The organism is Mesorhizobium sp. AA23 (assembly GCF_001672435.1).
Taxonomy (GTDB): domain Bacteria; phylum Pseudomonadota; class Alphaproteobacteria; order Rhizobiales; family Rhizobiaceae; genus Mesorhizobium.
Window position 1 is genome coordinate 1 of the sequence record NZ_LYTP01000029.1, and the last position, 114110, is coordinate 114110.

Below are 114110 nucleotides of genomic sequence, written 5' to 3' on the forward strand. Positions count from 1 at the left end.
ACATCGTTCTCTACAAGACCCGCAACCGCATCGAACGCTGCTTCAACAAGCTCAAGCATTTCAGACGCTTCGCCACACGCTTCGATCGTCGCGCCGGCCACTTCCTCGCCTTCACCCATCTCGCCGCAGCTATGTTATGGATGCGCTGAATGTCGATTCAGCCTAGTACCGATCGAAAGCAGCCGAAGATCGCTCGCGGGACGGCTTCGGCACATGGAAGGATGATGAGCCATGTCGATCTTAAAAACGCTCAACCGCATGGGAGCGGCCCTGAAATATGCGCATGATGCCCAAAAAACGACGCGGATGCTGAACGGCCCGCCACGCGAAATGCAAATGGATCTTGGCTGGGCAGTTATGCCGACCACCAAGTATCTTTCTTCCAACACTTGGGACGGTATCTGACGAAGTTTCAGCGTAGAGCCGGCTAAGCCGCCCTTGTTCGGCAGGAGGACAATTCCGCAGCGTGCCGATGCCGTCGCCGACGGAGCCGCAGAGGTCAAGGCGAAGCTGGCCCAAGTCGATCTTGCTGCGCGATTCCTGGCCCATACGATGGAAGCCCTGCACGGCGATTCCTACCGGATTGAGATCGACCCACGCCACTGGCTTCGTCTTGGTTCGGGTGGAGAATGTTTGGCGGCGGAAATAGACGGGCTGCTGATCGATACTCTTCGGACGAGGCTCGGCTGCTCAGGTGGCCCGGCTATTCCTTGTACGGAACAATATACCTGACATTGCTGTCGCCGCGCGTAACCGTAACTGTCGTATAGCCGGCTGGCAAAGAGCCCGTGATGGTCGGATCGACGACCTGGCATCGGCCGACCATTCTTCCGCTAGGAGCGCCGGCGAGTTCAGCTTCCAATGTGACACGGCATTCGTTGAGGGAGGCGAAAACCCGAGGCGCCGTATTAAGCGGTTTGCAGATCGAAGCCTCGCCTGGGCTGCACAAAAGCAAAACCATCACCGCTGCCGTAGCCGGGTCCATCGTCGAAGCTCCTTTGTGGAGCTTTAAACGCTCGCGAAATCCCTTTGTTTCAGATGTCGCTAAAATACGAGGCAATTCCCGGCGACCTCGGTGGCCGGGCCTGTCGATCCTCGGGAACAAGACGCGTTAGTTCGCTGTTATTATTAGCAGAGGCTAATACGATGCCTTTTAGCGTCACCAGTGCGACTTCGGATGCTGTTCTCGAAGCCAGGAACACTGACGCTGAGATCCTTGGAATCGTCGACCTCGCCAACAAGACTGATGCCAAGATCGGCACCATGCGCCTGGGGCAAGCTATCCAGTTCGTTGCGAATGCATCCGTGCTTGGATACGGAGTTCGCGGAGCGATGGTGTTTTACGGAAAAGCAGGAACACCGAGCCTCAGGGCGAGAGAATGTGAGCAGTTGTGGGCGCTATATGGTTTCGCACTCCTTGAGCCATAATGTCTGGCTCGATGGAGCGCTGGAAGGCGTTCACGTTATGAAAAGCGCGAACGGATGACAGGAGCCGCCACGGATTCTCAGAGCGGGCCATTTCGCGGTCACCGTCGGCCGTAATACGCAGTCGCTATTTGACGCTTATTGGATGATTTGCCGGGAGAGGGTGCTAAGTCGCTGACATCTGCTGGTACGCCCAAGGGGAATCGAACCCCTGTTACCGCCGTGAAAGGGCGGTGTCCTAACCGCTAGACGATGGGCGCGCTCAGACGAAGCGGCTTATAATTGCGTTGTTCGCAACCGGCAACCCATCTGCCGCCACATGCGACAACTTTTTTCGCGAGCCTGCAAAACGCATGTTTGGCAACCGGAAAACAGTTCGACCGAAGCAGGTAAGCCGCTTAGTTGTCGCCACCGCCGCCGCGCCGGCGGCAGCGCCAGTTCCAGTCGCGCTCGGGGCCGACGTCGACATGGACGGATTCGGTGTGGCAGTAGGTTCCGACGCCGCCGCGGCCGGGCATCGACCGCACATAGCTCGCCAGCTCCCACTTGGAGACGCCGGGCACCTGGATGTCGGCGGCAGCGCAATACATGTGCAGCGAGTTCTTGGCGCCGTTGGCGCGGCGGTTGCGGGCAGGGTCGCGATAGCCGGAGGTGACGATCATCTTGCGGCCGAAATGACCCTCGATCGTCTTCAGCACGCGCACCAGCGAAGGCTTCAGGCAGGCGACGTCGACACTTTCGTTCTGTCTCAAGAGCCCGTTGGGCGCGAGCCTTGCCATACCGGCGGCCGACGCCACCTGGTAGGAGCCGCCGCCTTCGTCCTCGTTGAGATCGACGTCGCTCTCGTCGTCGATGCCGGACTTGCGCTTGATCTCGAACAGCGCCGTCTGGCGCACGCCGGGCAAGGCATCGGCGCCGGTGATGTGGTTGCTGCTGTCGTCACCGAGGGAAGCCAGTTGCACCGGCTTGTCGCCCGGGGTCGCGGAGGCGAGGGTGACGATCGGCTTTGTCGCCGGCAACGTGGTCTTGGCCTGGGCGGCGGGCTGGTCGCTGGAGCGCGTGTTGATCAGCGGGGCAGGCGCGGCCGAGGCCGGCGTGGTGCTGAACAGAGAAGCAAACAGCCCCTTCTTCGGCGCGGCGATCGGCTGCTGCCGGGGCTCGCCCGCTGTCACGTAGACGCCTTTGCTCATCGCCTGCACGGTCGCCTGCGCTTGCGATGCGACCGCGGCGGCATCGCCGGCAGCGACTTTGTCGGCGGCCGCTTTCGTCTCCTCTGCCGTCTGCGGCGGATGTACCAGCGGTTGCGGCGTGTTGCCGGCGATCGAGCCGGCGTCAGCAGGAACCGCTACCGCGGGGAAGGCTGCTCCGGGCCGGGTTTCCGGCAAATAGGCGACTTTTTCAGGCAACGGTTTGTCGTCTTCGCCCATCACGGTCGATGCCGCCTCTGGGGATGCCGGGGAGGTCGACGCCGCCTGCGAGGTCGAATCGGCCGACGCCTCGGACTGGGCGCTGGAAGCCGCGCTCATCTCTGTGGCGGTTGAATTGTAGGCGGGCGTGACGACCGACATCGTGGGGTCCCCGGTCGAGGTGCAGGAGGCCAGAAGCACGGATAAAAGCGCTGCCACGATGCTGCGGCTTTCCCTTCGTGCGAGGCGCCAACCTGCTGATTTCAAAATAAAATTCCCCCTCGGCATCCGGTCCGTACATCGTCGCCGCAGCACTCCAGTGCCTCTGGCGGCGACCTCCTGTTCCCGAACCGGAAACGGGATCTGTATCGATCTGCAAAGCCTCGGATTTATTGTTTGTCTGCAGGCGAGCTGAGGCTACGAAAACGATTAACATCACCATTTCGCCCTGTTTGGGCGGCCCGTCAACTCACCAGACATTACAGCCGGTTACACACGCACCTTGACATAGGTGCCCGGCGCGTCCCCCAAGGTTTTCATACGCTTGCCCGGTTTGCGGGCGGGCACATGGATGTTGTCCTGGCTTTCGATCCAGTGCTGCCAGTGCGTCCACCATGAGCCGGCATGCTCGTGCGCGCCGGCGAACCAGGTGCTGAAATCCCCCACCGGCTTGCCGCCGGTCCAGTACTGGTACTTGTGCGCCGCCGGCGGATTGACGACGCCGGCGATGTGGCCGGAGCCCGCCATGACATATTCGACGTCGCCACCGAAATAGCGCGATCCGAGGAACACCGAAAGCGCCGGCGCGATGTGGTCTTCCTTCGTGGCGAGGTTGTAGACAGGGATCGTGATGTCGGCCAGCGAGACGGTGCGGCCGGCAAGCTCCATCGTGCCGCGGGAGAGATTGTTCTCGAGATAGCAATTGCGCAGATAGAAGGAATGGTTGGCCGCCGCCATGCGGGTAGAATCGGCATTCCAGTAGAGCAGGTCGAAGGGCAGGGGGTCCTTGCCGCGCATATAGTTGTTGATGACATAAGGCCAGATCAGGTCGCCCGAGCGCAGCATGTTGAAGGCGGTCGCCATCTTGGTGCCGTCGAGATAGCCCTTTTCGCTCATCGAGCGCTCGACCGCGGCAACCTGGTCCTCGTCGACGAAAACCTTGAGATCGCCGGCATAGGTGAAGTCGACCTGAGTGGTGAAGAAGGTCGCCGACCTGATGCGGTGGTCGCCTTCCTGCGCCAGCAGCGCGAGCGCCGCGGCCAATAGCGTGCCGCCGACGCAATAGCCGATGGCGTTGACCTCCTTCTCGCCGGTCGCCTTCTCGACCATGTCGAGGCCATATTGCAGGCCCTCGCGGATATAGGCCTCCCAGCCTTTGGCGCCGTGGCGCTCGTCCGGGTTGATCCAGGAGATGACGAAGACCGTGTGGCCCTGCTCGATGGCCCAGCGGATGAAGGATTTCTGCGGGTTGAGGTCGAGGATATAGTATTTATTGATCCACGGCGGGCAAATGAGCAGGGGGCGCTTCAGCACCGTCTCCGTCGTCGGATCGTATTGGATGATCTCGGCGACATCGCTGCGGCCGATGACCTTGCCGGGTGTCGTGGCGATGTTCTTGCCGATCTCGAACGGCGCGTAGTCCGCCTGGCGCAGCTTCAGGTCGCCCCTGCCGGCGGCGATGTCCTCGGCCAACATCTTCATGCCGCGCACCAAATTCTCGCCGTTGGAGGCGACGGTCTCGCGGAACAGCTCGGGATTGGTCAGAATGAAATTCGACGGCGCGATGGCGTTGGACACTTGCTTGACGTAGAAGCTCGCCTTGTGGCGGGTGTGCTCGTCGAGGCCCTCGGCATGATCGACGAGATCGGAGGCCCAGCGCGAGGTGACGAGATAGGCCTGTTTCAGGAAGTCGAAGAAGGCATTGCGGCCCCATTCCGGATCCTGGAAGCGCTTGTCGCCGCGCTCGGGCTTGACCGCGTCCTCGGGGGCTTCGGCGTTGGGGCTCGGGCTGACCTTCTGGATGGCGTTCGCCCAGACCGTCATATAGCCGGCGAAAAGCCGCGTCTGCGCTTCCAGCGCGCGCTGCGGGTCGGCCAGCCAGTACTCCGAGAGCTTGGAGAAGGTCTTGACCATGTCGACCACGGGTTCGGCGACGTGGTCGCGCACCTCGCCCTTTTCGCGCGGCTCGGCCCAGGCGGAGGCCGCCTTGCCGGCCTGCTCGATCATGCGCGCCATGTTCAACGCGAAGCGTTCGGGATCTTTCACCAGATATTGCTCGACGGTCGAAGGTCCGCCATTTTCCGCTTTGTCCGAATCGGGCGTTTTGGACATGGTTCGCGGGGTTCCTCCCGGAGCGTTTTCTTGACATATTACCATGGGACATCTGACCGGGTCCAACACGCTCTAACCCGGCTGCCAGGAAAACAATATGACGATTAATGTTGGCGGGACTTATTTTCTCGGCGCCGGTTCGATTTGCCGCATCGCCGCCGCAGCCGCGGTGCTATGCACGCCGTTGCTCGCGGGCGGCTGCGAGACCAGCAGCAACACCAACAATGCGAGGCCGACCGCGGTGACCGAGGGGCCGAAGGACACCGGCTCCTATCCGAACCTCAACATTCCGCCGCCGGTAGCCGCCAAGCAGCTGACGAAGGAAGAGACTGCCGCCAAGCTTGCCCAGCTCAAGGCCGAGCAGCAGGCGCAGCTCGCCAAGGGCGGCCGCGCGAAGCCAGCCGCCAATACGGCGGCGCTGAACACGCTCGCCAGGACGCATGGCGACGACGCGCTGAAGCAGATCGAAGGCAAATGCGATCCTGCCCTCGACCCTAACTGCAATTAGGTCTATATCGCGCGCCGAAAAGCGCCCCCTTTGATCGTCTGGAACTCCAATGGAAGAATTTCACAAGGTCCGCCGGCTTCCGCCTTACGTGTTCGAGCAGGTGAATCGGCTGAAGGCCAGCGCCCGCTCGCGCGGTGCCGACATCATCGACCTTGGCATGGGCAATCCGGACCTGCCGACGCCGAAGGCCATCGTCGACAAATTATGCGAAGTGGTGCGCGATCCGCGCACGCATCGCTATTCGTCCTCGCGCGGCATTCCGGGCCTGCGCCGGGCCCAGGCGAACTACTATGCCCGCCGCTTCGGCGTGAAGCTCAATCCCGACACGCAAGTGGTGGCGACGCTCGGCTCGAAGGAGGGCTTTGCCAACATGGCGCAGGCGATCACCGCGCCCGGCGACGTCATCCTGTGCCCCAATCCGACCTATCCGATCCACGCCTTCGGCTTCATCATGTCGGGCGGCGTCATCCGGTCGCTGCAGGTGGAACCGGATGACGGCTTCATCCCGGCGGTCGAGCGCGGCATCCGCCACTCGATTCCGAGGCCGCTGGCGCTGATCCTCAACTATCCGTCGAACCCGACGGCGCTTGTCGCCTCGCTCGATTTCTACAAGGACGTGGTCGCCTTCGCGAAGAAGAACGACATCATCATCCTGTCGGACCTTGCCTATTCCGAGATCTATTTCGACGGCAATCCGCCGCCTTCGGTGCTCCAGGTTCCAGGGGCGATGGATGTCTGCGTCGAGTTCACCTCGATGTCGAAGACTTTTTCCATGCCCGGCTGGCGCATGGGCTTCGCGGTCGGCAACGAGCGGCTGATCGCGGCGCTGACGCGCGTCAAATCCTATCTCGACTACGGCGCCTTCACGCCGATCCAGGTGGCGGCGGCGCATGCGCTCAACGGCGACGGTGCCGACATCGCCGAGGTGCGCGAGGTCTATCACAAGCGGCGCGATGTGATGGTCGATTCCTTCGGCCGTGCCGGCTGGACCATTCCGGCGCCGGCGGCCTCGATGTTCGCCTGGGCGCCGATCCCGGAACAGTTCCGCCAGCTCGGCTCGCTCGAATTCTCCAAGCTGCTCATCGAGCACGCCGACGTGGCGGTGGCGCCGGGCATCGGCTTCGGTGAGCACGGCGACGATTTCGTTCGTGTGGCGCTGGTCGAGAACGAGCACCGGATCCGCCAGGCGGCGCGCAACATCAAGCGCTTCCTGGCCTCGACCGCCAAGCAGCCCAACAATGTTGTGCCGCTCACCGCGCGCCGCTGAATTCACCGCACATCACACCGACCAATCTTTGAGGGGCGTCGCCGGACATGGCTGAAGCGTTGCGTGTTGGAATTGCCGGCCTTGGCACGGTGGGCGCCTCGGTGGCGCGCGTGCTCAACGACAAGGCCGCCGAGCTCACCCGCCAGTGCGGTCGCGACATTGTCGTCACAGCGGTTTCGGCGCGCGATCCGAAGCGGGACCGCGGTGTCGATCTGGGCGACACCAAATGGTTCGACGATGCCGCGAAGATGGCCGAGAAGGCCGACATTGATGTCTTCGTCGAGCTGATCGGCGGCGACGAAGGGCCAGCGCGTGCATCGGTGAAGGCGGCGCTCGAGGCCGGCCGCCATGTCGTGACGGCCAACAAGGCGCTGTTGGCCAAGCACGGCGTGCAACTCGCCGAGATCGCCGAGAAGAAGGGCGTGCTGCTCAACTACGAGGCTGCGGTGGCCGGCGGCATCCCGGTCATCAAGACGATGCGCGAGGCGATGGCCGGCAACCAGGTCACCCGCGTCTTCGGTATCCTCAACGGCACCTGCAACTACATTCTGACCCGCATGGAGGCCGAAGGCATCTCTTTCGATGCCTGCCTCAAGGACGCGCAGCGCCTCGGCTATGCCGAAGCGGACCCGACCTTCGACATCGAAGGCCATGACACGGCGCACAAGCTGTCGATCCTGACCAGCCTTGCGTTCGGCACGAAGATCGCCGCCAACGACATTTACATGGAGGGCATCTCCAACATCACCCAGGCCGACATTCGCGCCGCAGCCGAGCTCGGCTATCGCATCAAGCTGCTCGGCGTCGCGCAGCGCACCGACAGCGGCATCGAGCAGCGCGTGCATCCGACCATGGTGCCGACGGCCTCGGTCATCGCGCAGGTGCATGGCGTCACCAATGCCGTGGCGATCGAGACCGACATCCTGGGCGAGCTTTTGCTCTCCGGCCCCGGCGCCGGCGGCAATGCCACCGCCTCGGCGGTGGTCGGCGACATTGCCGATATCGCCAAGAGCCGGCCGGGCTTCCAGCACGGGCCGGTCTTCGGCTGGCCGGCGAAGGAATTGAAGCCCTACAGGAAAGCGCAGATGCGCAGCCATGCCGGCGGCTATTTCATCCGGCTCACTGTGCACGACCGCATCGGCGTCTTCGCGGCGATCGCCAAGCGCATGGCCGACAACGATATTTCACTGGAATCGATCGTCCAGCAGGCCGCCGGGCCGGCAACCGAAGAGCAAAAGACGGTCATCCTCGTCACCCACGAGACAACGGAAGCGGCGGTGCGCAAGGCGGTCGAAGGCGTCACCAAGGACGGCCATCTCACCGACAAGCCGCAGGTGATCCGCATCGAGCGGGCGGAATAGCTCGAGTCATATTCACGTTTAATCGATTGATATTGCTGCCATTTCAAAAATTGAAATGGCAAGTCTTGCCGTTGTCATGGAGCTTTGCGAGAAGAAGCGCGCTTCGGGCGGGAGGCACAGCGCAGTTTCAACGAGGAATGCCCATCCATGAACATGGCCCAAAACATCGCAGCCGGCCTCGATCGTATCCTCACCATGGAAGTGGTGCGTGTGACCGAAAGGGCCGCGGTCGCCGCTGCCAGGCTGCGCGGTCGCGGCGATGAGAAGGGGGCCGACCAGGTCGCGGTCGATGCGATGCGCCAGGAACTCAACCGGTTGGCCATCAAGGGTACCGTGGTCATCGGCGAGGGCGAGCGCGACGAGGCGCCGATGCTCTATATCGGCGAAGAGGTCGGCACCGGCAAAGGCCCAGCGGTCGACATCGCGCTCGATCCGCTCGAAGGCACGACGATCTGCGCCAAGAACCTTCCCAACGCGCTTGCCGTCATCGCCATCGCGGAAAAGGGCAGCCTGCTGTTCGCGCCCGACGTCTACATGGACAAGATCGCCATCGGGCCGGGATACCCGGACAGCCTGATCGACATCGACGCGCCGCCGGCCGAGAACATCGCCAATCTCGCCAAGGCCAAGGGCGTGGCGGTGCCCGACATCACCGCCTGCATCCTCGACCGGCCGCGCCATGCCAAGCTGATCGACGCGGTGCGGGCCACGGGCGCCGCCATCCGGCTGATCGGCGACGGCGACGTCGCCGGCGTCATCCACACCACCGATCCGGAAGAGACCGGCATCGACATCTATCTCGGCACCGGCGGCGCGCCGGAAGGGGTGCTGGCCGCGGCGGCGCTTCGCTGCACGGGCGGACAGATGCAGGGCCGGCTGATCCTCGACACGCCGGAGAAGATTGCACGGGCCGAAAAGATGGGCATTTCGGATCCGAAGCGGGTCTATCGCGCGCAGGACATGGCGCGCGGCGACGTGCTGTTCGCGGCGACCGGCGTCACCGACGGCAATCTGCTCGGCGGGGTGAAGTTCGGGCGCACCTTCATCACCACTCACACCATCGTGCTGCGCTCGTCCTCGCGCACAGTGCGCGAGATCAAGGCGCGTCACCAGGATCTGGAAAAGTTCTGATTTCGTCCTTGTAGACACTTTCGCGCAATTACGGTCGGAGCGACCTTCCACAGTTTTCCGGGGTGGTTCGCTTTCCCGCAATTGCTAGGGCTGTCGCATCTTGATATCTGCCGAAGGATGGTGTGCAGACGGCGCGTCTCATGATGGGCGAGAGACGCTTCTTCCTCGATGTCAGGCAGTCGGCGACCGGTGTTTCGTGGGAGCACCGGCTGACCGAGCGGCAGGACATGGCCGCTTTGGCCATCGCGCAGGGTCATGGCGTGCCGGACATCGTCGCAAGGGTGCTGGCTGGGCGCGGCGTGACGGTCGAGCAGACCGAGCGCTTCCTCGATCCGACCATTCGCGAGCTTTTGCCGAACCCGGCCTCGCTGACCGACATGGAGAAGGCGGCGGCGCGCATCGCGGATGCGGTCGTGGCCGGCGAGAAGGTCGCGATCTTCGGCGACTACGATGTCGACGGCGCCGCATCGTCGGCGCTGCTGAAGCGCTTTCTGGCGCATTTTTCGGTGTCGTCCGAGATCTATATCCCCGACCGCATCTTCGAAGGATACGGTCCGAATCCGGAAGCCATGCGCGAACTGATCTCGCGCGGCGCGAAGCTGATCGTCACCGTCGACTGCGGCACCAACAGCGCCGTGTCGATCGGGGCAGCGAAAGAAGCCGGCGCGGATGTCGTGGTGCTCGACCATCACCAAGTCGGCGGACCGCTGCCGGCGGCGGATGCGGTGGTCAATCCGAACCGGGAGGACGACCTTTCGGGGCAGGGGCATCTCTGCGCCGCCGGTGTGGTCTTCCTGTGCCTGGTGCAGACGGCGAAGGCGCTTCGCGAACGGTTACCAAACGTCGCGCCGGTCGATCTGCTTTCGCTGCTCGACCTCGCCGCGCTGGCGACCGTTTGCGACGTGGTGCCGCTCACCGGCGTCAACCGCGCTTTCGTAGTCAAGGGCCTGCAGGTGGCGCGCCAGCAGAAGAATGAGGGGCTGGCGGCGCTTGCGCGGGTCTCGCGCATCGGCGAGCCGATAAATACCTTCCATCTCGCCTATCTGATCGGGCCGCGCATCAATGCCGGCGGGCGCATCGGCGATGCCGCGCTCGGCAGCAGGCTGCTTGCCACCGAGGATCCCGTTGAAGCCGCAAGCATTGCCGAGACGCTCGACCGGCTGAACCAGGAACGGCAGCAGATGGAACTGGAGATGCTGGCGCAGGCGCGCGCCGAGGCCGACGCGGAGCTTGCCGGCGGCACCGGCCCTGGCATCGTCGTGACCGCCAGCAACAGCTGGCATCCCGGCATCGTCGGGCTGCTGGCCTCGCGGCTCAAGGAACATGCGCGCCGTCCCGCTTTCGCCATCGCCTTCAATGCCAATGGGATCGGCACCGGCTCGGGGCGCTCGGTCTCCGGTTTCGATCTCGGCCGGCTGGTGCGCGAGGCGGCGCAGGCCGGGCTGATCGCCAAGGGCGGCGGTCACGGCATGGCGGCAGGCATCACCGTGGAACGTGCCAAGCTCGGCGCGCTTCGGGCTTTCTTCGAGGAGCGCGCTGCGGCGGATGTGTTCCGGCTGCAGAGCGAGGAAAGCCTCGCGATTGACGGCGCCTTAGCCGCCGAGGGCGCGACGCTGGCGCTTCTCGACGCGCTGGAGAAAGCCGGCCCGTTCGGCGCCGGACACATCGCGCCGGTGTTTGTGCTGCCGCGCCACAGACTTATCGATGCGCGGCCGATCGGCACCAACCACATCCGCGCCGACCTGCAGTCGCAAAGCGGCGGCAACCTCCAGGCGATCGCGTTCCGCGCCGTCGACACCGCGCTCGGCGAATTCCTGTTCAAGAACAGGGGCAAGACCGTGCACATAGCCGGTTCGCTGTCGGGCAATTACTGGAACGGCAACCGCTCAGTGCAATTCCGCATCACAGATGCCGCGATTGCTTGACTGACGCTTCGGATCAGGCGAGCACCGTCTGCAGCCGCCGCAATTCGCTGATCTGGGACATGGTCGCCTGATAGCCGATGCGGATCGCCTCGTCGGCGCGGTGGAACTCGGTCAGTCCGATATGGCTGAGCTTCGGCTGCAGCGACATGTCGGGCGGATCGCCGGCGAGCCTGGCGCGCGAAATCCGGTCCTGGATGATGTTGAAGGCCTCGACCATGACGCCGGTGATGCCGAGGCGGGTCTGGTGCGGCGGGTGCTGGGGATTGACCTGACCGGGACGCGGCGCGTCGTTCTCGATGACGAGTTCGCCCGCGCTGTGCTTGATCACCGCGGCACGCCCAAACAGATCGTAGTGGAGGTTGACGGCAACGACCAGCGGCTGTTCGTAAGCACGGCAGACCGAGACCGGCACCGGATTGACCAGCGCGCCGTCGACCAGCACGCGCCCGTTGCAGTTTACGGGCTCGAAGACGCCGGGCAACGCGTAGGACGCGCGCATGGCGGTGATGAGCGAACCTTTCGACAGCCAGATTTCGTGGCCGGTGCGGATTTCGGAAGCGACGGCGACGAAGGGCTTCGACAGTTCCTCAAAACGGATACCGTCGACATGTTCGCGCAGCCGCGCATCGAGCTTCATGCCGCCGAACAGGCCGCTGCCGCGCAGATTGAGATCGAGCAGTCCGAAGAGGCGCCGCTTGGTCAGGCTTCTGGCGAACTCTTCCAGTTCGTCCAATTTGCCGGCAAGATAGCAGCCGCCGACCAGTGCGCCGATCGACGTGCCTGCGATCATCGAAACTTCGATGCCGGCTTCGTCCAGCGCGCGCAGCACGCCGATATGGGCCCAGCCACGCGCACAGCCGCCGCCGAGCGCCAGCGAGATGCCCATCTTCTTCGCCGATTTCGGATCGAGCACGCCGCCGGACGATGCAAGGCCGTTGGCCTCCTGAACGTCAGGTCTGCTGCGCAATGACGCCCATTCGAGCATCATGATCTCCCTTGTCCCGTGTCCCTTCTATCACAAGGATGTTTGAGAATAGTGAATATGAGTGGTTTGTGAATATCGAATGGTTCACACCGGCTTCCGATACGTTTCTTGCGCATCGAACAGCGGCTTGCTGCCATCGTCGGCAAGCACCGCCTTGCCGTCGGTGAGCCCCACCGTCCGATAAAAGCAGGAACGCCTACCGGTGTGACAAGTTGCGTCCTGGCCCAATACTTTCACGCTCAACCAAATCGCGTCCTGGTCACAATCCGTGCGCATCTCGACGACGCGCTGGACGTTGCCCGATGTCTCGCCCTTTTTCCACAGCGCGTTGCGGGAACGCGACCAGTAGTGGGCGATGCCGGTTTCGAGCGTCAGCGCCAGCGCCTCGGCATTCATATGCGCGACCATCAAAAGCATGCCGTCGCCGGCGTCGGTGACGACGACGGTCACGAGGCCGGCAGCATCGAAGCGCGGAGAAAGGACGGTGCCTTCCTCCAGCGCCTTCTTGTCTGCCGGGGCTTTGGGAAATTGCAGTGCCGACATTGCCGGTTCGTCTTTTTGTTGGACCATGATCTTATCCGAAAACCGGGTCCCGCTTTTCGGGACCATGGTCTGAAGGCCGGCAGCAGGCGGCGATCAGGCACGCACCATGGTGACGAAGCGCACCTGTTCCTCGGGCGTGTCCTTGAAGACGCCGGTGAAGGTCGAGGTGAGCGTGGTCGAGTCCTGCTTGCGGATGCCGCGCATGGCCATGCACATATGCTCGGCCTCGATCATGACGGCGACGCCGCGCGGGTTGAGCACGTCCTGGATGACGCCTGCGATCTGCGCCGTCATCGCTTCCTGCGTCTGCAGGCGATGGGCGAAGATGTCGACGACGCGCGCGATCTTGGACAGACCCACGACCTTGCCGTCCGGCAGGTAGCCGACATGCGCCTTGCCGATGATCGGCACCATGTGGTGCTCGCAATGGGAGTGGAACTTGATGTCCCTGACGATGACGAGATCGTCATAGCCGGCCACTTCCTCGAAAGTGCGGCCAAGCTCCTCGGCCGGGCACATGTCATAGCCGTTGAACATCTCGCGAAAAGCCTTGGTGACGCGCTTCGGCGTGTCGACCAGGCCCTCGCGATCAGGGTTGTCGCCGGTCCAGCGCAAAAGCGTGCGCACGGCGGCTTCGACCTCGGCCTCGCTTGGGCGATCGGTGACAGGCTTCTCCATATAGGAGGAAGGGGGCATGAGTTTCTTGATGACGGCATCCATAAAGGCGTCTCCCGTAGTCCCACTCAGAGGTGGGACGAGTTGAACGGACCACGACCTTTCGGGTGAAACTCGCCCGGTTTCCAGCCCGTAAGCGGCGTGAACAGATGAGCAATGACAATGGCTTGAGTTTGCCTTGTCGATGCCCGGCTGCCATCATTATATATGGTCGTGCACAGCGAAAGGAAGACGCAACAGCGGCAAAGCCTGTTCGCTTGGCGGCGACGGATTGGAAAAAAATGATCGACGACGTCTACAATGCGAAAATCCTGAGCTTCGCCGGAAACATCGCCAAGATCGGCCGGCTCGACCACCCCGATGCGACCGCCAGAGCGCATTCCAAACTGTGCGGCTCGACCGTCACCGTCGACCTCAAAATGGATGGCGACGTGGTGACCGATTTTGCTCATGACGTGAAGGCCTGCGCGCTTGGTCAGGCATCCTCCTCGATCATGGCCCAGCATGTCATCGGCGCAAACGCCGACGAGCTGCGCGCAGTGCGCGAGACCATGCTGAAGATGCTCAAGGAAAACGGCGCGCCGCCGGAAGGCCGGTTCGCCGATCTGAAATATCTGGAGCCGGTGCGCGACTACAAGGCACGTCACGCCTCGACCATGCTGACCTTCGATGCGGTGGTCGACGCGATCGGCCAGATCGAGAAGAAGCGCGCCGGAGAGGCTGCTTGAGGGCGATCTCCTGGGCTGCTTGCCTGTTATGGCGAACTCGCTTCGTTTCCCGGCGCTCTGCTGAGTGGACCGTCCGGCGTTCCCGGCGATGAGCGATAAAAGGTCGTTGCGTTCCCGGCTCGAAGCCCACATCTAACGCACAAGGAAGCTGGCTGCGGAGAAGTGCGGATGGGAGACCATCCAGGACATATCCATGGCGTCCGGCCGGTCCGGCATGGGCGAAACTGGCAGGGACCCTGGCGCAAGACGCCGGGCCGCGTCCTCGGCACGTCGTTCGTGCGCCTCTACCAGTTGACGCTTTCCGGCTTCGTCGGCAATAGCTGCCGGCATCTGCCGACCTGTTCCGAATACGCGCATGAGGCAATCGCCCGCCATGGATTGTGGACCGGGGGCTGGCTGGCGCTGTTCCGGGTCTCGCGTTGCGGGCCGTTCGGGACGCATGGCATCGACCGCGTGCCGGAGACGCTTGCGCCGCGCTATGTCTGGTTCATGCCGTGGCGCTATTGGCAAATCGGCAGGAAGCGCGATGACGCAGATGGCTGACTGCGGCAGCGTTTCGCAGCCCGTGTTTACGATTCGGTAGGGTTAACGTCAGCCTGCACAAACACTGCCAATTTGAGACAAAATCGAGACAAGACGCCTCGCTAAGCCGCTCCGCGTAATCCCTTTTCCGGAGTGAGCTTCGATGCGCCAGATGGACCGCTATCCGTTCTTCATTGCCATCATTCTGTTCCTGCTGGCCTGGATGCTCGGCCTGCCGATGCGGGCGCAATCGGCGCCGCTCAAAGACATCCACTGCACTTTGATCGAGGACTCGGCGAGCGGCTCGACGCTTTGCCAGGATGGCTTCCGCGACGAGCGCGTCAGCCCGGCGTCGATCTTGCCGAAGGGGCTCGCGACGCGGGCGGCTTCCTGAACGATCTTCCCGGGCTCATCAAATAGAACGGCTTGCGGCTTTACGGCGGCGGAAACTCCTCATAAAAGACTGCCGCCCGCCAGCGTCCAAGTGATTGGCGCCTCCGGCCAACCCTGCATGCTCCAGCACACTTCCTGCGACATGCATTCACCACCCGCGCTCGTTTGCGGGACTGGATAGGACAACTCTGATGCTGAATTCCGTCTCCCTGACATTTCCCGATGGTTCCGTCCGCGAGCACGACGCGGCCATGACCGGCGCCGCCCTTGCCGAATCGATCTCCAAATCGCTGGCGAAAAAGGCTGTTGCCTATAGCCTCGACGGCACCGTCCGCGATCTTTCCGATCCGCTCGGCAGGTCCGGCAAGGTCGAGATCATCACCCGCGAGGATCCGCGCGCGCTGGAACTCATCCGCCACGACGCGGCGCACGTGCTGGCCGAGGCGGTGCAGGAACTTTGGCCAGGAACGCAGGTGACCATCGGGCCGGTGATCGAGAACGGGTTCTATTACGACTTCGCGCGCAACGAGCCGTTCACCCCGGACGATTTCCCGGTGATCGAGAAGAAGATGCGCGAGATCATCGCCCGAAACAGGCCGTTCACCAAGGAAGTGTGGTCGCGCGAGAAGGCGAAGAAGGTCTTTGCCGACAAGGGCGAGCGCTACAAGGTCGAGCTGATCGACGCTATCCCCGAGGATCAGGATATCAAGATCTACGCGCAGGGCGACTGGTTCGATCTCTGCCGCGGTCCGCACATGGCTTCGACCGGGCAGATCGGCAACGCCTTCAAGTTGATGAAGGTGGCGGGCGCCTATTGGCGCGGCGATTCCAACAACCCGATGCTGACGCGCATCTACGGAACCGCCTTTGCCGACCAGGCGCAGCTCGAGGCATACCAGTTGCTGCTGGCGGAAGCCGAGAAGCGCGATCATCGCAAGCTCGGCCGCGAGATGGATTTGTTCCATTTTCAGGAGGAGGGACCGGGCGTCGTCTTCTGGCACGCCAAGGGCTGGAAGATGTTCCAGAACCTGGTCAACTACATGCGCCGCCGCCTCGACGAGCACGGCTACCAGGAAGTCAACGCGCCGCAGGTGCTGGACAAGAGCCTGTGGGAGACGTCCGGCCACTGGGGCTGGTATCGCGACGCGATGTTCAAGGTGACGGTTGCCGGTGACGACACCGACGACGACCGCGTCTTCGCGCTGAAGCCGATGAACTGCCCCGGCCATGTGCAGATCTTCAAGCATGGGTTGAAGTCTTACCGTGAACTGCCCGTAAAGCTTGCGGAGTTCGGCAATGTGCACCGCTACGAACCGTCGGGCGCGCTGCATGGGCTGATGCGTGTGCGCGGCTTCACGCAGGACGATGCGCATATCTTCTGCACCGAGGAGCAACTCGCCGCGGAATGCCTGCGCATCAACGATCTAATCTTGTCGACCTATGCCGATTTCGGCTTCGACGAGGTCGCGGTGAAGCTGTCGACGCGGCCCGACAAGCGCGTCGGCACAGACGAGGCCTGGGATCATGCCGAGGCGATCATGAGCAATGTGCTGGAGACGATCCGCACGCGCTCCGGCAATCGCATCAAGACCTCGGTCAATCCGGGCGAGGGTGCCTTCTACGGGCCGAAGTTCGAATATGTGCTGAAGGACGCCATCGGCCGCGAATGGCAGTGCGGCACCACCCAGGTCGACTTCAACCTGCCGGAACGCTTCGGCGCCTTCTATATCGGCTCGGATTCGGAGAAGAAGCAGCCGGTCATGGTGCATCGCGCGGTGTGCGGCTCGATGGAACGCTTCCTCGGCATCCTGATCGAGAACTATTCCGGCCATTTCCCGCTGTGGTTCGCGCCGCTGCAGGTGGTGGTGGCGACGATCACCTCCGACGCGGATGAGTATGCCACGAAAGTGGTCGAGCGGCTGAAGGCTGCGGGGCTGCTCGCCGAAACCGATCTGCGCAACGAGAAGATCAACTACAAGGTGCGCGAGCACAGCCTGGCCAAGGTTCCGGTCATTCTCGTTTGCGGCAAGCGGGAGGCGGAAGAGGAAACCGTCAATGTCCGCCGTCTCGGCTCCCGCGACCAGGAATCGCTGAAGCTCGGCGACGCCGTGAAATTGCTGGCGGACGAGGCCGTCTCTCCGGACCGCAAGCGCCGCGCGGCCTAAAATCGTTAAACTCCAATCGCTTCTCGAATGGCGGTGGCACATAGTCCACCGCCATCTTCACACGCCTGTCACGCCAACCTTGTAACCGAGCCGCCATGCTCAAGCTGAAACCGCGGGGAAGGCCGTTTCCCGAGCTCTCCTACGCCAACCGGCATCAGCCGGCGCTGACGCGGTGGTTCATCCATTCCGTCGAAGGCCTGTCGGGCCGCGACCGCTTTGCCGTGCTCTACGACTTGTGGCGGCGCCAGGTCGCTCCAACGGGCGAACGTGTGTTCAGCCGCATGCTGGACTTGATCGACGTCAGGGTGCACCACGCCGGCCGTTGGCCGCCGGCAAATGTGCCGGCTAGTCCGCTGGTGATCGTCGCCAACCATCCCTTCGGCATCGGCGACGGCATTGCAGTGCTGTCGCTCGCCGAGCAGCTCGGCCGTCCGTTCCGGGTCATGATCCACAAGGACCTGCTCAGGATCCGCGAGATGGAAGCCTATTCGCTGCCGATCGATTTTTCCGAGACCAAGGAAGCGCTGAAGAACAACATGGCCGTGCGCCACGAGGCGGTGCGGCTGTTGAAGGCAGGCGTCACCATCGTCGTTTTTCCGGCCGGCGGCGTCGCCACGGCGCCGAAGGGGTTCGGCCGGGCGATCGACCTGCCGTGGAAGATGTTTCCGGCCAAGCTCATCCAGGAGGCCAAGGCCTCGGTCATCCCTTTGCATTTCTCCGGCCAGAACGGCCGTCTGTTCCATCTCGTCAGTGGGCCGATGAACATGGCCGAGCGCGACAACCGCGTGGCGAAATTCGTCGGCAAGGCGTCGCTGACGCTGCGCACCTCCCTATTAATCCGCGAATTCGCCCGGCTGTCGGGCAAGGCGATCGAGGTGCGCATCGGCGATGTGCTGAAGTGGAGCGAGCTCGAACCGTTGCGCGACCGCAAGGCGCTGCTCGACAGGCTCTACCAAGCGGTTTTCGATCTCGCTCCGGCGGCGGCGCGGCGCGGACGCACGCCGTTTCTAACCAAGCGGATGCGCAAAGCCGCCTGAGCAGCTTAGTCCGCGCCCTCCTCGGGATCGATGGCGGACGATTCGTTGGCCACGACCTCGATTTCCTGGTTCTGGCCGGCCACGACGGTGAAATCCTTCTGGTAGATGCGGTCGCGGTTCTTGGCGATGATGGTGTATTGGCCTTCGGCCAGCACCATCGAGGCGAAGGCGCCGACGGCTTCCTTGATCGGATCGCCGGATTCATTGAGCAGCGACCAGGAGGTGTCGGCAATGGCTTCGCCGCCGGGCTCGCGCACCAGCTTCATCGTCATCTCAGCCGCGCGGTGCTCGACGGTGGCCTCGGTCAGCTTGCCGGCCTCGACGCGGATATCGGAGCGGATCACGGCGTTGACTGCGCCATAGGTGGAGACGACATGGTAGGTGCCTGCATTCAGCCGCACCACCGTGTTCGGCTCGACATCGGGGGCGATCAGCGCGCGGTCGCCATTGGTCTCGGCCTGGCCCTCATAGATCGCGAAGCGGAGCTTCTTTGGCGCGATGTGCGCGCCGCCGGACGTCACCGCATCGAGCTTCAAGCCGCCGGCATCGAGAACGAGGCTCTCTCGCTTTGCGTCCTTGCCGACGGTGATGCGCTTGGTGGCGCCGGCCCGTCCGTAAGAGGCGTGGACCAGGTAGCTGCCGGGGTCGAGCTGGAACACCGCCGTGCCGCCATGCGCGGACGCGACCATCGGCAGCTTGCCGTCGCTGGCCGGTTCCGGCTTGAAGACGCGCCAGACGATGCCGCGGGTGATGTCGGCGCCCTTGTCGGTCAGTTGCGCAGAAAGGGTGATCGCTCCGCCGCTGCCAAGCGCCAGCGACCGCTCGCTCTTCGGCGTCGCATAGCTCGAAATGCCCGGCAACTTGATATTGCCGACATCGTTGGCGTTCTGGGCCAGCGCGAACGAAACCGGCACCGCAAGCAACGCGGCGATGAGCCCGACCACGAAAAGGCGCAGAGTCCCCTCAAACATACCTTGCGTTGAAGCCCAAGGCGGTGGCAATTTCAAGGCTCAAGAGCCTGCCGCCCTCCGCCAGGGCTCTTTATCCGGCGTATAATTGCGCCATTGCCCGAGCCGCCCGACCTCCCGATGGCGCGCTTCAGCTCAAAATCGAATGCTAGGAGACTTGCGCCCATGGCGTCGCCGATCATCGACTTCCTGCTGACCCGCAATTCAGCGCCGATTCCCGACCTCAAGGAGCCGGCGCCGAGCGATGCGGAAATCGCCACGATGATCGCGGCGGCATCGCGGGTGCCAGACCATGGCCGCCTCGAGCCCTGGCGGTTTATCGTCTACCGCGGCGAGGCGCGGGTCGAGATCGGCAAGAAGCTCGCGGCGCTTGCCGAGCAGCGCGAAGGACCGTTGCCGGAGGGGCGCCGCAACCAGGAACTGGCGCGCTTCTCGCGCGCCCCGCTGGTGATCGGCGTCGTCTCCGTGCCGCGGGAGAACCCAAAGATCCCGCAATGGGAGATGTTCCTGTCGGGCGGAATGGCGGCTATGAATCTGATGATCGCGGCCAACGCGCTGGGCTATGGCACCAACATGATCAGCAACTGGTATTCCGACGTTGCGGAGGGCAGGGCGATCCTCGGGCTGTCGCCGCAGGAGCGCGTCATCGGCTTCGTCCATATCGGCTCGTACCAGGGACCGGCGCCGGAGCGGCCCCGACCCGATCCGGCGAAGCTCTATGCCGATTATGCCGGGCCGTGGGCCGGCTAAGATGTTCTACGAGCCATCCAAGGGGCACGGCCTGCCGCACGATCCGTCGAAGGCGATCGTTGCACCCCGCCCGATCGGATGGATCTCGACATTGAACAAGGCCGGTGAGATCAACCTGGCGCCCTATTCCTTCTTCAATGCCTTTTCGACGCGGCCTTTCATCGTCTGGTTCTCATCCGAAGGCGCGAAGGACAGCGCCACCTTCGCTGAAGAAACCGGCGAATTCGTCGCCAATCTCGTCAGCCGCGAGCTTGCCGAGAAGATGAACCGCACCGCCGTCGATGCGCCGCGCGGCGTCAGCGAGTTCGCCTATGCCGATCTCGCCATGGCGCCGTCGCGCCTCGTCGCGCCGCCGCGCGTGGCGGAAGCGCCCGCCGCCCTCGAATGCAAGGTGACCGAGATATTTCGGCCGCGGGCACTGGATGGCGCCGAGACCAGCGCCATCGTCGTCGCCGGCGAGGTCGTCGGGGTCCACATCGACGATGCTTATCTCAGGGACGGCCTGTTCGACATCGTCAGGGCCGGCAATGTCGCCCGGCTCGGCTATATGGACTATGCCAGCGTGAACGAGATTTTCTCGATGCGGCGGCCGCGCTGGAGCAAGGATTAACCGAAAGGGCTACACGGCTCACGTCCGCTACAAACTGATCCCCATGATGGTCTGGCAATTGGCGGTTCAGGCTGAAAGTCCCGCCGCTCTCGCGCGTGCCAGCAGCCGCTCCGCAAGCCGCAGGTGCGGCCGATCATACATCTTGCCGTCGATGCCGACGACGCCCGGATTTCCCGCCGCCGCGAAGGCGTCGACGATCGCCCGCGATCGTTCGACCGCTTCCGGCGAGGGCGTGAAGGCGGTGTTGATGACCGGCACCTGCGCTGGATGGATCGCCATCTTGCCGGTAAAGCCGTCGCGCTCGGCCTCTCTGCATTCGGCTTCGAAACCGGCCATGTCGCGGAAATCCGGAAAGACGGTATCGATCGCGGCGATTTCCGCCGCTCCGGCCGCCAGGATGGTCGTCGCGCGCGCCAGGCGGAAGACGTCGGTGTAGCGGCCGCTCTCGTCGCGCGCCGAACGCGCGCCGATTGCGGCTGACAGATCTTCTGCGCCCCAGGTAAGTCCGGCAAGCCGGCTGCTCGCTCCGGCGTAGCTCGCGGCAGCCAGCAGGCCGGATGCGGTTTCGGTGATGATCGGCAGGATCTTTATGCCGCCATCCGGCAAGCCGCTTTCGGCCTCGTGCACCCGAAGCTTGGCCGCGAGCTGCTGGACATCCTGTCCGCTGTTCGACTTCGGCAGCATGATGCCGTCGGGTTTCACCGGGACGAGCGCCGCAAGATCATCGTCGGTCAGGCCGGTCGACAGATCGTTGACGCGTACGTAGATGGCGGAGCTGGTCTGCCGTCGGTGGCCGGCGATGAGGTTCGCCGCGACTTTGCGGGCGGCCGCCTTGTTGCCGGCGGGGACCGAATCCTCAAGGTCGACGATGACCACGTCGGCGCCGGCGCCAAAGCCCTTTTCCAGCTTGCGCTCGGAATCGCCCGGCACGAAGAGCAGCGAGCGCATCAGGACGCCTTCTTCATCATCATCGCCTGCCTCGTGCATTTGGCGACAAGAACATCGTTCTGATTATAGGCGCGGTGCTCGAATTCGACGATGCCGCGATCGGGCTTCGACCTGGACTCGCGCACCGAAACGACCGTCGTCTCGACGCGAATGGTGTCGCCGTGGAAAACCGGGTGCGGGAAGACGGTCTCCTTCATGCCGAGATTGGCGACAGTGGTGCCGACGGTGATATCGTTCACCGAGATGCCGATCATCAGGCCGAGCGTGAACAGCGAATTGACCAAGGGCTTGCCCCATTCGCTCTTCGCGGCGAAGTCGAAGTCGATGTGGAGCGGCTGCGGGTTCAGCGTCATCACCGAGAACAGCATGTTGTCGCTTTCGGTGACGGTCTTGCGCAGCGTGTGCCGGAAGACGCGGCCGACGACGAACTCCTCCAGATAAAGCCCGGCCATGGTCGATCTCCTCCGCTATTCCTGTTTGATAAGCGTTGGTTGCAAAGCCATCAAGCCGGTTAAGAAACATGGTGAACCGTTCGTAAACCATTTCCAGCTTACCGTTCCCAACGGGGCCGAAACGTTTCGGCAAGGGCGTAGCTGATCGGCATGGTTGTTTCGCATTTTCTAAAGTGGATCGATAAGGCAAGGGTTTCCGAGCGCGCCGCCGCCGCGAGCGCGCTGGCCCGCGCCTACATCAATTCCGACCTGCCGTTCGAGGATCGCTGCGCCGCCGAGGCGGCGCTCACGCTGCTGCTCGACGACGTTTCCGCCAAGGTCCGGCAGGCGCTCGCCGAAGCGCTGTCGATGAGCCATCACGCCCCGCCGCAGGTGATCGCAGCACTCGCTTCCGACCAGCCGGAAGTGGCGGCGCTGGTGCTGGCGCGTTCGCCTTTGCTTACCGATGCCGATCTCATCGACCGCGTCGCCTGCGGCCAGAAGGCCACCCAAAAGCTGATAGCCAACCGTCCCGTCGTCTCGATGTCGCTGGCGGCAGCCATCGCCGAGATCGGCGAGCCGGAAGCCTGCGCCACGCTGATCGCCAACAGCGGCGCCGATATTGCATCGCTGAGTTTCCGCCGGATGGCCGAACGGCACGGCCACCTGCCGCTGGTGCGCGAGGCGCTGATCGCCGACGCGCGGCTTCCCGCGGACTGCCGGCACATGCTTCTGGTCAAGCTCGGCGAGACGCTGAAGGGATCGCCGCTGGTACTGGCACTGATGGGAGCGGCACGGGCAGACCGCGTGATGCGCGACGCCTGCGTGAAGGCTTCGGTGACGCTGATCGAGGGCACCCGCGCCGAGGAGCACGCCGCGCTGATCGAGCATCTCAGACTGCGCGGCGATCTCACCGCGAGCTTCATCATCCGCACCGTCGCGCATGGCAAGGTCGACTTCTTCGGCTCGGCCCTGGTGGCGCTTGCCCAACAATCCGAGCAGCGGGTGAGGGCGTTGCTGGCCGGCGGGCACGACGTTGCGCTGCAGGCGCTGTTCCGCAGCGCAGGCCTCGCCGCCGCCACGCACGGCATCATCCTGCGCGCGCTGAAGATCTGGCGCGAGGTCGCCAACGGCAAGCGTGTCGCCGGCGTGCAGGAGGTGAGCTGGCTGATGCTGAAGGAACTCGGCGGGCAATCGGCCGAGGGCGATCTCGCCGGACTGGTGAAGTCGATCCATCTCGACGCGCTGCGCGAGAACGCGCGCGGGCATGCGCTGGCAATTGCCGCCGCCTAGCGCACGTCGGTGCCAGGTGTGGCCGGCCTGGCGGCTTCCTGCTCGATGCTCACGTATCCCGGCCCGGCCCGTCTAAGGGTGCCCCTTCGCGAAAAAAATCCGGATAATCCTGCATCGCGGCAGCGATGATGCGCAGTGAGGCCGCGACCTGAAGCATTTCCGGCCGGTCGCTGCGACCGGCGATGCTCGCCGCATATTCCCGCGCCACGGCGATGGTCGAGGTCTGCGGCTCGCCATGCCTCCTGAACAGCAATTCCCGCGCCAGGCCGCGCAGGAAGTTGCCGATCGACTCGACCGTCTCGCGTGGCACGGTGGAGTTCAGTTGCGCCTGGCGCAGCCGGAGCACTTCGAGGCCGACGGTCACGGCGGCAATGCTGCCGCCAAGAATAGGGTCGCCTTTCCTCCCGGTCTGCTGCAGTTGCGGCATCAACTGGTTGATCCGGTCATAGGCCAGGCTTTCGAAGGCCGAACGCCTGGGGACGCGCTCATGCAGGCAAAGGCGCGCCAGGTCCTCGCGCATCGCCTTCGAGATGCGCTCAACAGTGGCCCAGGGATTGGCCGGCAGAACGACGATGAAGACGCCGATGGCGATCAGGATGCCGACCAGGATCGATGCCGATCCGGCGAAGAACGGGCCGGGATCATAGGTCATCATCTGGTGCGGGCTGAGGAAAGCCAAGAAATTGATGGCGAAGGCGGTGGCCACGCCGACATGCCGCGGATTGGCCATGCCGAGCGCTGCCGGCACCAGGATCGGCACGACAAAGAGGGTGAACCAGCCGAAGCCGGGCAGCGCCGGCATTGCGATCTGGCCGAGGAAAGCGAAAGGCAAAGCGAGGAGCGTTCCGGTGAAGAAGCCCCAGGCCGACTGAACCGGATCGGGACGCGCCGCGAACAGGCTGGAGACGACGGCGACGAGAATGACGGTGCCCGCCGCCTCCGACCATTTGGTGGTCAGCCAGAAGGCGGCCACCAGAAGCGTGGCGAGCGCGGCGCGCACCGCATTGCGCCAGGCCGCATGATAGTCGCGGTGCACGACCAGGGCCGGTTGCTGCCGCTCACGAGACGTTCGGGAAACCGGCGAGCGAAGCGCATCCAAGCCGCGCATCACCTGCTTCAGCGCCTCCGCGAAATCGGCGGCAAGGGTGAGGCGGGTGATGGTGCCGACCTTGTCTTCACCGGGATCGGTGGCCACCGGCGCCGTTTCTCTTGCCCTGATCGCGATTGCCTCGAGCCGGGCCACCCATGGGCCGGTGTCGTCCAACGCGTCGCGCGTCGTAGCGAGTTCCCCGACGATTGCCTTCATCTCGCTGCGAACAGGGATGAGCGTCGCATTCTCCGGCGCGGCATGGGTATGCAGCGCGCGGGCCGCCGAGAGCGCCCACAGGAGCTGTCCGATCGTGCGCCGGACCGGATGGGCGCGGGTCGCGAAGCTCGGCGCTTCGAGGCGCGCATAGGTGCGCATTTCGGCAAGTGTCTGGGCATCGGTGATCAGCTTGCGCTGGAGAGCGGCAAGACCGGCCGGATCGCCGTCGGAAAAGGCGCCTGAGGCGTAGTCGGCGAGATCGAGAATGCTGCGTTTCAGCCTGGAGATGATGGCGTCCGCCGCGAGCTTCGGCAGGATCAGCCGGCTGGTGACGCCGGCGCAGACGATGCCGAGCACAATTTCCGCGCAGCGCGCGACAGCGAGATCGACGACGAGATGCGCCTGCCCGAATGCCGGCAGGCTGATGATCATCGCTGTATAGCCGGCAAGGGCGGCGCCATAGGCTTCCGGATTGCGCAGCAGCGAGGAAACGAGGGTGCTGACGCCGATCCATAGTGCCAGCACCGTCACCAAGAGCCAGGGATTGGTGCCGAACAGCGATGTGATGCCGATCGCCGCCAGGCCGCCGGCCAGCGTACCGAGCAGGCGGTAGAAGCCTTTCGCCAGCACCATGCCGGCGACCGGCTGCGCGACGATGAACACGGTCATCATCGCCCACTGCGGATGATCGAGCTTTAAGGCGTAAGCGGCAAGCAGCGCGATCAGCCCGGCAGAAACCGTTCGCAGCGCGAAGATCCAGTCCGAACGCGTCGGCTGGGTCAACTCACTTAACGGTGTCCCGACTAGATCCTTCAGCCGCGTCCAGGTCACATGCAAGTCTCCGTGCCGGAGCCTGTTATGGACCAGTCCGCGTTCAGATATCCAGCACGTCGGCCTCGGCGAATTCGGCACGTTCCTGGATGAAGCGGAAGCGGGCCTCGGGCTTGGTGCCCATCAGCGCGTCGACGGCGTCCTTGGTCGCCTGCTCGGCATCGATCACGTCGACCCTGAGAAGCGTGCGCTTCCTCGGGTCCATCGTGGTTTCCTTGAGCTGCGAGGCCATCATCTCGCCAAGGCCCTTGAAGCGGCCGATCTCGACCTTGCCGCGCCCGGTGAATTCGGTGCGCAGCAATTCGTCCTTGTGCGCGTCGTCACGCGCATAGGCCACCTTACCGCCCTGACGGATCGAATAGAGCGGCGGCACGGCCATATAGAGGTGGCCACCGCGGATCAGGTTCGGCATCTCCTGGTAGAAGAAGGTGATCAAAAGCGAAGCGATATGCGCGCCGTCAACGTCGGCGTCGGTCATGATGATCACGCGGTCGTAGCGCAGGTCCTCGTCGCGATATTTCGAGCGGGTGCCGCAGCCGAGCGCCTGGATCAGGTCGGAAATCTGCTGGTTGGCGGCAAGCTTGTCGTTGCCGGCGCTGGCGACGTTGAGGATCTTGCCGCGCAGCGGCAGCACCGCCTGGCTGGCGCGGTCGCGCGCCTGCTTGGCCGAGCCTCCGGCCGAGTCGCCCTCGACGATGAAGATCTCGGCGCCGGCCGCGGCGTTCTGCGTGCAGTCGGCGAGCTTGCCCGGCAGGCGCAGCTTGCGTACCGCGCTCTTGCGCGAGACTTCCTTTTCCTGGCGCCGGCGCACACGCTCGTCGGCGCGCGCGATCACCCATTCGAGAAGCTTCGAGGCTTCCTGCGGGTTGTCGGCCAGCCAGTGGTCGAACGGGTCGCGGATGGCGGTTTCGACGATGCGCATCGCCTCGATGGTGGCCAGCCTGTCCTTGGTCTGGCCGACGAATTCCGGCTCTCGGATGAATACCGACAGCATGCCGGCGGCCGAGATCATGACGTCCTCGGTCGTGATGATCGAGGCGCGCTTGTTGCCGATGAGGTCGGCATAAGCGCGAAGCCCGCGCGTCAGCACGTTGCGGAAGCCCGCCTCATGCGTGCCGCCCTCGGGAGTGGGAATCGTATTGCAGTAGGAGTTGAGGAAGCCGTCGCCGCCGAACCAGGTCACCGCCCACTCCAGCGAGCCGTGGCCGCCCTGCTTGTCGCTTTTGCCCGCGAAGACTTCGCGCGTGACCTGGAATTCGTCGCCGAGGGTGGCCTTGAGGTAGTCTTTGAGGCCGCCCGGGAAATGGAACTCGGCTTTGGCCGGAGTTTGATCCTTTTCCTTGATCAGCGAGGGATCGCAGGTCCAGCGGATCTCGACGCCGCCGAACAGATAGGCCTTCGAGCGAGTCATGCGGTAGAGCCGGGCCGGCTCGAAGGCGCCCTTGCCGAAGATCTGCTCGTCGGGATGGAAGCGGGTCCTGGTGCCGCGGCGGTTGTGCACCTCGCCGAGGTGCTCCAGCCCGCTCACCGGAACGCCGCGCGAGAAGCGCTGGCGATAGAGCTGGCGCCCGCGCGCGACCTCGACCTCGAGGTGATCGGACAGCGCGTTGACGACGGATACGCCGACGCCGTGCAGACCGCCGGAGGTCTCATAGACCTTGGAGTCGAACTTGCCGCCCGAATGCAGCGTCGTCATGATGACTTCGAGCGCCGGCTTCTTGAACTTCGGATGCGGGTCGATCGGAATGCCGCGGCCATTGTCGGTGACGGTAAGAAATCCGTCCGCCGAAAGCTCGACGTCGATGAAGGTCGCGTGGCCGGCCACCGCCTCGTCCATCGAATTGTCGATCACCTCGGCGAAGAGATGATGCATCGCCTTGTCGTCGGTGCCGCCGATATACATGCCTGGGCGCCGCCGCACCGGCTCCAGCCCCTCCAGAACCTCGATGTCGGCGGCGCTGTAGCTCTCGCTGCCGTCGCGGGCGGCGGCCGAGCGCTTCGCGGCCTGCACCAGCGGATCGGCCGGCCGCGAGGGCGCGCGTACTTGCTGGGGCTGCTTTTCCGGGTTGCCGAAAAGATCGCTGGTGTCGTCCATGCTAGCCATTAAGTCCGGTACTGCGAATCACTCCTCGATACTGCCACGCTTTTGGCGGGCGAACGAGTTCCTGTTCCGTTCAGGGATCAAACTGTCTCTTATTCCAAAACCATTCGATAACCAAGCCGCCGGAAATAGGGCGGGCTCCACCCCTTCGGATTCCTGATTCTTTAACATTAACGCCTAGCGTGAGCCTCAACGGCAAAAGACCACGGGGCGTCAGGGGTTTCGTTGTGAAGGGCAGGGCCATAACCATGATCGGCATCGCAGCCGTTTTCGGCGCGATCTCGATCTTTGCCGCGGACTTCTGGGTCAAAAGCCAGGCGAGGGCCCAGTCCGAGCAGAAGACGGCATCGATCGTGGTGCCGCACGAGCCCAAAGTCGAGTTCAAGACCATCGTCGTGGCGAATGCGCCGCTGCGCTACGGCATGCAGCTCGACCGGTCGCAACTCACCGAAATTCCGTGGCCGCAGGATTCTCTGCCGCAAGGCGCCTTCCCGACCGTCGACAAGCTGCTGGCCGAAGGCAGCCGCGTCGTGCTGTCGCCGATCGAGGTCAACGAGCCGGTGCTGCTCGCCAAGCTGTCGGGACCGAATGGCCGCGCCACACTTTCCAACATGCTGTCGCGGGGCATGCGGGCAGTCACCATCCGCACCGACGAGATCGCCGGCGTCGGCGGCTTCATCACGCCGGGCGACCGGGTCGACGTCGTGCTGACGCGCGATGCCGGCGAAATCCAGGAAGTGTCCAAGAACGCGCAAGGGGCAGCCGGCTCGACGGTCACGTCCGAAATCGTCGTGTCCGACGCCAAGGTGCTTTCGGTCGGGCAGGGCGCGGACGAGCGCAAGACCGAGCCGCAGGTCGCCAATTCCGTGACCCTCGAGGTCACCAACGAAGGGGCGCAGAAGGTAGCGCTCGCCCGCACCGTCGGCTCCTTGTCGCTGTCTTTGCGGTCCGCCGCCGATGCCAGCGCCAGCGGCAACGGGCTTACCACCATCTCTTCCTTCGGCGGTTCGGTTGCCGCGAGCGCCGAGGCAAGCGCCGCCTCGCTGGTCAAGGCGGTGGCGAAGGAGCCGGAGGAGCCAAAATTCAAGACGGTGATCGTGTCCCGTGGCACGAAGGTGGAGGAATACAAGGTTCCATCCAAGCCCGCCGACGGAGACGTCGTTCCTTCCAAGGAACAAGAACAATAGCCGGTGGGGACCGGCCGGGAACGGGACAATGCCTGTGTTGAACAAAGAACGGACGACGAGAGGGCGGCGCCTTCTGCGTGCTATGGTGGCGGGCGCCTTTCTGGCAGCCGCCGGAATGCTGGCCTTTGGAGCGCCGGCCCAGGCAAACAACGACGTCGTATACGTCTCGGCGACCAAGAACGCCTCGATCAAAGTCGCCAAGGGCAAGCCCAAGACGATCATGACGAACGCGGCCTTCTATCAGATCGTCATCGGCGATCCGGAGATCGCCAACGTCAATCCGCTGACCGACAAGTCCTTCTATGTGCTGGGCAACAATCTCGGCACCACCGGCATCGCGCTGTTCGATCAGAACAAGCAGCTCGTCGGCACCATCGACATCGAGGTGACGCTGGACACCGACCAACTGGCCAACACCATCCGCGCCAGCGTGCCGGATGCCAAGATCAAGGTCGGTTCGGCCAACGGCCGCGTGGTGCTTTCGGGCGAGGCGGAAGACGCGGTCGCGGCCGACAAGGCGAGCAAGATCGCGTCGCGCTTCTCCGGCAATGAGGAAGTGATCAACTCGGTCAACATCTCGTCCTCGCAGCAGGTTCAGCTCAATGTCCGTTTCGTCGAGATCAACCGGCAGGCGGGACAGGATCTCGGCGCCAAATACGGGGCCAACTTTGCCTTCGGCGTCGGCGGTCGCGACGTCATCATCGACCCGGGCACGGTACCGACCGCCGGGACCGGCGAGATCATCGGCCGGTTGCTTTCCAACGGGGTTTCGATCGACATCGCCATCAAGGCGCTGGAAGAGCGCGGTCTCGCCCGGCGGCTGGCCGAGCCCAACCTGATCGCCCGCTCGGGCCAGACCGCGAGCTTCCTTGCCGGCGGCGAGTTCCCGATCCCGGTGTCCGAGGACAACGGCAAGATCAGCGTCAGCTATAAGAAATACGGCGTCGGTCTTGATTTCACGCCGACCGTGCTCAAGGGTGGACTGGTCAGCCTCGATATCGCGCCCGAAGTTTCGTCGATCGATCCCTCCGCGTCGATCGAAGTCAGCAGCGGCATTTCCATTCCTGCCTTCATCGTGCGTCGCGCCAAGACGTCGGTCGACTTGAAAAACGGCCAGAGCTTCATGATCGCGGGCCTTCTGCAGTCGCAGAACGACATCACCACCTCGCGCCTGCCGGGGCTCGGCAAGCTGCCGGTTCTCGGTCCGCTGTTCTCCTCGAAATCCTATCAGCGGCGCGAGACCGATCTGGTGATCATCGTCACGCCCTACCTGGTCAAACCGGTTGACCCGTCGAAGAAGATGGTCGAGCCCACCGACGGAACGCGGCCGCCAAGCAATGCCGACTACTTCCTGAACAACACCGAGGAAGTCGACGCTTCCGCTCCCAAGCGCCCCTTGGCACTGGCCGACGGCAGCGGGGCCCGTCCGGTGACGGCGACCACGTCAGGCCATTTCCTCGATCTGCCGAAGGACTGAAGCCATGCGTCTGGCTCCTTGCATCGCTCTGCTGCTCGCCGGCGCGCTCTCCGGCTGCACCAGCGACGACTATGTGCGCACCGAAGGCGTGTCTCCGGCCGCCGGCAACGCCCAGGCGTCCAACACAGCCATGCAGATGGTCGACCCCTGGCAGTACGGCGTCCAGAACACCAGGCTCCTGGTGCCGGCTCCGAGCACGAGCTCCACGGCCAATGCCGCGGGCGCGAAGGCCGGCGCGGCGCCGGCTTCAACGACATCGGTATCAACGACAGCAGACTGATGGGCTGACGACCATGGCATCGGGCACCAAGACCAAGAAGATCCTGCTCGTTTCGACCGATCGGGCGTTTTCGCAGGATACGCGGACGGCTTTCGCTACATCCGAGGTCATCGAGCTTTTGACGGTCGAGAAAAGCGTCAACGAACTGCGCGGCGAGGTCCAGGAGACCGATTTCGGCGCCGTCATTGTCGACATGGACGCGGCCAAGCTCGAAGAGATCGAGTCGCTGCAGCGCATCATGCGCCGAATCGAAGGCCGCGTCCCGGTGGTCGTCGTCACGCAGGAATTCAATGCGGCGGCGGTGCGCATCCTGGTGCAGCTCCAAGTCGCCGACTTCCTGGTAAAGCCGATCACCACCGCCGATCTGGTGCGTTCCGTCATTCGCGCGCTTCAAGGGCCGGGGCGGGAGGAAAACACTGAATCGCAAATCTACACCTTCATGCCGGCCGCCGGCGGTGTCGGCACCACCACGCTTGCCCTGCAGACCGCCTTCCAGCTGCACCATTCGGTGACGCGCGGCGCCTCGACCTGCGTGGTCGACCTCAATTTCCAGCAAGGCGCCTGCGCCGAATATCTCGACCTCGAGCCGCGCTTCGACATCACCGAAATCGAGAACCAGCCCGAACGTCTCGACCGGCAGCTGCTGGACGTCATGCTGTCCAAGCATGCAAGCGGGCTCTGCGTGCTGGCGGCGCCGACGCGCCCTTCGGAAATGCGCTCGTTCAAGACCGATGTCGTGGTGCGCATGCTCGACCTCGTCTCGGCCTATTTCGACAATGTCGTCATCGACATGCCGCGCACCTGGTTCCCGTGGACCGAGACGGTGCTGCTCGGCTCCAACAAGCTCTATATCGTGGCCGAGATGACGGTGCCTTGCCTGCGCCACACGCAGCGTCTCATCCAGGCCATCTACGAGACGGCCGGCAAGGAAGTGAAGCCGAACGTCATCGTCAACCGTTTCGAGCAGAAGATGTTCGACAGCGGCATCAAGCAGGCCGACGTCCAGGATATCCTCGGCGAGCACTTCGTCGGCGGTATCTCCAACAACTACCGGCTGGTGCGCGAGGCCGTCGACCGCGGCGTGCCGCTGCACGACATCGATGCGAACGCCAATGTCGTGAATGACCTGAAGAAAATCATCCTGCCCGAGGAGGCCGTGGCGACGACGGCAAAATCGAAGTCGCTGTTCGGCCTCGGCAAGGGCCTCTTGAAGAGGAAATCAGGATGAGCAGTCGCTTCTCCAACCTGCAGAATCGCGATGTCCGTCCGCTGCGGGCGCCCGAACCCGCGCCCGTTGCGCATCACGCCGTGGTCATTCCGACGACCCGCAAGCCGGCGCCGCCGAAGCTGGAAGCAGCACCCGCAAAGAGCGCCAACAAGGTGCTCGACGCGCGCGTGCGCATCCACCGTATGCTGCTCGAAGAAATCAACCTCGTCGCGCTGGAGCGGCTGCCCAAGGACGAAATGCGCCGCCAGGTGCATGAGTTCGTCTCGGAAAAGACGCGTCAGGAGCGAATGGCGATCAACACCGCCGAGCTCGACGCGCTGGTGGACGACATCGTCGACGAGATGGTGGGCCTCGGCCCGTTGGAGCCGCTGCTCAAGGATCCGGAGATCAACGATATCCTGATCAACGGCCATCAGAACTGCTTCGTCGAAAAGCGAGGCAAGCTGCAGCAGGTCCATATCCCGTTCAAGGACGAGGCGCATCTGCTTCGGATCATTAATAAAATCGTCGCGGCCGTCGGCCGCCGCGTCGATGAATCGCAGCCGATGGTCGACGCCCGCATGCTCGACGGATCGCGTTTCAATGCCGCGATCAGGCCGGTCGGCGTCGACGGGCCGCTGGTATCGATCCGCAAATTCTCCAAGAACAAGCTCGGCCTGCACAAACTGGTAGAGTTCGGCGCCATCACCCAGAACATGGCCGAGGTGCTGGCGGCGGCCGTGCATGCGCGCAAGACGACGATCATCTCCGGCGGCACCGGCACCGGCAAGACGACGATGCTCAATGCCTTGTCAGCCTTCATTCCCGAGGACGAGCGCCTGATCACCATCGAGGACGCCGCCGAGTTGCAGCTGCAGCAGCCGCATGTCGCGCGCATGGAAACGCGCCCGGCAAACATCGAGGGTCATGGCGAGCTGAAGCAGCGCGATCTGGTCAAGAACGCGCTGCGCATGCGGCCCGACCGCGTCATCCTTGGCGAGTGCCGCGGCGAGGAGGCCTTCGACATGCTGCAGGCGATGAACACCGGCCATGAGGGGTCGATGGCGACCATCCACGCCAATACGCCGCGCGACGCCATATCGCGCCTCGAACAGATGCTCGGCATGACCGGCATGCCGATGACGGTGCAGTCAATCCGCAGCCAAATCGCGAGCGCCATCGACATCATCGTGCAGCTGACGCGCCTGTCCGACGGCAAGCGCAAGGTGACCAGCGTCGCCGAAGTGACGGGCATGGAAGGCGACGTCATCCAGATGCAGGAGATCTTCCGCTTCGTGCGCACCAGCATGGAGGCGGACGGCAAGATCGTCGGCCATTTCGAGGCGACGGGCATCCGACCGCGCTTCCTCGAGGACCTGCGCAACATGGGCATCGAATTTCCGGGCAAGTATTTCGAACCCGGCCGGCCGCAGGAGTAGCCGGTGCTCGAGGGATTCAGCCCGATCTACGCCGTCTACGCGGCGGCGGCGCTCACCGGCATCATGATCGCCGAAGGCTGCTACCTGCTCTATGCCGGCCGCAGCGACAAGCGCACGGCGATCAATCGCCGCATGAAGCTGGCGGAGAACAAGATCAGCCAGGAGCAGGTGCTGATCCAGCTGCGCAAGGAACGCGGCATGGAAGAGGGCACGCCCCTCCTTTCTTTCGATCGCTTTCGCGCCTTGCGCACGCAGTCCGGCATGATCATGCCGATGCCCAAATTCCTCACGATCACGTCGGGGACAGCGTTCACTCTGGCGCTTTTCGCCGTCTGGTACGGCCTGCCTTTGCTGTTCGGGCTGGTCCTGCTTCCTGTGCTGGTGCCGGTCTTGCCGGTTATGGCGATGCGTTTTCTGCGCAAGCGCCGGCTTAAGCGCTTCGGCATGCAATTGCCGGAAGCGCTGGAGCTGATCACGCGCGGCCTCAAGGCCGGCCACCCGGTGCCGGTGGCGATCGCGATGGTGGCGCGCGAGATGGCCGATCCGATCGGCACCGAGTTCGGCGTCGTGGCCGACGAAGTGACTTATGGCTCGGACCTGGTTTCAGCGCTCAACAACCTGTTCGATCGCGTCGGCCATGAGGACCTGCCGCTGTTCGTCACCGCAGTCTCGATCCAGAGCAGCTCCGGCGGCAATCTGCGCGAGATCCTCGACGGCCTGTCGTCGACCATCCGCGAGCGCGGCAAGCTGCGGCGCAAGGTGCGCGCCATTTCGACCGAAGGCCGCATGTCGGCCTATATCCTAACCGCCGTGCCGGTGCTTCTGTTCACCGCCATCATGGTGCTGATGCCGCAATTCTACCGCGAGGTGTGGGGGATACCGAAGACCTGGTACATGCTGGGCGGCTCGATCCTGTGGCTCCTGCTCGGCAATACCATCATGTTCAAGATGTCGAATTTCAGGTTCTGAAATGGACGAGGTCATCCGCTTCCTTGCCTCGCTAGCGCCGACATCGCTGATGCCGGTGGCTGTGCTGCTGCTGGTGATGGGCGGCGGCGCGGTGGCCTGGCCGCTGGTCGTCGCGCAGGGCGACCGCAACGAGGTCAAGCGCCGGCTGAAGGTCGAGGCGGCGCAGCCGATCGAGCAGCACGAGCCGGCACCCAGGAAAAACGCGAACGCCGTGCGCGAGAAGGCGGTGAGGCGGGCGCAGGAATTCTATGCCAAGAGCGATCCGGAGAATGTCGCGCGACTGCGCATGAAGCTCATCCAGGCCGGTTACATGGAGCCGCGCGCCGTCGGTACGTTCTTCCTGATCCGTTTTGCCGCGCTGGTCGGAATGGCGCTTGGGGCATTCCTGGTCAACCATTGGGCGGCCAGCGCCGAATCGACCGTGACCAGCCGCTGGACCTTCATCATCCTGTCGGGAGCGGCCGGCTATTTCCTGCCCGGCCTGGTGCTGACGCAGAAGGTGCGGGAAAAGATGCGCGAATACCGCAATGGCTTTCCCGACTTCATGGATTTGATGATCGTCTGCTCCGACGCGGGCATGAGCATGGAGGCCGGCATTGAGCGGGTCTCGAAGGAACTCGCCAGGACCTATCCGTCGCTCAGCCAAAACCTGCAGCTGGTGTCGCTGGAGTTGAGGGCCGGCCGCAGCCTCGACGATGCACTAAAGGCGCTCGCCGATCGCCTCAGCCTCGACGAAGTGCGCTCCTTCGCGACGCTCCTGCAGCAGTCCAAGGAGCTCGGCACCAGCCTGTCGGGAGCGCTGCGTGTCTTTTCCGACGAAATGCGCCACAAGCGCATGTCGCTTGCCGAGGAGAAGGCGCATGCCTTGCCGGCCAAGATGTCGGTCCCGGTGACGGTGTGCATCCTGCCGGTGGTGCTGATGGTCGCCATCATCCCGATCGTGGTAAGGCTGACGTCGCACTGAGGCCGGCGGTGCTGGTTAACGCATCCTTTGCAAGCAACTGAAATTTAGGCGCATTTCGGCACCGAAGCTTAATCGCTCTCCTGTATGGTCCTTGCTGAAGAACGACCCGGCAAATCGGGCGACGGGGCAGGGCATGCGTCACAGACTTTCCACGGCAGCGGCGGTATTGGCGGCCGTCTTGATGATCACCGGCTGTACTACGAACAGCAGCGTCGACACGACCAAGACCACCGCAATCCAGGCGACGGCCAAGGATATCAGCGCCGCCGACCTGAGGGAGGGCAAGGCGCAATTCCGGGAGGCGAATTTCGGTCTCGCAGAACAGCATTTCCGCAAAGCGGTGGAGCTCAAGGCAGACAATGCCGAAGCCTGGATGGGGCTTGCCGCCTCCTATGACGAGCTCGGCCGCTTCGACTTCGCCGACCGCGCCTATGCGCAATTGCTGAGGGTCGCCGGGCGCAAGCCGCAGATCGTCAACAATATGGGCTATTCGCAGCTCCTGCGCGGCAACAAGAAGAAGGCAAGGGCGCTGCTGCTCGAAGCCAAGGCCGGTCTCGCCGACCAGACCGTGGTCAACGCCAACCTAGCGCTGCTCGACAAGAGCTGATCCGCTTCCGGCTCGTCCCGCAGCGGAACCGGGCCGTAGTTTCAGCGGACATGTCGACGCTTTGTAAACCCTTTGTCGAGCGAGCAGCGGACACCGGCCGAAAAGGGTTTGCGCCACGCCTCTACAACCTACATTGAGGAAGCAACGAGTCTCCCCAACGGCAGATCTTCAGAGATGTTGGATTTCAGCTCGCTCCTGCTCGCGGCGGCGCTGTCGGGCACATGCCTCAGCGTCACGATGCTCGCGATCTGGCTCACCGCGCCGCAGGCGCGTTTCGTGCTTACGGTCGCCTGCGGCATACTCGTGCTCGTTGCCCATGTCGTCCTGTTCTGGCGCTATACCAAGGACGCCAACCCGTGGCTCTGCCAGATGGTGCTTGCCCTGCTCAGCCTGGGGTTCCTCGTCATCTGTTTGTCGGCGATGCAGTATCTCGGCATCCGCAGTTATCGCCGCGCCATCGTGCCGGCGCTGGCAGCGATGGCGGCCTGCGCCCTCGTCACCTATTTCGGCTTCGATGGCGTCGGCTTTCTGATCACCTATTCGACGGTGACGGCGCTGCTCGGCGCGATCGGAACGATGTTCTGGATGAAGGGCGATCACGACCGCCGGATACTGCTCGTCGTTTCGTTTCTCAGCGGCGCCTGCGGGATATCCTTCGCGCTGTGCGGCCTGGTGCTGCTGGTGCAAGGGCAATGGGTCCTAGGCGCCGCGCCCGACAACTGGGCGGAGCGGTTGAACTCCGTCGTCGCGGTCGCCTGCATGACCGGCTTCGGCGCGCTGACGCTTTCGCTGCACCATCTGCAGGCGCAGATCGAGCTCAAGGCCGCGACGATGACCGATCCGCTGACCGGCCTGATGAACCGCAGGGCGCTCAACGAGCTTTACGGCGGTCGCAGCTTCGGTCCGTTCATGGCGATCGCGATGTTCGACCTCGACCATTTCAAGACCACAAACGATGTCTTCGGCCATCCCGTCGGCGATCAGGTGCTTTGCCGCTTCGCGGCGGTGATCAAGAAATATGGCAGGGCCGGGGTCGATGCCTTCCGGCTAGGCGGTGAGGAGTTCGCGCTCGTCCTATCGCGCATGACGCCGGAAAAGGCGCACGATATGGCAAGCAGGATCGGGGTCGCTTTCGGCACCGAAATCGTTCCGACTCAACGTGGTCCGTTGCGCAGCAGCGTCAGCGGCGGCATGGGATTTGGCGCCCCCGATGGCCGGACCCTAGACGAGGTGCTGGCTGAGGCGGATGCCGCGCTCTACGCCGCAAAGCGCGCCGGGCGAAACCGCGTGATCGCCCAACGCCAGGAGGACCAGCCCGATAGCGGGCCAGCCCTGCGCTCGGCCTAACTTGCCCTACCGTCTACTCTGCGGCGCCGAGATATTCCGACAGCGGCGGGCAGGAGCAGACCAGGTTGCGGTCGCCGGCGACATTGTCGATGCGCGAAACCGGCGGCCAGTATTTTGCTGCCAGATCGACGTCACCCGCTGGGTAGGCTGCTTCCATCCGCGAGTATGGATGCGGCCATGCGCCTGCCAATGCCTCGGCGGCAGTGTGCGGGGCGTTGACCAGCGGGTTGTCGTCGAGCGGCCATTCGCCCTTCGCCACCTTCGCCGCCTCGCCGGCGATCGCAATCATCGCCTCGCAGAATCGGTCGAGTTCGCGCTTGGGTTCGGATTCCGTCGGCTCGACCATCAGCGTGCCGGCAACCGGGAACGACATGGTCGGGGCGTGGAAGCCGTAGTCAATGAGGCGCTTGGCGATGTCGTCGACGCTGATGCCGGCGCTCTCCTTGAGCACGCGCGTGTCGAGAATGCACTCATGGGCGATGCGATCGCTCCTGCCCTTGTAGAGGAGGGGGAAATGCGGCGCGAGCCGCGTCGCCACATAGTTGGCCGAAACGATCGCCGTCTCGGTGGCCTGCTTCAGCCCGGAGCCGCCCATCATGCGGATATACATCCAGGTGATCGGCAGGATCGAAGCGCTGCCGAAGGGCGCGGCGGCGACGGCATGCGCCGAACCTTCCGTGACATGGCCCGGCAGATAGGGTTTCAGATGCGCCCTGACGCCGATCGGGCCGACGCCCGGGCCACCGCCGCCATGCGGGATGCAGAAGGTCTTGTGCAGGTTCATGTGGCAGACGTCGGCGCCGATATCGCCGGGGCGGGCGAGACCGACCAGGGCGTTGAGGTTGGCGCCGTCGAAATAGACCTGGCCGCCATGCTCGTGGATGAGGGCGCAGAGATGGCGCGCGCCTTCCTCGTAGACGCCATGCGTCGAGGGATAGGTGAACATCAGCGCCGCGAGGTTCTTGGAATGCTCGTTGGCCTTGGCCCGCATGTCATCCATGTCGATGCTGCCGTCCTCGGCGCAGCGCACGACGACGACGCTCATTCCCGCCATCGCCGCGCTCGCCGGATTGGTGCCATGCGCGGAGGACGGGATAAGGCACACGGTGCGGTGGCCTTCGCCGCGCGCGCGGTGATAGGCGCGGATGGCGAGCAGGCCGGCATATTCGCCCTGGCTGCCGGCATTGGGCTGCAGGCTGACCGCGTCGAAACCGGTGATCTCCGACAGCCAGGCCTCCAGGTCGCCGACCATGGCCCGATAGCCGGCCGAATGGCTGGCCGGCGCGAAGGGATGCAGGTTGGCGACATTCACCCAACTCACGGGCATCATCTCGGCGGCGGCGTTGAGCTTCATGGTGCAGGATCCGAGCGGGATCATGGCGCGGTCCAGCGCGAGGTCCTTGTCGGCCAGCCGCCGCAGGAAGCGCATCATCTCGGTCTCGGAGTGGTTCTCGTGGAAAACCGGCTGGGTGAGGAACTCCTTGCCGCGCCGCTTACCGGGCATCGAGCCGGCTGCCACCGTGCCGGGCTTGGCGCCGAATAGCGCCGCGATCGCTTCGAGGTCGGCTTCGGTCGAGGTCTCGTCGAAGGCGATGCCGACGTGGTCGGCATCGATGACGCGCAGCAGCCGGCCAGTCTTCTCGGCGGCGGCGGCTATTGCCGCTGCCTTGCCCTTCACTTCCGCCGTCACAGTGTCGAAGCGATGTGCTCCGAGAACGGCCACGCCCGCTGTCTTCAGTCCCGCCGCAAGGCGGTTGGCGAGAGTGTGGACGCGCTCCGCGATCGCTTGCAAACCGGCGGGACCGTGCCAGATCGCATAGGCCGTCGCCATGTTGGCGAGCAGCGCCTGCGCGGTGCAGATATTGGAGGTCGCCTTGTCGCGGCGGATGTGCTGCTCGCGCGTCTGCAGCGCCAGGCGATAGCCTGGGCGGCCCTTGCTGTCGGTCGACTGGCCGACGAGGCGGCCGGGCATCAGACGGGTGAGCTTGTCGGAGACGGCGCAATAGGCTGCGTGCGGGCCGCCAAAGCCCATCGGCACGCCGAAGCGCTGCATCGGACCGACGGCGATGTCGGCACCGAGCTTGGCCGGCGCATCCGTCAACGTAAGCGCGAGCGGGTCGGCGATGAAGACGACCAGAGCGCCAGCGGCGCGGGCCTTCTCGATCGCCGCCTTGTGGTCGCCATAGACGCCGAAAGTGTCCGGCCAGGAGACGAGCAGGGCGGCGGTGTTGTCGTCGATGGTCTCGCCGTCGACCTCGGTGCCGAGCGGTTCGGCGCGGGTGCGCACGACATCGAGCGTCTGCGGATGCGGCGTGCCGGCAAGCGCCACCTTGGTGCGCTTGTCGCGGTGATGGCGCAGTGCGATGCCGACCGCTTCGGCAACGGCGGTGGCCTCGTCGAGCAGCGATGCCGACGCCACCGGCAGGCCGGTCAGCTCGGCAACCAGGGTCTGGAAATTGAACAGCATCTCCAGCCGGCCCTGACTGATCTCGGCTTGGTAAGGCGTGTAGGCCGTGTACCAGGCCGGGTTCTCGAACATGTTGCGCTGGATGACCGGCGGCACATGGACGCCGTGATAACCGGCGCCGATGAAGCTCTTCAGCACCGTGTTCTTCACCATCATCGCCGACAATTCGGCCAGTGCTTCGGCCTCGCTGGCCGGAGTGGGCAGGTTGAGCGGCAGGTCGAGGCGGATCGATCTCGGCACGGCCTGGCTGATCAGCGTTTCGACGGACGGAACGCCGATGGTGGCAAGCATGGCCCTGACATCGTTGACACTGGGGCCGATGTGACGGGCCGAGAAAGGAATGGGTGCTGCGGTCATTTCCAAGATCCTGGTATCAGCCGATATGGGCTTTGTAGGCGGCCTCGTCCATGAGGCTCTCGAGTTGGCTTGCGTTGGAAAGCTTCATCTTCCAGAGCCAGCCATCGCCGGTCGCCGCCGAATTGACCAATGAAGGGTCCGACGACAGTGCTGTGTTGGCTTCGGTGATCTCGCCGTCGACCGGCGCGTAGACGTCAGAGGCCGCCTTGACGGATTCGACGACTACGGCAGTGTCGCCCTTCGCGAGCTTGCGGCCGATTTCCGGCAGTTCGACGAAGACGAGATCGCCGAGCTGCTCCTGCGCATAGTCGGTGATGCCGACGGTGGCGACGCCGCCTTCGACGCGCAGCCATTCATGATCCTCAGTAAAATAGGTATTTGCCATCGGAATATCATCCTTTGCGGTAGCGATGTGGCGTGAAGGGCAGCGAAGTGACATCGATCGGGATCCTGGTCCCGCGGACGTCGGCGAATAGTCTGATGCCGGGCTTGGCCAGCGCATTGTCGACATAGCCCATGGCGACCGGGTGGCCCGTCGACGGGCCGAAGCCGCCCGAGGTCACGTGGCCGGCCGCATTGCCGTCGGCATCGACAAGCGCGGCGCCGGCGCGCACCGGCTGACGACCATCGGGCTTCAGGCCAACCCGCTTCTGAGACGGCCCGCGCTCGAGGATCGAGCGCAGCGCGTCGGCGCCGATGAAGTGACCGGAAGCGCGGAGCTCCTTAGGGATCGCCCACATCAAACCGCCGCTCGCCGGATCGATCTCGGGTGTCAGATCCTGGCCATGCAGGCAGAGCCCGGCCTCGAGCCGCAGGCTATCGCGGGCGGCAAGGCCGATCCATTGCACGCGCTCATCCTGCAGGAGCTTGCCGACGAGATCGCGGGCATCCGCTTCCGGCAGCCCGATCTCGAATCCATCCTCGCCGGTGTAGCCGGAGCGGCTCATGAACCAGTTTTGCCGGGGCTCGACACCATGCATGAACAGCAGCGAGCCCGTTTCGATACCGGCTCGCGAAAGGGCCGCCCAGGCATCCGGGCCCTGGATCGCCAGGAAGACGCGGTCGAGCGGCTCGACCTTGGCATCGAAATCCGCGGCCAACGCACGCAGATGCCTTTCATCCTCGGCCGCATTGCCGGCGTTGGCCACCACCATGAATCGGCCATCGTCAAGACGCGTGACGATCAAGTCGTCAATGACGCCGGCGGCCTCGTTGAGGAAGAAAGTGTATTTGGATTGGGCAATTTCCATCGCGCCGGCGTCGAGCGGGCAGGCGCGGTTGAGTAGGGCGGCGGCGCCCGGGCCGCCGACCTCGAACAGCTTCATATGCGAGATGTCGAACAGGCCGGCATGCTCGCGCGTGTGGAGGTGCTCCTTCATCACGCCGGCCGGATAGGTCAGCGGCATCGACCAGCCGGCAAAAGCGCCGAAACGCGCGCCCGCGGCGCTATGCAAATCCTCGAGGGGTAGATGTTTGGTGTCTTCGCCGGTCATGTCTTCTCCAGAGTCGCACGCAATCGACCGCCATTAGCGGTCTAGTCCGTGCCCCTCTGTCTGAAGCCTGAGAGACTCGCGCCCCGTAACTCTGTCGGCAGCGCTTACACCTTCGGCGCGGGAAGATTCCCGACTTTCCAGAGTTGTCTTTCCCGTCCACGGTTCTTTTGCCTGAGAGATTTCGGGCGATTTCCCCTTCGGCGACAGCTTGCGCTGTTCTCTCCCGCAAACAGGTAAGACTCAGTCACCTGAGCCCTCGACGCGCCATCCATAGCCCGTCGGCGACACCTTGTCACCTCCCAGCGACATATCTCTCGGCAGCCGACGCCGATGACAACACCCGATCTGGTCTGAACGGCGGCCCAGCAAGGCGGCCTAGTCGCCCGAGGCCATCGTCTTGCAAAGGATGATGTTGGAATGGCCGATTGTCGCCGTGAGGCTTTTCTCAATCGCGTTGAACTCGGCTGACGCAAGATCGTGCTCGGCCTGCAGGCGAAGCGCCATCAAATACCAGCATACCAGTCGTAGCCATTGTCTTCCCAATAGCCGCCGCGACCGCCGCCGACATTGGCGAAGCCGTCGACCAGCTCGATCTTGTAGAGATATTTCGGCATCTTGTAGCCGAGCTGGCGCTCGACCCGCACCCGCAGCGGCGCGCCGTTCTCGACCGGCAGCGGCTTGCCGTTCAAGCCGTAGGCCAGGATCGTTTGCGGATGGCGGGCATCGATCAGGTCGATGCTGCCGTAATATTTGATGTCGCCAGACAGGCTTTGGTCGATCGTGTCGAGGCAATGGAACATGACGTAGCTCGCCTGCGGCTTGACGATGGCCTGATCGAGCACCAGCGAGAGCGGCGTGCCGGTCCATTTGGCGATGCAGCTCCAGCCTTCAACGCAGTCGTGGCGGGTGATCTGGGTGCGGCTCGGCATGTTCTGCAACTGCTCGCGGGTGAGCGACAGCGGTTTTTCGACGAGGCCGGTCACCTCCAGGCGCCAGTCGGCGAAATTGTTGGCGAGAAGACCCTTATAGGTGTCGTCGTCAGGCGCGGTGACGCCGTTCGGCCGCTGCGGCTGGCGGATGTCGGCCTCGCTGAATTCCGGTGCCAGCGCGTCCCGGCCGGCAAGCAGGCGCTGCGCGCGGTATGTCAGCCCGTTGGCGTTTTCGAGGAAGCTGCGCAGCCCGCTGCCGACGCCCAGACCGCTGTCGAAGGCATCGCAGCCGGACAGCGCGATGCCTGACAGACCGAGGCTGGCGGAGGTCAAGAACTTCCGGCGGCTAATCTGGAATTTTGCCATGTCAGGCGCTCCTCTCGGTTGCCTGGTCGTGCTTTGCGGGCGGGTCGGTGCGATACCAGCCGGTGATGATCGAGCGCAGCTCGTTGATCGGGCCGGCCGCCACGATCATCAGCATATGGACGACGAAGAAGAGCACGAGCAGCACCATGACAATGAAGTGGATGGTGCGAGCCGTCTGCCGACCGCCCAGGATTTCATTGAGCCAGGGAAGCACCGAATTCATGCTCGGCGACATCGCAAGCCCGGTGATGATCATCAGCGGCAACAGCACGAAGAGCACGCCGCCATAGGCCATTTTCTGCAGCGTGTTGTATTCGCGCGCGTGGTGGAATTTCAGCCTCGCATGGTCGAGAATGTCGCGCGGCAGCTTGCGCAAGTCATCCAGGCGAGGGGCAAGATCGCGGCGGATATGGCCGTTGATCAGGCTCGCGATCAGCCAAATGAGCAGGGTTGCGCTCAGCACCCAGGCGAAGAAGAAATGCACGACGCGGGCCGTGCCGAGGTCGTAGTAGGACGGGATCGTCGCCCAGGACGGAAAGGCGCGCGGCGTTTCCTGTCCGGGAGGGCCGGACCAGCCGAGCACGCCGGTGGTGTCGAAGCGATGCCCGAAGATTTTGGTAAAGCCGCGCGGTCCGCCGTCTGTGTTTTCGGCGCCGATCTCGAGGATCGTATTGTTGTATTGGAAGCCCGATTCCTTGCCGATGTAGAGTTGCGGGCGCGCGTTGAAGATCTGCAGGCCCGAAAGCAGCATGAAGAACAGCGAGAACGCCCAGAGCCAATGGGTCAGGCGCGTCCAGCGCGATTGCCGGTAAATCAGCGTCGGGTCCTTCGGCGCGGATGCTTCCACCTCGGCGGAGGGTTCGCTTCTGGCGACGGTCTCCATATCTTGGTGTCCTCCCGGCTCGCTCGTCTGCGGCCTCTCAGAGCCTTGTTCTCCTCCCAATACGTCTCCGGCCCAAGCGTTGTTTCATCCGATCACGGATTTATTATGGACTGCCCAGGCTGACCGCGAGATTGACCGCGGCGGCGACGATCACCGTGTTGAAGAAAAAGCTCAGGATCGAATGGACGAGCACGACCTGGCGCATGCGCGAGGTCGTGATCCCAGTGTCGGCGGTTTGCGCAGTCATGCCGATGACGGTCGCGAAATACAGGAAATCCCAGCCTTCCGGGCGTTTGCCGCCGGGAAAATCGAGGCCGCCGACCGGATTCTTCTTCCTGGTTTTCTCGTCGATCTCGTCGCGTCCATCCAGTAGACATGCGCATAATGCAGCGCCGCCATGGCATGGATTGTGAACCAGCCAAGCGGGATCGACAGCATCGCGAACAGAACCTCCAGCGGATGCGCGGCAGCCTTTTGGTTGATGAGTTGAAACAGCGAGCCGATGGCGAGGCCGACGACCAGGAGCGTGACCGCAAAAATCAGCAGCACCGGCAGGTCCGTGGCACGCGCGTTCTTGCTCAGGTAACGGACGGTGAGCCTCGGCATCGCGACCAGCACCAGAAGAGTGTAAGCGGCGAAGAAGAGGTTGGCGCCGATGGAGTAGGGCAGCGGCGCCCCCAGCATCAGGGCGAGAAGCAGCGCGACAATGCCGATGGGCGCAGCCAAAGCGAACTGCACGTGCCGGTGGATCGGCGTGTTGAGGGATATGTCGTCGCCCATGGCCGGTTCTCAAAGGGCTTCGGGTCAGCCGGGTGTGGCGGATTTGAGCGCCCGCCGCAAGATGCGGTCGAGCTCGCCGAGAAAGTTTGACCTGTCCTTCGCCGTGAAGGCGGCGTTCAAGCCGCGGCTTTCGCCGGTCTCGCGCAGATGCTGCTTCAAATCCCGCATCGCCACCGCCATGCCGATGGTCTCGGGCGTGAGGGGACGGCCCGTGGGTCCCAGCACATGCGCGCCGAGCGCCACCGTGCGCGCGGCAAGCGGGATATCGGCCGTCACCACGACATCGTTGAGTTTGGCGTTCTCGACCATCCAGTCGTCCGCAGCGTCCGCGCCCTTGGAGACTACGACATTGCGGATCATCGGATCGCGCGACGGGCGCAGGCCGCCATTGGAGACATAGGTAACCACGACGCCGTGCCGCTCCGCCACCTTCTCGACCTCGGCCTTCACCGGACAGGCATCGGCATCGACATAGATGATGGGTGCTGGCATCGTCTCTCCAAATGTGCAAAGGGCCGGCGTTGGCCGGCCCTTTACCAGAAATCCCGCAATCGTCAGGCCGCCAAGGCTCCCGACTTCTTCGCCGTCCAGGTGGCGATGTAGTCCATCAGGGCGGGGTTGAGGCAGTCATAGGGTTCGAGCCCGATCGACTTCAGCTGGCCGCGGATGCCGTCCATGCGGCTCGGGTCGACGCCGGCTTCGATGATGGAGGAGACAAAGGCGGCAAAGCCGGGCGGCGACCAGCCGTCCTCCTCGAAACGCTCGGGATGGATGAAGGACAGACCCTTGAAGGGATGGTCGCGCTCGACCGGGCCGTACATGTGCACGCCGCAGCTGGTGCAGGCATGGCGCTGGATCAGCGCTGCCGGGTCGACCACCTTCAGCTTGTCGCCATTCTCGGCCACAGTGACGTCGCCGGTGCCGGCAACGGCCACGACCGAGAACACCGCGCCTTCCGGCTTCCAGCATTTGGTGCAGCCGCAGGCATGGTTGTGGGCGATCTGGCCCTTGACCTTCACCTTCACCGGGTTGCTGGTGCAGAGACAGACCAGCGTGCCGCCGGAAAAGGCAGCACTTTCCTTCGGCAGCCCGTTGTCGATCTTCGGATGCAATTTTTCCGCCATTCGTCCTTCCTCCCATGTTGAGCCGCAAAGGTTGCGGGCTCCAGCCCACGACCGATGCGGCATTGCTTCAGTAAACCACGACGCTGCGGATCGACTTGCCCTCATGCATGAGGTCAAAACCCTTGTTGATGTCGTCGAGCGTCAGCGTATGGGTGATCATCGGATCGATCTGGATCTTTTTCTCCATGTACCAGTCGACGATCTTCGGCACGTCGGTGCGGCCGCGCGCGCCGCCGAAGGCGGTGCCCATCCAGGTGCGGCCGGTGACCAGTTGGAAGGGCCGCGTCGCAATCTCCTGGCCGGCGCCGGCAACGCCAATGATGACCGACTTGCCCCAGCCGCGATGCGAGGCTTCCAGCGCCTGGCGCATCACCTTGGTGTTGCCGGTGCAGTCGAAAGTGTAGTCGGCGCCGCCGATCTGGTCGGCGCCGCGCTTGGTCAGGTTGACCAGGTAAGGCACGATGTCGCCGTCGATCTCCTGCGGATTGACGAAATGCGTCATGCCGAACTTCTCGCCCCAGGCCTTCTTGTCGTTGTTCAAGTCGACGCCGATGATCATGTCGGCGCCGGCCAGGCGAAGGCCCTGGATGACGTTGAGGCCAATGCCGCCGAGGCCGAAGACGACGGCCGTAGCGCCCTGCTCGACCTTGGCGGTGTTGATGACAGCGCCGATGCCGGTGGTCACGCCGCAGCCGATATAGCAGATCTTGTCGAAGGGGGCGTCGGGATTGACCTTGGCGATCGCGATCTCCGGCAGCACGGTGAAGTTGGAGAAGGTCGAGCAGCCCATATAGTGGAACAGCTTTTCACCGCCGACCGAAAAGCGCGAGGTGCCGTCGGGCATCAGGCCCTGTCCCTGCGTGGCGCGGATGGCGGTGCAGAGATTGGTCTTGCGCGACAGGCAGGACGGGCACTGCCGGCATTCGGGCGTGTAGAGCGGGATGACATGGTCGCCCTTCCTGACCGAGGTCACGCCCTTGCCGACATCGACGACGATGCCGGCGCCCTCATGGCCGAGGATCGCCGGAAAGATGCCTTCCGGATCGGCGCCCGAGAGCGTGAACTCGTCGGTGTGGCAGATGCCGGTCGCCTTGACCTCGACCAGCACCTCGCCCTCGCGCGGCCCCTCAAGATCCACCTCCATGATCTCCAGCGGCTTTCTGGCACCAACGGCAACTGCGGCACGCGTTTTCATGAGGCATTCCTCCCAAGGCAATCTTAAAAGTCTCAGCTTTATGGCAGGCCGTCGAGCCTGCCCGGCGAGGCGAATACCGCCTGCCATTTTCTTGCGCTCGCCACCACCTTACCGGGTTCGAAGGTGGCGGCCAACGTCTGTTGCGACGTTTTTCGACGCCGCTTCTGCAAAAGCATCGAGCGCCGAAGGGCAGGGGCTGCAGACACTTGAGGCGCGTCGGGATTGTCCATAGAACTGGACGGCTTCGCCGGAGGAACGACATCCGAATGTTCAAGAAGATCCTGATCGCCAATCGCGGCGAGATCGCCTGCCGCGTGATCAAGACGGCGCGCAAGATGGGGATCGCCACGGTCGCGGTTTATTCGGATGCCGACCGCGACGCCGTGCATGTCGAAATGGCCGACGAGGCCGTGCATATCGGCCCGTCGCCGGCGGCGCAGAGCTATCTAGTGCCTGAGAAGATCATCGCCGCCTGCAAGGAAACCGGCGCCAAAGCGGTGCACCCGGGTTATGGTTTCCTGTCGGAACGCGCCTCTTTCTGCGAAGCGCTGGAAAAGGAAGGCATCATCTTCATCGGACCGAAGCCCAAGGCGATCCGCGCAATGGGCGACAAGATCGAATCGAAGAAGTTCGCCAGCCAGGCCAAGGTTTCGACCGTGCCCGGCTGGCTGGGCGTCATCGAAAATGCCGACCACGCCGAAAGGATTGCCGGCGAGATCGGCTATCCGGTGATGATCAAGGCCTCGGCCGGCGGCGGCGGCAAGGGCATGCGCATCGCCTGGAGCAGCGCGGAAGTTCGCGACGGCTTCGAGCGCGCGCGTTCGGAAGCGAAAAGCTCCTTCGGCGATGACCGCGTCTTCATCGAGAAATTCGTCGTTGACCCGCGCCATATCGAGATCCAGGTGCTGGCCGACGCGCATGGCAATGCGCTCTATCTGGGTGAGCGCGAATGCTCGATCCAGCGCCGCAACCAGAAGGTGGTCGAGGAAGCGCCGTCGCCGTTCCTCGACGCCAAGACGCGCAAGGCCATGGGCGAGCAGGCTGTGGCGTTGGCGAAAGCCGTCGATTACCAGAGCGCCGGCACGGTCGAGTTCATCGTCGACAAGGACAGGAACTTCTATTTCCTTGAAATGAACACGCGATTACAGGTCGAGCATCCGGTGACGGAGCTCGTCACCGGCATCGATCTGGTCGAGCAGATGATCCGCATCGCCGCCGGCGAAAAGCTCGGCATCAGGCAAAACGAGGTGAAGCTGAACGGCTGGGCGGTGGAAAGCCGTCTCTATGCCGAGGACCCGTTCCGCAATTTCCTGCCCTCGATCGGCCGGCTGACGCGCTACCGGCCGCCGCAAGAGGGCATGTTCGGCGATGTGGTGATCCGCAACGACACCGGCGTTGCCGAAGGCGCCGAGATCTCGATGTTCTACGACCCGATGGTGGCAAAGCTCTGCACCTGGGCGCCGACGCGGCTCGAGGCTATCGATGCCATGTCCGAAGCACTGGACGGTTTTGTCGTCGACGGCATAGAGCACAACATTCCGTTCCTCGCTGCGTTGATGCAGCATCCGCGCTGGCGCGAGGGGCGGCTTTCCACCGGCTTCATCGCCGAGGAGTATCCGGACGGTTTCGCGCCGGTCGAACCGGACGGTGAGGAGAGGGCGGTATTCGCCGCGATCGCCACCGCGATTGAGCTGCTGCGGCGGGACCGGCTCGACCGGCTCAGCGGCCGGTTGGCACCGCATTCGGGCCATCTCAAGCGCGACTGGGTGGTGAAGATCGGCGCGGACTATCTTTGCGCCGGCATCCTCGACGGCATGGTCTCGATCCCGATGGAGATCGATCTCTCGATCAATGGCAGCGAGCCGCTGACGGTCGCTTCCGACTGGCGGCCGGGCGACCCGATTTGGCGCGGCAGGGTCGGCGGCAACCGGATCGCGGCGCAGGTCCGGCCGGTGCTGAACGGCCTTTGTATCGCCTGGAAGGGCATGTCGGTGACGGCTCAAGCCATGCTGCCGCGGACGGCGGAGGTGGAAAGGCTGATGCCGGAAAAGCTGCCGCCGGATACCTCGAAAATGCTGCTTTGCCCGATGCCAGGACTGGTGGTGTCGATCGCCGTCGCCGAGGGCCAAGACGTCAAGGCCGGCGAGACGCTGGCCGTGGTCGAGGCGATGAAGATGGAGAACGTGCTGCGCGCGGAGCGCGACCTCACCGTGGCGAAGCTTAACGCCAAACCGGGCGACAGCCTCGCGGTCGACGCTGTGATCATGGAGTTCGCCTGACCCAGGGCGACATAGGCCGCAAGCTTGTGGTTCGCGGTCGATTGTACTGGACTGGCATCGCGGCGTCCGGGACAATACATCTGCACGGATGAGTCCTTGAGATAGCGCGAAAAAACATGGCGGATGAACGACTTCCACGCGACCCTTTGCAGCGCGAAGCTGTCGTGAAGGCTACGCAGCCGGAGACGCCTGCGCGGAGGTTCATCCATCTGCGCGTGCATTCAGCCTATTCGCTGCTCGAGGGCGCCCTGCAGCTCGGCGCCATCGTCGGCCACGCGGTCAAGGATGAAGCGCCGGCGATCGCAGTGACCGACACCAACAATCTGTTCGGCGCGCTCGAATTCGCCCAGAAAGCGGTCAAGGACGGTATCCAGCCGATCATCGGCTGCCAGGTCGATCTGGTCTTTTCCGGCGAAACGAGCGACGCCCAACGCGACCGCCGCCGGCACGGTCCCGAGATGTCGCCGATCGTGCTGATCGCCGCCAGCGAGGCCGGCTATGCCAATCTGGTCCGGCTGATCAGCAAGGTTTATCTGGAAACGCCGCCCGGCGAGCCGGTGCACATGACCAGCGCCATGCTGGAGAGCCATCGCGATGGCCTGCTATGCCTGACCGGCGGCCCGCGCGGCCCCATCGGCAGCGCGCTGAAGGCGGACCGCCGCGACCTGGCCGAACAGCGGCTGCTGGTCCTCAAAGAGCTTTTCGGTGACCGTCTCTATGTCGAGCTGGAACGGGTCGCCGGCTATGACCGCATGGTCGAAAAGTCGACGCTCGACCTTGCCTATACCCACGAACTGCCGCTGGTCGCGACGAACGAGGCCTTCTTCTCCAAGCGCGAAGACTATGAGGCGCATGACGCGCTGATTGCGATCGCCGAAGGCTCGGTGGTGGCCGCCGACAATCGCCGGCGGCTTTCGCCCGACAATTTCCTGCGCGGCCAGGCCGAGATGGCACGGCTGTTCTCCGACCTGCCGGAAGCGATCGACAACACGGTCGAGATCGCCATGCGCTGCTCCTACTATCCGAAGAACCGCAGCCCGATCCTGCCGCGTTTCACCGGCGCCGACTCCGCCGACAAGGACGCCGCCGAGAAGGCGGAAGCCGCCGAGCTCGCGCGCCAGGCGCGCGAGGGCCTGGAGGCGCGGCTTGCCGCGCACGGACCGACGCCAGGCTACACGGTCGAGCAATATCGCGAGCGGCTCGAATTCGAGCTCGGCATCATCGAGAAGATGAAGTTTCCCGGCTACTTCCTGATCGTTGCCGACTTCATCAAATGGGCGAAGGCGCAAGGCATCCCGGTCGGACCGGGGCGCGGTTCGGGCGCCGGCTCGCTTGTCGCCTATTCGACCACCATCACCGACATCGACCCACTGCGCTTCTCGCTGCTGTTCGAGCGCTTCCTCAACCCGGACCGCGTCTCGATGCCGGACTTCGACATCGACTTCTGCCAGGACCGGCGCGAGGAGGTCATCCGCTACGTCCAGCAGAAATACGGCCGCGACCAGGTCGGGCAGATCATCACCTTCGGTACGCTGCAGGCGCGCGCCGTGCTGCGCGACGTCGGCCGCGTCCTGCAGATGCCCTATGGCCAGGTCGACAAGCTCTCCAAGATGGTGCCGCAGAACCCGGCCAACCCGGTCAAGCTGGCCGACGCCATCGCCAACGAGCCGCGCTTCGCCGAGGAGGCGGAAAAGGAGCCGATCGTGCAGACGCTGCTCGACACCGCGCAGAAGCTCGAGGGCCTCTACCGCCATGCCTCGACGCATGCCGCCGGCATCGTCATCGGCGACCGGCCGTTGTCGGAATTGGTCCCGATGTACCGCGATCCGCGCTCGGACATGCCGGTCACCCAGTTCAACATGAAATATGTGGAGCAGGCCGGGCTGGTGAAATTCGACTTCCTCGGCCTGAAGACGCTGACGGTGCTGGAAACGGCGGTGAAGCTGATCCGGCGGCGCGGTGTGGATATCGATCTTGCCCGCATCCCGCTCGACGACCCCGAGACGTACGCCATGCTGTCGCGCGGCGAGGTGGTCGGCGTGTTCCAGGTTGAAAGCGCGGGCATGCGCAAGGCGCTGATCGGCATGCGGCCGGACTGCATCGAGGACATCATCGCGCTGGTCGCGCTCTATCGCCCAGGCCCGATGGAGAACATCCCGACCTACAACGCCAGAAAGCATGGCGAGGAGGAGATGGCCTCGATCCACCCCAAGATCGACCACCTTGTGAAGGAAACTCAAGGCGTCATCGTCTACCAGGAACAGGTGATGCAGATCGCGCAGGAGCTTGCCGGCTATTCGCTCGGCGAAGCCGATCTTCTGCGCCGCGCCATGGGCAAGAAGATCCGCGCCGAGATGGACAAGCAGCGCGAGCGCTTCGTCACCGGCGCCGTCGAGCGCGGCGTCGGCAAGGCGCAGGCCGATTTCATCTTCGATCTGCTGGCGAAATTCGCCGACTACGGCTTCAACAAGTCGCACGCCGCGGCTTATGCGGTCGTTTCCTACCAGACCGCCTACCTCAAGGCGCACTATCCGGTCGAGTTCCTGGCGGCGTCGATGACGCTCGACATGAGCAACACCGACAAACTGGCGGATTTCCGCCAGGACGCGCTGCGCCTCGGCATCGAGGTGGTGGCGCCGTCGGTGATGACCAGCTTCCGACCCTTCGAGGTCGGCGAGAACAAGATCTTCTACTCGCTGGCTGCGCTCAAAGGCGTCGGCGACGCGGCGGTCGAGCACATTGTCGAGAAGCGCGGTGAGAGGCCGTTCAAGAGCCTAGCCGACTTCTGCGAGCGCGTGGATCCGAAGATCGTCGGCAAGCGCGTCTTCGAAAGCCTGATCATGGCGGGGGCCTTGGACTACTTCGGGCACGACCGCGCCGTGATGATGGCAGGCGTGGAGCGGATGATGGGGCTCGCGTCGCTAGCGCAGCAGAACGCCATCTCGGGCCAGACGGATATTTTCGGCGCCTCGCTCGGCGCGCAATCGCAGGCGCTCAACCTGCCGGCGGCCGAGCCATGGCTTGCCGCCGACCGGCTGCACCGCGAGTTCCAGGTGGTCGGCTTCTATCTCTCGGCGCATCCGCTCGACGAATACAAGGCCGCGCTGCAGAAGATGCGGGTGCAGAACTGGGCGGAATTCTCCGCTGCGGTCAAACGCGGCGCCGCGGCCGGCCGGCTCGCCGGCACCGTCACCACGAAGCAGGAGCGCAAGACCCGCACCGGCAACAAGATGGGCGTCGTGCAGTTTTCCGACACCACCGGCCAGTACGAGGCGGTGCTGTTCTCCGAAGGCCTGGCGCAGTATCGCGACATGCTGGAGCCCGGCCGTTCGGTGGTGATCACCGTCTCGGCCGAAGACCGGCCGGAGGGGATCAATCTGCGCATCCAGACGGTGCAGTCGCTGGAGGACGAAGCAAGCCGCATCCAAAAGGCGCTGCGCATCTTCGTGCGCGATGCTCAGCCCATCAACATCCTTGCCAACCAGCTTGCCGTGAAGGGCGAGGGGCAGGTGAGCTTCGTGCTGATCAAGGAAGCCGGCCAGGGCGAGGTGGAGATCGAACTCCCCAACCGCTATCGCATCTCGCCGCAGGTCGCGTCGGCCATGCGCGCGGTGCCGGGTGTCGTCGAAGTGGAACTGGTGTAAGCGTTCCAACGACTTGTTTTCGCGCAACTCCGAACAGAAACCGGGTAGCGCTTTCCTTGAATGCTTTGGCGCGAGGCGTGGCCACCAATTCAAGCCCCGCCGCCATCACCCGTACTGGCCAAACCACGTCATTCGCTCAGCGACGTATGGTTCTGTATATCTTTGCCTAACTTGTTCTTGCTAATGATGGCGTGAGCGGCAAACCAAGCTGACAATCTGGCACTTAAAAGTCGCCCGGCAAGAATCGTAACCCTCGTAGAGTTTTGTGTTCCGGTAACCAGGTAACCAAAAATAAAGTACTTGGCTTATGATGATGCAGGGCGTGGGGAGGCGATTTTGGCACTGAAACTGGTTATCCAGATTCCCTGTTACAATGAGGCAGCGAGTCTTGGGGCCACCGTTACCGCAATACCGCGCAAGATCGAGGGGATAGATAGCGTCGACATTCTTGTGATCGATGATGGTAGCACCGATGGGACTGCCGACGTTGCGAGAAGCCTCAATGTGGATCATGTGGTTAGCCATCGCCGCAATCGCGGCTTGGCGGCTGCGTTTCAGACGGGGATAGACGCCAGCCTTCGCGCGGGAGCCGATATCATTGTCAATACCGACGCCGACAACCAATATGACGCGTCGGACATAGAGCTGCTTGTCGGGCCTATTCTGCGTGGCGAAGCTGACATCGTCATTGGCGACCGCCAAGTGCGTACAAATTTCCATTTCTCGTCAGGCAAGCAGATCCTGCAGCGCGTCGGGACCCGCGTCGTTCGTCATTTGGCGGGGATAGACGTTCCCGATGCCGTCAGCGGATTTCGCGCAATAAGCCGCGATGCCGCGATGCAGATCAACATTGTGTCGCGCTTTTCCTATACAACCGAAATGCTGATCCTCGCTGGCAAGAGGCGATTGGCGGTGGCGTCGGTTCCCATTCGAACCAACGCGCCCATGCGGCGGTCTCGTTTATTTAAAAGCATACCTCATTTTATTTTCAACACCGGCATCACAATTGTACGCTCCTATGCGCTTTATAATCCTCTTAACGCGTTTCTGCTCATCGGCGGCATAATTTGTTTCGCTGGCTCCTTGCCGATACTTCGTTTTCTGTGGTTGTCTTTGGTAGGAGACAATAGAGGCCACATTCAATCGCTGGTCCTTGGCGGCGTGTTGATGATCGTAGGTTTTATCACTTTGCTTTTCGCACTTATTGCCGACCTAATCGGGCGCAACCGGCAAATGCTCGAGATGACGCTTTTCAAGCTACGGAAAATCGAAGAGCAGATGGATCGGGTCGAATAATGACGAGTTTGGCCGGATTCTTCGATGCGAGGCCTGAAGCTCCTGTCAGGGTTGGCCGAGGGACAATTCTTATTCTGTTCGGCGCTATCGCAGTACTGGAATTGACAACGGCACTCTTTCGGGAAGTTAACTGGGACGAATTCCATTTCCTATCACTGATTTTCGAATACAAGCGGGCTTCGCTTAGTCTTGCCTTGCAAACGTTTCACGTCCATCTATTTTCATGGCTGACATTGCTGCCTACCGACGAGATAGGCACGATCGTCATTGCGCGCTGCCTGATGTGGCTTCTTCATCTGGCCACGCTTTGGTTTCTCTTCAAAACGGCCGAGAGCCTCGTTTCCATTCGCGGGGCTTTATGGGCGACGGTGCTTTACGCCACACTGAGTTTTGTGATGCGGAACGCGACGAGCTTCCGTGCCGACCCGATCATCACTACACTTCTGATGGGTGCACTATTCGGGCTGACGCGCGACCGCCTTCCGCTCAGGCTACTTATCCTTTCTGCGCTGGCGGTGACGGTTGCGGGCCTGATCTCGATAAAATCGGTCTTTTATGTCCCGGCCATAACAATGGTCGCGACCCTGCAGCTGGCACGCACCCACGATAAGGTATTGCTCCGGAATATGGCCGTCGCACTCGTGATTGCCGCCACGGCGTTCGTCGGCCTATTTCTTTGTCACTCGGCAAGCTTGGCGCAGGCCGTATCTCAGGCCGGGAATACGCTGACCTCCGTTTACAACAAGCAGCTGGTTGATAGCAGCCTCTTCTACGGGGCGAGATTTCTGGCGTATTCGCTGGCGGTGAACGCGCTGCAATGGTCGGTGATCTGCGTCGGAATGGGCCTGGCTGTAGCTCGGACAATCAACAATAGCGGCGCGGAGAGGCTCCGCGCATTGACTATACTTAGTTTCGCCTCGCCGTTGTTATGCATTGCCTTCTATAGAAACAGCTTTCCCTACTTCTATGTGTTCATGATGGCACCCGTGGCGGTGGTCGGGGCGTTGGCCGCAGATAAGCTGTCTTCGCTGTCAAAAATTTCGGGGGCAATCCCCGTGATATTCGTCGCCCTGGCGGTGGGGCATGCGATTCCAGAATTTCAGCGAGACCAATCGGCTCAGCGATCACTGATTTCCGCCGTGCATCAGATCTTTCCGAACCCGGTACCTTATATCGCTCAAACGGGCATGGTTGCATCCTATCCCCACGCAGGATTTTTGATGAGCACCTGGGGAATCGAAGAGTATCGCGATCGAGGAGAACCGGTGCTTCTGCATGCGATCGAGAAAGAAAGACCGCCCTTCGTCATCGTCTCGGGCCCGGCGCTTTCGGCTGCGCTGGAACCCGGCACTGTATCGATCGATGCGGGCGAAGGATTGCTCCCTGCCGACATAGAGGCTCTGAAAGAGAACTATGTGCGCCATTGGGGTCCAATCTGGATCGCGGGAAAGCAGCTACCCGCCACAGGCGGGGTTGAAGCCACATTCGCGGTTCACATTCCTGGACCCTACACTATGACGGCCGATGCACCGGTTGAAATTGACCGGCGATCGATCCTGCCGGGCGATGTTGTCGAGCTAACTGAGGGAATGCATAGCTTTCGGGGCGGACTTGCCACGTTGCGCCATGGGCGAAACCCGCCTGTTCCCGCGCGCGAGCCGCCAATGGCGATCTTCACCGGGTTCTAGGCGAGGGCCTGCTGGTTTGCGCGTGCTGATTTCCACGTCCACTTTTCCTCGCTTTCATGGCGACAACGTCTCCCCCTTTATGTCCGATCTGATTTTCGCGCTCGCGGCCAGAGGAATAGAACTGGACGTGTTGGCCCCCCATTCGCCTGGCAGCAAGACGGTCGAGGACCTGGGCAACGGTGTCACCGTTCATCGGTTTCGCTATGCTTGGCCTGAAAAGCTGGAAAACGTCTTCTATGGCGCAGGAGCGCTCGAAAATATCAAGGCGAAACCATCAAAAGCGATAAAGCTGCCACTCATCGCGGTCGCGCAAGCTGCTGCTACCTATCAGCTAGCCAAGTCGCGTCGCCATCATCTGATCCATGCACATTGGGTGGTCCCGCAAGGAATCACTGCATTGCCTTCCTGTCTCGGTCGAACGGCTCTCGTCGTGAGTGCGCATGGCAGTGACGTTCTCGGTTTGGAGGGACGTCTACCGATGTGGGCGAAACAGCTTGCCGCGCGGCACGCATCATTCCTGACGGCCAACTCTGCCGCGACGGCGGCTGCGCTACGCAGGTTGGGCGCAAACCCCGATCGGGTCGAGATCGTTCCGATCGGAGCATCTTCTCGAACTCGTGAGGCAATGTTCCCGTCTTGGGAGTGTGGATTCGCCGAGGAAGCAAAGCCTCTCTTGCTGTTCGTCGGAAGGCTAATTGACTGCAAGGGAGCGGAGGATGCAGTCGCCGCTCTCGCATTGCTGCAAAGCCGTCTGCCAGGCGCACGACTCGTTGTCGTGGGCGATGGGCCGGACCGGCAAACCCTCGAGGCGAAGGCCACGTCTCTCGAGGTGCGCGACCGCATATTGTTTACGGGTTGGCTGCAGCCGGAAAACGTTAGCCATTGGATGCGCAGAAGCGATGTTCTGGTCATTCCCTCTCGCCGTGCGGCAGATGGCACAATGGAAGCGCAGGGCGTCGTGCCGCTGGAAGCGATGCTCCACGACCTGCCCGTGATCGCGTCGCGATGCGGTGGTCTCGTCGACATCATTCGCCATGAGGAGACAGGGCTTCTGGTCGCCGAGCGATCTCCAGGAGAAATCGCCGAGGCGGTGGAGAGAACGGTTACAAATAAACGCTTTGCAATCGGCCTCGCCGCCAATGCCAAGGAATGGGTTCTGTCCGAGGGCACGATCGCCAAGACCGCTGAACGATTCCACGAAATTTATCACCGCGTTTTATCGGCCGAGAGACGAACCCATTGATGCTTCACAAGTTGCCGGTCGAAAGAAGGGCGTCCAGAATTATGTCGTTGAAGAAATGGGCGAAGAAGAGTTGGTTTGCGGGGCCGCTCGTCCGAGAGGTATATTTTGCCTTGGCCGCGCTGAATTTTCGAAATTCTGCTGACTATTGGGAAAGGCGCTACAGGGATGGCGGCACGTCGGGTGCCGGTTCAGCCGACCGTCTCGCGCGGTTTAAGGCCGATTTTCTCAATCGCTTTGTAGAAAGTCACGAAATTCATTCGGTAGTTGAGTTCGGCTGCGGCGACGGGATGCAACTGGCCCTTGCAGAATATCCAAAATACTTAGGGCTCGACAATGCACCTTCGGCGGTCGCCCAGTGCCGAAAGCGGTTCGCGAATGATCCGACCAAACAATTCGAGCTTGTCCACAACTACCCGGGTGGTCAGCACGATCTCGCGCTGTCATTGGACGTGGTATATCACCTGGTGGAAGACACCGTATTTGATACGTATATGCGGGACCTGTTCTCTTCTTCAGAGCGGTTTGTCATTGTGTATTCAAGCAATTCAGCTGAATCGACCCCGGAACCGCACGTCAAGCATCGCATGTTTACGAAATGGATCGAGGTCAATCGACCGGATTGGAAACTTTGTTCGGTGACTCCGAACGCTTATCCGCTTAATCCGCGCGATCCCGACAACACGTCCTTTGCCGATTTCTACGTATACAGCCGGAATTAATCAGATAGGGATCTCAATCGCCTTGTCCCTACAAGAATGACCGCCAGCAAGAGCAAACCCAGCACTACGGCAATTCGGTTGGTTCCAGCAATCAGGAAACCTGCGACAGAATCGATATTGGCAAGCGGCGAGAGTAATGCCGTGATCGCCTCCGTGATCCCCAAGCCTGCCGGAACGAGAGAGGTTAGTGTTCCGATTATGGAGGCTATCGAAAAGGTTGAAGCCTGATTGAAGCCGAGGCCGATCCCGAGCGCGTTTGCCGCGAGGCAGAGCCGAAAGGCCTCGAGGATCAAGCCAGCGAGCTTTATGGCCAGCGCCGAAACAACCAGTCTCCAACCGGATCGGAGGCGAACCAGGAAGACAATGCTGGCGCCAGTGCACAGCAATCCGACAGTGGCAAAACCTGCACCGATTGTGATGTGGCCGAGCGCAAGAAGGAATAGGCCCGAATAGCCAAACGCTGCCCCAAACCACAACGCCATGAAAAAAAGAATCAGGCTGCCTCCAAAGCGCAGTCCGACTCCATGTGCCCGTAGCGCCGCAGCGCGCGACAAAAGGCCAGCCGGCAAAAACAGCATATTGGCGGCACTTGAAAAGACGCCGATTTCGAATGCGTTTGCCCAAGCCATGTTCTTCTTCGCCATTGCTGCCATGATCTGGAGCTCGAGCGCATTCAGCGCCGCCGTGGCCGGCACTGCGACCATGACGAGGAAGACAAAGGGAGTTGCGTTAAGCCGTTCAAACAGGCCAGGCATGCTTTGGATAGCCAACAGCAGGCCGCCAGCAAAAATCGAAATCGCCACTGTGAGCCCAAGATTGCGAATGGGCGCACGGTGGGAATGTCCCCAGTTAAAAACCTGGTCGCCCAGGACGGTTAGGCGGGACACCACAAATCTTGCTTTAGCCGAATTCAAACGCCGTCGCCCCGTACTGCCACAATATGATGGCTACGCGAATGATCCGATGGCGATCTATCCGGGATTCGGGTCACCTGATAACCAGCTTCTGTCAGCGATTTCATGGCCCGTTTCACTTCCTCGGGCGCAAAATCATGCATCTCGCAGATCACGACCGGATGTGTTTGCAACGTTGTCGCGGCCCCCTGCAGCGCGTCTGCCTCGCCTCCTTCGATATCAATCTTTATCACATCAGGGCGTGGATAGCCTTCAGCTATGAGGCTGTCGATGCACCTAACTTGCACGCTCACGGGAGCGACGGCATTTTCCCCGGGGCCAACCAGCTTCCCCGACATTGCGCCACCCCTGAGGTCGAACACCCTCACTTCGTCGGCAGCACCAATCGCGAATTCGTGCAGCGATACGTTGGGGATCCTGTTTTCCAGAGTCCGGCGGAAATACTTAAGGTTGATCTCACCGGGCTCGAACGCAAGCACTCGTCCCGTTGGGCCCACAATCTTCGACGCGATCAGCGAATGCAACCCGATATTGGCGCCAATGTCATAGAAAATGGCCCCTGGTTTTAGATAGCGGTGGAGCAGGGCGGTGACTTCTGGCTCGTGATTTTTTGGGTTGGTTGCATTCCAGTGTAGCATCGGGTTGAAGAAGAGGTCATAGCCGTTTGGCAGTTTGACCTGATCGATGCTCCCCTTGGACGCCCGCTGCAAAATCTTGCCCAATCCAAGCCTATCCAGCAAAAAGCGCCTGCCGGCATGGGGAACTATATTGCCAAGAACGTTCACTAGATGAAATGCATGCTTCATAGTATTCATCGAGGCCCTCCGGAGAACTCGTTCACGCCCGTTCAGACTGGAAAATTGCGGACAGCGAGGCAGTGGCGCTATCAAATTAAACGGCATTGCCTTTTTTTTAGTGAAGCCGACAAAAGGCGCCTTGCTCATCGCAAGGAGGGTTGAGAGCGGGTGCCGCCATGCCAATGAACGGCTGGCTGAAGGCGATTTGGCCCGGGCTAGGCAGCAATGGCGTAGTTGGCGGTGTTATGCGCTCCACCCGTGCTGATGAAATGCCCCATGGGCCCGGTGTCGACACCAGCCCGCGTGTCGGATCGCAGGCAACCCAACCGGGCGTCTGACCTCACAGCTAGGAGGTCGCGACTTCGGCAGGCTGAGGCGCCTTGCGCTGCAGGTTGAGCAGATTGCCGGTCAGGATCAGCAAGGCGCCGCCGGCGGTGAAGACATCGATCTGCTCGTTGTAAAGCAGCCATCCGATCAGCGCAGACAGCGGCACGCGCAGGAAGTCCATCGGCGAAATGACGGTCGCATCGGCGTGGCTGAGCGCGCGGGCCATGCAGAAATGGGAGGACATGCCGGTGAAGGCGACCACCAATATCGACGGCCACAGTTCGACTGCCGGGTTGCGCCAGACATAGAGCGCCGGGACGAGGCCGACCACGGACTGAATGATCAGCATCCAGAAGATGATGCGTACGACGCTGTCGGTTCGCGTCAGCGACTTGACCATGACCACCGAGACGCCGAAGCACATTGCGGCTCCCAGCACGACGAGATGCCCGGGATCGACCGAGCCGACGCCGGGACGCACGATTATCACCACGCCGATCAGACCCAGCACGATTGCCGTCAGCCTGGCCCGCGACAGCCTTTCGCCGAGAAAGGTCACCGCCAGGATCGCGGTCCAGATCGGGGTCGTGAACTCGATCGAGATCAGCACGGCCAGCGGAATCAAGGTCAGCGCATAGAGCCAGGCGGCCTGGCCGGCATAGTGGACGACGTTGCGGGCAATGTGGGCGAGCGGGCGCTGGGTGCGCATCGCCCTAAAGCCGCCCCCCATCAGCACCAGCGGCAGCAGGATGAAGAAGCCGATCACCGAGCGCAGCTCCAGCACCTGGAAGACATTGAGCGCGGCCGTCGCGGTACGGCCAGCGACCGACATCGCCAGGAACGAGGCGATCGACAGCGCCATCCAGAGCGCGGCCTTGGTGATCGAGGGAGCGGGTGCCATTGGCGCTATGTCGCAAGACCGTCGTTGTGCCGCAACCGGTAGTCGCGGCATTCGACTGGGCCAGACGGCCGCATTCCGGCTCAGCTTCCGGCGAGCGACAGTGCGCTGGCGCGCTCGCGCAGCAGCTCAAGCAACTGGTTGCGACGCGGCTCCGGCGTATCGACCGGCAGCACAAAGCAAAGCGTCGTGTTGATGGCGCCGTGGCTGTCGCGGATGGGAGCCGCCATGCACCAGGTGAAACGGTCGGCGAGCGCCGAGGTTTCGCTGAAGCCCTGCCGGCGAGCCAGGTCGACGTCGGCGAAGAATTCGTCGGGAGCAATGACCCGACCGTCGGGGAGTTCGTAGTCGGCGGCAGGAATGAAATCCTTGAGTTCCCTCTCCTGCATATGGCCGACCAGCAGCCGCCCCGACGCCGTCCAGGGGATCGGCACCTCGACGCCGACATCGCTCGAGATGCGGAAAGGGCCGGGAGAATCCCGGCAATCGAGAACGACATACTTGTTGCCGCGCAGACCACAGAGCTGAACGGTCTCACCGGTCTCGGCCGCCATCCTGTCCAGCGTTTCAAGGATGCGGCGATAGTGTGCGTTGTGATGCGAGTACGCCCATCCGAACAAGTGCACCGCCCGCCCGAAATAGACGTAGCCCTCGGACCCGACATTTTCGAGCATCTCGGCTTCGAGCAGGCTGTTGACGATCTCATAGGTCGTCGAACGGGGTGCGTTGATCATCTTTGCGATGTCGCCGATGCGCATCGGCGCGCGATGCTTCAGCAGGGCCTCGAGCAGCATGATGACGCGGTCGATGCCGCGGCGGCGCTCGCCGGCCTGCGGTTGTGCCCCGGCGCCTGCCTCGATCAAACCAGTTGCGCCTTCGCTCATGCCAGCCGCCCAAAAATCATTTTCGGCTCTCGTCTCAAGACGCTTGAAAGATGTCAAGGCTCAGTCTAGCATCCCGTTTGTCCGATATACAGACATGTTGTCTGGAATATCGGACAAACTAACGAGCCGGGCAGAAGAAGTCCAGACGACGAACAAGCGGTTTCCGCGACGCGGTGACCGCGGTGTTTCGCCGTCCCGACTCCGCGCGTCCGGACAAGAGCTACAGAAGGGGAACCGTCATGAAGAAGTCATCGTTTTTCGCATCCGCCAGCGCCTTTTGCCTCGGTCTCGTCCTGGCCGTCGGTGTCGGCTCGCAGGCCGATGCGGCCGCGAAGTGCATCAAGGGCGACCGCAAGGCGCCGTATACGATCGGCTGGGCCAACATCTATTCCGTGCCCACCTGGATGAAGCAGACCCAGGGCACGATCGAAGCCGAGGTCGAGGCGCTCAAGAAGCAGGGGCTGGTCGACAAGCTGGTCGTGACCGACGCCCAGGGCGACGCCAATGTGCAGATCCAGCAGATCCAGTCGATGATCGATTCCAATGTCGACGCCATCATTCTGATCGCCGGTTCCTCGACCGCGCCGGCGCGTGTGATCGCGGATGCCTGCGCCAAGGGCATTGCGATCATCAACTTCGACAGCCTGGTCGATACCGACCAGGTGACGGCCAAGGTCAACACGGATTCCTCGCAGTGGGGCGACCAGGCTGCGAAGTTCCTGATCGACGCCATCGGCGGCAAGGGCAAGATCCTCATCCTCAACGGCCCGGCCGGCGTTTCGGTCAGCGACGACCGCCGCAAGGGCGCCGATGCCGAGCTCAAGGCCCACCCCGACGTGAAAATCCTCGCCGAGACCAACACGCCGTACAATGTCGCGCCGGCCCAGGAAGCCGTCACCAGTCTGCTGTTCGCCAATCCCGAGATCGACGGCATCCTGTCGCTCGGCGGCGCGCTCTCGGCCGGTGCGGTGCTCGCGCTCGACAAGCAGGGCCGCGACCAGGTGCCGATCACCGGCGAGAATGCGCGCCAGTTCCTCGAGCTGTGGAAGGAAAAGGGCCTGAAGAGCTGGGCGACCATGCAGCCGAACTGGCTCGGCGCCTTTGCCACCTACACCGCGGTCCAGGCGCTGGAGGGCAAGGACGTGCCGGCCTTCGTCAAGATTCCGCTGCCGGTCATCGACAATTCCAACATCGATCAATACCTCGCCCGGGCGAAAGATTTCCCGGCTGACGGTTACATCTATTCGCCCTACGATGAGGAGCTGTTCAAGAAGCTGCTGGCGCAGAAGTAGGCGAAGGGTCGCAGCATTGACCATGGCTCCGCTCCTTGCCGCGCGGGGGGTGTCGAAGGCGTTCTTCGGCAACCCCGTCCTGCGCGACGTTTCCATCGCTCTCCAGCCGGGCCGCGTGCATGCGCTGCTCGGCGAGAACGGGGCCGGAAAGTCGACCTTGATCAACCTCCTGTCGGGCGCCTTGCGCCCGGACAGCGGGACCATTGAGGTCGATGGGCGTGCCGTGGCACGCATGACGCCAGCGCTCGCGCGACAGGCCGGCATCGCCGTCGTGCAGCAAGAGCTCAGCCTGACGGCCAGCCTTTCGATAGCCGAGAACATCGGCATCGGCGCCTATCCCAAGCGCTTCGGGCTGGTCGATTACAAGGAGCTTGCCGCGCGGGCGAAGGCGGCATGCAAACTTGTCGGCCTCGACGAGCCGCTGTCGACACCAGTTGGGAATCTATCCCTCGGGCGACGGCAGATGGTGGAGATCGCCAAGGCTCTCTATCGCCGGCCGCGCGTGCTCATCCTCGACGAGCCGACCTCGTCGCTCTCGGCGACGGAAACGAAAATCCTCACCGACCTGTTGGGACGGCTGCGTGGAGAAGGCGTCGCCATTCTCTACATCTCGCACCGGCTCAACGAGGTGATGGCGCTCTGCCAGCATGTGACGGTGCTGAAGGACGGCACCTGCACGGCCGACCGGCCGCTGGAGGGAACCGATGCGACTGGATTGGTGCGCCTGATGGTCGGTCGCGACCCCGGCGATCTCTTTCCGAAATGGCAGCCGTCGGTATCGCCCGGCGCCGCCGTCTCGATCCGCGGCTTCTCGGCCGGCCTGATGCAAGACGTCGACCTCGACATCGGGACCGGCGAGGTGCTGGGCATAGGCGGCCTGGTCGGTCAGGGGCAGGAGGATCTGCTGCTCGGTCTTTATGGGGCCATCCCGGCGAGGACGGTTTCGGCGACGGTAAACGGCGTGTCGGGCCTGCCGGGTAATGTGCCGAAAGCCAACGCGCTGGGGCTCGCCTATGTGCCAGCCGACCGTAAGCGCGAGGGCCTCCACCTTATTCATCCGATCATCACCAACATGATGTTGCCTTCCCTCGCAAGACTTCCGTCGTTGAAGCTGCGCAGCCGCAAGGCTGAACGCCAGAAGGGAAGGGATCTCGCCGCCCAGCTTTCCATCAAGGGCGACCTGCAGCGTCCGGCGCAGGCCTTGTCGGGCGGCAATCAGCAGAAGGTCGCGCTGGCGAAGTGGATGCCGCACGATCCGCTGGTGCTGCTGCTCAACGATCCGACGCGTGGCGTCGATGTCGAGACCAAGCGCGAAATCTATCTGATGCTTCGCGCCTTCGCCGCCGCTGGCAAGGCGGTCGTGCTGCTCAGTTCCGATACGCCGGAACTGGTGCATCTATGCGACCGCGTCGCGGTGGTTCGTGACGGCCGGGTCGCCAGGATGCTCGAGCGTGCCGCGCTGAGCGAGGAAGCCATCGTGTCGGCGGCGATGGGTGCAGAGAGGCGGAAGGTGGCGGCATGAGCATCATTCCATCCGCGAGAGCCGACGGCGCGCTCTACTGGCAGGTGCAGGCGCGCCGCAACATCGGCGTTCGCAGCCTCTTCCTGGTGGTGCTGGCGTTTCTCATCGCCTATGCCGTGCTTTTTCCGGGCCTGTTCACGGTCTCCGGCTTTGCCAAGTTCACCCAGAGCTGGTTCCCGCTAGCGCTGGTGGCGATGGCGCAGGCGATCCTCATGCTCACCGGCGGCATCAGCCTTGCGATCGGCGCGACCGTCAGCCTCGGCGCGGTCATTGCCGCGACCACCATGGGCGGACAGCTGGGCGTCGCCGGCGGCGCGGCCGCCGTGGCGCTTGCCGGGCTCGGCATTGGCGCCGCCACCGGCTTCATCGTGGTCAGGCTGCGCCTGCCGGCGATCGTGGTGACGCTCGCCGGCTCGTTCATCATCGGTGGCGCCGCACTGCTGATCCTGCCGAGGCCTGGCGGCTCCATCCCGGCTTGGCTATCCGACCTGCTTGCCGGCGACACGCCAGCGGCGTTCGTGCTGCTGGTGGTGGTCGTCCTGCTGTGGAAGCTCTATCTCGCCACGCCGCTTGGATTGAGCCTCTATGCCGCCGGCGAGAATCCGGTCGGGGCTTACCGTTCCGGTGTGCCGGTCGACGCGGCGCGTGTGGCCGCCTATGCTATCAGCGGCCTCTTGTCGACCGGCGCCGGGCTGTTCGTCGCCGCGCAAACGGGCTCTGGCGATCCGGTCATCGGCACCGCCTTCACGCTCAATTCCATTGCCGCTGCCGTGCTTGGCGGCATTGGCTTTCTCGGCGGGCAGGGCACCATGCGAGGCGCGCTCGCCGGCAGCCTGCTGCTCAGCCTGATGATTAGCGTGATGTTCTTCCTCGGCTTCACCCCGGTAGCGCAGTATGTCGCGCAAGGGCTGATCATCATCGGCGCGGTCGCCATCCCGCAATTCCGCAAGGTGCAGCAATGACAGCGTGGACCGACAGCCCCGGCGGCAGACGCGCCAGGGCGATCCTCACCAGCCGACCGTTCCTCACCCTTGCCATCGTCGTCGCAGTCTGGATTGCGGCGAGCATCGCATCGCGCGGCTTCGGCGCCTACGGACATCTGCGCTACCTGGTAGAACTTGGCGCGGTGATCGGCCTCGTGGCGGCCGGGCAGACCTTCGTGGTGATCGCCGGCGGGATCGATCTCTCGGTGGCAGCGATCGTCACCGTCAGCGCCATCAGCCTGCCGCTGCTGTCATTGCAGGCCGATCCGACCGGCCTTGCCTCCGTGCTCGCGGTGCTTGCGCTGACCACAGCTATCGGCGTGGTCAACGGGTTAGGGGTGGCGCTGCTGCGCGTCCATCCGATGATCATGACGCTGGCCATGGCGACATTCCTGCAGGGTCTGCTGATCATCATTGCCGGCGGCAGTGCCGTCACCGCCGAGAACCCGCTGGTTCATTGGCTTGGCAATGCGAGGCCGGCCGGCATTCCGGCCGGCATCCTGCTATGGATCGCGGTTTCCGTGCTCGTGCTGACACTGATGCATGCAACGCCTTTCGGCGCCCGCATCTTCGCCATGGGCGCCAATCCGCTTGCGGCGTCGTTGTCGGGCGTGCCGATCACTTCCACGACATTGGCTGTCTACGGCATCAGCGGATTCACGGCGGGGCTCGCGGGCGTGCTGGTGCTCGGCATGAACGGGCAGGGCTATGTCGGGATCGGCGATCCTTATCTGCTCGCCTCGATCGCCGCAGTGGTGCTTGGCGGCACCTCGATCCTCGGCGGGCTCGGCACCTATGCCGGCACCATCCCGGGAGCCATCCTGCTGGTGACGATCACTGCGCTGATCACCGTGGTCAATGCATCGCCCGGCTGGCGCAGCATCCTGTTCGGTTCGTTGATCCTCGGGCTGCTGCTGCTCTCAGGCAGGGAGCAAGCCCGGCGATGACCCGGCGTCCAGGCGATAGATGCGAGCGGCGTTGCCAAAGAACAGCGCCGCCTGCTCGTCCCGGGAAAGATCGGCGGTGATCACCTTGAAGCTGTCATATACCTCATTGAACGAGGCGTGCAGGCCGGCGACCGGGAAGTCGGAGCCGAACATGGCGCGCTTCATGCCGAAGCAGTCGATGCAATGCAGAACGATCGGCCGCAGACTTTCGAGCGTCCAGTCATGATCGTAAGCGACCAGGTCGGATATCTTGATGGCGACGTTGTCGCGCTCGGCCAGCCGCCGCAGCCCGTCTCGCCATCTCTGCAAGCCTTCGGGATCACGGTCGATCGGGCTGCCGCAATGGTTGAGGACGAATTGCTGGTCGGGAAAGGCCGCGGCGAGGTGCGCTGCCTCGGCCAGTTGGCGTGGAAACACCATCAGGTCGAAGGAGAGCCCGTACCGGGCGAGCGAGCCAAGGCCGGCGCGCCAGGCGGGATCGTCCATTATGCCGTCGCGAGCGGCGAAGCGCCGGGCGGGATCAGGGTCCCAGCTCAGAATGTCGCGTATGCCGATGACGCGGTCGAACGCGGCCTGCGCCTCGATCAACTCCGCCGCGTTGTGGCTCGCCAACGGCACATGGACGACGTAGCGCGCCGCTACGCCGCCGCACGACTTGTCGAGCGTCTCGAGCCAGCGGGTCTCGCCGACGCTGTCGTCGCTCGCCCAGCCGGCTTCGACATGGACGCTGGCGACGATATTGTGCCGCGCGGCGTCGCGCAGATAATCCTCGGGCAGATAGTTGCGGCGCAAGGCATCAAGCTCGCCGAGGCCGCCGCGTTCGCCGGCAGAGGCGGTCAGCCAGGGATGGCGGCCGAGGCTGAGATCCCAGAGATGGTGATGGGCGTCGATGATGGGTCCGGAGTAGGGATTTGGCACGCGGTTCCCTCAGGCCTTGGCCGGCAATCGGTTGAGCCATTGTTCGGCGACGGAAGGGTTAGCATCGGATGAGCGGGAACACACCGGCCCAATCGCTTGTCGTGCATGAAAATTTCATGCTCGACGATCGTATCCGTGGCGTGCCCCCCGGCACGTCCGGATTGGATTCCAGCCTGGCCGGACAGCAAGGCTGGCATCCGGCCGATGGCCGCATGTCGCTGCCGCTGCTCAGCCTTGACGAAGCGGCCTTCGCCTCAAATCGCGACTTGTTCCTGCGTTATGTGCGCGAGCAGGGCGCTGCGGTCGCGCCGCATGCCAAGACGCCGATGGCGCCGGATCTCGCCCATTCGCTTGTCAAGGCCGGTGCCTGGGGCACGACGGTCGCCGATATAAGGCAGGCAACGGTGATGCTGAAGGCGGGTCTCTCGAGACTGATCATTGCCAACGAGGTCGGCGGCGCCGGTGGTGCAGGCCGGCTCGCGAAACTGACTGGCGCGTGGCCGGATGCCGAGCTCTATGTCTTCGCCGACTCGGTCGCGGCCGTGCGGGCACTGGCGGATGCGTGGCGGGCAGCTGCCGATCTCCCGCCGTTGCGTGTCCTGGTCGAGCTCGGCGCGGCGAGGGCGGGCCCACGAACCACGGCCGAGGCCGAAGCAATCGCCGATGCCGTCGCTGCGACCGGCGGACGGCTGCGCATTGCCGGCGTCGGCACCTATGAAGGCGCTGCCGCTCAGCCTGATCCGCTGCGCACCGATGAAGCGGTCTCTGCGCTGCTGGCATCGGTGGGCGACATGTTCCTCAGGCTCCGCGCTCGCCTCGGCGGCGAGGCCTGGCGACGACATCGCGGTCGGCGACGTCATCGAATTCGGCATTTCGCATCCCTGCACCTGCCTCGACCGCTATCGCGTAATTTTCGGCGTGGATGAGACCGGTCGTGTGGCCCATGTCTTTCCGACGTATTTCGGCTGACCAGGCCTCCAAAAAGAACTCGAAAGGATCCGAGATGATCAAATACTTCCAGTCCGGCTCTCGCATGTCGCAGGCGGTGGTGTATGGCGGCATGGTGCATATAGCCGGCCAGGTCGCCAACGACCGCAAGGGGGGCATCGAAGCGCAGACCAGCGATGTTCTGGCCAAAGTCGAGGCGCTGCTGCATGAGGCCGGCAGCAGCAAGTCGAAGCTCGTGGCGGTCAACATCTTCCTGCCGCAGATCGGCGATTTCGACGCGATGAACAAGATCTACGATGCCTGGGTGGATCCCGAGCGCCTGCCGGCACGCGCCTGCGTCGAAGCGCGTCTGGCCGACCCGGACCTGCGCATCGAAGTCACCGCCGTCGCGGCCGTCTGAGAGGACAGCATGCATACCGGCCTTGTCCACACGCTCGATTTCGACCGCGAAGGCAAAACGCACGGCTATCTCAGCATTCCGTTCTCGGTCGACCGCTCACCCTATTTCCAGGTCAAGGTACCGATCTGCACCATTCGCAACGGGAAGGGTCCCTCACTGCTGCTGATGGCTGGCAACCACGGCGACGAGTATGAGGGCGAGCTGTCGCTGGCCAAGCTGATCCGCCGGCTCGATCCGGCCGCAATCAGCGGTCGCATCACAATCCTGCCGATGGCGAATGCGCCGGCGGTTATGGCCGCCAAGCGCTGCTCGCCGCTGGACGGCGGCAACCTCAACCGCGCGTTCCCGGGCGATCCGACGGGCACGCCGACCAGTCGGCTCGCCCATTTCCTGGAAACGGAACTGTTTCCCCGTCACGATGTCGTCTTCGACATCCATTCGGGCGGCACCTCGATGGAGCATCTGCCGACGGCGCTGGTCGAGCGCAATGCCGATGCCGAGCGCCATCGGCGGGGTGTCGAGCTAATGCGCGCGCTCGGGATGCCGTTCGGCTTCGTCGCAGACAACGGCCAGGCCTCGCCGACCTCGATGGGTGCCGCGCGCCGGGCTGGCGCCATCGGCGTCAGCGGCGAATTCGGCGGCGGCGGAACCGCTACCGTCGATTCGATGACGCTTACCGCTCGCGCGCTCGATCGCCTGATGGTCGAGCTGGGCGTGGTCGCGGCGCCGGTGCTCACATCGGACGCAGAGCCGGCGAAGCCGACGCGGTTGCTTTCGCTGTCGAGGCACAGCCAGGGCATCTACTCGACGCGGCGCGGCTGGTTCGAGCCTGCGGTCCGCCTCGGCGACAGCGTCAGTGCTGGCCAGCTGGCGGGATGGTATCACGATCTCGAACGGCTGGAGCTTGCCGAGGAGGCGATGCGTTTCTCCGAAAGCGGCATCGTGCTGTCGCGCCGGCTGCACACCATGTGCGAGGCGGGCGACTGCCTGATGCAAGTGGCCGAGCCGGTCGAAGGCTGACGCCGGCCCGGAAGGGACGAAGAACCGAGGATGAGCATGCAGCTTTCGATGTGGACCTATCCCTGGGACATTCAGGATCTCGGCCTGGAGACGGTCGAGCGCGATATTGTCCAGCGCGCCGGCCTCAACATGATCAGCCTGGCCACCTCCTATCATGCCGGTCGCTTCCTGCAGCCGCGTAGCCCGCGGCGAAAAGCCTATTTTCCAGAGGATGGCACCATCTATTTCAAGCCGTCAGCGGCGCGATGGGCCGACCTCGCCATCCAGCCCAAGGTCGCGGATGTGATCAGCGAAGGCGGCGACGTGCTTGGCCAACTCGTCCGCCGGCGGGAACAGGGCGGCCCCGGGGTCTCTTGCTGGACGGTGTGCCTGCACAACACCCGCCTCGGCATGCTTCATCCCGAGGCGGTCACTCGCAACGCCTTCGGCGATCCCAACTATTACAATCTCTGTCCCTCGCATCCCGACGCGCGCGCCTATGTCCGGGCGCTGGTTGCGGACATCTCGCACGGCTACAAACCGGACAGGATCGAACTCGAAAGCCCTTCCTTCATGGGATTTGCCCATGAGTACCATCACGAAAAGGACGGCGTCGGCCTCACGCCCGAGGAGGATTTCCTGCTGTCGCTGTGCTTCTGTCCCTCCTGTGTCGATCGCGCAGCCAAAGCCGGGGTCAACGCCGAACCGGCGCGAGCGCTCGTCCGGCAATGGATTGTCGAGACCTGCGAGCGCGCAGTGCCGGAGCGGCGCTTCCCCGGTTTTCCAGCGAGCGGACTCGAGGTTTTCGGGCCATGGCCGGAGCTACACGCCTATCTGGTCTGGCGCTTCGAGCCGGTGACCAGTCTGATCGCCGAGCTGCGCGAGGTGGCGCATCCGCTCACCAAGGTCCTCATCATCGACCTCAAGGAAGGCTGGCTGGGTGGCTGCGATCTGGCGGCTGTCGGCAAGGTCTGCGACGGGGCGATCTTCTGCGCCTATGACATGCAGGCCGAGGATGTCGCAAGCCTGGTGACGGACGGCCGCGCGCTCGGCGCCGGCAAATTTCTCGGCACCGGCTACCGGCTTTTTTACCCGGAAATGGCGGGTCCGCAGTTGCTAGCGGCGAAGGTCAGCCCGGCGCGGACAGCTGATGTCGATGGTCTCAACTTCTATAATTACGGGCTGGTGCCGGCAGCGCGGCTGGATTGGGTGAAGGCCGCGCTCTCGGCCTGAGCGCTGCCGGTCTTAAAATACCCTCACGCCAACCGGGTGATATCGGCAGGGGAACCTGCCAAGATCGCTTGCGTTCCTGAGTCTGTTTGCGCCTTCCGAGGCCAGGAGGCGCGTTTCGGCTCCAACGGGGGAGAATTTCGATGAGACCAGTGGTTCCGCTCGTTCTCGCCGGCTGCCTGATGACTGCCGCGAGCGCCTACGCCGACGATGCAGATTTCCTGCGCTCGTTCCAGGGCAGCTTCGCCGGCAACGGCACCTTCAAGGTGAGCGCGAATGCGCCGACGGTGAATATCTCCTGCGACTTCAAATCCGGCGCTACCTCGACCTCGCTGTCGCTCGACGGCAAATGCCGCGGGCTGATCTTGATGACGCGGGAGATCAGCGCGGATCTGAAGGCCACCGGCAGGGGCTATAGCGGCGTCTATATCGGCTCGCGTACCGGGCCGGCGCAATTGAACGGCAGCCGCTCGGGCAACGCGCTCAATCTCGGCATCCGTTGGGCAAAGGAGGTCAATGGCGACCACAAAGCGCAGTTGACCGTCGAAAAGACCGGCAGCGACAGCATGCGGCTGACGGTGACCGACACGGATCCAGAAACTGGCAAGACCATGGTGACGAGCCGGATCGACCTGCAGCGCACCTGATCAAGCCGCCCATGAATGCCAGCCGGTCTCAGTCCTCGAGCGGCTCGGGCGGGTTGGCAGCACGGCCCTTGCCGAAGGTGTAACCGGTCTCGACGGCCTTCCTGCCGAATTTGTCGCGCAGCTCGTCGATCGCGGTTTCGGCCATCGCGCGCTTGCGCGACTGGACGTCGACCAGATCCGGCGGATCGGCCTTCCCGTCGTCGGAAAGATCGCTGACGCCGATGCCGAGCAGGCGGAATTTCGTGCCGTCGGTCTCGCGACGCAACAAATCGAGCCCGGTTTGGAAGATGCGATCGGCCAGCCGTGTCGGATCGCCAAGCTGGCGGTTGCGTGTGCGCAGCTTGAAATCCTGCGTCTTCAGCTTCAGCACCACGGTGCGCCCGGCAATGCCGGATTTCTTCAGCCGCGCCGAGACTTTTTCCGACAGGCCGCGCAGCACCGGCACCAATTCTGCCAGCGAGCCGATGTCGTTGTCGAAGGTGGTTTCGGCCGACACGCTCTTGGCATCGCCGTCGGGGTCGACGCGGCGGTCGTCCTCGCCGCGCGAAAGCCGGTAGAGCCGGTCGCCCATGACACCGTAGCGCCGCATCAGTTCGCCGCGCTCCATGCGCTGCAGCTGGGCAATGGTGCGGATGCCGTCGCGCTCGAGCGTCGCGGCCAAGGCCTTGCCGACGCCCCAGATCAGCGTGACCGGCTGCCCGGCAAGAAAGCTTGGCGCTTCCGCTTCGCCGATGACCGAAAAGCCGCGCGGCTTGCGGAAGTCCGACGCGATCTTGGCGAGGAACTTGCAGTAAGAGAGACCGGCGGAAACGGTGATGCCGAGTTGCTTCTCGACGGTCTGTGCGAAGCGGGCCAGCACAAGCGCCGGCGGCATGCCATGCAGCCGCTCGGTACCGGCGAGGTCGAGAAAAGCTTCGTCGATCGACAGCGGCTCGACCAGCGGCGTCAGCGCCTGCATCAGCGCGCGCACCTCGCGGCCGACGCGGACATATTTTTCCATGTTCGGCGGAATCACCACGGCCTCGGGACAGGCCTCGAGCGCCTTGAACATCGGCATCGCCGAGCGCACGCCCTGGATGCGGGCGATGTAGCAGGCAGTGGAGACGACGCCGCGCCTGCCGCCGCCGACGATCAGCGGCTTGTCCTTCAGCGCCGGATTGTCGCGCTTTTCGATGGCGGCATAGAAAGCGTCGCAGTCGATGTGAGCGATGTCCAGCCGGTAGAGTTCCGGATGACGGACAAGGCGCGGGCTGCCGCAGCGCTCGCAACGGCGCGTCTCGCTGCGCTGAGAAGCCAGGCAGTCGCGACAAAAGCCGTGTTCGGGATTGTTGACAGGAGCCGTCATCGCTGCGAACATAAAGAGAACAACCGCAATGGTACGACAGTGCAGGGCCGGCAACAAGCTTGGCCTGGGGAGAACGTATGAGCACGACCATAGTACCGCTGAGTCCTGAGCGTTGGACCGATTTCGAGGATCTCTTCGGCAAGCAGGGCGCCTGTTACGGCTGCTGGTGCACGCATTTCCGGCTGACCCCGGCGGAGCGGCGGGCGAGCGACCGCGAGCGCAACAAGGATCACATCAAGGCGCGCATCGAAGCCGGCCCGCCGCCCGGGCTTCTGGCTTTCGAGGACGGCAAGGCCGTCGGCTGGATGCAGGTCGGCCCGCGCGCCGACGTGCCCGAATGGAACAATCAAGGCCGGGGCTCGGCGCCTGTCGATCCCGCGGATGCCCAAGACCCGAACGTCTGGGCGATCTCCTGCTTTTTCATTCGCGCCAAGGCGCGGGGCAGGGGCATCACTCATCGACTTGTCGACGGCGGCATCGCCTTTGCCCGCGAAAATGGCGCCAGGCTGCTGGAAGCCTGCCCGATCGATCTGTCGCGCGATTCGCGTTCGATCGGGCTGTTCGTCGGCTCGTCGCGCGTGTTCGAGAAGGCCGGGTTCGAGAGGCTTCTGGAGCGCAAGCCCGGTAGGCCGCTGATGCGGCTGGTGCTTTAGCCGCTTGAGGATTTGGCTTACAGTCATCGTCTTGCGGCTGTAATGCTTCTTTTCTACGAGAAGACGAAACGATTTGCCTTCCGAGACCGACGGAGACTGACGTGAAGCGTGTTTTGCCACTTGTTTTCATTCTTGCTTTCAGCGCGCCGGCCGTTGCACAGACCGTCGACAGCCAGGGCGCCAAACAGCTTTCGGACAATCTGGCGCGCTATTTCGGCAAGCAGGCGTTCGAGAAGGGCGTGCTCAAGGTCTCGGTCGAAGGCGACGCCTACAAGATCGCAGTGGACGTCAAGGCCCTGGTCAGCGCCCTGCCGGAGCAGAAGCCGTTCAAGATCGACCTCGCGCCCTATGCCTTGTTGGTGAAGCCGCGCAGCGATGGATTCTGGGACGTCACCTCGGATTTTTCCCACACCATGTCCTTCGAATTCAACGGACCCGAAGGCCCGCAAAGCATGCAAGTTTCGGTCAAGGACGGCAAGGGCTCCGCCGTCTACGATCCGAACCTGGCGGCGTTCACCAGCGGCGCCAGCTCGATGGCCGGCATGACGTTGACGTCTCGGGAAGCCAAGCAGCAGGCGGACGTCACCGCCGGTGCCGGCACCGCGACGATTGCCGCCACCAAGTCGGTCAATGGCGGCGTCGACTTCAAGGCAACGCAAAAGGTCTCGAGCTTCGTCGAGACGATCAAGATCGACGATCCCAACAGCGGAATGAATTTTCCGGTCACCCTGAAAACGCCCGAACTTTCCGTTGATGCGAATGGCAAGGGCGTACGGACGAAGCCGTTGCTCGACCTTCTTGCCTTTGCCGTCGCCAATGAGGACGAAGCCAAGCTCAAGGCTAACCAGGCGGAGCTCAAATCGCTCCTGTTGGCCGCGCTGCCCGTCTGGGAAAGGATCGACGGCAACTACAGCTTCAAGGATTTCGAGGTGGAGAGCCCCGTCGGCAAATTCGCGGCGAAGCAGTTCAGCACCGCGTTCGGGATGGACGGAATCTCACCGAACGGCAGAGTCGACTACGCGATCAAGGCCTCCGGCCTGACGATCCCGCAGCAAGCGCTGCCCGCCTGGAGCGTCGCGTTGCTGCCGACGGATATTGACCTCAACTTCGGTGGCGCCAATATTGATCTCGATACGATGGCAAGGAAGACGATCGAAGCCTTTGATCTCAATAAGAATCCGTCGCTGCCGGATGCATTCGGCAAGGCTTTGGTCGAGGATTTCAAGGCCAAGAAGCCCAAGATCGTGTTCGGGCACTCGACAGTGAAGAATGGCGATATCGAAGTCGCCGTGGAAGGCGAGGTGTATTTCCCGGATAGCAAGAAACCCGATGGGAGCGTGACCATCGACGTCGCCGGCTACGACAGGATCGTCGATGCCCTGAAGGAAGCGGCAAAGAGCGATGAGCAAATGGTGCAGGCCTTCCCGTTCGCGCTTGCCGTCAAGGGTTTTGGCAAGACACTGCCTGACGGTCGCCTGGAGTGGGTGATCAACACCAAGGCCGATGGGTCCATCGTCGTCAACGGCGCCATGCTGAAGGGCCCGGATAAAGTCCAGGACGACAGCGCGGGGCAGGACGACAATTCGAGCGGCGATGACGGCGCGAACGGAACGGACAATTCAACCGGCGGGGCCGATTCGGACGGCGGCGACAATGGCGGGGCTGGAGCGAAGCTGCAGCCCTGAGCGCCTGAATTATAGCCCGAGCGCGCCCGCAATCCTCGGCGCCGCCTCGCGCCAGTTGTCGACCGAGATGATGTCGTCCGGCGTCGGCGGCAGGAAAGCGCGCAGCGTGTTGTCGGCCTTCAGGTGGAAGAGGTGCGCGTCGACGACAGAGCTGCGCGCCGACAGCAGGTTGGAGGGCTGGTCGTCGACGAAGGCGACGGGCCGGCCCTTGGCGCCGCGCAGCTTGGCGATGGCTGGGCCCTTTGCCATTTCCGTGGTCAGCAGCGGGTAGTTCATGCCCAGCACGTCGAGATGCGCCCGGCGCACGGCGCGGTGCTTGTGCGGCATCGCGGTCAGGAGCACGATCTCGGCGCGCTGTCCGAGCGACGCCAGCGCCTCCGCGGCGCCGTCGGTGATGCTTTGCCAATCGGCCTGGGCATCGAAGAAATCGCCGAGAAGCGCCGTCACTTCCGCCTGCTCGATCAGCCGGCCGGACGCCATCTCGGCGATGTTGCCGGTGAGCCGGAAGGAGGCGAGAGTCAGCCCGAAGCCGCGCGACTTCAGGTAGCGCGGGAAGGGTCGGATGAATTCGAGCACGACATCATCGACATCGAGCACCAGCAGCGGCCGGTCGTCGGCCGCCAACTCCTCGATCTGGCGCGCGGTCTCGGGATCGTCGCTCATGTCGAGCGCTCATGATCGTCGTTGCCGAGCGGCAGCGCCCGCAAAGCCTTGTCGACGGCAGCCGGTGGCGTGCCCGTTTCCTCGGCAAAGCGCAAAAGCGTCGGCTCGTGGGCGAGGATGAACTGCAGCACGCCGGCAAGGAAGCCCGGCTCCGCGGCAGCGTGGCGGATCGACCGCGCCTCGATGCCGGTTATCGCCAGGAAGCGAGGCAACAGCTCCGGATCGCCGGCGACGAAGCCAAGCGCCCTGACGGCAAGGGTTTCCGCCTCCTCGCGCATTGACGCTGCGTTCGTCATCATTACCTTTTGCCGATGTGCATGTTGAGTCTTTCTTCCGCAGTAATGGCAAGCGTCGCTTGCGGCAAGTCTCAGCCGCTTCAGCCCTGCAGCCGCAAGTGGAATGGGTGTGCTTTTCCAACGGCAGGTTTGCGTTTCGTCAATCATATTGACGTAGGGTACAGGCGGGTTGGGTGCGATCCGGCAAGGACGCATGACGGCGGTCTTCGGCTCAGGGGACCGTCGGGACGGGAAATTGATGGCTAAGAAGGTCATGATCGTCGAGGACAATGAGCTCAACATGAAGCTCTTTCGGGACCTCATCGAAGCCAGCGGTTACGAAACGGTCCGCACGCGCAACGGCCTGGAGGCGCTGGATCTCGCGCGCCAGCACCGGCCGGACCTGATCCTGATGGACATCCAACTGCCCGAGGTTTCTGGCCTGGAAGTGACCAAGTGGCTGAAGGAAGACGACGAATTGCACTCGATCCCGGTCATCGCCGTCACCGCCTTCGCGATGAAGGGCGACGAGGAGCGCATCCGCCAGGGTGGCTGTGAGGCCTATATTTCCAAACCGATCTCGGTGCCGCGCTTCATCGAAACGATCAAATCCTATCTGGGCGATGCCTGAGCCGGAGCCTTTGAGATGACCGCGCGGATCCTCGTCGTCGATGACATCCCCGCCAATGTGCGGCTGCTGGAGGTGCGGCTGCTGGCCGAATATTTCGAGGTGCTGACGGCCGGCAACGGCCCGGATGCGATCGAGACCTGCGAAAACGGCAACGGCGATGTCGTGCTGCTCGACGTGATGATGCCGGGCATGGACGGCTTCGAGGTCTGCAAGCGGCTGAAGAGCGACCCGGCGACCTCGCATATTCCGGTGGTCATGATCACCGCGCTCGACCAGGTATCGGACCGGGTGCGCGGCCTTGAGGCGGGCGCCGACGATTTCCTCACCAAGCCGGTCAATGATCTGCAACTGATGACGCGGGTGAAGAGCCTGGTCAGGCTGAAGTCGCTGACCGACGAATTGCGGCTGCGCGCCTCGACCACGCGCAACATCGGCATCGAAGAGCTGCTCAGCCGCAACTTCGCGACGGAAGACACCAAGCCCAAGGTGCTTCTGGTGGACGAGCGCAAGTCGTCTATCGAGCGTATCCAGAAGATGCTTCGCGGCAGCGCCGATCTCGACGTCGCCACCGATCCGAATGCCGGATTCTTCCAGGCCGCCGAGACCGCCTATGAATGCGTGCTGATCTCGACGGCCTTCGCCGATTTCGATGCGCTCCGGCTTTGCTCGCAACTGCGCTCGCTCGACCGCACCCGCTTCCTGCCGATCATGCTCTTGGCCGATGAGGGCGAGGAGGGCCGCATCATCCGCGGCCTCGAACTCGGCATCAACGACTATCTGACGCGGCCGATCGATCAGCACGAGCTGACGGCGCGCCTGCGCACGCAGGTGCGGCGCAAGCGCTATAACGATCAACTGCGCGCCAGCGTCACCCAGACCATCGAGATGGCGGTGACCGACGCGCTGACCGGCCTGCACAACCGCCGCTACCTGGACAGCCATCTTGAGACGCTGTTCGACCGCGCCGTGGCGCGGCGGCGGCCGCTCTCGGTGATGATCACCGACCTCGACCGTTTCAAATCCATCAATGACGCGCATGGCCACGACGGCGGCGACGACGTCCTGCGCGAATTCGCCAGGCGGCTGCGCAAGAACGTGCGCGGCATCGATCTCGCCTGCCGCTTCGGCGGCGAGGAGTTCGTCGTGGTCATGCCGGATACCGACGGGCCCATCGCCGAGAAGGTGGCCGAGCGTATCCGCGCCGAGATCGCGCAGGCGCCCTTCGCAATCGGAAGCAGTGGCAAGACGATCGAGGTGACGGTCAGCGTCGGCGTGTCATCGGTGCTGAGGGGAGCCGATACGGTCGCGGGGTTGATGAAGCGAGCCGACCTTGCGCTCTACGAGGCCAAGAGCGGCGGCCGCAACCGGGTTGTCGCCAAGGCCGCCTAATCCATGCCACCCAATTGGTGCGCAGCAGTTTTGCCGCATCGACATGGACAAGACCAGAAGACTTAAGCGCGTTGCCTGAAATCGTTGCGCCGTGAAGCGGTTACGCACGGAAGCCCCAATTCCGCGTCAACCCGATAGGGTTAGGAATTTACCTTAATCCAAGCGATTCGGGAGCCGTGGTTAAGAAATGGTTGATTTTCATACGTTCTTGCGCAAATCTGCTTGGCATAGACCGAAGACTAAGCCGGCACGAGGGTAGACTGCCCGGCTCGATCCAAAAAATACCCCATGATGCTCAGGTCCGCCGCATCTCCTGGGTCCGTGGGGTCGGCCGGCCGGCGCTGGCACATAGTGGCCTCCTCGTACCGCTGCCAACCGCCGACCGGCCCCCTTTTTCTCATGCATGATTCAGCGTCAGGCAGCCGCGGGCTTTCTTGCTCGAGCGTCCGCCCGCTGAAAACAAAAACGCCGCCCCAAGGGGCGGCGTTCGGCATTTCAGGATAAACCGGATTACTTGATCTTGGTTTCCTTGAACTCGACGTGCTTCTTGGCAATCGGGTCGTACTTACGGAACGACAGCTTGTCCGTCTTGGTGCGGCTGTTCTTGCTGGTCACGTAGAAGAAACCGGTGTCGGCGGTCGACAGAAGCTTGATCTTGATGTTTGCGGCTTTGGCCATGATGTTCGTCCGTTAATGTTCGTGGAGTTTTGGCCGCTGGAGCACGGGGAAAACACCCGGACGCGGGAAACTTGGCGCGACACATAAAGAACGCGCCCGGAAAGTCAAGTCCAAGCGCCTTCTTGCCCCGTTTTGACGCGGCGGAACTCGCCGCGTCAGGCGTTCTCCCTGACCTGCAGATCGGCCTTCTTCCAGTCGCCGGTGGTGTTCCACCAGCGGTTCGGATTAGTATGGTCGTCGAGTCCCTTGGAACGGCTGGTCAGCAGCGGCTGAATGCGGATCACAGGCTCCTGGTAGGAATGGGCCTGGAATATCGCTTCGGCGACACGGGCGGCGAGCGCCTGATCGTCGGGCAGTTCGAACGACACCTCGACCGTGCCCGGCCGCCTGCGCAACTCGATCTCGGCGCCCGCGGCAGCGCCTTCGAGCGTCCGGTATCGCTCTATGCCTTGCGCCGACTGGTAGGCATTGCCGTCATACTTGCCCATGCGCAGCGGCGTGATCGCCACCACCGCCTCCATGATGCGCTCGACATCGGCTGCCGGCGCCTGGAAGGTGACGAGCAGAAGCAGTTCCATCCTGAGGGATTTGGTTTCAAAGCCGCTGTCGATCATCGCTATATCCTCGCTCTTCCTGCATCGGAGCGAGGGTATAGCAGGGGGCCTGCTGACACGGTGATGTCAGCATGCCCGGCGCTGGGCGACATTTCACTAGAGGATCTTTCGCACCAGCCTGACGAGGACCAGGAGCATGTACGCGGCAAAGAACAGCGCCAGCGACCAGCCGAAGCCCGAAGGGCCGAAGGCGTCCATGCCGATGCCGATCGCCTGCGGGCCGATCACCATGCCGACCCCATAGCAGAGCACGAAGGCGGCGTTGGCAGAGGCGAGCTCATGGCCGGAAAGCTGAGAACCCAGATGCGCAAGGCCGATCGTGTACATGGCCGCGACCACACCGCCCCAGACGAACAGAAGCGCCGCCATCAGGTGCCAGTCCTTGGCGAAGAAAGGCATGAACACGGTTCCGATGAGGCCGACCGTGGCGCAGGCCAGAAGCAGGTAGCGGCGGTCCGAGACTCGGTCGCTGATCATCCCGATCGGTATCTGCAGCAGAACGTTGCCGAGGCCGATCATCGTCAGCAACAGCGCAGCGTCGGCCTCGGAGTAGCCGATGCGGCTGCCATAGACCGGGAACAGTGAAAAGCCGCCGGTCTCGACGGCGCCGAACACCAGCACGGCGAAGGTTGCTGTGGGCACCATCCAGATATAGCGCAGGAAATGGCTGGTTTCGCCGTCGGCGACGATCGCCGGGCTCTCGTTACGAGCCGCCAGCACCGGAATGGCAGCAAGCGTTACCAACGCAATGGTGACGCCGAACGGCAGGAACCCACCGGAGCCGACATGGGCGAACAGCCACGGCCCGGCGGCGAAGCCCAGAGAAAGCACCGTAGCGTAGATGCCAAGCACAAGGCCGCGACGATGCGGGGGCGCCGAGGTGCTGATCCAGAATTCCGACAGAATGAAGAGCACTGTCAGCGAGATGTGCAGCGCGACGCGGAGCGGAAACCACATCCAGAAGGCCGGCGCGAAATGAAAGCCGACAAAAGCGAGCGCGCCAACGGCGATCATCAAAAGCATGGTCTGGGCGACGCCGAGGCGCATGGCCAGCGGCGTGGCGAGCGGCGCGCCGGCGATCGAGGCGAGCCCGGCGACCGCCGTGTTGAGGCCGATCATCGAGGCCGAGTGGCCGCGCGATTCGAGGATGACGCTGAGCAGCGGCATGCCGAGGCCGATGGCAATGCCGACCACGCTGATCGAGGAGATCGCCGCAGTCATCGGCAGCCAGTGTACGCGTTCGTCGCCCTGTTGCTGGGTATCGACCGTCATCGATGGGGATGCTCTGCTTCTAAAGGACTTCGCGAACGAAGCGGTTTCGGATGAGGCGGAAGAACGGCACTGCGCCGCCCGGACGCAGCAACGGATCGCGGGCGAGGCGCCTTTCCAGTTCTTCCAGGATCATGCGGGTGATGTCGGGTGTGTCGGCCTTGCGGGCGTCGCCAAGCGGCAGCCAGACGAGCTCCTCCAACTCGTTGGTTGGACCACCGTCGGGCAATTCGACGGCGACATCCTCACGCCAGGCGCTGAAGAAGCGGGTATCGAAGCGGCGCACGCGGTTGGGCGGCGTGATGGCGCGCGCAATAAAGCGCAGGGCGTCCAGCGACGGTGCGACGCTGTGTTCGACGAAACCCTGCCAATCGCGCTTGGCGGTCGCGAACGGGCCTTTACGGCCGATCAGCAGGCCGGCTTCCTCGTAAGTCTCACGAATTGCCGACATGGCGATGGCGCGCGCCCGTGCGGCGCTCGCGCGGCCGGGGCCGCTCACAAGTCTTGCCTCTTCCTCACGATGCAGCGGGGCAGCCACCGGAACGCGGCTGTCGGCGGGATCGGTGCGGCCGCCGGGGAAGACGATTTTTCCCGGCATGAAGGCGTGGCCGGCATGGCGCCGGCCCATCAGCACCAGAACGTCGCTGGCTCTCCTGTCGAGCAGGATCAAGGTTGCGGCATCGCGCGGGCGAAGCGGCCGACCGCCGTGCACGGCCAAGCCTTTATCGAGCTTGTCGACATCCGCCTTGGTCATTCCTTCCATGCGCTCGACCTAGCGGAAACTTCTCGAACGCGAAAGTGGCTTACGTGTTCGGGCCTTTGCACCAGCCCCGGACCAAACGTCGCTGCCGGAGCAATTCCAGGAAAAACGCGCAGCGGTTCTCGATCTGGAATTCCACTGCTCGGAGATGGTCGTTGTTTGTCTCAAGGGCAGAACCGCTGCAGGCTTAGGGATGCGGCTCGAACTCGTCCTTCTCGCCGCCGAAGCCGTGCATATAGAGCGCCCATTGCAGGCCGATGACGGCGCCTTTGACCGGCTGCAACAGCGCGATAGCCACAATAATGGTCAGCGGCACCCAGATCAGCGCGTGGTGCCAGGTCGAAAGCGTGGTGGCGGCCTCCACAGTCATGAAGGCGCCAACCACAATGTGGCCGACGATGACGATCACCAGATAGGCGGGAAGGTCGTCGGCGCGATGGTGATGAAGCTCCTCGCCGCAGACGCCGCATTTGTCGACGGGCTTTGTGAAGGCGCCGAACACCTTGCCTTCGCCGCAATGCGGGCACCGGCCAAGCATGCCGCGCTTGATTGCCGTCCACAGCGGACGCGCGACGCGGCCCGAATGGTGCTCGCCGCCGATAACCTGTTCTTCCATGCCCTTCGACATCATCTTCTCCTGCCGCGGGGACCCATGCGCGACTGCGACGCGCGGGCGCGGCCCTTGGCCTTGTGGAACGACCGTCGCGAGCCTGGCAGCGGCTTCGGGTCGCTCAGCATTTCGAAACGCATCGCGCCCGCCATCGGCGCAACCTCGAGCAGCCGCACCTCGACGCGGTCGGCTAGCTGGTAGCCCTTGCCGGTGCGCTCTCCGAACAGCGATCGAGCGGTTTCATCGTAGATATAGTAATCGCCGTCCAAACTTGACACCGGGATGAAACCATCGGCGCCATACTGCGGCAATTGGACAAAGAGTCCCGCCTTGGCGACGCCGGAGATGCGAGCGTCGAAGGTGTCGTTGATGCGCTCGGCGAGATAGGCCGCGATCAGCCGGTCGACCGTGTCGCGTTCGGCCGCCATGGCGCGGCGTTCGGTGGCCGAGATCAGCGCGCCGACCTCTTCCAGGCGATCCGCTTCCTGCTGCGTCAGGCCGCCGGGACCGAGGCCGAGCGCGGCAATCAGTCCGCGATGCACGATGAGATCCGCATAGCGCCGGATCGGCGAGGTGAAATGCGCGTAGCGTCTCAGGTTGAGACCGAAATGGCCGATGTTCTTCGGCGAGTATTCGGCCTGGCTCTGTGAGCGCAGCACCACTTCATTGACCAGCGCCTCGTTGTCGGCGCCGCGCACCCGCTCCAGAATGCCGTTGAACTGCCCGGGCCGCATCTGCGCGCCGCGCGCCAGCGACAGGCCAAGCGTGTGCAGGAACTCGCGCAGCGATTCCTGTTTCGCCAGCGACGGCGCGTCGTGGATGCGGTAGACGAGCGGCTCTTTCTTGCCTTCAAGCGTCTCCGCGGCCGCGACATTGGCCTGGATCATGAACTCCTCGATCAGCTTGTGGGCGTCGAGGCGCTCCGGCACGACGACCCGGTCGACGGTGCCGTCGGGCTTGAGCAGGATCTTGCGTTCCGGCAGCTCCAGTTCGAGCGGCTGGCGGCTGTCGCGGCCGCGCTTGAGCACGGCATAGGCATCCCAGAGGGGCTTCAGAACGCCTTCGAGGATCGGCCCCGTCTTGTCGTCGGGCACGCCATCGATCCCCGCCTGCGCCTGCGGGTAGGCGAGCTTGGCCGCCGATTTCATCATGATGCGGTGGAACGAGTGCCTGAGCTTGCGGCCTTCCGCCGAAAAGGTCATGCGCACGGCGATCGCCGGGCGGTCCTCCGCTTCGCGCAGCGAGCAGAGGTCGTTGGAGATGCGCTCGGGCAGCATCGGCACGACGCGGTCCGGGAAATAGACCGAATTGCCACGCTTTAGCGCCTCGCGGTCGAGCGGCGTGCCGTAGCGGACATAGGCCGCGACATCGGCGATTGCCACGGTGACGATGACGCCGCCGGGATTCTTCTTATCCGTATCGGGCGTGGCGAACACCGCGTCGTCATGGTCCTTGGCGTCGGCCGGATCGATGGTAACCAGCGGCAGATCGCGCCAGTCCTCGCGCCCGGCAAGCGAAACCGGCTTCACGGCGTCGGCTTCGGCGATCACATGGGCCGGAAAGACGTGGGGTATGTCGTGGGCGTGGATGGCGATCATCGAGACCGCCTTCTCGCTAGTCAGCGAGCCCAGCACCGCCAGCACCTTGGCCCGCGGCAGGCCGTAGCGCGAAGCGCGCGCCGGCTCGACCTCGACCAGATCGCCATTTTTGGCGCCGTTCTGGAATTCCTTGTCGACGATCAGCTCGGGCTGGCGGCGTTCCACCGGCTCGATGCGAAAGGTGCCGTCCTTCAGCACGCGGAAGACGCCGAGCACGGCTTCGCTGCGCTTCTCGAAAATCTTCATGACCCGCCCGGTATAGGCGGGGCCTGAGGGATCGTCGGTCGGGAAGGTCTTGGCGAGGACGCGGGCGCCGATGCCCGGAACCGGGCCGCTGGCGCCGCGCGAAATGCGGATGGCGATCACGGGCGGCGAGCCCGGGCCGGTGTATTCGCTCGGATGCGCCAGAAGCACACCATCGTTATCGCGGCCGAAAATGTCGAGCACGGCGACATGGGGCAGGGAGCCGGCGCGGGTGAGCCGCTTGCGGTTCCTGGTCAGCAGGCCCTCATCCTGCAGGTCGCGCAGCAGATCCTTGAGCCAGATGCGGTCCTCGCCGCGCAGCGCGAACGCCTTGGCGATGTCGCGCTTTCCGGAGCGGTCGGGGTTCTCAGCGATGTAGCGCAGGATTTCGTCGCGCGAGGGCCGGTAGTCATCCTTGACCACCTTCGCCCTGGTGTCGGCGCTGCGCGGATCGCCGTGACTTCTTCCGGAGATCCTGCGCGCCACGTCGTGCTATCCTTTCTTTGCCGCCCGGCGGAACGGCTTCTTGCCGCCTCCGCCCTTGGCTTCCTTCTCAGCAATCAGGGCGATTGCCTCGTCCATCGTCACCGATTGCGGATCCTTGCCCTTGGGCAGCGTGGCATTGACCTTGCCGTAATTGACGTAGGGTCCGTAGCGGCCGTCGCGCACGACGATCTTGCCGCCGCCGTCGGGATGCTCGCCCAGTTCCTTCAACGCAGCCGGCGTGCTCCCGTTGCGGCCGCCCTTGCCCTTCTGCTGCTTCTCGGCGATCACCGAAACGGCGCGGTTCAGGCCGATCGAGAACACGTCCTCGATGCTTTCGAGATTGGCGTAGGTGCCGTCGTGCAGCACGAAGGGTCCGTACCGCCCAAGACCGGCCGAGATCATCTTGCCGGTTTCCGGATGCTTACCGACATCGCGCGGCAATGCCAGCAGCGCCAGCGCCTTCTCATGGTCGATCGACTCGGCGGTCCAGCCCTTGGGCAGGCTCGAGCGCTTAGCGTCCTTGCCTTCGCCGCGCTGGATGTAGGGGCCGAAGCGGCCGCTCCGGAGCGTGATCTCCTCGGCGGTGTATGGATCCTTGCCGAGTAGCTTGACGCCGTCGTCGCCGTTGCCGTTCTCGCCGTTGGGATTGGCGGCGTCGCCAAGCTGGCGGGTATAGGAGCATTCCGGATAATTCGAGCAGCCGACAAAGGCGCCGAACTTACCGAGCTTCAGCGACAGGTTGCCGGTGCCGCATTTCGGGCAGACGCGCGGGTTTGAGCCGTCCTCCCGCGCGGGGAACACCAGCGGCGCCAGCTCGTCGTTGAGCGCATCGAGCACGTCTGAGACGCGCAGTTCCTTGATGTCGTCGACGGCGCCCGAAAAATCCTTCCAGAAGTCGCGCAGCACGTCCTTCCAGGCGAGCTTGCCGTCGGAGATCTCGTCGAGCTTTTCCTCGAGCGAGGCTGTGAAGTCATATTCGACATAGCGCTCGAAGAAGCTTTCGAGGAAGGCCGACAGCAGCCGGCCCTTGGCCTGCGGCACCAGCTTGCGCCGGTCGATGGCGACGTAGTCGCGGTCCTCGAGCGTCTTCAGGATCGCCGTGTAGGTCGACGGCCGGCCAATGCCGAGCTCTTCCAGCTTCTTGATCAGCGACGCCTCGGAATAGCGCGGCGGCGGCTCGGTCGTGTGCTGGGTGGCGTTGATCGCCTCGCGGGCAAGCTGCTCGCCGGCGCGGATCTCGGGCAGGCGGCGGCTTTCCTCGTCCTCCGCGTCCTCGTCCTTCTGGTCGGTGTAGGCGGCGATGAAGCCGTCGAAGCGGATGACCGAGCCGACCGCGCGAAGCTCGGCGGTGCGGGCGCCGTTGACCGCCTCGATCTCGACCGTGGTGCGCTCGATCTCGGCCGGCTGCATCTGGCTGGCGATCGCGCGCTTCCAGATCAGCTCATAGAGGCGCGCCTGATCGGCATCGAGATATTGCCTGACCGATGCCGGCGTGCGCTTGAAATCGGTAGGGCGGATCGCCTCATGCGCTTCCTGGGCGTTCTTGGCCTTGACCGAATAATAGCGTGGGTTTTCGGGCAGGTATTTCGCGCCGAACTCGCTGGCGATGGCATCGCGCGCCGCGGTGATCGCCTCCGGCGCCATCTGCACGCCGTCGGTTCGCATATAGGTGATGAGGCCGGCGGTCTCGCCGCCGACATCCATGCCTTCGTAAAGCTTCTGCGCCACCTGCATGGTGCGGTTGGCCGAGAAGCCGAGCCGCGAGGAGGCGGCCTGCTGCAGCGTCGAGGTGGTGAAGGGCGGGCCCGGATTGCGCTTGGTGGGCTTGGCTTCGACCGACAGCGCCTTGAAGGTCGCACCTTCGAGCATCGCCTTGATGTCGTCGGCCTGGGCCTTGTTGGCGATGTCGAGCTTCTGCAGCTTCTTGCCGGCATAGGCGGTCAGCCGCGCCTCGAAACTGTCGTTGCGCGGCGTGTTGAGGATGGCGGCGATCTGCCAGTATTCCTCGCGGACGAAGCGCTCGATCTCGGATTCGCGGTCGCAGACCAGCCGCAGCGCCACCGACTGCACGCGCCCGGCGGAACGGGCGCCCGGCAGCTTGCGCCACAGCACCGGCGAGAGGGTGAAGCCGACGAGATAGTCGAGCGCGCGGCGCGCGAGATAGGCGTCCACCAGCGGCGCATCGATCTGGCGCGGATTGGCCATGGCCTCCATTACCGAGGTCTTTGTTATGGCGTTGAAGACGACGCGGCTGACCGGCTTGTCCTTCAGCGCGCGCTTCTGCCTCAGCACTTCCAGCACATGCCAGGAAATCGCCTCGCCCTCGCGATCCGGGTCGGTGGCGAGGATCAGCCCGTCGGCGTCCTTGACCGCCTTGGCGATGTCGGCGAGGCGCTTGCCGGAGGCGGTGTCTACCGACCAGGACATGGCGAAGTCCTCGTCCGGGCGCACCGAGCCGTCCTTGGCCGGCAGATCGCGGACATGGCCGAACGAGGCCAGGACCTTATAGTTCTTGCCCAGATATTTGTTGATTGTCTTCGCCTTGGCCGGCGATTCGACGACGACGACGTCCATGAGGTCTCTTATCAGCTGTGAGGCGGCGGAAGAGCTCCGCGGCGCACGACGAAATCCCACTCTTTTCGTCGCTCACATGGCCGTGCTTTTGCAATCGGTCAAGGGGACAGGCCCAATTTGCGAACTGGCCGACAGCGATACACTCTTAGAGTGTATGGCGGAGAACACATTTTTTGGCGCACCGACGGATCGTGTCTTGGTTCGGTCTTTTACCGAGGGGAGTCGCCGACAGAACCAGCATCGGCCCGGCGGTACGCGGACGGCACGCGGCACTGGCGCGCCATCCATTGAACGCGCAGCGGCCGCCGCTTCTTCCTCGGCTAGCGACCACGCGCCACACAATGGTGATTGGCACGAGGGCGCCGGCATCGCTATATCGGCGCCAGCACAACCGGGGCATCGTGAAATGGCATTGGACATCGGCTATGTCAGCGCGGTCGGGGCAGGGGCGATCTCGTTCCTGTCGCCGTGCGTGCTGCCGCTGGTGCCGCCTTATCTTTGCTACATGGCCGGCGTTTCGGTCGACGATTTCCGCGGCAACGCCGGCGCGACGGCGCGCGAAGGCGCACGTGGCGCGCTGCTCTATGCCTCTGTTGCCTTCGTGCTCGGCTTCTCGACCGTCTTCGTCGCGCTTGGCGCCGGCGCCTCGACGATCGGCCGGCTGCTGCGCGTCTGGCAGGAACCGCTGGCGATGGTGGCCGGCGCGCTGATCATCATCATGGGCCTGAATTTCCTCGGCATCGTGCGCATCCCGCTCTTGTCGCGCGAGGCGCGCTTCCAGTCGCAGGGCAAGCCGGCCAGCATGATCGCCGCCTATGTCATGGGGCTGGCCTTTGCCTTCGGCTGGACGCCCTGCATCGGCCCGGTGCTGGGGCCGATCCTGACTTTAGCCGGCGGCCGCGAGACGGTGGGCGAGGGCGCGCTGCTGCTCGCCGCCTATTCGCTCGGGCTCGGCATCCCCTTCCTGATCGCGGCGCTGTTTTCCGGCGCCTTCATGCGCTTCTTGGGAAAATTCCGCGTCCATCTCGGTCGCGTGGAAAAAGCGATCGGCGCGCTGCTCGTCGTCGCCGGCGTGTTTTTTCTCACCGGTGGCGTGCAGAGCGCATCCTACTGGCTGCTGGAAAACTTCCCGGCGCTCGGGCGGCTCGGGTGATCTGCCACTTCGTGCACAGGATCGAATTGTGGACCCGCCGATCAAGAGTCCAGGTGATCCGCTGTCTCACCGGAATTTAACCGCATTGGTGCAGCATCACGCCGCTGCTAGCATGCGATGATTTGAATCCTTTCATACGGTTGCCCTATGAGCCAGAGATCCTGCCTGTCCGTCATCCTCGCCGCCGGCGAAGGTACGCGCATGAAGAGCGCGATGCCCAAGGTGCTGCACGCCATTGCCGGCCTGCCGATGGTGGCTCATGTGGTGAAGGCCGCTGAGGCCGCCGGGGCAACGGGTCTGGCGCTGGTGATCGGCCACGGCGCCGACGAGATGCGGAAGGCGGTGCAGAAATTCGCGCCGAAAGCCGAGACCTTCGTGCAGGAGAAGCGGCTCGGCACGGCCCATGCGGTGCTTGCCGCGCGCGAAGCGATAGCGAAGGGCTACGACGACATCCTCGTCATGTTCGGCGACACGCCGCTGATCGATGCGGCAGCGCTGGCTGCCGCGCGGCAGAAGCTGGCGGAGGGTGCTGCCGTTGCGGTGATCGGCTTCCGCCCGCCCAATCCGACGGGATACGGCCGGCTGATCGAGAAGGGCGGACGTCTCGTCGCCATCCGGGAGGAGAAGGACTGCTCCGAGGCGGAAAAAAAGATCGGCTTCTGCAATGCCGGGATGATGGCGGTGGCCGGCAACCAGGCACTTCGGCTGCTCGACAAGGTCGGCAACAACAACGCCAAGGGCGAGTTCTATCTCACCGACATCGTCGAGATCGCCGGCGCGGAGGGGCTCGATGTGGTGGCAACCGAGGCGAGCTTCGAAAGCGCGCTCGGTATCAACAACCGGGCGGAACTGGCCGAGGCGGAAGGCATCTGGCAGACGCGGCGTCGGCGCGAGGCGATGCTTGCGGGCGTAACGCTGATCGCGCCCGAAACCGTCTATTTCTCGCATGACACCGAGATCGGCGCCGATACGATCGTCGAGCCGAATGTCTGGTTCGGGCCGGGCGTCAAGATCGCTTCAGGGGCGAAAATCCACGCCTTCAGCCATATCGAAGGTGCCACCGTCGCTTCCTATTGCGATGTCGGGCCGTTCGCGCGGCTGCGGCCGGGCGCCGATCTGCGGCAAAGGGCCAAGGTCGGCAATTTCTGCGAGGTCAAGCAGGCGACGATCGAGGAAGGCGCCAAGGTCAACCACCTGACCTATATCGGCGACGCGCGGGTCGGTGCCGGGGCGAATATCGGCGCCGGCACCATCACCTGCAACTATGACGGCTTTTCCAAATTCTTCACCGATATCGGCGAGGGCGCGTTCGTTGGCTCGAACTCCGCCCTGGTGGCGCCGATCACGATCGGCAAGGGTGGCTACATCGCTTCGGGCAGCGTGATCACCGAGAGCGTGCCCGACGATGCGCTGGCCTTCGGCCGCGCCCGCCAAAAGACGCTGCCCGGAAAAGGCAAGGAATTGCGCGAGCGCTTCGCGTCGGCGGCCGCGGCGAAGAAAAGAGCCGCGGAATGATCGTCAAAGGACGTTTGCTGGGCCGGCGCCGCTGGCGCCAACCATAAATGATCGAGCACCGCGCCGCCAACCATTTGCAGTAACCGGATTGCAAGCGCGGCGTGTCATGGTGCATCAGTCGCAAAACCGTTCCGGGTGACACCGAACGAAACGCAAAGTGACTTTCGCGGCAGGCCGGCCATCCGTAAATAGCGCTGGGTTTTCGCGGGGAATCGGGGGCAGCGTATGTGCGGTATCGTTGGAATTGTCGGCCATTCACAGGTCGCGCCGCTGATCGTCGATGCGCTGAAGCGGCTCGAATATCGCGGCTATGACTCGGCCGGCGTCGCCACCATCGAGAATGGCACGCTCGGCCGCCGCCGCGCCGAAGGCAAGCTCATCAATCTCGAACGCCGGCTGAAAGAAGATCCGCTGGAAGGCACGATCGGCATCGGCCATACCCGCTGGGCGACCCATGGCGTGCCGAACGAGACCAATGCGCATCCGCATTTTTCCGAAGGCGTCGCGATTGTCCACAACGGCATCATCGAGAACTTCGCCGAGCTGCGCGACGAGCTCTCCCGCGATGGCTACAAATTCGCCTCTCAGACGGACACCGAGGTCGTCGCGCATCTGGTCGCGCGGGAGCTCGCCAAGGGGCTGAAGCCGGTCCAGGCAGCGCACCAGGCGCTGAAGCGGCTCTCAGGCGCGTTTGCGTTGGCGATCATGTTCAAGGGCGACGAGGATCTGATCGTCGGCGCCCGCAACGGTCCGCCGCTTGCCGTCGGCCATGGCGACGGCGAGATGTTTTTGGGCTCGGACGCGATCGCGCTGGCGCCTTTCACCACCGCAGTCACCTATCTCGAAGATGGCGACTGGGCGGAAGTGCGTCGCAACAGCGTCACCATCTATGACGCCGACGGCAACAAGGTCGACCGCAAGCGCCAGCAGTCGCTCTCGACCAGCTTCATGGTCGACAAGGGCAACCGCCGCCATTTCATGGAAAAGGAAATCCATGAGCAGCCGGAGGTGATCTCGCACACGCTGGCCCATTATGTCGATTTCGTCTCCGGCGTGTCGAGGCCGCTCGATCTGCCCTTCGACTTTGCCAAGATCGGCCGGTTGGCGCTCTCGGCCTGCGGCACCGCCTATCTGGCCGGGCTGATCAGCAAATACTGGTTCGAGCGCTATGCGCGGCTGCCGGTCGACATCGACGTCGCCTCGGAATTCCGTTACCGCGAGATGCCGTTGTCCGGGAACGACGCGGCGTTCTTCATATCGCAGTCGGGCGAGACCGCCGACACGCTGGCTTCCCTGCGCTACTGCCGCCAGGCCGGCATGAAGATCGGCGCGGTCGTCAATGTGCGCGAATCGACCATGGCGCGCGAATCCGACGTCGTGCTGCCGACGCTTGCCGGGCCGGAGATCGGAGTCGCCTCGACGAAGGCCTTCACCTGCCAGCTCTCCGTGCTGGCCTCGCTCGCAGTGCGGGCCGGCGTGGCGCGCGGGACGATCTCGCGCGATGAGGAGAAGCGGCTGGTGCGCGAGCTTTCCGAGGCGCCGCGCTTTGCCACACAGGTGCTGAAGCTCGACGAGCAGATCGAACGCATCTCGCGTGATCTGTCCCGCTACAAGGATGTGCTCTATCTCGGCCGCGACACCAATTTTCCACTAGCCATGGAAGGGGCGCTGAAGCTCAAGGAAATCTCCTACATCCACGCCGAAGGCTATGCCGGCGGCGAGCTGAAGCACGGACCGATCGCGCTGATCGACGAAAACATGCCGGTTATCGTGATCGCGCCGCATGACCGCATCTTCGAAAAGACGGTTTCCAACATGCAGGAAGTCGCGGCGCGCGGCGGCAAGATCATCCTGATCACCGACGCCAAGGGCGCGGCCCAGGCCGGCATCAAGTCGATGGAGACGATCATCCTGCCCGAAGTACCTGAGATCATTGCGCCGATCATCTACGCGCTGCCGATCCAGATGCTCGCCTATTTCACCGCGGTGTTCATGGGCACGGATGTCGACCAGCCGCGCAATCTGGCGAAATCGGTCACGGTGGAATAGCACTGTCACTGCTTCTTTTGGGCACCGTAGTTCGAAGTATGGCTTGCCGATGGCCCTCTCACTCCTCGGCGGGCGTCGCGGAATGGATCCTCGGGTCTACGCCGCGTCGCTTCGCTCTTTGCTCCGCGCGTGATGACGAAGGGAGGGGTGTTGCAGCCAGTCGCGAACGCAGGAGCTTCCATTTGGAACGCTGAAAGCCGCTTCATAGAGAGCGCTCTTTAAAAACTTCGCAGTTCCAAACCGAATTGCGGTTTACTAAAGTTCAACCGCAATCTGCGCCGCGGTGATCCTATGTCCGACGCCCTGAAGACCTCTGGCATGACCCGGCTCAGGAATTACTTCCTGACGGGCTTCATCGTCTGCGCGCCGCTGGCGATCACCGCCTATATCGCCTGGTCGCTCATCGGCTGGGTCGATTCCTGGGTGAAGCCCTACATTCCCGCCCGCTACAATCCGGACACCTATCTGCCGTTTCCGGTCCCCGGCTTCGGGCTGATCGTGGCGCTGGTGCTGATCACGTTCATCGGTTTCATGACGGCCAACATCGTCGGCCGCGCAATCGTCAATTTCGGCGAGCGGCTGCTTGGCCGCATGCCGCTGGTGCGCGGTATCTACCGCTCCCTGAAGCAGATTTTCGAGACGGTGCTGTCAAACAAGGGCGACATGTTCCGCCAGGTCGGGCTGGTCGAATATCCGCGCAAGGGAGTCTGGTCGCTGGTCTTCGTCGCCAGCGAGAAGGAAACCGAGATCAACCAGAAGCTCGACCAGGAAGGCGATCCGTTGATCGCGGTGTTCATGCCCTGCACGCCGAACCCGACCACAGGCTTCCTGATGTATGTTTACAAATCCGAGATCGTGCTGCTCGACATGACGATCGAGGACGGCGCCAAGCTGATCGTTTCGGCCGGCATGGTGGCGCCGGAGGTCAAGGCCAAGCTGGTGACGCTGAACGGCGAGCCGATCGAAGGGCCGCTTGCCAATCCGGCGCTGGGCGCGGCTCAGCCGGCGCGCAGCAGCCGCACCGCCTCGTCGCGCCCGAACAGGTAGAGCAACAGCCGCAGCGCCTCGCCGCGCCCAGACTGCAATTCGGGGTCGCGCGACAGGATCAGCCTTGCGTCGTCGCGGGCGGCTTCCAGCAGGTCGGCATGGAACTCGATGCGCGCGACCTGGAAACCTGGCGTGCCGGACTGGCGGGTGCCCAGCAGTTCGCCTTCGCCGCGCAGCTTCAGATCCTCCTCGGCTATGCGGAAGCCGTCCTCCGTCTCGCGCATCACTGACAGCCGGCGCTTCGCCGTCTCACCGAGCGGATCCTTGTAGAGCAGCACGCAGGACGAGGGCTTGTCGCCGCGCCCGACCCGGCCGCGCAACTGGTGCAACTGGGCAAGGCCGAAGCGCTCGGCATGCTCGATGACGATGATCGTGGCGTCCGGCACGTCGACGCCGACCTCGATGACGGTGGTGGCGATCAATATGCGCGTTTCGCCCTGCTTGAAGGCGCGCATCGCATCGTCCTTCTCTGCCCCTTTCATGCGGCCATGGACGAGGCCGATCTGTTCGCCGAAGAGCGGCTTCAGCGAAGCGAAGCGGTCTTCCGCCGACATCAGCTTGATCTCTTCGGATTCCTCGACCAGCGGACAGATCCAGTAGATCTTCTGACCCTCGGCGACGGCGTCGACCATGCGCCCGACCAACTCGTCCAGCCGCTCCATTGGCAAAGTGACGGTGCGTATCGGCTGGCGGCCCGCCGGCTTTTCGGTGAGCTTCGAGACATCCATGTCGCCGAAGGCGGTCAGCACCAGCGTGCGCGGAATGGGCGTCGCCGTCATCACCAGCATATCGGGCGCGTCGCCTTTGGCGGTGATGGCGAGACGCTGGTGGACACCGAAGCGGTGCTGCTCGTCGACGACGGCAAGCACGAGGTCGTGGAAGGTCACCGTCTCCTGGAACAGCGCGTGCGTGCCGACGACGATGTCGATCGCACCGCTGGCGAGGCCTTCCAGTGTTTCGGCGCGTTCGCGGCCCTTCTCGCGGCCGGTAAGGACGGCGACGCTGAGGCCGGCTTTTTCCGCCAGCGGGGCGATGGTCGCCAGATGCTGCCGCGCCAGGATTTCGGTCGGCGCCATCAGCGCAGCCTGGCCGCCTGCCTCGACCGCGCGCCCCATGGCAAGCAGCGCGACCACCGTCTTGCCGGAGCCGACATCGCCCTGCAGCAGACGCAGCATGCGTTCGGGGTCGGCCAGGTCGGCGTTGATTTCGCCGAGCGCGAATTCCTGGCTGAGGGTGAGCTTGTAGGGCAGGGCAGCGCGCAGTTTCTCGACAACGCGCCCGTCGCCGACCAGCGGCCGGCCCGAAAGGCGGCGGATTCTGGCGCGCACCAGCGCCAGCGACACCTGCCCTGCCAGGAGCTCGTCATAGGCCAGGCGCCGCCAGGCCGCACCCTCGACGGCAACGTCGATCGGGTCCTTGGGATAGTGGATGCGGGTGAGCGCATCGCCGAAGGACGGAAAGGTGTGGCGGCGCATGAAGGCGTCGTCCTGCCATTCCGGCAGTTCCGGCAAGCGGCCGAGCGCCTGTCCGATGGCGCGGCGCAGCACTTTTGCGGACAGGCCGGCGGTTAGCGGATAGACGGGCTCGACCAGCGGCAGGCCCTCGGCCTCGTCGAGCGGCGCGATATGGTCGGGATGAACCATGGTCGGGCGGCCGTTGAACCATTCCATGCGGCCGGAGATTACGACGCGCTCGCCCTCAGGCAGCATCTTCTGCAGATAGGCGGCATGGGCATGGAAGAAGGTCAAGGCGATCTCGCCGGTGTCGTCATGGGCGTAGATCCGGTAGGGCACGGACCTGTTGCCGCGCGGCGGCGGCTGGTGACGGTCGACCCGCACCTCGAGTGTTACGATCTGGCCTTCGGCCGCTAGCGCGATGCCAGGCCGATTGCGGCGGTCGATAACCGTGTTGGGCAGCACGAACAGAAGATCGGCGGCGCGCGCGGCGCGGTCGCCGAGATCGGCCGGCACGACACGTTCGATCATGGTCCCGACCTTCTGGCCGACGCCGGCGAGCGAGGTGATCGGGACGAACAGGGGATCGAGGATGGAAGGACGCATCTCGTCAGCTTATGTCGCGGAGGCCGCAGCGCAAAGGCTGACACCAATCGCTATCCACGCTATATGCGCCGCTTCGAACAGGGATGCAGCGCGATGACCGGAACACAGCGATCAAGCGAGGGACTGGACGTCCGCCGCCGCAAGCTGCTGTTCCGCTCCTGGCATCGCGGCATGCGCGAGATGGATCTCATCTTGGGATCCTTCGCCGATGCCGAGATCGGCGCCTTGACCGCCGACGAAATCGACCAATATGAAAAGCTCCTCGAAATCTCCGACACCGAATTCCTGCCGATGATCACCGGCGAGCGCCCGGTTCCGCCCGATATCGATTGCGCGGTGCTGCAGAAGATCCTGGCGTCGCGCCGGACCATGACATTTTGAAAGAAGCATGAGTCTCATTCCCTCCATTGGCCTGCCGAAGGGCCGCGCCGGCCAGTTCATCGTCGATGGCGTCGCCGACGGTTACGAAGCTTTCGCGCTGGCGCGGACGGCGCAGGAGATCGCGCCCGACAAGCCGGTGCTGTTCGTCGCGCGCGACGGCCAGCGGCTGCCGGCGATCATCGATGCGCTCGCCTTTGCCGCTCCCGGCCTGCCGGTTCTGGAACTGCCTGCCTGGGACTGCCTGCCTTACGATCGTGTCTCGCCGGGCGCGGATGCCGCCGCGCGGCGCCTCGACGCGCTCTCCGCAATCGTTGCGCTGGCGAAAAAGCCGCACCGCGCCGTTATCCTCACGACGGCCAATGCGCTCTTGCAGCGCATTCCGCCGGCCGAACTGATCGAGGCGCAGACCTTCCACGCCAAGCCCGGCAACCAGATCGACATGAACGTGCTGATCGCGCGGCTGGAGAATTCCGGTTTCGAGCGCGTGCCGACGGTGCGCGACGTCGGCGAGTTCGCGGTGCGCGGCGGCATTCTCGACCTCTTCGCGCCCGGCTGGAGCGAGGCGCTGAGGCTCGACTTCTTCGGCGACACGCTGGAATCGATCCGCGTCTTCGACGTGGCGACCCAGCGCACGACCGGCCAGCGCAAGTCGATGGCGCTGCAGGCGATGAGCGAGGTGGCGCTGACGCCGGAAACGATCAGCCGCTTCCGCCGCTCCTATATCGAAGCCTTCGGCGCGCCGTCGCGCGACGATGCGCTCTATGCAGCCGTCAGCGAAGGACGGCGCTTTGCCGGCATGGAGCACTGGCTGCCTTTCTTCTACGAGCAACTGGAGACGGTGTTCGACTATCTGCCGGACGCGCCTGTCATCTTCGATCATCTCGCGCATGAGGCGCTGGCCGAGCGCCATACGCTGATCCTCGATCACTATGAGGCGCGGCGGAAGCAGGCTGACGGCGCGCTGAAAGATGCCGTGCCCTACAAGCCGGTGGCGCCGGATCTGCTCTATCTCTCGCCGGAAAATCTCAAAGCCTCGCTCGGACCGCGCGAGGACATTGATTTCACCGTTTTCGACGCACCCGATGTCGGCGGCAAGAAGGTCTTCCATGCGGGCTCGCGGCAAGGCCGCAGCTTCGCCGAGGAGCGCGCCGACCCGAACAGCAATGTCTTCGACGTGGTGGTGAAGCATATTGCCGACGAGCGCGCCGCGCGCCGCCGCGTCATCGTCGCCGGCTGGACCGAGGGCTCGCTCGACCGCCTCGGCCAAATCCTCGCCGAGCATCATCTCGGCAACCTGAAACCGGTGGCGACTCTTTCCGAGGTCGAAAAGCTCGAGCCGGGGCAGGCCGGTCTTGCCGTGCTGCCGCTCGAATCCGGCTTCGAGACCGACGGGATGGTCGTCGTCGCCGAACAGGACATTCTAGGCGACAGGCTGATCCGCCGCTCCAAGCGCAAAAAGCGTGCCTCCGACTTCATTGCCGAAGCATCGTCGCTGTCATCCGGCGACATCGTCGTTCACGCGGACCACGGCATCGGCCGATTCATTGGTCTGCGCACCATCGAAGCGGTCGGCGCACCGCATGACTGTCTCGAAATCCACTATGCCGGCGACGACCGGCTGTTCCTGCCGGTCGAAAACATCGAGCTCCTCTCACGCTACGGTTCGGATTCGGCGGAAGCGCCACTCGACAAGCTCGGCGGCGGCGCCTGGCAGGCGCGCAAAGCGCGGCTGAAGAAGCGGCTGCTCGACATGGCCGGGCAATTGATCCGCATCGCCGCCGAGCGGCAGATGCGCGCAGCACCCGCCATGATTCCGGCCGACGGCCTTTATGGCGAGTTCGCGGCGCGCTTTCCCTATGAAGAAACCGACGACCAGCAGACGGCAATCGATTCCGTCATGGACGATCTCGGCGCCGGCAAGCCGATGGATCGGCTGGTTTGCGGCGACGTCGGCTTCGGCAAGACGGAAGTGGCGCTGCGCGCCGCCTTCATCGCGGCGATGGAAGGGTTCCAGGTCGCCGTCGTGGTGCCGACGACGCTGCTGTCGCGGCAGCATTTCAAGACCTTCTCGCAACGCTTTTCCGGCCTGCCGATCCGCGTCGCGCAGGCATCGCGCCTGGTCGGCTCCAAGGAACTGGCCGAGACCAAGAAGGGCGTCGCCGACGGCACGGTCGACATCGTCGTCGGCACGCACGCGCTGCTCGGTAGCTCGATCTCCTTCAAAAATCTCGGCCTGCTGATCATCGACGAGGAGCAGCATTTCGGCGTCAAGCACAAGGAGCGGCTGAAGGAGCTCAAGAACGACGTGCATGTGCTGACACTTTCGGCGACGCCGATTCCGCGCACGCTGCAGTTGGCGCTGACCGGTGTTCGCGAGCTGTCGCTGATCGCCACCCCTCCGGTCGACCGCATGGCGGTGCGCACTTTCATCTCGCCCTTCGATCCGCTGGTCATCCGCGAGACGCTGCTGCGCGAGCGCTACCGCGGCGGCCATTCCTTCTATGTCGTGCCGCGTATCAGCGATCTTGCCGAAATCCATGATTTCCTGAGAGAATCCGTGCCGGAGCTGAAAGTAGCGGTCGCCCACGGCCAGATGCCGGCCGGTGAACTCGACGACATCATGAATGCCTTCTATGACGGCCAGTACGACGTGCTTCTGTCGACGACCATCGTCGAATCCGGCCTCGACATTCCGACCGCCAACACGCTGATCATCCACCGAGCCGATATGTTCGGTCTGGCCCAACTCTATCAGTTGCGCGGCCGCGTCGGCCGCTCGAAGGTGCGAGCCTATGCGCTGTTCACGCTGCCGGCCAACCGCAAGCTCACCGATACGGCCGAGCGCAGGCTCAAGGTGCTGCAGTCGCTCGATACGCTCGGCGCTGGTTTCCAACTTGCCAGCCACGACCTCGATATCCGCGGCGCAGGCAATCTCCTCGGCGAGGAACAATCCGGCCACATCAAGGAGGTCGGTTTCGAGCTCTACCAGCAGATGCTGGAGGAAGCGGTGGCCGAAGTGAAGGATTCCGGCGAAGTGCTGGATGGCGGCTGGTCGCCGCAGATCGCGGTGGGCACCGCGGTGATGATCCCGGAGAGCTATGTGCCGGACCTGCAGCTCAGGATGGCGCTCTACCGCCGCCTTGGCGACTTGGAGACCACCGAGGAGATCGACGGCTTCGGCGCCGAGCTGATCGACCGCTTCGGGCCGCTGCCGGAAGAAGTGACGCATCTGTTGAAGATCGTCTTCATCAAGGCGCTTTGCCGCAAGGCCAATGTCGAGAAGCTCGATGCCGGCCCCAAGGGCGTCGTCATCCACTTCCGCAAGCGCGAATTCCCCAATCCGGTCGGACTGGTCAAATTCATCGGCGAGCAGGGCTCGCTGGCCAAGATCAGGGCCGACCACAGCGTCGTCTTCATGCGTGACTGGCCGAATGCCGAGAAGCGGCTGGCCGGCTCGGCTGTTGTCATGACTCAATTGGCGCGGCTGGTCGACAAAGCTGCCTGACGCCTTCACACCGGCATCCGAGCAGTTCAAGGCATTCGCCACTGCTGAAATTCCCGGCTAGAATAGAAAATCGGCTTCGTGTAAGGAGCCGCGACCTCTGATTGGGGTGGGAATGGCGGGCGAGACCGCTCGCCAGTTTGTTTTGACGCAATTCCGGACGTAAACCGTTCACAGTTTTCCTGGAATTGCTCTGAAGAGTTTTGGGTGCAGCGATGACAAAATGGTCGCCGAATTCGTGGAGAGCAAAGCCGATCAAGCAGGTTCCGGCCTATCCGGACCTTGCGGCGCTGGAGGCCACGGAAGCCCGGCTCACCACCTATCCGCCGCTGGTGTTTGCCGGTGAAGCGCGCAAGCTGAAGAAGCAACTGGCGGCGGTCGCCGCCGGCGAGGCCTTCCTGCTCCAGGGCGGCGACTGCGCCGAGAGCTTTGCCGAGCATGGCGCCGACAACATCCGCGACTTCTTTCGCGTCTTCCTGCAGATGTCGGTGGTGCTCACCTTCGCTGGCGCGCAGCCGGTGGTGAAGGTCGGCCGCGTCGCCGGCCAGTTCGCCAAGCCGCGCTCCTCCGACAGCGAGACCAAGGCCGGCGTGACGCTGCCGAGCTATCGCGGCGACATCATCAACGGCATCGAGTTCGACGCCGCGTCGCGCATCCCGGATCCCGCAAGGCAGGAGATGGCGTATCGCCAGTCGGCGGCGACCCTCAATCTCCTGCGCGCCTTCGCGCAAGGCGGCTATGCCAGCCTGGAGAACGTGCATCGCTGGATGCTGGGCTTCGTTGCCGACAGCCCGCAGGGCGAGAAATACGAATCGCTCGCCAACCGCATCACCGAGACGATGGATTTCATGCGCGCGGTGGGCATCACGTCGGAAACCAATTTCGCGCTGCGCGAGACCGATTTCTACACCAGCCACGAGGCGCTGCTGCTCGGCTACGAGGAGGCGCTGACCCGCGTCGATTCGACTTCCGGCGATTGGTACGCGACTTCGGGCCATATGATCTGGATCGGCGACCGCACCCGCCAGCCCGACCATGCGCATGTCGAATATTGCCGCGGCATCGAGAATCCGCTCGGCCTGAAATGCGGTCCGTCGCTGACGCCGGACGGCCTGCTGGAGCTTATCGACCTGCTCAACCCCGAGAATGAGCCCGGACGGCTGACGCTCATCGCGCGGTTCGGCTCCGACAAGGTCGCCGAGCATCTGCCGAAGCTGGTGCGGGCGGTGAAGAAGGAGGGCCGCAACGTGGTGTGGTCTTCCGACCCGATGCATGGCAACACGATCGAGGCGGCCGGCTACAAGACGCGGCCGTTCGACCGTATCCTGAAGGAAGTGCAGACCTTCTTCGAGGTGCACCGCGCCGAAGGCACGCATCCGGGCGGCATCCATGTCGAGATGACCGGCAAGAACGTCACCGAGTGCACCGGCGGCGCCCGGGCCATCACGGCGGAAGACCTGCAGGACCGCTATCACACCCATTGCGATCCGCGCCTCAATGCCGACCAGGCGATCGAACTGGCCTTCCTGGTTTCGGATCTGCTCAAGAAAAGCCATACGATCCAGCACAAGCAAGCCGCCAACGCCTAAGCCGCTTGCCAGCGATCGAACCGGGGCGTCGGACAAAGTCCGACGCCCTTTTCGTTTGGGCCGATCCTGCGAGGCGCCGGCCGCCGAAACCTTACGAAAATTTATAGTTACGCGACCATCGCAAGACCAAGATTGAGGTGGAGGTGTCGCCCGCGGTCGAAAACCGCGCACACGACACAGGTCCCCCATGCGCCACGAGCATGCCATCGTTCATCACCGCGCGATCGACTTCTGGTCGGCGCGGGCGGCGGTGCTTGTCGTCATCTGCCTGCAGCTTCTGGTCATCAACGACCTGTCCTTCGGTCCGCGCTGGCTCGCGCCCGCGATCGAGGCGGCGCTGCTCGTGCCTTTGTCGATCGCAACGGCCTGGACGCAAATGGCGACTCAGAAGGCCGTCGATCACGAGCATTGGTATGCGATCGGCCGGTTTCGCGTCTTCATCCGCCGTACCGCCTTGGTCATGACCGGCGTCATCAGCATCATGAATTGCGGCTCGCTGGTCTTTCTGGTCCAGAAGCTGCTGGCAGGCCATGCCGGCGCCGGCACGACGCTGCTTGTCGACGCGCTCAACATCTGGGTCACCAACGTCATCGTCTTCGCGCTGTGGTTCTGGAGCACCGACCGCGGCGGCCCGCCGACCTGCGGCCTGGTCAAGCGCGCGCATGCCGATTTCCTGTTCCCGCAGATGACGCTGTCCGATCGCGAGATCCGCGACTGGCTGCCCGGCTTTGTCGATTACGTGTTCCTGGCCTTCACCAATGCGACGGCGTTCTCGCCGACCGACACATTACCGCTCACTCAGCGCGCCAAGCTCCTGATGATGGCCGAGGCAATGATCTCGCTGCTGACGATCGCGCTGGTCGCCGCGCGTGCGGTCAACATTCTGGCTTAACTAGCGCCCGCGCTCCCAGCGCATATTCGCCAGCCTCGGATCGACAAAGCTCGTCCTTGAGAATTCCAGCCGCCTGTCTGGAAATTCGCAGATTGCCTGGACCCCGAACGAGCCGATGCGGATGCGCCAGGTATGAGGCTCCAGCGGCTTGGCCTTGGCAAAACCGCTGCACGTCAAGAGCGCGATGTTGGCGCCCTTCGGATCGCGCGCCGAGCGGTAGCGGATGGCCTGCATCCCCGCCTCGCGCGCCACGTCGGCGATGGCCTGGCAGGCGGCATAGTCAGTCGGATCCGTCCACGCCTTCTCGTCGCGGTCGAGCGGCGGCCGCGTGAGGTCGACGGCCTTCTCGCATCTGATGGCCGCGGCAAAGGCGGTATATTCGGCCGCGTCGTTCGGCCATTGCGTTTGCGGCGATTCCGCAAAGAACAGCAAGCGGTAGAAGGCCATTTCCGCCACTGCCGTCAGCACCGTCTCGGCGGCGTAGTAGACGCCCTTGGTCTTGCCGGCGCGGCGGAAGCGCGAGCCGTACGGATAAATCGAGCCGTAGCGGAAGGGCGTCGCCAGAAGATAGTGAAGATGGCGGCATTCCAGCGGGATCCGCGGCTTGCTTTCCTGGATGAGGTCTTCGAGCAGGCCCTGCTCGTCGAGCCTGTCGACGAGCTTCAGGGTCGAGACGCGATGCTGCGCCTCGACCATCCGCCAATATTTGCCTTCGAGCCTGAGGGCCTCAGACGAGAGCGCGTCGGGAATCCAGGTAGGCAATGACATCGACAAGTCCGGCAATGGTCAGGATTTTTTCGAGCGGCGTGCCGTCGAGCGCCGTGTTCGGGTTCTTCAGCCATGCCCGGGCGACCGTCTCGTCGCCGCCGACGATGGCGTCGAGCGAGCGGAACAGCCGCACGAACAGCACCGCAAGCTCGAACGGCTTGGTGCCGCGCTCGAGCAGGAACTCCTGCTTGCGCATGCGCGAGACCGTCGCCTCAGAGACGCCGATGACCAGAGCAAGCGTTCGCGCCGTGATCTCGAGCAGGTCGGCCGCGCGCAGCGTGGCCTTGGTGATGACGGCATTTTCTGCCGCCGTCGCGGCAGCGACTGGACGTGGCATGAGCGCACCCTTTCATTTCCGTGGAAAATATAGTCCACAGAAATTCATTTGGAAAGGGTGTCCAATGTGCCCTCAGTCCTTCTTGTAGAGCAGCCAGCCCTTGCCGGCACGGCCGGCCATTGTGGAATGCCTGGTGACGCGGTTGCGGCCGCCGATCTTGGAGCGGTAGAGCGCGCGGTCGGCCTTGGTGTAGAGGTCTTCGGGGGTGTCGGCCTCGGAAGCCATGCAAATGCCCATCGAGACAGTCACCGTGCCATAGTTCATCCCGGTCTGGCTGCTTGTGAACGGCGTCTGTTCGATCAGCACGCGGATGCGCTCGGCGATTTCATAGGTGGTGTCCTCGCTGGCGCCTTCGACGATCAGCGCGAACTCCTCGCCGCCGGTGCGCGCCACGAACATGTCGGCGCGGATGCTGGACTGGAAGATGTCGGCGATGATCTGGATGATCCTGTCGCCGACCGGATGGCCGTAACGGTCGTTGATATCCTTGAAGCGATCGATGTCGGCAAGGATGAGCGCGTTGAAGAGGATACCGCGGTTGCTGTTGTAGATGCGCGTGATTTCCTTGTCGAAGGCGCGGCGATTCCAGATCTGCGTCAGCGGATCGGTATTGGCGAGCCGCTTGTATTCCTCCAACTTCGATTTGACGCTCTCGAGCTCGGCCGTCTTTTCGCTGAGCGTGCTCGCGATCTGGCGGTTGTGATCCAGCGTCGAGCTGGTGGCGGCAGACATCGCGCCGGCGATCTTTTGCAGCAGATCCTGGGAAAGCAGGCTGCGATTGCTCAGGCCGCTCGACGTCTCGTCGAGGATGCGGCCGTACTTTTCGATATGGCTGCGCTCGCTGCGCAGCAGCGCGGCGACGTCCTCAAGCTCCTTGGCGACCACCTCGCGGGCGTGTTCGACGATCGCAGGCCCGTGGTGCTGCGGGAAGAAGGTGCGTCCGATGCGATCGAGATCCTCTTGCGTCGGGCGGTTGCTCAACGAGACGACAGCGAGGCTGAGCTCGTGATTGCTGCCGCTCAGCGCTTCATAGAAGATTTCGTAGTTGCGCGGCAGGCCGAGCAGGCCGAGCTGGCGCATGGTCGCCACAACGGTGCTGGCGATGTCGCCATTTCTGTCGCTCGGGACGGCTGCCGGCTGCATAGTCTATTCACTACCCCCTTCAGTGCGCGACCGGAGACCTGCCACCGCCGGGAGCCGCCAATGCGGGGATCGAATCAGAATTGCGATGCTAAGCCGCGTCCCCAACACGACCATCGCCTGCAGGAACCATAAATGCAGCTGCGCTAAAGTTTCCTTAATGGCGGGCGTTTCCAGACCGTTTTTGCTGCTTCAGGTTGCACTGCGGTGCAGGCGCAGCTTTTGAAACGCGCCGCTTCGGTGTCGCATTTGCCTGCGCCGGAAGAGCGCAAAACTGGAATCTTGTGTGGCGCGATCGAGGCGTATGGCGTTGAAGGAGGCCGGGGATGGGCGAAAATCACACGGGATCGTGCCTGTGCGGAGCGGTGCGCTTCACGACGAGAGGAGCGTTGCGCGGGGTGGTCTATTGCCACTGCTCGCAGTGCCGCAAGCAAACAGGCCATTTCGTTGCAGCGACTTCTTCGAGGGACGCCGACATCGACATCGAGGGGGCCGACGCGCTTGCTTGGTACGGCGCGTCCGACATAGCGAAACGCGGTTTTTGCCGCAGCTGCGGCTCGGTGCTGTTCTGGAAGCACAACGAGCTCGACACGATCTCCATCATGGCCGGCTCGTTCGACAAGCCGACCGGGCTTTCGGCCGAAAGCCACATCTTCGTCGGCGACAAGGGCGACTATTATGCAATCGACGACGGCCTGCCGCAGTTCGACAAGTCGACGCCGTCGATAAAGGTCGCGGACGAGTGACTTTTGGGCCGCCTGCCTTATTCCCTTGACCCGGCTGTTGCGATATCCCCTCACGGTGATTCGAAACGGGGCTGGGCATGCAGCGGCTGATCGACGCTTTCATCAACTCGGTGCGGGCTTTCCGCAAGCTGGCTGCTCACGAAAAGGCGTTCCAGCAGGAGTTGATGCTGCTTGCGCTCGCTCTGCCGGCCGGCTGGTTCATCTCGGTATCCTGGCGCGGCTACGCCTTGCTGATCGGCGCGGTTCTGCTGATGATTCTGGTCGAGGTGCTCAACACAGGCATCGAGGCTGCGTGCGACGCGATCTCCCGCGAGTTCCACATCGACATCCAGCTCGCCAAGGACTGCGGCTCGCTGGCGGTGCTGATTTCGATCGTGATCGCGGGGGGCGTCTGGGGCATTGCCATCATCGAGCGCATCATCGGCGCGCCGATCTGACCGGGAGGCATCGGTCCGACAGCTTAGGATTCGGCCTGATCCTCTTTTGCGTCCTTTGCGCGCTCCCTTCCGGCAAAATGGCGGGCAACCAGTCCGGCCAGGACGGCCACAGCGATGCCGACGGCGAGGGCTACGAGCACGCGCTCATGGCGGGCAAATGCCTGGCCGACCATGCGCTCCGCTCCCAGCCCGAAGACATAGCCGACCGTGCCGAAGAGGGCTGCCCAGACTGCCGACGAGATGGCGTTCAGGATGACGAAGCGCGGCACCGACACGGTCGACAGCCCGGCGGCGATGCCGCCGACAAGCCGCATTCCGTAGATGTAGCGGTTCGTCAGCACGAAGATGTTGGGATGGGTGTTGAGCAGCCGGTAGGCGCGGCGAAAACCCGGCCGCCTGCGCAGCCTGACGACATAGGGATGATCGGCAAAGCTGCGGCCGAGGGTGAAGAAAGCCGTGTCGCCGGCGAAGGCGCCGAGAAACGCGGCCAGGAAAGCCTGCCAGAGCACGAATATGTGCTGATGGGCGAAGAAGCCGCCGAGGATGGCAGCGCTTTCGCCCTCGGCGACGCAGCCAAGGAAGACCGCGATCAGCCCGTATTGCTCGATGAGACGATGGATGGCCTCGGTCATCAGCCCGCCGACCGCGCCGACAGCTTCTCGTCGATCCGCCTGATCTGCTCGGCCATGCGCAGGATCTCGTCGCGCATGCCGATGAGCTCACTGTGGCGCAGTTCGTCGAGCTTCTCATGCAGCGCCATGATCTCGATCTCGGCCTTCAGGTTGACCTCATAGTCATGGGCGGCGTCGATGCGGTCACGCTCGGTCTGGCGGTTCTGCGACATCATGATCACCGGTGCTTGCAAGGCGGCGACCATCGAGAGCACGAGGTTGAGGAAGATGAAGGGATAGGGATCGAAGGCGTTCCGCGACAAGAGCCAGACATTGCCAAAGGTCCACAGCACCAGAAAGGCGATGAAGCCCAGAATGAAGGACCATGAGCCGCCGATACGGGCGATCGTGTCGGCAACGCGATCGCCATAGCTCTGATGAAAGGCGACTGCCTTGTTGGTGTCCCTGGTGATGGTGGTGCGTTCCAGCGTCGACTTCAGCACGCGGCTCTCGAGAGGAGAGAGACCGTCCGGCTTTCGCTTCAGCCAGCGGTTCGACAGATCCTCGACCGTCTTGTTCATCGTCCTCTCCGTCGTCAGGCCCGGGTTCCAAGAATCCGGATGGAAACCGCTGCGCACTTTTTCCTGAGATTGCTTACTTAGCTCACTCAATTCCGGACGGAAAACCGCTGCGCACTTTTCCTGGAATTCTCACTTATCTCACGCAATTCCGGACGGAAAACCGCTTCGCACTTTTCCTAGAATTGCGTATAGAGGTAGAGGCTACCGAGCCTGACGGGAAGTGATAGATTGGTCGGCACAGGCGAGGGCGGAAATGGCCGATTTCCAGCGAATTCGTGCCCGGGCGGCAAAACGCAAGGGCGGTGAAGAGGCGCTGGCGTCGCTGCTCGGACCTATGCCCGACAACGCTGCCGTGGCGAAAGTTCATGATGACCGCATCCTCTCCACGATGGCCGAGCGCATCTTTGCCGCCGGTTTCGTCTGGCGTGTGATCGAGCAGAAATGGCCTGGTTTCGAGGAGGCGTTCCTTGGCTTCGAGCCGAAGCGGCTCCTGTTCCAGCCGGACGACTTCTGGCACGAGCTGGCGTCCGACAAGCGCATCGTGCGCAACCCGCAAAAGATCAAATCCGTGCGCGACAACGCGGCTTTCGTCGACCGCGTCTCGAAGGAACATGGCGGCTTCGGCAAGTTCCTGGCCGACTGGCCGGCCGACGACCAGGTCGGGCTAACCGCCTATCTCGGCAAGCATGGCAGCCGGCTCGGCGGCAACACCGGCCAGTATTTTCTGCGCTGGCTGGAGTGGGACACCTTCATTGTTTCCGCCGACATGGCGGCGGCGCTGCGCGACGCCGGTCTCGACATCGCCGAAAGCCCGACTTCGAAGCGGGATCTCGACAAGATCCAGGCGCAGATCAACCGATGGTCCGCCGCGACCGGGCTGCCGCGCCGGCACATCTCGCGCATTCTGGCGATGTCGATCGGCGAGAACCATTCGCCGGAGACGCTGCGCGAATACATGGGCGAGCAGGCCTGATCGCCTCCGGCTGAGGCGGGACATGACCGGCATTCGCCGGCCAGTCCTGGGTGGCACAAGCAATCGCCATTGCCCGGCGATTGCCGCCACGCTAAATCCAATTCATGACCCAGACCGCTCCCGACCTACTGCGCATTGCCGTCGCCCAGCTCAACCCGACCGTCGGCGATGTCGCCGGCAATCTCGCCAAGGCGCGCGAGGCAAGGGCGGATGCGGCCCGCCAGGGCGCCGATCTGGTGCTCTACAGCGAGCTCTTCCTCGCCGGCTATCCGCCGGAAGACCTGGTGCTGAAGCCGGCCTTCCTGAAGGCTTGCGAAAAGGCGGCGCAGGATTTCGCCGCCGACACCGCCGATGGCGGTCCTGGCGTCATCATCGGCACACCGCTGAAGCGCCGGACCGGCACGCATAACTCCATCGTCTTCGCCGATCGCGGCAAGATCATCGCCGAGCGCTACAAGCTCGACCTGCCGAACTATGGCGAGTTCGACGAGAAGCGCGTTTTCCAGGCCGGGCCGGAGCTGCAAGGGCCGGTGAATTTCCGCGGGGTGCGCATCGGTGTCCCGATCTGCGAGGACATCTGGGGCGACATCGCCGTCTGCGAGACGCTGGCCGAGAGCGGCGCCGAGATCCTGCTTGTGCCGAACGGCTCGCCCTACTACCGCGCCAAGATCGACGTCCGCCACCAGGTGGTGATCCGTCAGGTCATCGAATGCGGATTGCCGATGATCTACGCCAATCAGCTTGGTGGCCAAGACGAACTCATCTTCGACGGCGCCTCCTTCGCCATCGGCGCGGACAAGACGCTTGCCTTCCAGATGAGCCAGTTCGAGGAAGCGGTCGACGTCACCACCTGGAAGCGAAGGGATGGCATCTGGGTCTGTTCCGAAGGCCCAATGTCGAAGATTCCGGAGCGGGAGGAGGCCGACTACCGGGCCTGCATGCTGGGCCTGCGCGACTACGTGAACAAGAACGGCTTCAAGAACGTGGTGCTCGGCCTCTCCGGCGGCATCGACTCCGCGATCTGCGCTGCACTGGCGGTCGACGCGCTTGGCGAGGAGCGGCTGCGCACCGTCATGATGCCCTATCGCTATACCTCGAAGGACTCGCTGAAGGACGCCGAGGATTGCGCCCGCGCGCTCGGCTGCCGTTACGACATCGTGCCGATCTCCGAGCCGGTCGAAGGTTTCCGGCATGCGCTGACCCAGCTCTTCGAGGGCACTCAGGAAGGTATTACCGAGGAAAACCTGCAGAGCCGTGCGCGTGGCACGATCCTGATGGCGATCTCGAACAAGTTCGGTTCGATGGTCGTCACCACCGGCAACAAGAGTGAGATGTCGGTCGGCTACGCCACCCTCTATGGCGACATGAATGGCGGCTTCAACCCGATCAAGGACCTCTACAAGATGCAGGTCTATGCGCTGGCGCGCTGGCGCAACGCGCATGTGCCGCCGGGGGCGCTCGGCCCATCGGGCGAGGTCATTCCGAAGAACATCATCGATAAGGCGCCGTCGGCGGAGCTGCGCGAAAACCAGACCGACCAGGATTCGCTGCCGCCTTACCCGGTGCTGGACGACATTCTCGAATGCCTGGTCGAGCACGAGATGGGCGTCGACGACATCGTCGCGCGCGGCCACGACCGGGCGACGGTGACGCGCGTCGAGCATCTGCTCTACATTGCTGAGTACAAGCGCCGGCAGGCGGCCCCAGGCGTGAAGATCACGAAGAAGAATTTCGGCCGCGACCGCCGCTACCCGATCACCAATCGGTTCCGGGATCGCAGCTAGTCCGCTGAAACGCAAAGCTGTTCGCCTGAACCGGCGCTGTTGGCAGCGCAACCCACCATTGTTGCAAAATCGTCTCAGTGGCCGGACAAGACGCCCTCCTGGCGCCGCCCTGCCTTGGCGAGATGGTGAGCCGCCTCTATAAGAGCGCTTCCGCGATTCCCTTTCGGGAGGACCGTATGGCAGGATTTGACATCGTTATGCGAGGCCGCGAAGCCTAGATCTGCACCGGCCGTCCGAACTCCGTTCGGAAGGCCATCCGCAGGCAGGCATCTGGCTCTGCCGGTCGCCACCGAGGGCGCGCGACCAGCCATACTGAACCTCCCCGTTCTAAGGGCGCCATAGGGCGCCGGCGCGGGTTTCCAATTTGATTTTAGCGGGACCGGGCCTCTCTGCGCCCGGATGACATCATGGCTCGTTTCAGAATAGATCTGCGCGCCAGCGCCTTTCGCAGCGTGCTCGGCTTCACGCTTGGCCACTGGCGCCGCCAGCCGTGGCGCCTGTCGCTCATCATGGGCGCATTCCTGCTCTCGACGCTGGCCGACGTGCTGACGCCGCTCTATTCCGGCCGGCTGGTCGACGCGGTCGCCAGCAGCGCCGGCGCCGACGAGGTTGCGTGGCACGCCGCAATGACGGCGTTCTCCATCCTGATGGCGCTGGCGTTGGCGGCCGTGGTGCTGCGCAACGCCGCCTTCATGGGGATTGTCGAACTGACGTTGAAGATGATGTCGGACATCGCCGCCGACGCGTTCCACCGCGTCCAGCGCTTCTCGACGGACTGGCACGCCAACAGCTTCGCCGGCTCGACGGTGCGCAAGATAACGCGTGGCATGTGGGCGCTCGACCTGCTGAACGACACGATCCTGATCGCGCTGCTGCCGTCGTTCGTCATGCTGGTCGGCTCGACGCTGCTGCTCGGCTGGTTCTGGCCGATGATGGGGTTGGTGGTCGCGATCGGCTCGGTGCTGTTCATCGCCGTCACCGCCATGCTGTCGCTTGGCTACGTCGCGCCGGCGGCACGCCTCGCCAACAGCTGGGATACACGCCTCGGCGGCGCGCTGGCCGACGCGGTGAGCTGCAATGCCGTGGTCAAGGGTTTTGGCGCCGAGGCGCGCGAGGAAGCGCGGCTTGCCCGCGTGGTCGCCAAATGGCGTCTGCGCACGGGCCGTACCTGGGTGCGCGGCACGTTCAACGGCACCGCGCAAGGCACGATGCTGCTCTTGATGAGGGCGGCCGTGATCGGCCTTGCGCTCATGCTTTGGGCCTGGGGCGAGGCGAGTGCCGGCGACATCGCTTTTGTTTTGACGTCGTTCTTTGTCCTGCAGGGCTATCTGCGCGATATCGGCACGCATATCCGCAACCTGCAGCGCTCGATCAACGACATGGAGGAATTGGTCGACTTCCAGTCCGAACCGCTCGGCATCGAGGACCGGCCCGGTGCCGCTCCGATCCGGATCACCGACGGCAGCATTGCGTTCGACAAGGTGACGTTCCATTACGGCAATCACCGGCTGCCGCTCTATCGCGACTTCTCGGTCGAGATCGCCGCGGGTGAACGCGTCGGGCTGGTCGGGCATTCGGGATCGGGCAAGACAACTTTCGTCAAGCTGATCCAGCGCCTCTATGACGTGAACGGGGGCCGGATCCTGATCGACGGCCAGGACATCTCGAAGGTTGCGCAATCATCGTTGCGCAGCCAGATCGCCATCGTGCAGCAGGAGCCGATCCTGTTTCACCGGTCGCTGGCCGAGAACATCGCCTATGCCAGGCCGGGCGCAACGCAGGCCGAGATCGAGCATGCCGCGAAGCTCGCCAGCGCGCACGACTTCATTGCCGATCTGCCCAAGGGTTACGGAACCCTGGTCGGCGAGCGCGGTGTGAAACTGTCGGGCGGCGAGCGCCAGCGCGTGGCGATCGCGCGCGCTTTCCTGGCCGATGCGCGCATCCTGATCCTGGACGAGGCGACATCGAGCCTGGATTCCGAATCGGAGGTGCTCATCCAGAAGGCGATGGAGCGGCTGATGGTCGGGCGCACTACATTGGTCATCGCACACCGGCTTTCGACCGTGCGGGCACTCGACCGGCTGCTGGTTTTCGACCGCGGCCGCATCATCGAGGAAGGCTCGCATGACGAGCTTATCCGGCTGAACGGCGGTATCTACCGGCGGCTGTTCGAGCGCCAGGCGCTCGAACTCACCAAAGGCCTGGTCGCCTGAGGAAAGGCATCCGGCTTCGGCCGGGTGCCTTCCCGCCTTGCGGACCGACCGTCAGCCGTAGTGCAACTTGGGCTTGGCCTCGGTACCGGTGAACTTGACGCCCACGCGGTCGTTGCGGCGCCAGCGGACTTCCGCGCGATAAGCCACGCCATCGAGCGGGACGTAGAGCAGGAAACGATCGGGAACGCGTGATTCCGGTGCGACTTTCAGCTCGGCGCCACCGGCATTCTGATTGCGCAACGTGCAACTGACCTCGGAATTCTGGATACCGGTGATGATCGTCCCGCCCTTGAGCACGCGCTGGCGGTGCTCGCGCCGGTGTTCGCCGGAGTTTTCTTCAAGTGGTTGCGCGGAGTTCGTCATCGATCGACGCCATTAGCCGAATCGGCACTGCATTAACCACACAAAGCACCGCTGTTCGCGCACCGCAACGCGCGGCATGCTCGTCGGGTCACATATGCGTTATGTGAGCGATGACTCAGGCGAATTTTCGCGGATCGGCGCAGAAATAGGCAATGATCTGGCAAAGATCGGGCTCGTTGACCATGCGGGCGGCCTCGGCGGAGCCGACCCATCTGCGCGTGCGAGCGCGCTTTTCCTTCCAGCGGTCCGCGACGCGGTCCACCTTGAGCGGGAACACCAGGACCTCGCAAGGCACTTCCTCGCCGGATGCCAGGACCTTGCCGTAGAAATAGCGGCCGGCTTCGAGATGCGAGACCGTGCCGTGCAACCCCGCTTCCTCGCCCGCTTCGCGGGCGGCAGCTACGCAAAGCGGCTCCCTGGCTTTCGGCCAGCCTTTCGGCAGCACCCAGCGCCCGGTATCGCGGCTGGTGATCAGCATGATCTCGACGCCGTTTTCGTTCTCACGCCAAGGCAGGGCTGCAACCTGCAGGCGGCAAGGCACTGAGCCGAAGAGTCGTCGGACTCTTTCGGCCATCTGGTTGTGCGTCGTTGGCCTCGTCAACATCGTAGAAGCTGCCCCGAGCCTCTAGAATCATTTGCCATCAAACGAATCTTACGACGTATTGTGGACGATAAAAGTAAAAAACTTCACTCGGGTTGGTTAACCCGGACAGGGCAGGCAATTGCGAAATCATCGCCCCCGAGAGCCTTCTCCCCGAGAGCCTTCTCTATACAGCAAACAGTGATTTGGGCGGGCGCTGGACGGAAACAGCAGCTTCCAACGATCAGCCGGCGTGATCGTCGGCAATCGGCTTCTGATAGGTGAAGCCCATGTCCCACGGGAAGTAGATCCAGGTGTCCTGGCTGACCTCGGTGACGAATGTATCGACCAGAGGCCTTCCCTTCGGCTTGGCATAGACGGTGGCGAAATGCGCCTTCGGCATCATGGCGCGCACGATGCCGGCCGTCTTGCCGGTATCGGTGAGGTCGTCGATGATGAGCACACCGGCGCCGTCATCGGCAAGAAGCGAAGGCGAGATCTCCTTCAGCACCTGCAACTGACCTTGGCTCGTGTAGTCGTGATAGGAGGCGACGCAGACCGTTTCGATGACGCGGATGCCAAGCTCGCGCGAAATGATCGCGGCGGGCACCAGGCCTCCTCGGGTGATGCAGACGATCGCCTTCCACTGGCCTTTGTTGGTGCCGGAAAGCCGCCAGGCGAGCGCGCGGGCATCGCGGTGGAACTGGTCCCAGGAGACCGGAAAGGCTTTTTCGGGAAGGGACATGGTTCGTGCACTCCGCAAGCGCGCGCCGCAGCGCGCAGATACGATGGAATGCAGCCGGAATTAGCCGGAAAGCGCCAGCCTTGGCAAGGTGGCAGCCAGGGATGGCTGTGTACTTATGCCGCGTCGCGCTGTTCAGGCGACGCGGTGCAAGTTCCCTGTTTGATACATGTCCTTGTCCCCCGAACCCGATTCCCACTTCGCGGAGACAGGCTTATCTCGACAGGAAGGCTGCCACGTTTGCCGTGCGCAGCACGGTGCGGGTGACGCCGCCGAACAGGAGCTGTCGCAGCCAGGAGTGGCTGTAGGCGCCGAGCACCAGCAGATCGGCGCCGGATTCGGCGATCCTCTCCTGGATGATGTCGTCGACCGAGCTTGCCCCCGATTTCTGCACGGAAACGCTGACATTGGCGCCGTGGCGTGACAAGGCAGCCGCGATCTCGGCGCCCGCCGCCTCGGGAGCCTCGTCGAGCGTTTCCGGCGGATCGATGACGAGAATGTCGGTCTTGTCCGCCTCGCTGATGAAGGGCAAGGCATCGAATGCTGCACGAGCCGCCTCCTTACTGCCGTTCCAGGCCAGCAGTACACGCCTGAAGGTGGTGACGAGCGGCCCGGCATGCGGAACGACAAGCACCGGCCGGCCGGCATCGTAGACCAGCGTATCGACATCGGCGCCCGGATCGCCCCCGGTGTCGCGCTGCGCGGCGATAATCAGGTCAGCCGCCCGCACGCTCGAAATGCCGGTCAGCGCGCTGTCGCCGGAGAAGCTTTCGAGGCTCCGCCACTCGAAGGACAGGTCGGAATCCTCGACGCGCCTGAGAAAGACCGCCTGCAGCTTCTCGGCGCGCTCCTTGTTCATCTCGGCCGAGACCTGCAGGAATTCGGTGTCGGGGAAACCGGTTGCCGACGTATAGGGGACCGGAAGCGCTTCGGCGTGGATGCCGACGAGGTGGCTTTCGAACCGCTCGGCAAGCGGGATGGCGCAATCGAGCACGCGCTCGGCGTCCTGTTCGTTCTGCAGAATGGCGACGATCGTCTTGAAGCGCATGGCAGATCCCTCAAATTTATCGGCGCAAGATCGCCACCGGCATCAATGGCCGCAACGAAAGTGCCGTGCCAGAAACGTCGGCGCGCGCCTTCTGGTTCCGGGGTCAGCTCGCAGCCGACAGGCCCGCCACCATGGCCGCAACGTCCTGGCGCGCGGCCTCGAGAGCCGCTTCGTCGCGGGCACGTACCACGAGCTCGGTCCAGAATTTGCCGTCGCCATATTTCGGGTAGGAGCCGATAATGGTGTCGGGATGCGCCTTCTGGATGTCGGCGAGCGGTCCGCCGATCAGGCCTTCGCCGAAGGGGCAGTGCACGGTGGCCGACAGCATCCTGGTGCCGGTCTTCAGCGTCGGCACGACATTGTCGAGCATCGCCTGGAAGATCGACGGCACACCGGCCATCACGTGAACGTTGCCGATACGGAAGCCTGGCGCGATCGACACCGGATTATCGATGTGGTCGGCGCCGCGCGGCATGCGCGCCATGCGCTTGCGCGCCTCGGTGAATTCGATACCGCGCTCGGCATAGCTTGCCTCCAACATGGCGTAAGCCCTGGCATCGTATTCGCAAGGCACGCTGAAGGCCTTGGCTATCGAATCGGCGGTGATGTCGTCATGCGTGGGGCCGATGCCGCCGGTGGTGAAGACATAAGTGTAGCGGGCGCGCAGCGCGTTGGCGGCGGCGACAATCTCGTCCTCCTCGTCGGGAACGATGCGCACTTCCTTCAGGTCGATGCCGATCGCGGTCATGATATCGGCGAGATGGCCGATATTCTTGTCCTTGGTCCTGCCGGAGAGGATCTCGTCGCCGATGACGAGCATGGCGGCTGTGACGATTTCGG

100 protein-coding genes, 1 tRNA gene, 4 pseudogenes and 1 riboswitch (1 of these 106 running past the window's edge) are annotated in these 114110 nt (G+C 63.6%); of the genes and pseudogenes, 58 read left to right on the forward strand and 47 right to left on the reverse strand.

Annotated elements, in window-relative coordinates:
* The 4 genes and pseudogenes from A9K66_RS22590 to A9K66_RS22600 form a co-directional block, all read left to right on the forward strand.
* Positions 1–149: pseudogene (locus A9K66_RS22590) on the forward strand (IS5/IS1182 family transposase); the annotation flags it as partial.
* A gap of 82 nt (positions 150–231) precedes the next feature.
* Entirely contained in the window at positions 232–405 is a 174-nt protein-coding gene (locus A9K66_RS30835) for a hypothetical protein (RefSeq protein ID WP_197507508.1), read from the forward strand.
* Positions 406–438: 33 nt separating this feature from the next.
* Positions 439–732, forward strand: a complete 294-nt coding sequence (locus A9K66_RS30490) for a hypothetical protein (RefSeq protein ID WP_067328038.1) — start codon at positions 439–441, stop codon at positions 730–732.
* A 414-nt stretch (positions 733–1146) separates the two neighbouring features.
* Entirely contained in the window at positions 1147–1428 is a 282-nt protein-coding gene (locus tag A9K66_RS22600; RefSeq protein WP_067328039.1) for a hypothetical protein, read from the forward strand.
* A gap of 182 nt (positions 1429–1610) precedes the next feature.
* Here A9K66_RS22600 and A9K66_RS22605 read toward each other — a convergent pair.
* The 3 genes from A9K66_RS22605 to phaC all read right to left on the reverse strand — a co-directional run bounded on the left by A9K66_RS22605 (position 1611) and on the right by phaC (position 5162).
* A tRNA-Glu gene (locus tag A9K66_RS22605) sits at positions 1611–1685 on the reverse strand.
* Positions 1686–1823: 138 nt separating this feature from the next.
* Entirely contained in the window at positions 1824–3050 is a 1227-nt protein-coding gene (locus A9K66_RS22610) for a YcbK family protein (protein ID WP_245307653.1), read from the reverse strand.
* A 270-nt stretch (positions 3051–3320) separates the two neighbouring features.
* Positions 3321–5162 carry a class I poly(R)-hydroxyalkanoic acid synthase gene (gene phaC, locus A9K66_RS22615; protein ID WP_067328041.1) on the reverse strand — a complete coding sequence of 614 codons (1842 nt, stop codon included), beginning with the start codon at positions 5160–5162 and terminating at the stop codon, positions 3321–3323.
* A 97-nt stretch (positions 5163–5259) separates the two neighbouring features.
* Here phaC and A9K66_RS22620 point away from each other — a divergent pair, with 97 nt between their 5' ends.
* From A9K66_RS22620 to recJ, 5 genes are all read left to right on the forward strand, one after another.
* Positions 5260–5670: a hypothetical protein gene (locus tag A9K66_RS22620; protein WP_067328042.1), complete on the forward strand. Its 411-nt coding sequence runs from the start codon at positions 5260–5262 to the stop codon at positions 5668–5670.
* 49 nt (positions 5671–5719) lie between these two features.
* Positions 5720–6937: an LL-diaminopimelate aminotransferase gene (locus tag A9K66_RS22625; protein WP_067000132.1), complete on the forward strand. Its 1218-nt coding sequence runs from the start codon at positions 5720–5722 to the stop codon at positions 6935–6937.
* A 47-nt stretch (positions 6938–6984) separates the two neighbouring features.
* The gene (locus A9K66_RS22630) at positions 6985–8298 is read left to right on the forward strand and encodes a homoserine dehydrogenase (RefSeq protein ID WP_067328043.1); all 1314 of its coding nucleotides are present in this window, start codon (positions 6985–6987) and stop codon (positions 8296–8298) included.
* Between the two features lie 147 nt (positions 8299–8445).
* Positions 8446–9429 (forward strand): class II fructose-bisphosphatase, encoded by a 984-nt coding sequence (glpX, locus tag A9K66_RS22635; protein WP_082954034.1) that lies wholly within the window; start codon positions 8446–8448, stop codon positions 9427–9429.
* A 140-nt stretch (positions 9430–9569) separates the two neighbouring features.
* Positions 9570–11354, forward strand: a complete 1785-nt coding sequence (gene recJ / locus A9K66_RS22640; RefSeq protein WP_067328044.1) for a single-stranded-DNA-specific exonuclease RecJ — start codon at positions 9570–9572, stop codon at positions 11352–11354.
* Between the two features lie 13 nt (positions 11355–11367).
* On the opposite strand, the gene A9K66_RS22645 is transcribed toward recJ, so the two are convergent.
* The 3 genes from A9K66_RS22645 to folE all read right to left on the reverse strand — a co-directional run bounded on the left by A9K66_RS22645 (position 11368) and on the right by folE (position 13602).
* Positions 11368–12339: a patatin family protein gene (locus A9K66_RS22645; RefSeq protein WP_067000906.1), complete on the reverse strand. Its 972-nt coding sequence runs from the start codon at positions 12337–12339 to the stop codon at positions 11368–11370.
* An 84-nt stretch (positions 12340–12423) separates the two neighbouring features.
* Positions 12424–12882, reverse strand: a complete 459-nt coding sequence (gene hisI, locus A9K66_RS22650; protein WP_067328415.1) for a phosphoribosyl-AMP cyclohydrolase — start codon at positions 12880–12882, stop codon at positions 12424–12426.
* A gap of 93 nt (positions 12883–12975) precedes the next feature.
* Complete coding sequence (gene folE, locus A9K66_RS22655) at positions 12976–13602, reverse strand: GTP cyclohydrolase I FolE (protein WP_067328045.1); 627 nt, start codon at positions 13600–13602, stop codon at positions 12976–12978.
* A 236-nt stretch (positions 13603–13838) separates the two neighbouring features.
* On the opposite strand from folE, the gene A9K66_RS22660 reads away from it, so the two are divergent.
* From A9K66_RS22660 to A9K66_RS22680, 5 genes and pseudogenes are all read left to right on the forward strand, one after another.
* Complete coding sequence (locus A9K66_RS22660) at positions 13839–14285, forward strand: iron-sulfur cluster assembly scaffold protein (RefSeq protein WP_067328046.1); 447 nt, start codon at positions 13839–13841, stop codon at positions 14283–14285.
* A 168-nt stretch (positions 14286–14453) separates the two neighbouring features.
* The gene (gene yidD, locus A9K66_RS22665; protein ID WP_067328047.1) at positions 14454–14828 is read left to right on the forward strand and encodes a membrane protein insertion efficiency factor YidD; all 375 of its coding nucleotides are present in this window, start codon (positions 14454–14456) and stop codon (positions 14826–14828) included.
* 142 nt (positions 14829–14970) lie between these two features.
* Positions 14971–15162, forward strand: a pseudogene (locus A9K66_RS22670) (class D beta-lactamase); the annotation flags it as partial.
* A gap of 229 nt (positions 15163–15391) precedes the next feature.
* Positions 15392–17365, forward strand: coding sequence for a threonine--tRNA ligase (gene thrS / locus A9K66_RS22675; protein ID WP_067328049.1), 1974 nt, complete (start codon positions 15392–15394; stop codon positions 17363–17365).
* A gap of 95 nt (positions 17366–17460) precedes the next feature.
* Positions 17461–18402 (forward strand): 1-acyl-sn-glycerol-3-phosphate acyltransferase, encoded by a 942-nt coding sequence (locus A9K66_RS22680; protein ID WP_067328050.1) that lies wholly within the window; start codon positions 17461–17463, stop codon positions 18400–18402.
* Positions 18403–18407: 5 nt separating this feature from the next.
* Here A9K66_RS22680 and A9K66_RS22685 read toward each other — a convergent pair whose 3' ends face one another.
* Positions 18408–19373, reverse strand: a complete 966-nt coding sequence (locus A9K66_RS22685; RefSeq protein ID WP_067328051.1) for a hypothetical protein — start codon at positions 19371–19373, stop codon at positions 18408–18410.
* A 162-nt stretch (positions 19374–19535) separates the two neighbouring features.
* On the opposite strand from A9K66_RS22685, the gene A9K66_RS22690 reads away from it, so the two are divergent.
* Both A9K66_RS22690 and A9K66_RS22695 read left to right on the forward strand, forming a co-directional pair.
* Positions 19536–20120, forward strand: a complete 585-nt coding sequence (locus A9K66_RS22690; protein WP_067328052.1) for a nitroreductase — start codon at positions 19536–19538, stop codon at positions 20118–20120.
* Between the two features lies 1 nt (position 20121).
* The gene (locus A9K66_RS22695; RefSeq protein WP_067328053.1) at positions 20122–20730 is read left to right on the forward strand and encodes a flavin reductase family protein; all 609 of its coding nucleotides are present in this window, start codon (positions 20122–20124) and stop codon (positions 20728–20730) included.
* A gap of 66 nt (positions 20731–20796) precedes the next feature.
* Here A9K66_RS22695 and A9K66_RS22700 read toward each other — a convergent pair whose 3' ends face one another.
* The gene (locus A9K66_RS22700; protein WP_067328417.1) at positions 20797–21678 is read right to left on the reverse strand and encodes a CoA ester lyase; all 882 of its coding nucleotides are present in this window, start codon (positions 21676–21678) and stop codon (positions 20797–20799) included.
* A complete protein-coding gene (locus tag A9K66_RS22705) occupies positions 21678–22130 on the reverse strand; it encodes a MaoC family dehydratase (RefSeq protein WP_067000165.1) in 453 nt (150 codons plus the stop codon). Before A9K66_RS22705 ends, A9K66_RS22700 begins: the two co-directional genes overlap by 1 nt.
* A gap of 150 nt (positions 22131–22280) precedes the next feature.
* On the opposite strand from A9K66_RS22705, the gene A9K66_RS22710 reads away from it, so the two are divergent.
* Positions 22281–23402: a DUF2336 domain-containing protein gene (locus tag A9K66_RS22710; protein WP_067328054.1), complete on the forward strand. Its 1122-nt coding sequence runs from the start codon at positions 22281–22283 to the stop codon at positions 23400–23402.
* A gap of 49 nt (positions 23403–23451) precedes the next feature.
* Here the strand turns inward: A9K66_RS22710 and A9K66_RS22715 are convergent, their stop codons facing one another.
* Positions 23452–25539: an FUSC family protein gene (locus A9K66_RS22715; protein ID WP_067328055.1), complete on the reverse strand. Its 2088-nt coding sequence runs from the start codon at positions 25537–25539 to the stop codon at positions 23452–23454.
* A gap of 43 nt (positions 25540–25582) precedes the next feature.
* Positions 25583–27634, reverse strand: a complete 2052-nt coding sequence (gene parE, locus A9K66_RS22720; protein WP_067328056.1) for a DNA topoisomerase IV subunit B — start codon at positions 27632–27634, stop codon at positions 25583–25585.
* Between the two features lie 254 nt (positions 27635–27888).
* On the opposite strand from parE, the gene cpaB reads away from it, so the two are divergent.
* From cpaB to A9K66_RS22765, 9 genes are all read left to right on the forward strand, one after another.
* Positions 27889–28827: a Flp pilus assembly protein CpaB gene (gene cpaB / locus A9K66_RS22725; protein ID WP_067328058.1), complete on the forward strand. Its 939-nt coding sequence runs from the start codon at positions 27889–27891 to the stop codon at positions 28825–28827.
* A gap of 115 nt (positions 28828–28942) precedes the next feature.
* Positions 28943–30304 carry a type II and III secretion system protein family protein gene (locus A9K66_RS22730; protein WP_245307654.1) on the forward strand — a complete coding sequence of 454 codons (1362 nt, stop codon included), beginning with the start codon at positions 28943–28945 and terminating at the stop codon, positions 30302–30304.
* A gap of 4 nt (positions 30305–30308) precedes the next feature.
* Positions 30309–30584: a hypothetical protein gene (locus tag A9K66_RS22735; protein ID WP_067328063.1), complete on the forward strand. Its 276-nt coding sequence runs from the start codon at positions 30309–30311 to the stop codon at positions 30582–30584.
* 13 nt (positions 30585–30597) lie between these two features.
* Positions 30598–31812: a response regulator/pilus assembly protein gene (locus A9K66_RS22740; RefSeq protein ID WP_067328065.1), complete on the forward strand. Its 1215-nt coding sequence runs from the start codon at positions 30598–30600 to the stop codon at positions 31810–31812.
* Positions 31809–33230 carry a CpaF family protein gene (locus A9K66_RS22745; protein ID WP_067328067.1) on the forward strand — a complete coding sequence of 474 codons (1422 nt, stop codon included), beginning with the start codon at positions 31809–31811 and terminating at the stop codon, positions 33228–33230. The genes A9K66_RS22740 and A9K66_RS22745 overlap by 4 nt, the downstream gene beginning before the upstream one ends.
* 3 nt (positions 33231–33233) lie before the next feature.
* Positions 33234–34199: a type II secretion system F family protein gene (locus tag A9K66_RS22750; RefSeq protein WP_067328069.1), complete on the forward strand. Its 966-nt coding sequence runs from the start codon at positions 33234–33236 to the stop codon at positions 34197–34199.
* Between the two features lies 1 nt (position 34200).
* A complete protein-coding gene (locus A9K66_RS22755; protein ID WP_067328072.1) occupies positions 34201–35163 on the forward strand; it encodes a type II secretion system F family protein in 963 nt (320 codons plus the stop codon).
* A 133-nt stretch (positions 35164–35296) separates the two neighbouring features.
* Positions 35297–35770: a hypothetical protein gene (locus A9K66_RS22760; protein WP_067328419.1), complete on the forward strand. Its 474-nt coding sequence runs from the start codon at positions 35297–35299 to the stop codon at positions 35768–35770.
* Between the two features lie 174 nt (positions 35771–35944).
* Positions 35945–37117, forward strand: coding sequence for a GGDEF domain-containing protein (locus A9K66_RS22765; RefSeq protein WP_067328074.1), 1173 nt, complete (start codon positions 35945–35947; stop codon positions 37115–37117).
* 13 nt (positions 37118–37130) lie between these two features.
* Here A9K66_RS22765 and gcvP read toward each other — a convergent pair whose 3' ends face one another.
* The 10 genes and pseudogenes from gcvP to A9K66_RS22810 all read right to left on the reverse strand — a co-directional run bounded on the left by gcvP (position 37131) and on the right by A9K66_RS22810 (position 46711).
* Positions 37131–39941, reverse strand: a complete 2811-nt coding sequence (gcvP, locus tag A9K66_RS22770; protein WP_067328076.1) for an aminomethyl-transferring glycine dehydrogenase — start codon at positions 39939–39941, stop codon at positions 37131–37133.
* 16 nt (positions 39942–39957) lie between these two features.
* The gene (gene gcvH, locus A9K66_RS22775) at positions 39958–40326 is read right to left on the reverse strand and encodes a glycine cleavage system protein GcvH (RefSeq protein ID WP_067328078.1); all 369 of its coding nucleotides are present in this window, start codon (positions 40324–40326) and stop codon (positions 39958–39960) included.
* A 7-nt stretch (positions 40327–40333) separates the two neighbouring features.
* Positions 40334–41434 (reverse strand): glycine cleavage system aminomethyltransferase GcvT, encoded by a 1101-nt coding sequence (gcvT, locus tag A9K66_RS22780; RefSeq protein WP_067328080.1) that lies wholly within the window; start codon positions 41432–41434, stop codon positions 40334–40336.
* Positions 41435–41583: 149 nt separating this feature from the next.
* Positions 41584–41670, reverse strand: a riboswitch (glycine riboswitch).
* 139 nt (positions 41671–41809) lie between these two features.
* The gene (locus A9K66_RS31535) at positions 41810–41938 is read right to left on the reverse strand and encodes a hypothetical protein (RefSeq protein ID WP_259979720.1); all 129 of its coding nucleotides are present in this window, start codon (positions 41936–41938) and stop codon (positions 41810–41812) included.
* Positions 41938–42729, reverse strand: a complete 792-nt coding sequence (locus tag A9K66_RS22785) for a molybdopterin-binding protein (RefSeq protein ID WP_067328082.1) — start codon at positions 42727–42729, stop codon at positions 41938–41940. The genes A9K66_RS31535 and A9K66_RS22785 overlap by 1 nt, the downstream gene beginning before the upstream one ends.
* 1 nt (position 42730) lies before the next feature.
* A complete protein-coding gene (locus tag A9K66_RS22790; RefSeq protein ID WP_067328084.1) occupies positions 42731–43612 on the reverse strand; it encodes a cytochrome b/b6 domain-containing protein in 882 nt (293 codons plus the stop codon).
* Positions 43613–43715: 103 nt separating this feature from the next.
* Positions 43716–44392, reverse strand: a pseudogene (locus tag A9K66_RS22795) (DUF1345 domain-containing protein).
* A 24-nt stretch (positions 44393–44416) separates the two neighbouring features.
* Positions 44417–44884, reverse strand: a complete 468-nt coding sequence (locus A9K66_RS22800) for a YaiI/YqxD family protein (RefSeq protein WP_067328088.1) — start codon at positions 44882–44884, stop codon at positions 44417–44419.
* Between the two features lie 62 nt (positions 44885–44946).
* On the reverse strand, positions 44947–45516 hold the full coding sequence (gene gfa, locus A9K66_RS22805; protein ID WP_067000227.1) for an S-(hydroxymethyl)glutathione synthase: 570 nt from the start codon (positions 45514–45516) through the stop codon (positions 44947–44949).
* Positions 45517–45583: 67 nt separating this feature from the next.
* Entirely contained in the window at positions 45584–46711 is a 1128-nt protein-coding gene (locus A9K66_RS22810; protein WP_067328090.1) for an S-(hydroxymethyl)glutathione dehydrogenase/class III alcohol dehydrogenase, read from the reverse strand.
* A 266-nt stretch (positions 46712–46977) separates the two neighbouring features.
* Here A9K66_RS22810 and A9K66_RS22815 point away from each other — a divergent pair, with 266 nt between their 5' ends.
* The 6 genes from A9K66_RS22815 to A9K66_RS22840 all read left to right on the forward strand — a co-directional run bounded on the left by A9K66_RS22815 (position 46978) and on the right by A9K66_RS22840 (position 57580).
* A complete protein-coding gene (locus A9K66_RS22815; protein WP_067328092.1) occupies positions 46978–48990 on the forward strand; it encodes an acetyl/propionyl/methylcrotonyl-CoA carboxylase subunit alpha in 2013 nt (670 codons plus the stop codon).
* Positions 48991–49106: 116 nt separating this feature from the next.
* On the forward strand, positions 49107–52634 hold the full coding sequence (gene dnaE, locus A9K66_RS22820) for a DNA polymerase III subunit alpha (protein WP_067328094.1): 3528 nt from the start codon (positions 49107–49109) through the stop codon (positions 52632–52634).
* 336 nt (positions 52635–52970) lie between these two features.
* Entirely contained in the window at positions 52971–53930 is a 960-nt protein-coding gene (locus A9K66_RS22825; RefSeq protein ID WP_245307655.1) for a glycosyltransferase family 2 protein, read from the forward strand.
* Positions 53930–55618 (forward strand): hypothetical protein, encoded by a 1689-nt coding sequence (locus A9K66_RS22830; RefSeq protein ID WP_067328096.1) that lies wholly within the window; start codon positions 53930–53932, stop codon positions 55616–55618. The genes A9K66_RS22825 and A9K66_RS22830 overlap by 1 nt, the downstream gene beginning before the upstream one ends.
* Before the next feature lie 22 nt (positions 55619–55640).
* The gene (locus tag A9K66_RS22835) at positions 55641–56861 is read left to right on the forward strand and encodes a glycosyltransferase (RefSeq protein ID WP_245307657.1); all 1221 of its coding nucleotides are present in this window, start codon (positions 55641–55643) and stop codon (positions 56859–56861) included.
* A 41-nt stretch (positions 56862–56902) separates the two neighbouring features.
* On the forward strand, positions 56903–57580 hold the full coding sequence (locus tag A9K66_RS22840; RefSeq protein ID WP_197507509.1) for a class I SAM-dependent methyltransferase: 678 nt from the start codon (positions 56903–56905) through the stop codon (positions 57578–57580).
* Here A9K66_RS22840 and A9K66_RS22845 read toward each other — a convergent pair.
* The 4 genes from A9K66_RS22845 to A9K66_RS22860 all read right to left on the reverse strand — a co-directional run bounded on the left by A9K66_RS22845 (position 57577) and on the right by A9K66_RS22860 (position 61400).
* Positions 57577–58494 carry a hypothetical protein gene (locus A9K66_RS22845; protein WP_156751130.1) on the reverse strand — a complete coding sequence of 306 codons (918 nt, stop codon included), beginning with the start codon at positions 58492–58494 and terminating at the stop codon, positions 57577–57579. The genes A9K66_RS22840 and A9K66_RS22845 overlap by 4 nt on opposite strands.
* Positions 58491–59309, reverse strand: a complete 819-nt coding sequence (locus A9K66_RS22850; RefSeq protein ID WP_095802189.1) for an FkbM family methyltransferase — start codon at positions 59307–59309, stop codon at positions 58491–58493. The genes A9K66_RS22845 and A9K66_RS22850 overlap by 4 nt, the downstream gene beginning before the upstream one ends.
* A 328-nt stretch (positions 59310–59637) precedes the next feature.
* Positions 59638–60519, reverse strand: coding sequence for a DMT family transporter (locus A9K66_RS22855; protein ID WP_067328104.1), 882 nt, complete (start codon positions 60517–60519; stop codon positions 59638–59640).
* A gap of 80 nt (positions 60520–60599) precedes the next feature.
* Entirely contained in the window at positions 60600–61400 is an 801-nt protein-coding gene (locus tag A9K66_RS22860; RefSeq protein ID WP_067328106.1) for an IclR family transcriptional regulator, read from the reverse strand.
* A 239-nt stretch (positions 61401–61639) separates the two neighbouring features.
* On the opposite strand from A9K66_RS22860, the gene A9K66_RS22865 reads away from it, so the two are divergent.
* Genes A9K66_RS22865 through A9K66_RS22880 form a run of 4 tightly spaced genes read left to right on the forward strand, consistent with a single transcriptional unit; the run spans position 61640 to position 66144 of the window.
* Positions 61640–62692 (forward strand): ABC transporter substrate-binding protein, encoded by a 1053-nt coding sequence (locus A9K66_RS22865; protein ID WP_067328426.1) that lies wholly within the window; start codon positions 61640–61642, stop codon positions 62690–62692.
* A gap of 22 nt (positions 62693–62714) precedes the next feature.
* Positions 62715–64214 (forward strand): sugar ABC transporter ATP-binding protein, encoded by a 1500-nt coding sequence (locus tag A9K66_RS22870; RefSeq protein ID WP_067328109.1) that lies wholly within the window; start codon positions 62715–62717, stop codon positions 64212–64214.
* Positions 64211–65176, forward strand: coding sequence for an ABC transporter permease (locus A9K66_RS22875; protein ID WP_067328113.1), 966 nt, complete (start codon positions 64211–64213; stop codon positions 65174–65176). Before A9K66_RS22870 ends, A9K66_RS22875 begins: the two co-directional genes overlap by 4 nt.
* Complete coding sequence (locus A9K66_RS22880) at positions 65173–66144, forward strand: ABC transporter permease (RefSeq protein ID WP_067328116.1); 972 nt, start codon at positions 65173–65175, stop codon at positions 66142–66144. Before A9K66_RS22875 ends, A9K66_RS22880 begins: the two co-directional genes overlap by 4 nt.
* On the opposite strand, the gene A9K66_RS22885 is transcribed toward A9K66_RS22880, so the two are convergent.
* A complete protein-coding gene (locus tag A9K66_RS22885) occupies positions 66118–67062 on the reverse strand; it encodes an amidohydrolase family protein (protein WP_067328118.1) in 945 nt (314 codons plus the stop codon). The genes A9K66_RS22880 and A9K66_RS22885 overlap by 27 nt on opposite strands.
* A 68-nt stretch (positions 67063–67130) precedes the next feature.
* Here A9K66_RS22885 and A9K66_RS22890 point away from each other — a divergent pair.
* The 5 genes and pseudogenes from A9K66_RS22890 (at position 67131) to A9K66_RS22910 (ending at position 71286) form a co-directional block, all read left to right on the forward strand.
* Positions 67131–68031: pseudogene (locus A9K66_RS22890) on the forward strand (alanine racemase).
* A 34-nt stretch (positions 68032–68065) separates the two neighbouring features.
* On the forward strand, positions 68066–68410 hold the full coding sequence (locus A9K66_RS22895) for a RidA family protein (protein WP_067000282.1): 345 nt from the start codon (positions 68066–68068) through the stop codon (positions 68408–68410).
* 9 nt (positions 68411–68419) lie between these two features.
* A complete protein-coding gene (locus A9K66_RS22900; protein ID WP_067328122.1) occupies positions 68420–69430 on the forward strand; it encodes a succinylglutamate desuccinylase/aspartoacylase family protein in 1011 nt (336 codons plus the stop codon).
* 36 nt (positions 69431–69466) lie between these two features.
* The gene (locus tag A9K66_RS22905) at positions 69467–70642 is read left to right on the forward strand and encodes a hypothetical protein (protein WP_067328428.1); all 1176 of its coding nucleotides are present in this window, start codon (positions 69467–69469) and stop codon (positions 70640–70642) included.
* Positions 70643–70782: 140 nt separating this feature from the next.
* The gene (locus A9K66_RS22910; RefSeq protein ID WP_067328124.1) at positions 70783–71286 is read left to right on the forward strand and encodes a hypothetical protein; all 504 of its coding nucleotides are present in this window, start codon (positions 70783–70785) and stop codon (positions 71284–71286) included.
* Between the two features lie 28 nt (positions 71287–71314).
* On the opposite strand, the gene A9K66_RS22915 is transcribed toward A9K66_RS22910, so the two are convergent.
* Entirely contained in the window at positions 71315–72643 is a 1329-nt protein-coding gene (locus tag A9K66_RS22915; RefSeq protein WP_067328126.1) for a DNA polymerase IV, read from the reverse strand.
* A 65-nt stretch (positions 72644–72708) separates the two neighbouring features.
* On the opposite strand from A9K66_RS22915, the gene A9K66_RS22920 reads away from it, so the two are divergent.
* Together A9K66_RS22920 and A9K66_RS22925 are read left to right on the forward strand one after the other, a co-directional pair.
* Positions 72709–73284 carry a GNAT family N-acetyltransferase gene (locus tag A9K66_RS22920; protein ID WP_067328128.1) on the forward strand — a complete coding sequence of 192 codons (576 nt, stop codon included), beginning with the start codon at positions 72709–72711 and terminating at the stop codon, positions 73282–73284.
* Positions 73285–73385: 101 nt separating this feature from the next.
* Entirely contained in the window at positions 73386–74969 is a 1584-nt protein-coding gene (locus tag A9K66_RS22925) for a DUF2125 domain-containing protein (RefSeq protein ID WP_067328131.1), read from the forward strand.
* Between the two features lie 9 nt (positions 74970–74978).
* Here the strand turns inward: A9K66_RS22925 and A9K66_RS22930 are convergent, their stop codons facing one another.
* Both A9K66_RS22930 and A9K66_RS22935 read right to left on the reverse strand, forming a co-directional pair.
* Positions 74979–75632 carry a hypothetical protein gene (locus A9K66_RS22930; protein ID WP_067328133.1) on the reverse strand — a complete coding sequence of 218 codons (654 nt, stop codon included), beginning with the start codon at positions 75630–75632 and terminating at the stop codon, positions 74979–74981.
* Positions 75629–75928, reverse strand: coding sequence for a DUF3572 domain-containing protein (locus A9K66_RS22935; protein WP_067328431.1), 300 nt, complete (start codon positions 75926–75928; stop codon positions 75629–75631). The genes A9K66_RS22930 and A9K66_RS22935 overlap by 4 nt, the downstream gene beginning before the upstream one ends.
* 238 nt (positions 75929–76166) lie before the next feature.
* On the opposite strand from A9K66_RS22935, the gene A9K66_RS22940 reads away from it, so the two are divergent.
* Together A9K66_RS22940 and A9K66_RS22945 are read left to right on the forward strand one after the other, a co-directional pair.
* A complete protein-coding gene (locus tag A9K66_RS22940; protein ID WP_027166515.1) occupies positions 76167–76538 on the forward strand; it encodes a response regulator in 372 nt (123 codons plus the stop codon).
* 15 nt (positions 76539–76553) lie between these two features.
* On the forward strand, positions 76554–77927 hold the full coding sequence (locus tag A9K66_RS22945; RefSeq protein WP_067328135.1) for a PleD family two-component system response regulator: 1374 nt from the start codon (positions 76554–76556) through the stop codon (positions 77925–77927).
* Positions 77928–78437: 510 nt separating this feature from the next.
* On the opposite strand, the gene rpmG is transcribed toward A9K66_RS22945, so the two are convergent.
* The 7 genes from rpmG to topA all read right to left on the reverse strand — a co-directional run bounded on the left by rpmG (position 78438) and on the right by topA (position 86759).
* Positions 78438–78605 carry a 50S ribosomal protein L33 gene (gene rpmG / locus A9K66_RS22955; RefSeq protein ID WP_040995604.1) on the reverse strand — a complete coding sequence of 56 codons (168 nt, stop codon included), beginning with the start codon at positions 78603–78605 and terminating at the stop codon, positions 78438–78440.
* Positions 78606–78760: 155 nt separating this feature from the next.
* Positions 78761–79219, reverse strand: a complete 459-nt coding sequence (locus A9K66_RS22960) for a hypothetical protein (RefSeq protein ID WP_067328140.1) — start codon at positions 79217–79219, stop codon at positions 78761–78763.
* A 96-nt stretch (positions 79220–79315) separates the two neighbouring features.
* Positions 79316–80491 carry an MFS transporter gene (locus tag A9K66_RS22965; RefSeq protein ID WP_067328142.1) on the reverse strand — a complete coding sequence of 392 codons (1176 nt, stop codon included), beginning with the start codon at positions 80489–80491 and terminating at the stop codon, positions 79316–79318.
* Positions 80492–80510: 19 nt separating this feature from the next.
* Entirely contained in the window at positions 80511–81251 is a 741-nt protein-coding gene (locus tag A9K66_RS22970; RefSeq protein WP_067328144.1) for an NUDIX domain-containing protein, read from the reverse strand.
* A 184-nt stretch (positions 81252–81435) separates the two neighbouring features.
* On the reverse strand, positions 81436–81876 hold the full coding sequence (locus A9K66_RS22975) for a DUF983 domain-containing protein (protein ID WP_067328433.1): 441 nt from the start codon (positions 81874–81876) through the stop codon (positions 81436–81438).
* Positions 81876–84185, reverse strand: a complete 2310-nt coding sequence (gene rnr, locus A9K66_RS22980) for a ribonuclease R (protein WP_067328147.1) — start codon at positions 84183–84185, stop codon at positions 81876–81878. The genes A9K66_RS22975 and rnr overlap by 1 nt, the downstream gene beginning before the upstream one ends.
* A gap of 6 nt (positions 84186–84191) precedes the next feature.
* Positions 84192–86759: a type I DNA topoisomerase gene (gene topA / locus A9K66_RS22985; protein ID WP_067328149.1), complete on the reverse strand. Its 2568-nt coding sequence runs from the start codon at positions 86757–86759 to the stop codon at positions 84192–84194.
* Positions 86760–87165: 406 nt separating this feature from the next.
* Here topA and A9K66_RS22990 point away from each other — a divergent pair, with 406 nt between their 5' ends.
* The 4 genes from A9K66_RS22990 (at position 87166) to A9K66_RS23005 (ending at position 92523) form a co-directional block, all read left to right on the forward strand.
* Entirely contained in the window at positions 87166–87912 is a 747-nt protein-coding gene (locus A9K66_RS22990) for a cytochrome c biogenesis CcdA family protein (RefSeq protein ID WP_067000319.1), read from the forward strand.
* Between the two features lie 147 nt (positions 87913–88059).
* On the forward strand, positions 88060–89427 hold the full coding sequence (gene glmU / locus A9K66_RS22995; RefSeq protein WP_067328152.1) for a bifunctional UDP-N-acetylglucosamine diphosphorylase/glucosamine-1-phosphate N-acetyltransferase GlmU: 1368 nt from the start codon (positions 88060–88062) through the stop codon (positions 89425–89427).
* A gap of 225 nt (positions 89428–89652) precedes the next feature.
* The gene (glmS, locus tag A9K66_RS23000; protein WP_067328154.1) at positions 89653–91476 is read left to right on the forward strand and encodes a glutamine--fructose-6-phosphate transaminase (isomerizing); all 1824 of its coding nucleotides are present in this window, start codon (positions 89653–89655) and stop codon (positions 91474–91476) included.
* Positions 91477–91767: 291 nt separating this feature from the next.
* Positions 91768–92523, forward strand: coding sequence for a DUF502 domain-containing protein (locus A9K66_RS23005; RefSeq protein ID WP_067000327.1), 756 nt, complete (start codon positions 91768–91770; stop codon positions 92521–92523).
* Here A9K66_RS23005 and recG read toward each other — a convergent pair.
* On the reverse strand, positions 92475–94583 hold the full coding sequence (gene recG / locus A9K66_RS23010; RefSeq protein WP_067328157.1) for an ATP-dependent DNA helicase RecG: 2109 nt from the start codon (positions 94581–94583) through the stop codon (positions 92475–92477). The two genes, A9K66_RS23005 and recG, sit on opposite strands and share 49 nt — an antisense overlap.
* Before the next feature lie 93 nt (positions 94584–94676).
* Here recG and A9K66_RS23015 point away from each other — a divergent pair, with 93 nt between their 5' ends.
* The 4 genes from A9K66_RS23015 (at position 94677) to A9K66_RS23030 (ending at position 100947) form a co-directional block, all read left to right on the forward strand.
* The gene (locus A9K66_RS23015) at positions 94677–94964 is read left to right on the forward strand and encodes a succinate dehydrogenase assembly factor 2 (protein ID WP_067328436.1); all 288 of its coding nucleotides are present in this window, start codon (positions 94677–94679) and stop codon (positions 94962–94964) included.
* A gap of 7 nt (positions 94965–94971) precedes the next feature.
* Complete coding sequence (mfd, locus tag A9K66_RS23020; protein WP_067328159.1) at positions 94972–98469, forward strand: transcription-repair coupling factor; 3498 nt, start codon at positions 94972–94974, stop codon at positions 98467–98469.
* A 212-nt stretch (positions 98470–98681) separates the two neighbouring features.
* Positions 98682–100055 carry a 3-deoxy-7-phosphoheptulonate synthase class II gene (locus tag A9K66_RS23025; RefSeq protein WP_067328161.1) on the forward strand — a complete coding sequence of 458 codons (1374 nt, stop codon included), beginning with the start codon at positions 98682–98684 and terminating at the stop codon, positions 100053–100055.
* Between the two features lie 187 nt (positions 100056–100242).
* On the forward strand, positions 100243–100947 hold the full coding sequence (locus A9K66_RS23030) for a hypothetical protein (protein ID WP_067000338.1): 705 nt from the start codon (positions 100243–100245) through the stop codon (positions 100945–100947).
* Here A9K66_RS23030 and A9K66_RS23035 read toward each other — a convergent pair whose 3' ends face one another.
* The 3 genes from A9K66_RS23035 to A9K66_RS23045 form a co-directional block, all read right to left on the reverse strand.
* Positions 100948–101715, reverse strand: coding sequence for an RES family NAD+ phosphorylase (locus A9K66_RS23035; protein WP_067328163.1), 768 nt, complete (start codon positions 101713–101715; stop codon positions 100948–100950).
* Entirely contained in the window at positions 101675–102052 is a 378-nt protein-coding gene (locus A9K66_RS23040) for an antitoxin Xre/MbcA/ParS toxin-binding domain-containing protein (protein ID WP_066998964.1), read from the reverse strand. The genes A9K66_RS23035 and A9K66_RS23040 overlap by 41 nt, the downstream gene beginning before the upstream one ends.
* A gap of 72 nt (positions 102053–102124) precedes the next feature.
* Positions 102125–103195: a diguanylate cyclase gene (locus tag A9K66_RS23045; protein WP_067328165.1), complete on the reverse strand. Its 1071-nt coding sequence runs from the start codon at positions 103193–103195 to the stop codon at positions 102125–102127.
* Between the two features lie 323 nt (positions 103196–103518).
* Here A9K66_RS23045 and A9K66_RS23050 point away from each other — a divergent pair, with 323 nt between their 5' ends.
* Both A9K66_RS23050 and A9K66_RS23055 read left to right on the forward strand, forming a co-directional pair.
* A complete protein-coding gene (locus A9K66_RS23050; protein WP_067328168.1) occupies positions 103519–103938 on the forward strand; it encodes a GFA family protein in 420 nt (139 codons plus the stop codon).
* Positions 103939–104015: 77 nt separating this feature from the next.
* A complete protein-coding gene (locus tag A9K66_RS23055; RefSeq protein WP_067328170.1) occupies positions 104016–104375 on the forward strand; it encodes a diacylglycerol kinase in 360 nt (119 codons plus the stop codon).
* 23 nt (positions 104376–104398) lie between these two features.
* Here the strand turns inward: A9K66_RS23055 and A9K66_RS23060 are convergent, their stop codons facing one another.
* Together A9K66_RS23060 and A9K66_RS23065 are read right to left on the reverse strand one after the other, a co-directional pair.
* The gene (locus tag A9K66_RS23060; protein ID WP_067328172.1) at positions 104399–105007 is read right to left on the reverse strand and encodes a DedA family protein; all 609 of its coding nucleotides are present in this window, start codon (positions 105005–105007) and stop codon (positions 104399–104401) included.
* Entirely contained in the window at positions 105007–105567 is a 561-nt protein-coding gene (locus A9K66_RS23065) for a DUF1003 domain-containing protein (RefSeq protein ID WP_066998934.1), read from the reverse strand. The genes A9K66_RS23060 and A9K66_RS23065 overlap by 1 nt, the downstream gene beginning before the upstream one ends.
* Before the next feature lie 253 nt (positions 105568–105820).
* Between A9K66_RS23065 and A9K66_RS23070 the strand changes: the two genes are divergently transcribed.
* The 3 genes from A9K66_RS23070 to A9K66_RS23080 all read left to right on the forward strand — a co-directional run bounded on the left by A9K66_RS23070 (position 105821) and on the right by A9K66_RS23080 (position 110537).
* Positions 105821–106540, forward strand: a complete 720-nt coding sequence (locus tag A9K66_RS23070; RefSeq protein ID WP_067328175.1) for a DNA-3-methyladenine glycosylase I — start codon at positions 105821–105823, stop codon at positions 106538–106540.
* 104 nt (positions 106541–106644) lie between these two features.
* Complete coding sequence (locus A9K66_RS23075; RefSeq protein WP_067328178.1) at positions 106645–108324, forward strand: NAD+ synthase; 1680 nt, start codon at positions 106645–106647, stop codon at positions 108322–108324.
* A gap of 407 nt (positions 108325–108731) precedes the next feature.
* The gene (locus A9K66_RS23080; RefSeq protein WP_067328181.1) at positions 108732–110537 is read left to right on the forward strand and encodes an ABC transporter ATP-binding protein; all 1806 of its coding nucleotides are present in this window, start codon (positions 108732–108734) and stop codon (positions 110535–110537) included.
* A 51-nt stretch (positions 110538–110588) separates the two neighbouring features.
* On the opposite strand, the gene A9K66_RS23085 is transcribed toward A9K66_RS23080, so the two are convergent.
* The 5 genes from A9K66_RS23085 to A9K66_RS23105 all read right to left on the reverse strand — a co-directional run.
* A complete protein-coding gene (locus A9K66_RS23085) occupies positions 110589–110900 on the reverse strand; it encodes a PilZ domain-containing protein (RefSeq protein ID WP_066998925.1) in 312 nt (103 codons plus the stop codon).
* A gap of 115 nt (positions 110901–111015) precedes the next feature.
* Positions 111016–111504, reverse strand: a complete 489-nt coding sequence (locus tag A9K66_RS23090; RefSeq protein ID WP_067328183.1) for an NUDIX hydrolase — start codon at positions 111502–111504, stop codon at positions 111016–111018.
* Positions 111505–111724: 220 nt separating this feature from the next.
* Complete coding sequence (gene gpt / locus A9K66_RS23095) at positions 111725–112225, reverse strand: xanthine phosphoribosyltransferase (protein ID WP_066998919.1); 501 nt, start codon at positions 112223–112225, stop codon at positions 111725–111727.
* 211 nt (positions 112226–112436) lie between these two features.
* Positions 112437–113270 (reverse strand): universal stress protein, encoded by an 834-nt coding sequence (locus tag A9K66_RS23100; protein ID WP_067328185.1) that lies wholly within the window; start codon positions 113268–113270, stop codon positions 112437–112439.
* Positions 113271–113373: 103 nt separating this feature from the next.
* On the reverse strand, positions 113374–114110 hold the 3' portion of the coding sequence (locus tag A9K66_RS23105) for a competence/damage-inducible protein A (RefSeq protein ID WP_067328187.1). 4 nt of this gene lie beyond the right edge of the window; the window shows 737 of its 741 coding nt (coding positions 5–741); its start codon lies beyond the right edge, outside the window — the gene reads right to left on this strand; its stop codon occupies positions 113374–113376.

Excerpts from the sequence above, each read along its gene's own strand:
- A9K66_RS30835 (WP_197507508.1), top strand. The coding sequence starts at position 232 with ATGTCGATCTTAAAAACGCTCAACCGCATGGGAGCGGCCCTGAAATAT.
- A9K66_RS22600 (WP_067328039.1), top strand. The coding sequence starts at position 1,147 with ATGCCTTTTAGCGTCACCAGTGCGACTTCGGATGCTGTTCTCGAAGCC.
- phaC (WP_067328041.1), bottom strand. The coding sequence starts at position 5,162 with ATGTCCAAAACGCCCGATTCGGACAAAGCGGAAAATGGCGGACCTTCG.
- A9K66_RS22620 (WP_067328042.1), top strand. The coding sequence starts at position 5,260 with ATGACGATTAATGTTGGCGGGACTTATTTTCTCGGCGCCGGTTCGATT.
- A9K66_RS22625 (WP_067000132.1), top strand. The coding sequence starts at position 5,720 with ATGGAAGAATTTCACAAGGTCCGCCGGCTTCCGCCTTACGTGTTCGAG.
- A9K66_RS22630 (WP_067328043.1), top strand. The coding sequence starts at position 6,985 with ATGGCTGAAGCGTTGCGTGTTGGAATTGCCGGCCTTGGCACGGTGGGC.
- glpX (WP_082954034.1), top strand. The coding sequence starts at position 8,446 with ATGAACATGGCCCAAAACATCGCAGCCGGCCTCGATCGTATCCTCACC.
- recJ (WP_067328044.1), top strand. The coding sequence starts at position 9,570 with ATGATGGGCGAGAGACGCTTCTTCCTCGATGTCAGGCAGTCGGCGACC.
- A9K66_RS22645 (WP_067000906.1), bottom strand. The coding sequence starts at position 12,339 with ATGCTCGAATGGGCGTCATTGCGCAGCAGACCTGACGTTCAGGAGGCC.
- hisI (WP_067328415.1), bottom strand. The coding sequence starts at position 12,882 with ATGTCGGCACTGCAATTTCCCAAAGCCCCGGCAGACAAGAAGGCGCTG.
- folE (WP_067328045.1), bottom strand. The coding sequence starts at position 13,602 with ATGGATGCCGTCATCAAGAAACTCATGCCCCCTTCCTCCTATATGGAG.
- A9K66_RS22660 (WP_067328046.1), top strand. The coding sequence starts at position 13,839 with ATGATCGACGACGTCTACAATGCGAAAATCCTGAGCTTCGCCGGAAAC.
- yidD (WP_067328047.1), top strand. The coding sequence starts at position 14,454 with ATGGGAGACCATCCAGGACATATCCATGGCGTCCGGCCGGTCCGGCAT.
- thrS (WP_067328049.1), top strand. The coding sequence starts at position 15,392 with ATGCTGAATTCCGTCTCCCTGACATTTCCCGATGGTTCCGTCCGCGAG.
- A9K66_RS22680 (WP_067328050.1), top strand. The coding sequence starts at position 17,461 with ATGCTCAAGCTGAAACCGCGGGGAAGGCCGTTTCCCGAGCTCTCCTAC.
- A9K66_RS22685 (WP_067328051.1), bottom strand. The coding sequence starts at position 19,373 with ATGTTTGAGGGGACTCTGCGCCTTTTCGTGGTCGGGCTCATCGCCGCG.
- A9K66_RS22690 (WP_067328052.1), top strand. The coding sequence starts at position 19,536 with ATGGCGTCGCCGATCATCGACTTCCTGCTGACCCGCAATTCAGCGCCG.
- A9K66_RS22695 (WP_067328053.1), top strand. The coding sequence starts at position 20,122 with ATGTTCTACGAGCCATCCAAGGGGCACGGCCTGCCGCACGATCCGTCG.
- A9K66_RS22700 (WP_067328417.1), bottom strand. The coding sequence starts at position 21,678 with ATGCGCTCGCTGCTCTTCGTGCCGGGCGATTCCGAGCGCAAGCTGGAA.
- A9K66_RS22705 (WP_067000165.1), bottom strand. The coding sequence starts at position 22,130 with ATGGCCGGGCTTTATCTGGAGGAGTTCGTCGTCGGCCGCGTCTTCCGG.
- A9K66_RS22710 (WP_067328054.1), top strand. The coding sequence starts at position 22,281 with ATGGTTGTTTCGCATTTTCTAAAGTGGATCGATAAGGCAAGGGTTTCC.
- parE (WP_067328056.1), bottom strand. The coding sequence starts at position 27,634 with ATGGACGACACCAGCGATCTTTTCGGCAACCCGGAAAAGCAGCCCCAG.
- cpaB (WP_067328058.1), top strand. The coding sequence starts at position 27,889 with ATGATCGGCATCGCAGCCGTTTTCGGCGCGATCTCGATCTTTGCCGCG.
- A9K66_RS22730 (WP_245307654.1), top strand. The coding sequence starts at position 28,943 with ATGCTGGCCTTTGGAGCGCCGGCCCAGGCAAACAACGACGTCGTATAC.
- A9K66_RS22735 (WP_067328063.1), top strand. The coding sequence starts at position 30,309 with ATGCGTCTGGCTCCTTGCATCGCTCTGCTGCTCGCCGGCGCGCTCTCC.
- A9K66_RS22740 (WP_067328065.1), top strand. The coding sequence starts at position 30,598 with ATGGCATCGGGCACCAAGACCAAGAAGATCCTGCTCGTTTCGACCGAT.
- A9K66_RS22745 (WP_067328067.1), top strand. The coding sequence starts at position 31,809 with ATGAGCAGTCGCTTCTCCAACCTGCAGAATCGCGATGTCCGTCCGCTG.
- A9K66_RS22755 (WP_067328072.1), top strand. The coding sequence starts at position 34,201 with ATGGACGAGGTCATCCGCTTCCTTGCCTCGCTAGCGCCGACATCGCTG.
- A9K66_RS22760 (WP_067328419.1), top strand. The coding sequence starts at position 35,297 with ATGCGTCACAGACTTTCCACGGCAGCGGCGGTATTGGCGGCCGTCTTG.
- A9K66_RS22765 (WP_067328074.1), top strand. The coding sequence starts at position 35,945 with ATGTTGGATTTCAGCTCGCTCCTGCTCGCGGCGGCGCTGTCGGGCACA.
- gcvP (WP_067328076.1), bottom strand. The coding sequence starts at position 39,941 with ATGACCGCAGCACCCATTCCTTTCTCGGCCCGTCACATCGGCCCCAGT.
- gcvH (WP_067328078.1), bottom strand. The coding sequence starts at position 40,326 with ATGGCAAATACCTATTTTACTGAGGATCATGAATGGCTGCGCGTCGAA.
- gcvT (WP_067328080.1), bottom strand. The coding sequence starts at position 41,434 with ATGACCGGCGAAGACACCAAACATCTACCCCTCGAGGATTTGCATAGC.
- A9K66_RS31535 (WP_259979720.1), bottom strand. The coding sequence starts at position 41,938 with ATGGCGCTTCGCCTGCAGGCCGAGCACGATCTTGCGTCAGCCGAGTTC.
- A9K66_RS22785 (WP_067328082.1), bottom strand. The coding sequence starts at position 42,729 with ATGGCAAAATTCCAGATTAGCCGCCGGAAGTTCTTGACCTCCGCCAGC.
- A9K66_RS22790 (WP_067328084.1), bottom strand. The coding sequence starts at position 43,612 with ATGGAGACCGTCGCCAGAAGCGAACCCTCCGCCGAGGTGGAAGCATCC.
- A9K66_RS22800 (WP_067328088.1), bottom strand. The coding sequence starts at position 44,884 with ATGCCAGCACCCATCATCTATGTCGATGCCGATGCCTGTCCGGTGAAG.
- gfa (WP_067000227.1), bottom strand. The coding sequence starts at position 45,516 with ATGGCGGAAAAATTGCATCCGAAGATCGACAACGGGCTGCCGAAGGAA.
- A9K66_RS22810 (WP_067328090.1), bottom strand. The coding sequence starts at position 46,711 with ATGAAAACGCGTGCCGCAGTTGCCGTTGGTGCCAGAAAGCCGCTGGAG.
- A9K66_RS22815 (WP_067328092.1), top strand. The coding sequence starts at position 46,978 with ATGTTCAAGAAGATCCTGATCGCCAATCGCGGCGAGATCGCCTGCCGC.
- dnaE (WP_067328094.1), top strand. The coding sequence starts at position 49,107 with ATGGCGGATGAACGACTTCCACGCGACCCTTTGCAGCGCGAAGCTGTC.
- A9K66_RS22830 (WP_067328096.1), top strand. The coding sequence starts at position 53,930 with ATGACGAGTTTGGCCGGATTCTTCGATGCGAGGCCTGAAGCTCCTGTC.
- A9K66_RS22840 (WP_197507509.1), top strand. The coding sequence starts at position 56,903 with ATGTCGTTGAAGAAATGGGCGAAGAAGAGTTGGTTTGCGGGGCCGCTC.
- A9K66_RS22850 (WP_095802189.1), bottom strand. The coding sequence starts at position 59,309 with ATGAATACTATGAAGCATGCATTTCATCTAGTGAACGTTCTTGGCAAT.
- A9K66_RS22855 (WP_067328104.1), bottom strand. The coding sequence starts at position 60,519 with ATGGCACCCGCTCCCTCGATCACCAAGGCCGCGCTCTGGATGGCGCTG.
- A9K66_RS22860 (WP_067328106.1), bottom strand. The coding sequence starts at position 61,400 with ATGAGCGAAGGCGCAACTGGTTTGATCGAGGCAGGCGCCGGGGCACAA.
- A9K66_RS22865 (WP_067328426.1), top strand. The coding sequence starts at position 61,640 with ATGAAGAAGTCATCGTTTTTCGCATCCGCCAGCGCCTTTTGCCTCGGT.
- A9K66_RS22870 (WP_067328109.1), top strand. The coding sequence starts at position 62,715 with ATGGCTCCGCTCCTTGCCGCGCGGGGGGTGTCGAAGGCGTTCTTCGGC.
- A9K66_RS22875 (WP_067328113.1), top strand. The coding sequence starts at position 64,211 with ATGAGCATCATTCCATCCGCGAGAGCCGACGGCGCGCTCTACTGGCAG.
- A9K66_RS22880 (WP_067328116.1), top strand. The coding sequence starts at position 65,173 with ATGACAGCGTGGACCGACAGCCCCGGCGGCAGACGCGCCAGGGCGATC.
- A9K66_RS22895 (WP_067000282.1), top strand. The coding sequence starts at position 68,066 with ATGATCAAATACTTCCAGTCCGGCTCTCGCATGTCGCAGGCGGTGGTG.
- A9K66_RS22900 (WP_067328122.1), top strand. The coding sequence starts at position 68,420 with ATGCATACCGGCCTTGTCCACACGCTCGATTTCGACCGCGAAGGCAAA.
- A9K66_RS22905 (WP_067328428.1), top strand. The coding sequence starts at position 69,467 with ATGCAGCTTTCGATGTGGACCTATCCCTGGGACATTCAGGATCTCGGC.
- A9K66_RS22910 (WP_067328124.1), top strand. The coding sequence starts at position 70,783 with ATGAGACCAGTGGTTCCGCTCGTTCTCGCCGGCTGCCTGATGACTGCC.
- A9K66_RS22915 (WP_067328126.1), bottom strand. The coding sequence starts at position 72,643 with ATGTTCGCAGCGATGACGGCTCCTGTCAACAATCCCGAACACGGCTTT.
- A9K66_RS22920 (WP_067328128.1), top strand. The coding sequence starts at position 72,709 with ATGAGCACGACCATAGTACCGCTGAGTCCTGAGCGTTGGACCGATTTC.
- A9K66_RS22930 (WP_067328133.1), bottom strand. The coding sequence starts at position 75,632 with ATGAGCGACGATCCCGAGACCGCGCGCCAGATCGAGGAGTTGGCGGCC.
- A9K66_RS22935 (WP_067328431.1), bottom strand. The coding sequence starts at position 75,928 with ATGACGAACGCAGCGTCAATGCGCGAGGAGGCGGAAACCCTTGCCGTC.
- A9K66_RS22940 (WP_027166515.1), top strand. The coding sequence starts at position 76,167 with ATGGCTAAGAAGGTCATGATCGTCGAGGACAATGAGCTCAACATGAAG.
- A9K66_RS22945 (WP_067328135.1), top strand. The coding sequence starts at position 76,554 with ATGACCGCGCGGATCCTCGTCGTCGATGACATCCCCGCCAATGTGCGG.
- rpmG (WP_040995604.1), bottom strand. The coding sequence starts at position 78,605 with ATGGCCAAAGCCGCAAACATCAAGATCAAGCTTCTGTCGACCGCCGAC.
- A9K66_RS22960 (WP_067328140.1), bottom strand. The coding sequence starts at position 79,219 with ATGATCGACAGCGGCTTTGAAACCAAATCCCTCAGGATGGAACTGCTT.
- A9K66_RS22965 (WP_067328142.1), bottom strand. The coding sequence starts at position 80,491 with ATGACGGTCGATACCCAGCAACAGGGCGACGAACGCGTACACTGGCTG.
- A9K66_RS22970 (WP_067328144.1), bottom strand. The coding sequence starts at position 81,251 with ATGGAAGGAATGACCAAGGCGGATGTCGACAAGCTCGATAAAGGCTTG.
- A9K66_RS22975 (WP_067328433.1), bottom strand. The coding sequence starts at position 81,876 with ATGTCGAAGGGCATGGAAGAACAGGTTATCGGCGGCGAGCACCATTCG.
- topA (WP_067328149.1), bottom strand. The coding sequence starts at position 86,759 with ATGGACGTCGTCGTCGTCGAATCGCCGGCCAAGGCGAAGACAATCAAC.
- A9K66_RS22990 (WP_067000319.1), top strand. The coding sequence starts at position 87,166 with ATGGCATTGGACATCGGCTATGTCAGCGCGGTCGGGGCAGGGGCGATC.
- glmU (WP_067328152.1), top strand. The coding sequence starts at position 88,060 with ATGAGCCAGAGATCCTGCCTGTCCGTCATCCTCGCCGCCGGCGAAGGT.
- glmS (WP_067328154.1), top strand. The coding sequence starts at position 89,653 with ATGTGCGGTATCGTTGGAATTGTCGGCCATTCACAGGTCGCGCCGCTG.
- A9K66_RS23005 (WP_067000327.1), top strand. The coding sequence starts at position 91,768 with ATGTCCGACGCCCTGAAGACCTCTGGCATGACCCGGCTCAGGAATTAC.
- recG (WP_067328157.1), bottom strand. The coding sequence starts at position 94,583 with ATGCGTCCTTCCATCCTCGATCCCCTGTTCGTCCCGATCACCTCGCTC.
- A9K66_RS23015 (WP_067328436.1), top strand. The coding sequence starts at position 94,677 with ATGACCGGAACACAGCGATCAAGCGAGGGACTGGACGTCCGCCGCCGC.
- mfd (WP_067328159.1), top strand. The coding sequence starts at position 94,972 with ATGAGTCTCATTCCCTCCATTGGCCTGCCGAAGGGCCGCGCCGGCCAG.
- A9K66_RS23025 (WP_067328161.1), top strand. The coding sequence starts at position 98,682 with ATGACAAAATGGTCGCCGAATTCGTGGAGAGCAAAGCCGATCAAGCAG.
- A9K66_RS23030 (WP_067000338.1), top strand. The coding sequence starts at position 100,243 with ATGCGCCACGAGCATGCCATCGTTCATCACCGCGCGATCGACTTCTGG.
- A9K66_RS23035 (WP_067328163.1), bottom strand. The coding sequence starts at position 101,715 with ATGTCATTGCCTACCTGGATTCCCGACGCGCTCTCGTCTGAGGCCCTC.
- A9K66_RS23040 (WP_066998964.1), bottom strand. The coding sequence starts at position 102,052 with ATGCCACGTCCAGTCGCTGCCGCGACGGCGGCAGAAAATGCCGTCATC.
- A9K66_RS23045 (WP_067328165.1), bottom strand. The coding sequence starts at position 103,195 with ATGCAGCCGGCAGCCGTCCCGAGCGACAGAAATGGCGACATCGCCAGC.
- A9K66_RS23050 (WP_067328168.1), top strand. The coding sequence starts at position 103,519 with ATGGGCGAAAATCACACGGGATCGTGCCTGTGCGGAGCGGTGCGCTTC.
- A9K66_RS23055 (WP_067328170.1), top strand. The coding sequence starts at position 104,016 with ATGCAGCGGCTGATCGACGCTTTCATCAACTCGGTGCGGGCTTTCCGC.
- A9K66_RS23060 (WP_067328172.1), bottom strand. The coding sequence starts at position 105,007 with ATGACCGAGGCCATCCATCGTCTCATCGAGCAATACGGGCTGATCGCG.
- A9K66_RS23065 (WP_066998934.1), bottom strand. The coding sequence starts at position 105,567 with ATGAACAAGACGGTCGAGGATCTGTCGAACCGCTGGCTGAAGCGAAAG.
- A9K66_RS23070 (WP_067328175.1), top strand. The coding sequence starts at position 105,821 with ATGGCCGATTTCCAGCGAATTCGTGCCCGGGCGGCAAAACGCAAGGGC.
- A9K66_RS23075 (WP_067328178.1), top strand. The coding sequence starts at position 106,645 with ATGACCCAGACCGCTCCCGACCTACTGCGCATTGCCGTCGCCCAGCTC.
- A9K66_RS23080 (WP_067328181.1), top strand. The coding sequence starts at position 108,732 with ATGGCTCGTTTCAGAATAGATCTGCGCGCCAGCGCCTTTCGCAGCGTG.
- A9K66_RS23085 (WP_066998925.1), bottom strand. The coding sequence starts at position 110,900 with ATGACGAACTCCGCGCAACCACTTGAAGAAAACTCCGGCGAACACCGG.
- A9K66_RS23090 (WP_067328183.1), bottom strand. The coding sequence starts at position 111,504 with ATGTTGACGAGGCCAACGACGCACAACCAGATGGCCGAAAGAGTCCGA.
- gpt (WP_066998919.1), bottom strand. The coding sequence starts at position 112,225 with ATGTCCCTTCCCGAAAAAGCCTTTCCGGTCTCCTGGGACCAGTTCCAC.
- A9K66_RS23100 (WP_067328185.1), bottom strand. The coding sequence starts at position 113,270 with ATGCGCTTCAAGACGATCGTCGCCATTCTGCAGAACGAACAGGACGCC.